This is a genomic window from Mycobacterium sp. DL99, assembly GCF_004762045.1.
Taxonomy (GTDB): Bacteria; Actinomycetota; Actinomycetes; order Mycobacteriales; family Mycobacteriaceae; genus Mycobacterium.
This window is the reverse complement of the sequence record NZ_SJOM01000007.1, coordinates 4317609-4432951: the sequence shown is the minus strand read 5'-3', so window position 1 is coordinate 4432951 and position 115343 is coordinate 4317609. Positions and strand designations below refer to the sequence as shown.

100 protein-coding genes, 3 tRNA genes, 1 pseudogene and 1 riboswitch (1 of these 105 only partly in view) are annotated in these 115343 nt (G+C 66.3%); of the genes and pseudogenes, 63 read left to right on the top strand and 41 right to left on the bottom strand.

Annotated features, from left to right (window positions below; genetic code table 11):
* On the top strand, positions 1-1119 hold the 3' portion of the coding sequence (locus EYZ64_RS21615) for an alpha/beta hydrolase family protein (RefSeq protein ID WP_286175083.1). The gene continues 780 nt to the left of window position 1, outside the view; 1119 of the gene's 1899 nt are visible here — the last part of the coding sequence; the start codon falls outside the window, past its left edge; its stop codon occupies positions 1117-1119.
* On the opposite strand, the gene EYZ64_RS21610 is transcribed toward EYZ64_RS21615, so the two are convergent.
* A complete protein-coding gene (locus EYZ64_RS21610) occupies positions 1116-1712 on the bottom strand; it encodes an SACE_7040 family transcriptional regulator (RefSeq protein ID WP_135456564.1) in 597 nt (198 codons plus the stop codon). The genes EYZ64_RS21615 and EYZ64_RS21610 overlap by 4 nt on opposite strands.
* Before the next feature lie 72 nt (positions 1713-1784).
* Here EYZ64_RS21610 and EYZ64_RS21605 point away from each other — a divergent pair, with 72 nt between their 5' ends.
* The 8 genes from EYZ64_RS21605 (at position 1785) to EYZ64_RS21570 (ending at position 11423) form a co-directional block, all read left to right on the top strand.
* Positions 1785-3338, top strand: a complete 1554-nt coding sequence (locus EYZ64_RS21605) for a carboxyl transferase domain-containing protein (protein WP_135456562.1) — start codon at positions 1785-1787, stop codon at positions 3336-3338.
* A gap of 17 nt (positions 3339-3355) precedes the next feature.
* Entirely contained in the window at positions 3356-5353 is a 1998-nt protein-coding gene (locus tag EYZ64_RS21600) for an acetyl/propionyl/methylcrotonyl-CoA carboxylase subunit alpha (RefSeq protein ID WP_463741941.1), read from the top strand.
* Entirely contained in the window at positions 5350-6513 is a 1164-nt protein-coding gene (locus EYZ64_RS21595) for an acyl-CoA dehydrogenase family protein (protein WP_135456558.1), read from the top strand. Before EYZ64_RS21600 ends, EYZ64_RS21595 begins: the two co-directional genes overlap by 4 nt.
* Positions 6510-7001, top strand: coding sequence for a MaoC family dehydratase (locus EYZ64_RS21590; RefSeq protein WP_135456556.1), 492 nt, complete (start codon positions 6510-6512; stop codon positions 6999-7001). Before EYZ64_RS21595 ends, EYZ64_RS21590 begins: the two co-directional genes overlap by 4 nt.
* Positions 7001-7813 carry an HpcH/HpaI aldolase/citrate lyase family protein gene (locus EYZ64_RS21585; RefSeq protein WP_135456554.1) on the top strand — a complete coding sequence of 271 codons (813 nt, stop codon included), beginning with the start codon at positions 7001-7003 and terminating at the stop codon, positions 7811-7813. Before EYZ64_RS21590 ends, EYZ64_RS21585 begins: the two co-directional genes overlap by 1 nt.
* Before the next feature lie 246 nt (positions 7814-8059).
* Positions 8060-9148: a pyruvate dehydrogenase (acetyl-transferring) E1 component subunit alpha gene (gene pdhA, locus EYZ64_RS21580; protein WP_135456552.1), complete on the top strand. Its 1089-nt coding sequence runs from the start codon at positions 8060-8062 to the stop codon at positions 9146-9148.
* Positions 9149-9213: 65 nt separating this feature from the next.
* Entirely contained in the window at positions 9214-10239 is a 1026-nt protein-coding gene (locus tag EYZ64_RS21575) for an alpha-ketoacid dehydrogenase subunit beta (protein WP_210115683.1), read from the top strand.
* A complete protein-coding gene (locus tag EYZ64_RS21570) occupies positions 10236-11423 on the top strand; it encodes a dihydrolipoamide acetyltransferase family protein (protein ID WP_135456548.1) in 1188 nt (395 codons plus the stop codon). Before EYZ64_RS21575 ends, EYZ64_RS21570 begins: the two co-directional genes overlap by 4 nt.
* Before the next feature lie 16 nt (positions 11424-11439).
* On the opposite strand, the gene EYZ64_RS21565 is transcribed toward EYZ64_RS21570, so the two are convergent.
* Positions 11440-12192: an enoyl-CoA hydratase gene (locus EYZ64_RS21565; RefSeq protein ID WP_135456546.1), complete on the bottom strand. Its 753-nt coding sequence runs from the start codon at positions 12190-12192 to the stop codon at positions 11440-11442.
* Between the two features lie 118 nt (positions 12193-12310).
* On the opposite strand from EYZ64_RS21565, the gene EYZ64_RS21560 reads away from it, so the two are divergent.
* Both EYZ64_RS21560 and EYZ64_RS21555 read left to right on the top strand, forming a co-directional pair.
* Positions 12311-12865 carry a signal peptidase II gene (locus EYZ64_RS21560; RefSeq protein WP_135456544.1) on the top strand — a complete coding sequence of 185 codons (555 nt, stop codon included), beginning with the start codon at positions 12311-12313 and terminating at the stop codon, positions 12863-12865.
* On the top strand, positions 12852-13244 hold the full coding sequence (locus tag EYZ64_RS21555) for a hypothetical protein (RefSeq protein ID WP_135456542.1): 393 nt from the start codon (positions 12852-12854) through the stop codon (positions 13242-13244). Before EYZ64_RS21560 ends, EYZ64_RS21555 begins: the two co-directional genes overlap by 14 nt.
* A 31-nt stretch (positions 13245-13275) precedes the next feature.
* Here the strand turns inward: EYZ64_RS21555 and EYZ64_RS21550 are convergent, their stop codons facing one another.
* The 3 genes from EYZ64_RS21550 to EYZ64_RS32795 form a co-directional block, all read right to left on the bottom strand.
* A complete protein-coding gene (locus EYZ64_RS21550; RefSeq protein WP_135456540.1) occupies positions 13276-13614 on the bottom strand; it encodes a hypothetical protein in 339 nt (112 codons plus the stop codon).
* Positions 13615-13678: 64 nt separating this feature from the next.
* Positions 13679-14023, bottom strand: coding sequence for a hypothetical protein (locus EYZ64_RS21545; protein ID WP_286175082.1), 345 nt, complete (start codon positions 14021-14023; stop codon positions 13679-13681).
* A gap of 216 nt (positions 14024-14239) precedes the next feature.
* Complete coding sequence (locus tag EYZ64_RS32795) at positions 14240-15049, bottom strand: hypothetical protein (protein ID WP_502702984.1); 810 nt, start codon at positions 15047-15049, stop codon at positions 14240-14242.
* 319 nt (positions 15050-15368) lie between these two features.
* Between EYZ64_RS32795 and EYZ64_RS21535 the strand changes: the two genes are divergently transcribed.
* The 3 genes from EYZ64_RS21535 (at position 15369) to metE (ending at position 19432) form a co-directional block, all read left to right on the top strand.
* Complete coding sequence (locus EYZ64_RS21535; protein WP_353653688.1) at positions 15369-15962, top strand: Rv2240c family protein; 594 nt, start codon at positions 15369-15371, stop codon at positions 15960-15962.
* Between the two features lie 116 nt (positions 15963-16078).
* Positions 16079-16753, top strand: a complete 675-nt coding sequence (locus EYZ64_RS21530; protein WP_135456536.1) for a sensor domain-containing protein — start codon at positions 16079-16081, stop codon at positions 16751-16753.
* 42 nt (positions 16754-16795) lie between these two features.
* Positions 16796-17032: riboswitch (cobalamin riboswitch) on the top strand.
* 126 nt (positions 17033-17158) lie between these two features.
* Positions 17159-19432, top strand: coding sequence for a 5-methyltetrahydropteroyltriglutamate--homocysteine S-methyltransferase (gene metE / locus EYZ64_RS21525; RefSeq protein ID WP_167857914.1), 2274 nt, complete (start codon positions 17159-17161; stop codon positions 19430-19432).
* 78 nt (positions 19433-19510) lie between these two features.
* On the opposite strand, the gene EYZ64_RS21520 is transcribed toward metE, so the two are convergent.
* A complete protein-coding gene (locus EYZ64_RS21520; RefSeq protein WP_135456532.1) occupies positions 19511-20320 on the bottom strand; it encodes a class I SAM-dependent methyltransferase in 810 nt (269 codons plus the stop codon).
* 190 nt (positions 20321-20510) lie between these two features.
* On the opposite strand from EYZ64_RS21520, the gene EYZ64_RS21515 reads away from it, so the two are divergent.
* The 7 genes from EYZ64_RS21515 (at position 20511) to EYZ64_RS21485 (ending at position 29907) form a co-directional block, all read left to right on the top strand.
* Positions 20511-21980 (top strand): PPE family protein, encoded by a 1470-nt coding sequence (locus tag EYZ64_RS21515; RefSeq protein WP_135456530.1) that lies wholly within the window; start codon positions 20511-20513, stop codon positions 21978-21980.
* An 82-nt stretch (positions 21981-22062) separates the two neighbouring features.
* Positions 22063-22932: a (3R)-3-[(carboxymethyl)amino]fatty acid oxygenase/decarboxylase gene (gene scoE / locus EYZ64_RS21510; RefSeq protein ID WP_135456528.1), complete on the top strand. Its 870-nt coding sequence runs from the start codon at positions 22063-22065 to the stop codon at positions 22930-22932.
* Between the two features lie 2 nt (positions 22933-22934).
* A complete protein-coding gene (locus EYZ64_RS21505; RefSeq protein ID WP_502702983.1) occupies positions 22935-23489 on the top strand; it encodes an FcoT family thioesterase in 555 nt (184 codons plus the stop codon).
* 29 nt (positions 23490-23518) lie between these two features.
* Positions 23519-25078 (top strand): fatty acid--CoA ligase FadD10, encoded by a 1560-nt coding sequence (gene fadD10 / locus EYZ64_RS21500; protein ID WP_135456523.1) that lies wholly within the window; start codon positions 23519-23521, stop codon positions 25076-25078.
* Between the two features lie 4 nt (positions 25079-25082).
* Entirely contained in the window at positions 25083-25316 is a 234-nt protein-coding gene (locus EYZ64_RS21495) for an acyl carrier protein (protein WP_135460166.1), read from the top strand.
* Complete coding sequence (locus tag EYZ64_RS21490) at positions 25303-29547, top strand: AMP-binding protein (protein ID WP_135456521.1); 4245 nt, start codon at positions 25303-25305, stop codon at positions 29545-29547. The genes EYZ64_RS21495 and EYZ64_RS21490 overlap by 14 nt, the downstream gene beginning before the upstream one ends.
* Positions 29548-29556: 9 nt before the next feature.
* A complete protein-coding gene (locus EYZ64_RS21485) occupies positions 29557-29907 on the top strand; it encodes a cation transporter (protein ID WP_286175080.1) in 351 nt (116 codons plus the stop codon).
* A 66-nt stretch (positions 29908-29973) separates the two neighbouring features.
* Here the strand turns inward: EYZ64_RS21485 and sigC are convergent, their stop codons facing one another.
* Complete coding sequence (gene sigC, locus EYZ64_RS21480) at positions 29974-30540, bottom strand: RNA polymerase sigma factor SigC (RefSeq protein WP_135456519.1); 567 nt, start codon at positions 30538-30540, stop codon at positions 29974-29976.
* A gap of 97 nt (positions 30541-30637) precedes the next feature.
* Between sigC and EYZ64_RS21475 the strand changes: the two genes are divergently transcribed.
* A complete protein-coding gene (locus EYZ64_RS21475) occupies positions 30638-32929 on the top strand; it encodes a heavy metal translocating P-type ATPase (RefSeq protein ID WP_135456517.1) in 2292 nt (763 codons plus the stop codon).
* Here EYZ64_RS21475 and EYZ64_RS21470 read toward each other — a convergent pair.
* Together EYZ64_RS21470 and EYZ64_RS21465 are read right to left on the bottom strand one after the other, a co-directional pair.
* Positions 32896-33399 carry a hypothetical protein gene (locus tag EYZ64_RS21470; protein WP_135456515.1) on the bottom strand — a complete coding sequence of 168 codons (504 nt, stop codon included), beginning with the start codon at positions 33397-33399 and terminating at the stop codon, positions 32896-32898. The two genes, EYZ64_RS21475 and EYZ64_RS21470, sit on opposite strands and share 34 nt — an antisense overlap.
* A 326-nt stretch (positions 33400-33725) precedes the next feature.
* Positions 33726-35729 carry a cytochrome c oxidase assembly protein gene (locus EYZ64_RS21465; RefSeq protein ID WP_286175079.1) on the bottom strand — a complete coding sequence of 668 codons (2004 nt, stop codon included), beginning with the start codon at positions 35727-35729 and terminating at the stop codon, positions 33726-33728.
* Positions 35730-35831: 102 nt separating this feature from the next.
* On the opposite strand from EYZ64_RS21465, the gene EYZ64_RS21460 reads away from it, so the two are divergent.
* The gene (locus EYZ64_RS21460) at positions 35832-36470 is read left to right on the top strand and encodes a DUF5134 domain-containing protein (protein ID WP_135456513.1); all 639 of its coding nucleotides are present in this window, start codon (positions 35832-35834) and stop codon (positions 36468-36470) included.
* A gap of 4 nt (positions 36471-36474) precedes the next feature.
* On the opposite strand, the gene EYZ64_RS21455 is transcribed toward EYZ64_RS21460, so the two are convergent.
* Positions 36475-37182: a DUF2275 domain-containing protein gene (locus EYZ64_RS21455; protein WP_135456511.1), complete on the bottom strand. Its 708-nt coding sequence runs from the start codon at positions 37180-37182 to the stop codon at positions 36475-36477.
* A gap of 76 nt (positions 37183-37258) precedes the next feature.
* A complete protein-coding gene (locus tag EYZ64_RS21450) occupies positions 37259-38701 on the bottom strand; it encodes a helix-turn-helix transcriptional regulator (protein ID WP_135456509.1) in 1443 nt (480 codons plus the stop codon).
* Between the two features lie 84 nt (positions 38702-38785).
* Here EYZ64_RS21450 and prpD point away from each other — a divergent pair, with 84 nt between their 5' ends.
* From prpD to EYZ64_RS21400, 10 genes and pseudogenes are all read left to right on the top strand, one after another.
* Positions 38786-40291 (top strand): 2-methylcitrate dehydratase PrpD, encoded by a 1506-nt coding sequence (prpD, locus tag EYZ64_RS21445; protein ID WP_167857912.1) that lies wholly within the window; start codon positions 38786-38788, stop codon positions 40289-40291.
* The gene (prpB, locus tag EYZ64_RS21440) at positions 40288-41205 is read left to right on the top strand and encodes a methylisocitrate lyase (protein WP_135456505.1); all 918 of its coding nucleotides are present in this window, start codon (positions 40288-40290) and stop codon (positions 41203-41205) included. The genes prpD and prpB overlap by 4 nt, the downstream gene beginning before the upstream one ends.
* The gene (locus tag EYZ64_RS21435; protein WP_135456503.1) at positions 41202-42335 is read left to right on the top strand and encodes a bifunctional 2-methylcitrate synthase/citrate synthase; all 1134 of its coding nucleotides are present in this window, start codon (positions 41202-41204) and stop codon (positions 42333-42335) included. Before prpB ends, EYZ64_RS21435 begins: the two co-directional genes overlap by 4 nt.
* 25 nt (positions 42336-42360) lie before the next feature.
* Positions 42361-45753 carry a pyruvate carboxylase gene (locus EYZ64_RS21430; RefSeq protein ID WP_135456501.1) on the top strand — a complete coding sequence of 1131 codons (3393 nt, stop codon included), beginning with the start codon at positions 42361-42363 and terminating at the stop codon, positions 45751-45753.
* Positions 45754-45819: 66 nt separating this feature from the next.
* A complete protein-coding gene (locus tag EYZ64_RS21425; protein ID WP_502703025.1) occupies positions 45820-46710 on the top strand; it encodes a mycobacterial-type methylenetetrahydrofolate reductase in 891 nt (296 codons plus the stop codon).
* Between the two features lie 46 nt (positions 46711-46756).
* Positions 46757-47506 carry a dihydropteroate synthase gene (folP, locus tag EYZ64_RS21420; protein WP_286175078.1) on the top strand — a complete coding sequence of 250 codons (750 nt, stop codon included), beginning with the start codon at positions 46757-46759 and terminating at the stop codon, positions 47504-47506.
* Between the two features lie 480 nt (positions 47507-47986).
* The gene (locus EYZ64_RS21415) at positions 47987-48616 is read left to right on the top strand and encodes a GNAT family N-acetyltransferase (protein ID WP_135456495.1); all 630 of its coding nucleotides are present in this window, start codon (positions 47987-47989) and stop codon (positions 48614-48616) included.
* A 101-nt stretch (positions 48617-48717) separates the two neighbouring features.
* Positions 48718-48987: pseudogene (locus EYZ64_RS21410) on the top strand (acyl carrier protein); the annotation flags it as partial.
* Positions 48984-50549 carry a long-chain-fatty acid--ACP ligase MbtM gene (gene mbtM, locus EYZ64_RS21405; protein ID WP_135456491.1) on the top strand — a complete coding sequence of 522 codons (1566 nt, stop codon included), beginning with the start codon at positions 48984-48986 and terminating at the stop codon, positions 50547-50549. The pseudogene EYZ64_RS21410 and the gene mbtM, both read left to right, overlap by 4 nt.
* 79 nt (positions 50550-50628) lie before the next feature.
* A complete protein-coding gene (locus EYZ64_RS21400; protein WP_135456489.1) occupies positions 50629-51276 on the top strand; it encodes a dihydrofolate reductase family protein in 648 nt (215 codons plus the stop codon).
* A gap of 28 nt (positions 51277-51304) precedes the next feature.
* Here EYZ64_RS21400 and EYZ64_RS21395 read toward each other — a convergent pair whose 3' ends face one another.
* The 8 genes from EYZ64_RS21395 to EYZ64_RS21360 all read right to left on the bottom strand — a co-directional run bounded on the left by EYZ64_RS21395 (position 51305) and on the right by EYZ64_RS21360 (position 60838).
* Complete coding sequence (locus EYZ64_RS21395) at positions 51305-51871, bottom strand: TetR/AcrR family transcriptional regulator (protein ID WP_135456487.1); 567 nt, start codon at positions 51869-51871, stop codon at positions 51305-51307.
* A 22-nt stretch (positions 51872-51893) separates the two neighbouring features.
* Entirely contained in the window at positions 51894-54788 is a 2895-nt protein-coding gene (locus EYZ64_RS21390; protein WP_167857911.1) for an MMPL/RND family transporter, read from the bottom strand.
* Positions 54788-55228, bottom strand: coding sequence for an MmpS family transport accessory protein (locus EYZ64_RS21385; protein ID WP_286175077.1), 441 nt, complete (start codon positions 55226-55228; stop codon positions 54788-54790). The genes EYZ64_RS21390 and EYZ64_RS21385 overlap by 1 nt, the downstream gene beginning before the upstream one ends.
* 160 nt (positions 55229-55388) lie before the next feature.
* A complete protein-coding gene (locus EYZ64_RS21380) occupies positions 55389-56348 on the bottom strand; it encodes a D-2-hydroxyacid dehydrogenase family protein (RefSeq protein WP_210115547.1) in 960 nt (319 codons plus the stop codon).
* 3 nt (positions 56349-56351) lie between these two features.
* Positions 56352-57620: an amidohydrolase family protein gene (locus tag EYZ64_RS21375; protein WP_135456483.1), complete on the bottom strand. Its 1269-nt coding sequence runs from the start codon at positions 57618-57620 to the stop codon at positions 56352-56354.
* A gap of 14 nt (positions 57621-57634) precedes the next feature.
* The gene (locus EYZ64_RS21370; protein WP_135456481.1) at positions 57635-58408 is read right to left on the bottom strand and encodes a class II aldolase/adducin family protein; all 774 of its coding nucleotides are present in this window, start codon (positions 58406-58408) and stop codon (positions 57635-57637) included.
* Positions 58395-59996 carry a class I adenylate-forming enzyme family protein gene (locus EYZ64_RS21365; RefSeq protein ID WP_135456478.1) on the bottom strand — a complete coding sequence of 534 codons (1602 nt, stop codon included), beginning with the start codon at positions 59994-59996 and terminating at the stop codon, positions 58395-58397. Before EYZ64_RS21365 ends, EYZ64_RS21370 begins: the two co-directional genes overlap by 14 nt.
* 59 nt (positions 59997-60055) lie before the next feature.
* Entirely contained in the window at positions 60056-60838 is a 783-nt protein-coding gene (locus EYZ64_RS21360; RefSeq protein ID WP_135456476.1) for a FadR/GntR family transcriptional regulator, read from the bottom strand.
* 82 nt (positions 60839-60920) lie between these two features.
* Between EYZ64_RS21360 and EYZ64_RS21355 the strand changes: the two genes are divergently transcribed.
* Positions 60921-61754 carry an MBL fold metallo-hydrolase gene (locus EYZ64_RS21355; RefSeq protein WP_135456474.1) on the top strand — a complete coding sequence of 278 codons (834 nt, stop codon included), beginning with the start codon at positions 60921-60923 and terminating at the stop codon, positions 61752-61754.
* 12 nt (positions 61755-61766) lie between these two features.
* On the opposite strand, the gene EYZ64_RS21350 is transcribed toward EYZ64_RS21355, so the two are convergent.
* Complete coding sequence (locus tag EYZ64_RS21350; RefSeq protein WP_135456472.1) at positions 61767-62255, bottom strand: universal stress protein; 489 nt, start codon at positions 62253-62255, stop codon at positions 61767-61769.
* A gap of 121 nt (positions 62256-62376) precedes the next feature.
* A tRNA-Arg gene (locus EYZ64_RS21345) sits at positions 62377-62449 on the bottom strand.
* Positions 62450-62586: 137 nt separating this feature from the next.
* Here EYZ64_RS21345 and EYZ64_RS21340 point away from each other — a divergent pair.
* The 10 genes from EYZ64_RS21340 (at position 62587) to EYZ64_RS21295 (ending at position 79107) form a co-directional block, all read left to right on the top strand.
* Positions 62587-64056 carry a wax ester/triacylglycerol synthase family O-acyltransferase gene (locus tag EYZ64_RS21340; protein ID WP_135456470.1) on the top strand — a complete coding sequence of 490 codons (1470 nt, stop codon included), beginning with the start codon at positions 62587-62589 and terminating at the stop codon, positions 64054-64056.
* A 35-nt stretch (positions 64057-64091) separates the two neighbouring features.
* Positions 64092-65684 carry an HAD-IB family hydrolase/lysophospholipid acyltransferase family protein gene (locus tag EYZ64_RS21335; protein WP_135460161.1) on the top strand — a complete coding sequence of 531 codons (1593 nt, stop codon included), beginning with the start codon at positions 64092-64094 and terminating at the stop codon, positions 65682-65684.
* Positions 65681-68026, top strand: coding sequence for a glycerol-3-phosphate 1-O-acyltransferase (locus EYZ64_RS21330; RefSeq protein WP_135456468.1), 2346 nt, complete (start codon positions 65681-65683; stop codon positions 68024-68026). The genes EYZ64_RS21335 and EYZ64_RS21330 overlap by 4 nt, the downstream gene beginning before the upstream one ends.
* A gap of 75 nt (positions 68027-68101) precedes the next feature.
* Positions 68102-70138, top strand: coding sequence for a bifunctional copper resistance protein CopD/cytochrome c oxidase assembly protein (locus EYZ64_RS21325; protein WP_135456466.1), 2037 nt, complete (start codon positions 68102-68104; stop codon positions 70136-70138).
* A gap of 162 nt (positions 70139-70300) precedes the next feature.
* The gene (locus EYZ64_RS21320; RefSeq protein WP_135456464.1) at positions 70301-70762 is read left to right on the top strand and encodes a single-stranded DNA-binding protein; all 462 of its coding nucleotides are present in this window, start codon (positions 70301-70303) and stop codon (positions 70760-70762) included.
* 110 nt (positions 70763-70872) lie between these two features.
* On the top strand, positions 70873-72546 hold the full coding sequence (ettA, locus tag EYZ64_RS21315; protein ID WP_135456462.1) for an energy-dependent translational throttle protein EttA: 1674 nt from the start codon (positions 70873-70875) through the stop codon (positions 72544-72546).
* A 99-nt stretch (positions 72547-72645) separates the two neighbouring features.
* Positions 72646-77487 (top strand): NAD-glutamate dehydrogenase, encoded by a 4842-nt coding sequence (locus tag EYZ64_RS21310; protein ID WP_502702982.1) that lies wholly within the window; start codon positions 72646-72648, stop codon positions 77485-77487.
* Positions 77484-77891 (top strand): acyl-CoA thioesterase, encoded by a 408-nt coding sequence (locus EYZ64_RS21305; RefSeq protein ID WP_135456460.1) that lies wholly within the window; start codon positions 77484-77486, stop codon positions 77889-77891. The genes EYZ64_RS21310 and EYZ64_RS21305 overlap by 4 nt, the downstream gene beginning before the upstream one ends.
* On the top strand, positions 77888-78559 hold the full coding sequence (locus EYZ64_RS21300) for a DUF8185 domain-containing protein (RefSeq protein WP_135456458.1): 672 nt from the start codon (positions 77888-77890) through the stop codon (positions 78557-78559). Before EYZ64_RS21305 ends, EYZ64_RS21300 begins: the two co-directional genes overlap by 4 nt.
* A 14-nt stretch (positions 78560-78573) precedes the next feature.
* Complete coding sequence (locus tag EYZ64_RS21295; RefSeq protein ID WP_135456456.1) at positions 78574-79107, top strand: putative immunity protein; 534 nt, start codon at positions 78574-78576, stop codon at positions 79105-79107.
* 10 nt (positions 79108-79117) lie between these two features.
* On the opposite strand, the gene EYZ64_RS21290 is transcribed toward EYZ64_RS21295, so the two are convergent.
* Together EYZ64_RS21290 and EYZ64_RS21285 are read right to left on the bottom strand one after the other, a co-directional pair.
* Positions 79118-80665: a glycoside hydrolase family 13 protein gene (locus EYZ64_RS21290; RefSeq protein WP_135456454.1), complete on the bottom strand. Its 1548-nt coding sequence runs from the start codon at positions 80663-80665 to the stop codon at positions 79118-79120.
* Between the two features lies 1 nt (position 80666).
* Complete coding sequence (locus tag EYZ64_RS21285; RefSeq protein ID WP_167858160.1) at positions 80667-81053, bottom strand: globin; 387 nt, start codon at positions 81051-81053, stop codon at positions 80667-80669.
* A gap of 162 nt (positions 81054-81215) precedes the next feature.
* Between EYZ64_RS21285 and EYZ64_RS21280 the strand changes: the two genes are divergently transcribed.
* Genes EYZ64_RS21280 through EYZ64_RS21270 form a run of 3 tightly spaced genes read left to right on the top strand, consistent with a single transcriptional unit; the run spans position 81216 to position 82610 of the window.
* Entirely contained in the window at positions 81216-81860 is a 645-nt protein-coding gene (locus EYZ64_RS21280) for an HNH endonuclease (protein ID WP_167857910.1), read from the top strand.
* A gap of 59 nt (positions 81861-81919) precedes the next feature.
* Entirely contained in the window at positions 81920-82153 is a 234-nt protein-coding gene (gene ctaJ, locus EYZ64_RS21275) for an aa3-type cytochrome oxidase subunit CtaJ (RefSeq protein ID WP_135456450.1), read from the top strand.
* Positions 82140-82610, top strand: coding sequence for a DUF5130 domain-containing protein (locus EYZ64_RS21270; RefSeq protein WP_135456448.1), 471 nt, complete (start codon positions 82140-82142; stop codon positions 82608-82610). The genes ctaJ and EYZ64_RS21270 overlap by 14 nt, the downstream gene beginning before the upstream one ends.
* A gap of 77 nt (positions 82611-82687) precedes the next feature.
* Here EYZ64_RS21270 and EYZ64_RS21265 read toward each other — a convergent pair whose 3' ends face one another.
* From EYZ64_RS21265 to EYZ64_RS21255, 3 genes are all read right to left on the bottom strand, one after another.
* Positions 82688-83029 carry an HNH endonuclease gene (locus tag EYZ64_RS21265; protein WP_135456446.1) on the bottom strand — a complete coding sequence of 114 codons (342 nt, stop codon included), beginning with the start codon at positions 83027-83029 and terminating at the stop codon, positions 82688-82690.
* 70 nt (positions 83030-83099) lie between these two features.
* Positions 83100-85685, bottom strand: a complete 2586-nt coding sequence (gene pepN / locus EYZ64_RS21260) for an aminopeptidase N (RefSeq protein ID WP_135456444.1) — start codon at positions 85683-85685, stop codon at positions 83100-83102.
* Positions 85686-85723: 38 nt separating this feature from the next.
* Positions 85724-86128, bottom strand: coding sequence for a DUF732 domain-containing protein (locus EYZ64_RS21255; protein WP_135456442.1), 405 nt, complete (start codon positions 86126-86128; stop codon positions 85724-85726).
* A 281-nt stretch (positions 86129-86409) separates the two neighbouring features.
* On the opposite strand from EYZ64_RS21255, the gene EYZ64_RS21250 reads away from it, so the two are divergent.
* Complete coding sequence (locus EYZ64_RS21250; RefSeq protein WP_135456441.1) at positions 86410-87042, top strand: mycothiol-dependent nitroreductase Rv2466c family protein; 633 nt, start codon at positions 86410-86412, stop codon at positions 87040-87042.
* Here EYZ64_RS21250 and EYZ64_RS21245 read toward each other — a convergent pair.
* From EYZ64_RS21245 to EYZ64_RS21210, 8 genes are read right to left on the bottom strand one after another with little or no spacing between them, the layout of a single operon-like run.
* Positions 87039-87998, bottom strand: coding sequence for a sugar kinase (locus EYZ64_RS21245; protein ID WP_135456438.1), 960 nt, complete (start codon positions 87996-87998; stop codon positions 87039-87041). The genes EYZ64_RS21250 and EYZ64_RS21245 overlap by 4 nt on opposite strands.
* On the bottom strand, positions 87995-88609 hold the full coding sequence (locus tag EYZ64_RS21240; protein ID WP_135456436.1) for a bifunctional 4-hydroxy-2-oxoglutarate aldolase/2-dehydro-3-deoxy-phosphogluconate aldolase: 615 nt from the start codon (positions 88607-88609) through the stop codon (positions 87995-87997). Before EYZ64_RS21240 ends, EYZ64_RS21245 begins: the two co-directional genes overlap by 4 nt.
* Positions 88606-89742 carry a mandelate racemase/muconate lactonizing enzyme family protein gene (locus EYZ64_RS21235; RefSeq protein WP_135456434.1) on the bottom strand — a complete coding sequence of 379 codons (1137 nt, stop codon included), beginning with the start codon at positions 89740-89742 and terminating at the stop codon, positions 88606-88608. Before EYZ64_RS21235 ends, EYZ64_RS21240 begins: the two co-directional genes overlap by 4 nt.
* A gap of 37 nt (positions 89743-89779) precedes the next feature.
* Positions 89780-91369, bottom strand: coding sequence for an N-acyl-D-amino-acid deacylase family protein (locus tag EYZ64_RS21230; protein WP_135456430.1), 1590 nt, complete (start codon positions 91367-91369; stop codon positions 89780-89782).
* A 1-nt stretch (position 91370) separates the two neighbouring features.
* Positions 91371-92099, bottom strand: coding sequence for an amino acid ABC transporter ATP-binding protein (locus tag EYZ64_RS21225; protein ID WP_135456428.1), 729 nt, complete (start codon positions 92097-92099; stop codon positions 91371-91373).
* Positions 92096-92803, bottom strand: coding sequence for an amino acid ABC transporter permease (locus EYZ64_RS21220; RefSeq protein WP_135456426.1), 708 nt, complete (start codon positions 92801-92803; stop codon positions 92096-92098). The genes EYZ64_RS21225 and EYZ64_RS21220 overlap by 4 nt, the downstream gene beginning before the upstream one ends.
* The gene (locus EYZ64_RS21215) at positions 92803-93465 is read right to left on the bottom strand and encodes an amino acid ABC transporter permease (protein WP_135456424.1); all 663 of its coding nucleotides are present in this window, start codon (positions 93463-93465) and stop codon (positions 92803-92805) included. Before EYZ64_RS21215 ends, EYZ64_RS21220 begins: the two co-directional genes overlap by 1 nt.
* Positions 93466-93498: 33 nt before the next feature.
* Positions 93499-94314, bottom strand: a complete 816-nt coding sequence (locus tag EYZ64_RS21210; RefSeq protein ID WP_135456423.1) for a transporter substrate-binding domain-containing protein — start codon at positions 94312-94314, stop codon at positions 93499-93501.
* A 200-nt stretch (positions 94315-94514) separates the two neighbouring features.
* Between EYZ64_RS21210 and EYZ64_RS21205 the strand changes: the two genes are divergently transcribed.
* The 4 genes from EYZ64_RS21205 to EYZ64_RS21190 are packed head-to-tail and all read left to right on the top strand — an operon-like array spanning position 94515 to position 98043.
* Entirely contained in the window at positions 94515-95192 is a 678-nt protein-coding gene (locus tag EYZ64_RS21205; protein ID WP_135456421.1) for a GntR family transcriptional regulator, read from the top strand.
* Positions 95193-95252: 60 nt separating this feature from the next.
* A complete protein-coding gene (locus EYZ64_RS21200) occupies positions 95253-96650 on the top strand; it encodes a purine-cytosine permease family protein (RefSeq protein WP_135456419.1) in 1398 nt (465 codons plus the stop codon).
* Positions 96647-97087, top strand: a complete 441-nt coding sequence (locus EYZ64_RS21195) for a nucleoside deaminase (RefSeq protein WP_135456417.1) — start codon at positions 96647-96649, stop codon at positions 97085-97087. The genes EYZ64_RS21200 and EYZ64_RS21195 overlap by 4 nt, the downstream gene beginning before the upstream one ends.
* Positions 97084-98043, top strand: coding sequence for an isopenicillin N synthase family dioxygenase (locus tag EYZ64_RS21190; protein ID WP_135456415.1), 960 nt, complete (start codon positions 97084-97086; stop codon positions 98041-98043). The genes EYZ64_RS21195 and EYZ64_RS21190 overlap by 4 nt, the downstream gene beginning before the upstream one ends.
* Positions 98044-98047: 4 nt before the next feature.
* On the opposite strand, the gene EYZ64_RS21185 is transcribed toward EYZ64_RS21190, so the two are convergent.
* Positions 98048-98635, bottom strand: coding sequence for a hypothetical protein (locus EYZ64_RS21185; RefSeq protein WP_135456413.1), 588 nt, complete (start codon positions 98633-98635; stop codon positions 98048-98050).
* A 61-nt stretch (positions 98636-98696) separates the two neighbouring features.
* Here EYZ64_RS21185 and EYZ64_RS21180 point away from each other — a divergent pair, with 61 nt between their 5' ends.
* From EYZ64_RS21180 to EYZ64_RS21165, 4 genes are all read left to right on the top strand, one after another.
* On the top strand, positions 98697-99176 hold the full coding sequence (locus tag EYZ64_RS21180; RefSeq protein WP_135456410.1) for a ribose-5-phosphate isomerase: 480 nt from the start codon (positions 98697-98699) through the stop codon (positions 99174-99176).
* A 3-nt stretch (positions 99177-99179) separates the two neighbouring features.
* Positions 99180-99974 carry an Fpg/Nei family DNA glycosylase gene (locus EYZ64_RS21175; RefSeq protein ID WP_135456408.1) on the top strand — a complete coding sequence of 265 codons (795 nt, stop codon included), beginning with the start codon at positions 99180-99182 and terminating at the stop codon, positions 99972-99974.
* A gap of 37 nt (positions 99975-100011) precedes the next feature.
* The gene (locus EYZ64_RS21170) at positions 100012-101697 is read left to right on the top strand and encodes a cation:proton antiporter (RefSeq protein WP_135456405.1); all 1686 of its coding nucleotides are present in this window, start codon (positions 100012-100014) and stop codon (positions 101695-101697) included.
* Between the two features lie 68 nt (positions 101698-101765).
* Positions 101766-102713: a MerR family transcriptional regulator gene (locus EYZ64_RS21165; RefSeq protein ID WP_135456403.1), complete on the top strand. Its 948-nt coding sequence runs from the start codon at positions 101766-101768 to the stop codon at positions 102711-102713.
* Between the two features lie 32 nt (positions 102714-102745).
* On the opposite strand, the gene EYZ64_RS21160 is transcribed toward EYZ64_RS21165, so the two are convergent.
* The 3 genes from EYZ64_RS21160 to EYZ64_RS21150 all read right to left on the bottom strand — a co-directional run bounded on the left by EYZ64_RS21160 (position 102746) and on the right by EYZ64_RS21150 (position 105626).
* Complete coding sequence (locus EYZ64_RS21160) at positions 102746-103573, bottom strand: DUF1542 domain-containing protein (RefSeq protein WP_135456402.1); 828 nt, start codon at positions 103571-103573, stop codon at positions 102746-102748.
* A gap of 51 nt (positions 103574-103624) precedes the next feature.
* Positions 103625-104812: a serine hydrolase domain-containing protein gene (locus EYZ64_RS21155; RefSeq protein WP_135456399.1), complete on the bottom strand. Its 1188-nt coding sequence runs from the start codon at positions 104810-104812 to the stop codon at positions 103625-103627.
* Between the two features lie 172 nt (positions 104813-104984).
* Entirely contained in the window at positions 104985-105626 is a 642-nt protein-coding gene (locus EYZ64_RS21150) for a maleylpyruvate isomerase family mycothiol-dependent enzyme (protein WP_167857909.1), read from the bottom strand.
* 56 nt (positions 105627-105682) lie between these two features.
* Between EYZ64_RS21150 and EYZ64_RS21145 the strand changes: the two genes are divergently transcribed.
* Positions 105683-106210 carry an MBOE_33420 family protein gene (locus EYZ64_RS21145; protein WP_502702981.1) on the top strand — a complete coding sequence of 176 codons (528 nt, stop codon included), beginning with the start codon at positions 105683-105685 and terminating at the stop codon, positions 106208-106210.
* A 45-nt stretch (positions 106211-106255) separates the two neighbouring features.
* On the opposite strand, the gene EYZ64_RS21140 is transcribed toward EYZ64_RS21145, so the two are convergent.
* Positions 106256-106329: transfer RNA gene (locus tag EYZ64_RS21140), tRNA-Gly, on the bottom strand.
* 126 nt (positions 106330-106455) lie between these two features.
* On the opposite strand from EYZ64_RS21140, the gene EYZ64_RS21135 reads away from it, so the two are divergent.
* The 5 genes from EYZ64_RS21135 to clpX all read left to right on the top strand — a co-directional run bounded on the left by EYZ64_RS21135 (position 106456) and on the right by clpX (position 110998).
* Positions 106456-106529, top strand: a tRNA-Pro gene (locus tag EYZ64_RS21135).
* 42 nt (positions 106530-106571) lie between these two features.
* The gene (gene tig, locus EYZ64_RS21130) at positions 106572-107960 is read left to right on the top strand and encodes a trigger factor (protein ID WP_135456397.1); all 1389 of its coding nucleotides are present in this window, start codon (positions 106572-106574) and stop codon (positions 107958-107960) included.
* 106 nt (positions 107961-108066) lie between these two features.
* The gene (locus EYZ64_RS21125) at positions 108067-108669 is read left to right on the top strand and encodes an ATP-dependent Clp protease proteolytic subunit (protein WP_167858159.1); all 603 of its coding nucleotides are present in this window, start codon (positions 108067-108069) and stop codon (positions 108667-108669) included.
* Entirely contained in the window at positions 108666-109310 is a 645-nt protein-coding gene (gene clpP2, locus EYZ64_RS21120; protein WP_135456393.1) for an ATP-dependent CLP protease proteolytic subunit ClpP2, read from the top strand. Before EYZ64_RS21125 ends, clpP2 begins: the two co-directional genes overlap by 4 nt.
* A gap of 407 nt (positions 109311-109717) precedes the next feature.
* Complete coding sequence (clpX, locus tag EYZ64_RS21115; protein ID WP_135456391.1) at positions 109718-110998, top strand: ATP-dependent Clp protease ATP-binding subunit ClpX; 1281 nt, start codon at positions 109718-109720, stop codon at positions 110996-110998.
* 145 nt (positions 110999-111143) lie between these two features.
* On the opposite strand, the gene fdhD is transcribed toward clpX, so the two are convergent.
* Together fdhD and EYZ64_RS21105 are read right to left on the bottom strand one after the other, a co-directional pair.
* A complete protein-coding gene (gene fdhD, locus EYZ64_RS21110; RefSeq protein ID WP_135456389.1) occupies positions 111144-111968 on the bottom strand; it encodes a formate dehydrogenase accessory sulfurtransferase FdhD in 825 nt (274 codons plus the stop codon).
* On the bottom strand, positions 111968-114259 hold the full coding sequence (locus EYZ64_RS21105) for an FdhF/YdeP family oxidoreductase (protein ID WP_135456387.1): 2292 nt from the start codon (positions 114257-114259) through the stop codon (positions 111968-111970). The genes fdhD and EYZ64_RS21105 overlap by 1 nt, the downstream gene beginning before the upstream one ends.
* Before the next feature lie 116 nt (positions 114260-114375).
* On the opposite strand from EYZ64_RS21105, the gene EYZ64_RS21100 reads away from it, so the two are divergent.
* Entirely contained in the window at positions 114376-115326 is a 951-nt protein-coding gene (locus EYZ64_RS21100) for a LysR family transcriptional regulator (RefSeq protein ID WP_135456385.1), read from the top strand.
* Positions 115327-115343 lie beyond the last annotated feature (17 nt).

The following is a 115343-nucleotide window of genomic DNA, read 5'->3' as shown; positions in this document are numbered from 1 at the left end:
CGTCTGCTGGAGGTCACCGTCACTGCCGAGGGGGTGACGTATCACGTCGTCGCGGAGCGGGCCGGCTATGAGCTCGACGAGTTCGTGGTCAGTGACGATCTGTCCACGGTCGCGTTGTTGTGGAACATCGACGGCCGCAGCGAGCTGCAGATCCTGGAGTATGCCGACGAGACGCTGTCGGCACCGATTCCGCTGCCCGGTCCGGTTGCCGGTGAGCTGAGTATCAGCGCGGGCGGCTCGATGGTGGCGGTGACGGTGCAGGGGCCGTCGCTGCCGCGCACGGTCGAACTCGTCGATCCACGTTCACTGGAATGGGAGCGGATCGACCGGGAGCCGAGCAGCGGACCGTTGACCTCGGCGCCGACGCTGGAACGGATCACCGCGCGCGACGGGTTGGAGCTCACCGGGTGGTTGTACCGGCCGCACGGCGAGGTGGTGGGCGCGGCGATGTTTCTGCACGGCGGCCCGGAGGGGCAGGCGCGGCCCGAATACAACGAGATCTTCCCGGCGCTGCTCGATGCCGGCATCGCGGTGCTGACGCCGAATGTGCGAGGCTCGGGCGGATTCGGCCGGGCATTCGTGCACGCCGACGACAAGGAGTTGCGGTTCGCCGCGATCGACGACGTCGCCGATTGCGCCCGGTATCTGCTCGACCTGGGGATCGCGCCGGCCGACCGGCTGGCCTGTACCGGATGGTCGTACGGCGGCTATCTGACCCAGGCGGCATTGGCTTTTCATCCAGAGTTGTTCGCCGCGGGCATCAGCATCTGCGGGATGAGCGACCTGAACACCTTCTATCGCACCACCGAGCCGTGGATCGCGGCGGCGTCCTATCCTGAATACGGCCATCCGGTTGCGGATCATGATCTGCTGGAACGGCTTTCGCCGCTGCCGAAGGCAGATCAGGTGATCGCGCCACTGTTGCTGGTGCACGGCGGCAACGACACCAACGTGCCGCCTGACGAGTCGCGTCAGATGTATGACGCGCTCACCGTGCTGGGGCGTACCGCCGAACTCCTCATCTTCGAGGACGACGGGCACGAGATCGCCAAGCGGGAGAACCGTGCCGTGCTGGTCGATGCCGCGACCCGTTGGTTGGCCAAGGCGTTCGGCGTCTAGCCGCTTGCGGTGAGCGCCGCCAGTGTCATCCGGCGCAGTACCGCGCGTGAATGTGTCTTGGGTGCAGCGGGTCTCACGCTGTACGGGGTGGAGTTCAGCAGGCCGAACGCGGCATGGGCCATCACCCGGGCATCGTCCTCGGTCAGGTCCGGGTCGAGCCGCGTCAGGACCGTCACCCAGATCTCCACATACTGACGCTGGGCGCGGCGCACCTGTCGTCTGGCCGTATCGGGAAGGTGGGCCAGGTCGCGGTCCTGGATGCGGATCAGGTCGGATTCACCGAAGACGAAGTCGAGGTGGAAGTCCACCAGGGCGTCCAGCGACTCTGCGGGGTCGTCGGTCCGCGCGGTGACTTCCTGTGCCCCGGCAAGCAGGCGGGTACTGATCCCGACGAGCAGTTCGACCAGCAGGGCTTCCTTGTTGGGGAAATGCCGGTAGATGGCAGGTCCGCTGATTCCGACCGCCGAGCCGATGTCCTCCAGGCGCACCGCGAGATAGCCGCGTTCGGCCACCAGCCGCTCGGCGGCAGCGATCAGCTGGCTACGGCGATCGGATTTGGCCTTACTGCGACGAGTGACGGCGCTGTCGGGCATGGCGCCTCCGGGAGGGTAGACAACTCAGTTAATGAAAACTAACCTATCACGAGTTAGTTGTCATTAACCGAAATGGGAGCTGCCTTGTCATCGCACCGCGACGAGCATCTGGCGCTGGTCGACCAGCTGCGCGCCAAGCTCGCCACCGCCGCCCTCGGCGGCCCCGAGCGGGCCCGTCAACGTCACGTCGACCGGGGCAAATTGCTGCCCCGCGACCGCGTCGACGGCCTGCTGGACCCGGGCAGCCCGTTCCTGGAGATCGCCGCGCTGGCGGCCGACGGGATGTACGACGACGAATGTCCGGGCGCCGGAATGATCGCCGGCATCGGCCGGGTCTCCGGCCGGGAATGCCTGATCGTCGCCAACGACGCCACCGTCAAGGGCGGCACGTACTACCCGGTCACGGTCAAGAAGCACCTGCGCGCGCAGGAGATCGCCCTACAGAACAAGCTGCCGTGCATCTACCTGGTCGACTCGGGCGGTGCGTTCCTGCCACGCCAGGACGAGGTGTTCCCAGACCGCGAGCACTTCGGTCGCATCTTCTACAACCAGGCCACCATGAGCGCACAGGGCATCGCGCAGATCGCCGCCGTGCTCGGCTCGTGCACCGCGGGCGGGGCGTATGTGCCCGCGATGAGCGACGAGGCCGTCATCGTGCGCAATCAGGGCACGATCTTCCTCGGCGGTCCGCCGCTGGTGAAGGCGGCCACCGGTGAGATCGTCACCGCCGAGGACCTCGGCGGCGGGGACCTGCACTCCAAGACCTCGGGCGTCACCGACCACCTGGCCCACGACGACCGTGACGCTCTGCGGATCGTGCGCAACATCGTCGCCACCCTGGGGCCGGCCGAAGCGCCGCCGTGGGCCGTGGCGCCCACCGTGGACGCCGTCGCCGACCAGACCGAGCTCTACGACGTGGTTCCGGTCGACGCCCGCGTGCCCTACGACGTGCACGAGGTGATCACGCGCATCGTCGACGGCGGCGAGTTCAACGAATTCAAGGCCGAGTACGGCACCACCCTGGTCACCGGGTTCGCCCGCATCCACGGCCACCCGGTCGGCATCGTCGCCAACAACGGTGTGCTGTTCGGCGAATCCGCGCTCAAGGGAGCGCATTTCATCGAGCTGTGCGACAAGCGCAAGACGCCGTTGTTGTTCCTGCAGAACATCTCCGGGTTCATGGTCGGCCGCGACTACGAGGCGTCGGGCATCGCCAAGCACGGTGCCAAGATGGTCACCGCGGTGGCCTGTGCCCGGGTGCCGAAGCTGACCGTGGTGATCGGCGGCTCCTACGGCGCGGGCAACTACTCGATGTGCGGGCGCGCCTATTCGCCCCGGTTCCTGTGGATGTGGCCCAACGCGCGCATCTCGGTGATGGGCGGCGAGCAGGCCGCTTCGGTTCTGGCCACCGTGCGCGGCGAGATGAGCGCCGAGGAGGAAGAACAGTTCAAGGCGCCGATCCGGGCCCAGTACGAGCACCAGGGCAATCCGTACTACTCGACCGCCCGGCTCTGGGATGACGGGGTGATCGACCCGGCGGACACCAGAACCGTGCTCGGACTTGCCCTTTCGGTTGTCGGCCAGGCTCCGCTGGAGCCGGTCTCCTACGGCGTATTCCGGATGTGATGATGACCTCAAGTTCATTGTTTGACACAGTCCTCGTCGCCAATCGCGGCGAAATCGCGGTGCGGGTCATCCGCACCCTGCGGACCATGGGCATCCGATCGGTGGCGGTCTTCAGCGACGCCGACGCGGCGGCGCGCCACGTCCTCGAGGCTGACGTGGCTGTCCATATCGGCCCTGCCGCGGCGCGGCAGAGTTACCTGAACATCGACGCCGTGGTCGCGGCTGCGCAGCGCACCGGTGCGCAGGCGGTACACCCCGGCTACGGATTCCTCTCCGAGAACGCCGAGTTCGCCGCCGCACTGCAGGCCGCGGGCATCGCTTTCATCGGACCGCCGGCTTCGGCGATCGCCACGATGGGGGACAAGATCGCGGCCAAGGCCGCGGTGTCGGCGTTCGGTGTCCCGGTCGTGCCGGGTATATCGCGTCCCGGCCTGACCGATGAGGATCTGATCGCGGGGGCGCCCGAGGTCGGCTTCCCTGTCCTGGTCAAGCCGTCGGCAGGTGGTGGCGGCAAGGGCATGCGGGTGGTCGAACAGGCTGCCGATCTTCCTGCCGCGTTGACCAGCGCCCGCCGCGAGGCCGCCGCCGCCTTCGGCGACGACACCCTGTTCCTCGAACGATTTGTGTTGCGGCCCCGGCACATCGAGGTGCAGGTGCTGGCCGACGGCCATGGCAACGTGATTCACCTCGGCGAGCGCGAATGCAGCTTGCAGCGCCGGCACCAGAAGGTCATCGAGGAGGCGCCGTCACCGCTGCTGGACCCGGCCACCCGGGCGCGCATCGGGCAGGCCGCCTGCGATACCGCGCGTAGTGTCGATTACACGGGTGCAGGCACCGTGGAATTCATCGTGTCCGCCGATGCACCCGACGAGTTCTTCTTCATGGAGATGAACACCCGGTTGCAGGTCGAACATCCGGTCACCGAGATGGTCACCGGAGTTGACCTGGTGGAGCAGCAGGTCCGGATCGCCGCAGGCGACAAGCTCGCGATCGGCCAGGACGACATCGTGATGACCGGCCATGCCGTAGAAGCGCGGGTCTACGCCGAGGACCCGGCCAACAGCTTCCTGCCCACCGGCGGCCCGGTGCTCGGGCTGCGGGAGCCCAGTGGGCCGGGCGTGCGGGTGGATTCCGGCCTGGCCGCGGGCACCGTGGTCGGCAGTGACTACGACCCGATGCTCTCGAAGGTCATCGCCCACGGCGCGGACCGGACCGCGGCGTTGCACAAGCTGGACCGGGCGCTGGCCGATACCGCGGTGCTGGGCCTGACCACCAACACAGAGTTCCTGCGCTTCCTGCTGGCGGATCCCGATGTGGCGGCGGGCCGGTTGGACACCGGCCTGCTGGACCGTCGCGCACCGGATTTCGCGCCGCAGGCCCTCGGCGATGCAGAGCTGATCGCGGCGGCGGCCTACCAGTGGATCAGCAACTGGGTGCAGGCCGGCGACGAGCTGTGGGCCCGGCCGACCGGCTGGCGGGTGGGGGAGCGTGCTCCGGCCGCATTCCGGCTGCGGGCCGCCGAGCGCACGGACCACGTGTACCTCACCGGTGTCCCGAGCCGGGCCACCGCGTCGGTCGAGAACGGCGAAACACACACTCTGAGTGCTGCTTTCGCCGGCGACCAGTTCACCGTCACCCTCGATGGCATGCGTACCGAGTATCTGGTCGCCACGCAGCTGAGCGGAGGCGTCGGTCAGCTCTGGCTTTCGGGCGGCGGACGCAGCTACGTCGTCGAGGAAGTACGTGAGGCGCCGGTGCGGCCCGATGACGAGCACAGCGGCGACGCCGAACTCGTCAGCCCCATGCCGGGGTCGGTTGTGGCCGTGGGTGTTACGAACGGCGCTGAGGTGACGGCCGGCACCACGGTGGTCACCGTGGAGGCGATGAAGATGGAACACGCCCTGACCGCACCGATCGACGGTGTGGCCGAACTACTCGTCGCCGTCGGCGACCAGGTCAAGGTGGGTCAGCCACTGGCCCGAATCACCGCTCACACACAGGAGAACGAGCAATGAGCGACTTTCTGTCGACCGGCACGCTGCCGGATCACTACGCGGAACTGGCCAAGACCGTCCGCGACTTCGCCCAGAGCGTGGTCGCCCCCGTGGCCGCCAAGCACGATGAGGAACATTCGTTCCCCTACGAGGTCGTGGACGGCATGGCCGACATGGGCCTGTTCGGTCTGCCGTTCCCCGAGGAGTACGGCGGCATGGGCGGCGATTACTTCGCACTGTGCCTGGCCCTGGAGGAACTCGGCAAGGTCGACCAGAGCGTGGCCATCACGCTGGAGGCCGGAGTCTCGCTGGGCGCCATGCCGGTCTACCGCTTCGGCAACGACGCGCAGAAGCAGGAGTGGCTGCCGCTACTGTCCAGTGGCAAGGCACTGGGTGCGTTCGGCCTGACCGAGGCGGGCGGTGGCAGCGACGCCGGCGCCACCAAGACCACCGCCAAGATGGACGACGGCCACTGGATTATCAACGGCTCCAAGCAGTTCATCACCAACTCCGGCACCGACATCACCAAGCTGGTCACCGTGACCGCGGTGACCGGGGAGCGTGAGGGCGGCAAGAAGGAGATCTCCTCGATCCTGGTGCCGGTGCCCATCGAGGGATTCACCGCCGAACCCGCCTACAACAAGGTGGGCTGGAATGCCTCGGACACTCACCCGCTGAGCTTCGACGACGTGCGGGTGCCGGCCGAGAACCTGCTCGGCGACCGTGGCCGCGGCTACGCCAACTTCCTGCGCATCCTGGATGAGGGCCGCATCGCCATCGCGGCGCTGTCGGTCGGTGTCGCGCAGGGCTGCGTGGATGAATGTGTGAAGTACGCCAAGGAACGTCAGGCTTTCGGCGCAGCCATCGGCACGTACCAGGCCATCGCCTTCAAGATCGCCCGGATGGAGGCCCGAGCCCACGCGGCCCGCGCGGCGTACTACGACGCGGCCGCGCTGATGCTGTCCGGCAAGCCGTTCAAGAAGGCCGCCTCGGTGGCCAAGCTGGTGTCCAGCGAGGCCGCGATGGACAACTCCCGCGACGCCACCCAGATCTTCGGCGGCTACGGATTCATGAACGAATACCCGGTGGCGCGGCATTACCGGGACAGCAAGATCCTCGAAATCGGCGAGGGGACAACCGAAGTGCAGCTGATGCTGATCGCGCGGGAGGCGGGCCTGTGAGCGAAGCCAAGAAAGTAATCGAGCAGCGCGGGCTGTGGTTCGAGGAGTTCGAGATCGGTGTGCGTTACCTGCACCGTCCCGGTCGCACGATCACCGAGGCCGACAACGTCCTGTTCACCACGCTCACCATGAACACCCAGGCACTGCACCTGGATGCCGCGTTCTCCGACGCCCTGCCGCCGTTCAACGCCCGGTTGGTCAACTCGATGTTCACGTTGTCGACGCTCGTCGGGCTGTCGGTGGCCCAGCTGACCCAGGGCACCATCGTCGGCAACCTCGGGTTCTCCGAGATCGCTTTCCCCAAGCCACTTTTCCACGGTGACACGCTCTACGCCGAAACCGAGATCACCGAGAAGCGGGCGTCCAAGAGCCGGCCGGGGGAGGGCATCGTGACGTTCGCGCACACGGGCCGCAACCAGCACGGTGACATCGTGGCGACGGCGTCGCGCAAGACCATGGTGCGCATGCGCCCGGAGGGAGATTCCTGATGACGGTCCAGGCACCGGGCCCGGGTTGGCTGTTCTGCCCGGCCGACCGTCCCGAGCGGTTCGAAAAGGCCGCGGCCGCAGCCGATGTGGTGATCCTCGACCTCGAGGACGGGTGCGCGGCCAAGGACCGACCGGCCGCGCGTCAGGCGTTGATCGACACCCCGCTGGATCCGGCGCGCACCGTGGTGCGGGTCAACCCGACCGGCACCGCCGACCACGAACTCGACCTGAAGGCGGTCGCGGCCACCGACTACACCACCGTGATGCTGGCCAAGACCGAGCATGCCGATCAGGTGCGTGCCCTGGCGCCGTTGGACGTCGTGGTGCTGATCGAGACACCGTTGGCCGCGCTGAACGTGGTGGAGCTGGTTCAGCCCGACAACGCCTTCGCGGTGATGTGGGGGGCGGAGGATCTGTTCGCGGTCACCGGTGGCACCGCCAACCGCTGGCCTGACGGCACGTACCGCGACGTCGCCCAGCACGTGCGGTCGCAGACTCTGCTGGCCGCCAAGGCCTACGGGAAGCTGGCACTGGATTCGGTGTACCTCGACATCAAGGATCTCGACGGCCTGCGGGCGGAGTCCGACGACGCCGTCGCCGTCGGATTCGACGCCAAGGTGGCGATCCACCCCACGCAGGTCGCCGTCATCCGGTCCGCCTATGCCCCGACCGATGAGCAGATCGCCTGGGCGCGAGCAGTGCTCGATCGGGTGGCAGGCGAACGTGGTGTCTTCCAGCACGACGGCCTGATGGTCGACGCTCCGGTTCTGCGGCGCGCCGAGCGGATCGTCGCGCTGGCGCCGCGGAGCTGATCACCGGCCGGTCCTTGTCCGACACGCCTCCAATCCGTTACCCGTGATGCGCGTGGCCGGATTCGATTCGGGCGCATAATGGCGATATGCCCCAGTGCTGCGACGGGCCGAGCGGATCGTCCAGCTAGCGCCACACCCAGGCATCTAGCCGGAGGCCTCTCACCAGGGGTTTTGCCCGTACCGCCGCTGCCCTGAGCACCTCATGGACTGGCGGCGCGACATGCCGCCACCCGAGAAGGAGGCGGTATGGCTGAGCGCTATCCGGCACTGAGTGTCGATCTGGATCCGGTGCGTCTGGTCGACGCAGAAGGGTCGCCCACCAGCGAAACGCGCTACAGCCGCGATCTGCCCCACGAGACACTGGCCTGGCTCTACGAATCGATGGTCGTGACTCGTGACCTGGACGTCGAATTCGTCAACCTGCAGCGCCAGGGTGAGCTGGCGCTGTATGCGTCCTGCCGCGGCCAAGAGGCAGCCCAGATCGGGGCGACCGCCTGCCTCCGCAAGACCGACTGGCTGTTTCCGCAGTACCGGGAGATCGGGGCGTTCCTGCTGCGCGGGATCACCCCGGGCCAGATGGGTGCGACCTGGCGGGGGCAATGGCACGGCGGTCGCGAGTTCACCAGCCGCTGCGTCGCCCCGATCGCGATTCCGATCGGCACCCACGGACTGCATGCGGTCGGCGCTGCGATGGCCGCGCAGCGTCTCGGCGAGGACTCGGTGACGGTCGCGTTCCTCGGCGACGGCGCCACCAGTGAGGGCGATGTGCACGAGGCGCTCAACCTGGCGTCGGTGTTCCGCGCGCCGTGCGTGTTCTTCGTGCAGAACAACCAGTGGGCGATCTCGGTGCCGGTGAGCAAGCAGCAGGCCGGGCCGTCGATCGCACACCGGGCCATCGGCTACGGCATGCCGGGTATCCGCGTCGACGGCAACGATGTGCTGGCCTGCTATGCGGTGATGGCCGAGGCCGCCGAACGCGCCCGTGCGGGCGCAGGCCCCACGCTCATCGAGGCCGTCACCTACCGGATGGGTCCGCACACCACCTCCGACGATCCGACCCGCTATCGGTCGGCCGACGAGGTCGACGAGTGGCTTGCCCGCGACCCGATCGCGCGGTACCGCACCTATCTGCAGAACGCCGGCGTGCTCGACGAACGACTCGAGCAGCGCGTGGCCACACGCTCACGGCGGCTGTGCGCAGAATTGCGCGACTCTCTCGTCGGGGCGGCGGACCCCGATCCTGCCGAACTGTTCGACACCGTATACGCCGAGATCACCCCGGATCTGGCACGCCAACGCGATGCGCTGTTGGCCGAACTGGCGAAGGAGGCGTAAGACTCATGACCCAGATCATCGATCGTCCTGCCGCTCAGGGTGATTCGCCGGAGCCATGGGAGCCGATGCTGGCTCCGGTCAGAATGCCCGCACCGCCGGCGTCGACGGCGCGGCCCGCCGAACTGACCATGGTGGCGGCCATCAACCAAGCGCTGCGCGACGCGATGGACGCCGACGACCGTGTGCTGGTGTTCGGCGAGGATGTCGCTACCCTCGGTGGGGTCTTCCGAGTCACCGAGGGACTGTCCGAGACCTTCGGCGCCGAAAGGTGTTTCGACACTCCGCTGGCCGAATCGGCGATCATCGGTGTGGCAGTCGGCCTGGCGATCCGCGGGTTCACCCCGGTACCGGAGATCCAGTTCGACGGGTTCAGCTATCCGGCCTTCGATCAGATCGCCAGTCATCTGGCCAAATACCGGATGCGCACCCACGGCGACATCAACCTGGGGGTGACGGTGCGGATTCCGTCGTTCGGCGGCATCGGTGCGGTTGAACACCATTCGGAGTCCACCGAGTCGTACTGGTTGCACACGGCGGGTCTCAAGGTGGTCGTACCGTCCACGCCGTCGGACGCGTACTGGCTGCTGCGGTATTCGATCAGCAGCGCCGACCCGGTGATCTTCCTGGAGCCCAAGCGACGTTACTGGGCACGCGAACTCGTCGATACCAGCGCGCCCGCTCCGCCCATCGGCCGGGCGATGGTGCGGCGCAACGGAACCGACGTCACCGTCATCACCTATGGCGGATTGGTGGCCACTGCGCTCAACGCCGCGGAGCTGGCCGCAGAGCAGGGCTGGAGCCTCGAGATTGTCGATCTGCGCTCACTGAACCCCCTCGACTTCGACACGGTTGCGGCGTCGGTGCAGCGAACCGGCCGAGCCGTCGTCATGCATGAGGGGCCCCGTACCCTCGGCTTCGGGGCCGAACTGGCTGCCCGGATCTCCGAGGAGTGCTTCTACGATCTTGAGGCACCGGTCTTGCGTGCCACCGGTTTTGACACGCCCTATCCGCCGGCCCGGCTGGAGAAGGTGTGGCTGCCCGGCGTCGACCGCCTGCTCGACTGCGTCGAGCGCACGATGGTGCAGCCGTGAACCGGGAGTTCCTGGTCCCCGATCTCGGTGAGGGGTTGCAGGACGCCACGATCACCAGCTGGTGCGTTGCGGTGGGCGACACCGTCGAGCTCAATCAGACGTTGTGCACGGTCGAGACCAACAAGGCCGAGGTGGAGATACCCAGCCCGTTCGCCGGGCAGGTGCTCGAGCTCGGCGGCAAGGCGGGGGATACCTTGACCGTTGGGTCACTGTTGGCCCGGATAGACACCGATGAGCTGGCCGAAGCACCAATCGGGTCCGTGAAAAATGGTGCGACACCCCGTAAGTCGGTGCTGGTCGGGTATGGCACCGACGACACCATGGATGTCAGTAGGCGGGCGCCGAGTTCGGAGAGCCCGCGGGCGCGGGCCAAACCTCCGGTGCGCAAACTGGCGGCGGACCTGCACGTCGACCTCCAGAAGGTGGCGCCGGGATCCGGGCCCGAGGGGATCGTCACGCGCGACGACGTCCTGGCCGCAGCGGGCAGTGCGGACATCATCGACGTCGGTGGCGTGCAGGCCGCGATGGCGCGGCGGATGTCGTTGTCACGTAAAGAGATACCCGATGCGCACGCCCGGGTGGACGTGGACTGTGCTGCGTTGTCACAGCTGCGGGACCGCATCAAGGTCACGGATGCCGAAGTCCCCGCCACACCGTTCGTGCTGACGCTACGGCTACTGGTTCTGGCGCTGAGGCGGCATCCGATGCTGAACTCCACCTGGCTCGAAACCGCCGAAGGGCCACAGATTCACCGGCATCCGGCCGTACACCTGGGTTTCGGGGTAGCCACGCCCCGCGGACTGCTGGTCCCGGTGATCCGGGACGCGCAATCGATGACGACGCGAGAGTTGGCCGCAGCGGTGGCCCGGCTGGTCGAGCAGGCGAGAGCCGGAACGCTCAGCCCGGCCGAGCTGAGCGGGTCGACGTTCACGGTGTCGAACTTCGGAGCACTCGGCCTGGACGACGGCGTGCCGGTGATCAACTATCCGGAGGCCGCGATTCTCGGGATGGGATCGATGAAACCGCGGCCGGTCGTGGTTGACGGGGCCGTGGTGGCTCACCCCACGATGTCGTTGACCTGTGCCTTCGACCATCGCGTCGTCGACGGTGCCCAGGCCGCCGCGTTCCTGCGTGACCTGCGTTCACTGATCGAGGCGCCCGAATTGGCGCTGATCGAACTGTAGCGGAGAGTCGAAGCGGCTATTTGCGCTTGGCCGCGGCCAAACGCTCTGCGAATTCCGGGGATTCGATGGAGCGCGCCTGCGGACCGAGTTCGATGTCGACGGCGGTCCCGTGCTGGTCGATGTCGACTGTCCCCGGGTTGGCGGTGGCCCGCATCGAGGCCTTGGTGGCGATCACGACGTCACGTGGGGCGCTTGCGGGTCCGGCGGCCAGCATACGTGCAGCGCCCACCGGATCCTCGGCGATCGACAGCGCCAACCCGTGGCGTACCGCGGACTCGGCGTCGAAGCGCATGCCGAACAACAGCGCCGCCCGGGCCACCTGCGGGCCGACGCCTCGCTGCAGCATCCAGGTGGCGCCGCCGCCGGGATGGATACCCAGCTTCTGGAACCGCGGATCGAACAGCGCGCTCGGGCCGGCGATCCGGACGTCGGCGGCCAGCGCCAGGTTGAGGCCTGCGCCGACGGCGGCGCCGTTGACCGCGGCGATGGTCGGGAGCGTGCAATTGGCGACCGCCAGGAAGCCGTCGTAGATCTTGCGCAGTCCGTCTTCGGTGGCCTCGCCCAGCGCGGTGAGGTCGGCACCGGCGCAGAACGCCTTGCCTGCACCGGTGACGATCACGGCGTGTACGTCGGGGTTGGCCTCGGCGGCCTCGACCGCGGCGCGCAGGGCCGCCGACATCTCGAAGGTCACCGCATTGCGGCGATCGGGGTCGTTGACGGTGATGACTGCGATGTGATCGTCGACGCTGACCAACACGGAATCCGGCACGAGGTCACCCTAGCCCTCCGTGCCGTCCGCGCGCTCAGGCGTGGGTGACCACAAAAGTTCATCGAAACGTCAGTCGCGGTGCCCAGCGGTCCGGCCTCCGCGAGCGGACAATGATCCGGTGACGGCCGACATCGCCGGTTTTTCTGGCGCCCCGGGAGCCGGGTCGGTGCAGCCGACGCGGCGTCGTCTGCTGTTGTTGGCTGCCGGGTCGGTGTTTCTGATCGACGTGGGTACCAAGACGCTTGCCGTGGGCATGCTCCAGCCCGGTCGCACCGTCCCATTGCTCGGCAACTGGCTGGTATGTGAACTCACCCGTAACTCTGGTGCGGCCTTGTCGATGGCCGCGGACCGTACCGTGATGCTGACCCTCGTCGTTCTGTCCGTGGCCGGGGCGATCGCCTGGATCGGTGCCCATGTGCGCTCGCCGTGGTGGGCTCTCGGCCTCGGGACGATCCTCGGCGGCGCCACGGGCAACCTCGTCGACCGGCTGTTCCGCGCTCCCGGCCCGCTGCGCGGGCATGTGGTCGATTTCCTGGCGGTCGGCCCGATGCCGGTGTTCAACGTGGCGGACATCGCCGTGTTGGCGGGCGTGGTCTGGTTGATTGCGTTGTCGCTGTCGGGTTTTCCGTTCAACGGCGCGGCTCGGACCTCAGGGCCGCATGCCGGAAGTTGATCAGGAGCGCTGGGTCGGTTCAGCCGAAAGCCCCCCGACCACTCCTTGGTACGAGACCACCGCGGCGATCGTCGTTGCCGGTGTGGGCGGCCTGGTGGCCATCGGTGTGCTGGTGTTCGCGATCCTGACGACGTCGCACCACTCAGTGCTGCCTACCCAACCCGAGCGGCTCACACCGGTGACGCCGACGAAGTCGATGCCGTCGCGGTCGGCGACAACCACCACCACCAGCACGCGGTCACCGGTGAGCACCAGCGAAGGCATCGGAACGCCAAGTGCGCCACCGCCGGAAGTCCCGGTGGAGACCACCGCGCCGCCGACCACGACGATGTCGAATCCCTACGCCACCACGTCGGCGCCCAATGGGGCAGCGTTCTGATGCAAGCCGACCCGATCGCTCGAACCGAAGGTCAACCGAAACCGATCCCGATTCCGCCCCAGACGCCGTCGTCGGGTTCGTTGGGGCACGACACATCCACGTAGACAGTGGTATTCGCCGGGTCGGTGCCGGGCGACCGATCGGGATTGTGAACGGCCGTCGCCCTGCAGCGTGTGAGCGGTTCGCTACTGACCCCGCTGACCCAATTGATCTGGACGTTGTAGCCCTTGGCGGTGAGATCGTTGATCGTGTCGGCCGCCGATCTGGTGCCCGCGGTCGGGTCTGCTCCGGCAGGCGGGGCCAGGAAGATCACCGCACACAGCACACCGAAGGATACGAGTGTCTTCGCGCGACTCGACTCCCGCGGCATGATGATCCTCCCAGCGGTCGGACCGGCTTTGCCAGTCTATTCCGCCGGATGGGTCCGTGGGAGATCAGGAATTCGAGCCCTCGTCGGGGCACTGCACGTCGACGTAGACCGTCACTTCTGACTTGGGCAGGGCCGGCGACCCACGGTTGGGGTTGTGGATCGAATTGACCCGGCACAGCGACAGCGACAGTGTGCTGGTGCCGCCGACCCAGTTGATAGCCACGTTGTAGCCCTCGGCGTTCAGGGCTGAGATGGTCTCGTCAGCCCGCTGGCCGCTGCCTGCAGTCGGTTCCGCCGCCGCCAACGGCGCGCCCCCGATCGCAAGGGCCGGGATCATCACGGCCAGCCCGGTGATTGTCGAATTCCGTGTTCGCATCAGCATCTCGACCTCCCGGCGGTCGGATCTCATGCTGTCGCTCTTACCGGTAGCCCCGACCGCTGCCTGTAAGTGTATTCCTGATGTACAGAAAGTTAACAGGAACTTACCAAACAGTGTCTGGCTGACGCTCTCGGCGCGTTCTGTCCGGCTAGCGGGCCGGCAGGGCGCAGAAGGTTCGGCGGGTACAAATAGTTCGGGCAGCGTCCGGGGAAGTACCGGACGCTGCCCGAATGTCGATCTGTAGAGCTAGGGAGCAGGCGGAGCGGGAGCGGGACCCGCGGGCGGTACCGGGACTCCCGGTGCCGGCGGCGGTGCTGCCGGATCCGGGAGATTCTCACCGAGACCCTGCGGAATATTCGTTCCCGGCGGGGGAGCGGTCCCCGGAAGTGGTTCACCGAGTTGCTCTTTGGGCAGCTGGCCCAGCATCGCGCCACGCAGGTTCCCGTTGCGGTACATGTCGCGCATGTTCCGCATCCAGTCGAGCCCGGAGATATCCGCGTTCTCCTGACCTGGTGCGACTCCGACCACGGTGCCCTGACCGGGTGCCGAAGGTTTCTCGTTCTGCGGGAAGAAGTTTCCGTTGTTGAACGCCCTGAGGTTGGGTGCCTCGGTCGGTGGTGGGGCGCCCGGTGCGGACGGCACCGAGTACTGCCCGAGGAGCGCACCGGGACTCATGTCGACCCCGTTCGGGACGCCCAACCTGCCAGGTGCCGTATCGGTTCCGGTCTGCCCCAGAACCGACAACCCGTTCGGCCCGAGTGGTGCGCCCATCAGGGGTACCTCGGGTCCTGGTGGGGGAGGCGGCTCCACAGCGGGAGCTGGGGCGGCGACCGCGGGAGCGCCTGGGACCTCCGGTGGTGCCGGGTCGGCTGCGGCGGTTGCCGAGCAGGCAACCGCCACGCCGACTGCGAACAGCCCGGCTGTGGCGAGGTTGGCCACCACGTTCCTGGTCGGCAATGTGCTGTCCGCCTCTCGTGGTTTTGGGCCCTGCCGTTCAGCGACACGCCATGGTCGTCTGAACCCAACGGGCCCAAGGAATCTGTCGCGACGAATCATTAACCGGTTGCGTTTCGATTCGGTGAACAACGCCCCAACAATTGCCGCCGCATTCCCGTCCAGCTGGATTCCCGGAACCTGTGAAGTTGCTGGGAAAGGGCATGCGCCGCAGCGCATTACATATATGAGGAAACAGCAGCGACTGCCGGCACGCAATGGACGACCCTTGGAGGTGGTCGGTTGGCCGGCTGTTCACTTTTTGGACATGTGCAACCCCGACCGTGAGGGGCATCCGGGGGGTACAGCTGATGCGTCGAGGGGGCGCGGACGTGAACTGTGGCGCGCAGCGCCGAATTGCTACCGATTGACGGAGGAATCGTTGAGGTCGTCTCAGGTGTACGAGCGAGGGTTTGCATCGCTGCTCATTGCGGTCGGCATCGGCTTCGCTGCCATGCCCATGGCAGTTGCCGAGCCGGGCGACGAGTCAGGTGCTCCGGGGCCGGCAGCGCCTGCCGTGCCCGAGTTGCCCCCGGTGACAGCCGGAGTGCCGGCTGCGGGTCCGGTGCCCGTGCCGGTTGCCAGCACGGATGATCCCGGCGTGCCGGCGGTTACGGCCTGCTCCACGTTCGCGAGTGCGCTTGACTCCGCCTCGACGTTCTACGGTGATTTCGCGGATTCCATTGAAGGCGTGGAGCGCCCCGACTACGGCGACCCGACGATCAGCACCACCAACACCAGTGGCCGGACCGCGCTGCGTGAGGCCGCCGCGTCGGCGATGAACGCCGCCGGCACCCCCGGACTTTCGCCCGAGATCGCCAACCCGATGCGGTCATGGTCCTTCGGCGCCACCAAGCTGCTCCTGAAGATGGGGCTGCGTACCGGCGGTCAGTCACTCAATGACACGGCCACCCAGCTCAACACCGACGCCAACAACGCCCAGATGGCCTGCGCCGCCGCCGGCACCCACGCATGACGGCAAACTCAAACTCGTTGTCCTGATTGGGTAATCGCGCAGCGCCCCGGTTCGCGTCACCTCTGAGAATCCGTCCCCCACCGCGCGGTGAACCGTGCCGTCAGTAAAGGATTGCCGTGATCCGGCTTGCGATCTCGCTGCTCATGTTCGTGCTGTTGGCGACCAGTTGTGCCGGCAATGGTGACAAAGCCCAGGGGCCGCCGAAAGACGTACCCAAGTCGGCGCTCGAGGGACTGCTGCTCAGTACCGACGAGGTCAACACCCTGATGGGGACCGAGGGGATGACGGCACACCCGCCTGTCACCGAGATGGGCGATCATCGCAATCTGCTGCCCAATCTGAACTGCCTCGGTGCTTGGCAGGTCGATGAGGCGGCCATCTACGGGGATCGCTGGACCGCCATGCGCCAGGTGCTGCTGCGCGCGCCGGACAACGATGACTGGGAAAACCTGCTGGTGCAGTCGGTCGTCATCTTCCCGTCCGCGCAGGATGCCACCGACTTCTTGAACCAATCGGCGGACCGTTGGTCCAAGTGCACCAACCACCACGTGAACATCACCCTCAATGGTGAGCGCCTGCCCAAGTGGACGAGTGGCGATCTGACAAAGACCGATTCCGAGCTCACGCTGCCCTTCACCCGCGTCAACGGGGATCAAACCCGGGATTGCCAGCGTGCGCTCGCCGTGGCCGCCAATCTCGTCATGGATATCCAGGCGTGTAAGCCGGCGGGTTCGTCGGTAACTCAGGCCGCCGATGTGGTGGACAAGATCAAAGCCGCGATGCCGCGCTGATCGGTACCCGCCACCGTGCGGGGGTAGTCTGAGCCGCGCAGCTGGTTTGTTGGCACCGGAGGTTTGCGGTGCCGACATCGAGCGTCGCATGCTGATTGAGATGCGACGTGAGAGGGAACCCGGTGAGAATCCGGGACTGTCCCGCAGCGGTATGCAGGAACGACCGCCGTCATCAGCACTGGCCCGCAGGAATCTGCGGCTGGGAAGCGACGGCCAGTAGGTGCACGGATTCCGTGCGTGCCTGTGAGTCCGAAGACCTGCCAGCCGTACCGGACGCGCCGCGTCCGGTGGTTCATCGCCTCGCGGAATGGGCAGTGGCCGAAAGCGGTTCACTCGTGGTGGGTGGCTGCGTTCGGTTCGATGTCTCCTGGCGGTGGCCATCCCCGCATGTTGAAGGACGTCGTCATGAGCACAACCGCAGTACCTTTCACCGCCACCATCCTCGGGTCACCCCGAATCGGGCCCAACCGCGAGCTCAAGCGCGCCGTCGAGAAGTACTGGTCGGGTCGTATCGACCGAACAGAACTCGAATCAGTGGCCGCCACCTTGCGACGCGACACCTGGGCGTCGCTCGTCGCAGCCGGACTCGATTCGGTTCCGATCAACACCTTCTCCTACTACGACCAGATGCTCGATACCGCAGTTCTGGTCGGTGCGCTGCCGACGCGGGTCAGTGGGATCGCCGATGATCTCGACCGCTACTTCGCCGCCGCCCGCGGGAACGACGAAATCGCGCCCCTGGAGATGACCAAGTGGTTCGACACCAACTACCACTACCTGGTTCCGGAACTGCGCCCGGACACGACCTTCTCCCTCAACCTGGCCAAGGTGCTGAGTGAGCTGGAAGAGGCGCGCGCACAGGGGGTTCCGGCCCGGCCGGTGATCATCGGGCCTGTTACGTTCCTGGCCCTGTCGAAGGCGGTCGACGGCGCGGGCGCGCCGGCCTCGCGGCTCGACGAGCTCGTCGAGGTGTACGCCGAACTGCTGGGCGTGTTGGCAGATCAGGGTGTCGAGTGGGTCCAGATCGACGAGCCGGTGCTGGTGACCGACATGGTCGACAACGCCGCCGAACTGGCCACCCGTGCCTACGGCCGGCTGGGCGGGCTGACCAAGCGGCCCGCGATTCTCGTCGCGACCTACTTCGGCGAGCTGACGGATGCGCTCCTGGCCCTGGCCCGGACCACGGTCGAGGCCATCGGCATCGATCTGGTGGCAGGCTCTGCTGCCGCCCTTGCGGCCGTCCCTGAACTGAAGGACAAGCTCCTGGTGGCCGGTGTGGTCGACGGCCGCAACATCTGGCGCACCGACCTGGAACGGGCCCTGGACTCACTGGCCGCGCTCCTGGGGAACGCGGGAGCGGTGGCAGTGTCGACGTCGTGCTCGACGCTGCATGTCCCGTACGCGCTCGACGCTGAAGCGGATATCGATGCGGTACTGCGTAGTTGGCTGGCCTTCGGGGCTGAGAAGGTCGATGAGGTCGCGGTCTTGGCGCGAGGTCTCAGACAGGGGCGCGACGCGATCTCGGCCGAGATCACGGAATCCAACGCCACCATTGCCTCCCGCACATCCGATCCACGGCTGAACAACGGCCAGGTCCGGGCGCGGATCTCGGCGATCGTGGCCTCCGGCGCCGAGCGTGGGCAGGCCGATCGGCGTCGCACCGCCCAACAGGACCGGCTGAAGCTGCCCGCCCTGCCCACCACCACGATCGGGTCCTACCCGCAGACCACGGCCATTCGTATCGCTCGCGCCGACCTCCGGTCCGGCAAGATCGACGCCGCGGAATACCAGCGACGGATGAAGGCCGAGATCGCCGACGTCATCGCCTTGCAGGAACAGCTGGGGCTGGACGTGCTCGTGCACGGAGAGCCCGAACGCAATGACATGGTGCAGTACTTCGCCGAACAACTCGACGGGTTCTTCGCCACGCAGAACGGCTGGGTTCAGTCCTACGGCAGCCGGTGCGTGCGGCCGCCGATCCTCTACGGGGACGTGGTCCGGCCGGAGCCGATGACGGTCGAGTGGATCAGCTATGCCCAGTCACTCACGGACAAGCCGGTCAAGGGCATGCTCACCGGGCCGGTCACCATCCTGGCCTGGTCGTTCGTCCGCGATGATCAGCCGTTGGCGGACACGGCATTCCAAGTGGCCCTGGCGATCCGGGATGAGACGGTCGACCTGCAGTCGGCGGGTATCGCGATCATCCAGGTCGATGAGCCGGCACTCCGTGAGCTGTTGCCGCTGCGTTCGAAGGACAAGAACGCCTACCTGCGGTGGGCGGTCGATGCGTTCCGGCTGTCCACCTCAGGCGTCGCCGACTCCACGCAGATCCACACCCACCTCTGCTATTCGGAGTTCGGTGAGGTGATCGGGGCGATCGCGGACCTGGATGCGGATGTCACGTCGATCGAGGCGGCCCGTTCGCACATGGAGGTGCTCGGAGATCTCAATGCCGCCGGATTCTCCAACAGCGTCGGCCCGGGTGTCTATGACATCCATTCGCCGAGGGTGCCTGGCGTGGAGGAGATCACGACGGCACTGCGCGAGGCACTCGAATCGGTTCCCGCCGAACGGCTCTGGGTCAACCCCGACTGCGGCCTGAAGACGCGAACCACCGATGAGGTGACCGAGTCGCTCAGGCATATGGTCCGCGCTGCAGCGAAAGTGCGTGCGGGATAGCGTCGCTTGTCTAGCCGACCGTGGGTCTTGTGCACGCAATCGCGTCGATTCCCGTGCACGAGACCCACGCTCGTTCGGCTAACCGAACTCGACGACATTGGTCGGTGCCCGGAAGCGCTCGAGCCGCCTGGACCGGTAGATGAGGCCCGCGGCACGGGACAGGACCTTGCCCCGGCCCGCCGGCATATCGACCTCGTACACAGCGAGAACGCCTGGGATGGAGCGTAACTCGTCGTACCGGTCTGCGGTGAATGAGAACGGCATCGGTGGCGCGGTGTACTGCTTGCTGAGCCTGATGCCACGTCGTTGCGAGTACCAGCTCAGAAACCGCGGGACGCTGTCGAAGATCAGCTGTCCTCCGGGAAATCGGGCGGCACAGGCTGCGATGAGATCGAATACCGCGTCATGCTCCAGGTATTGGAACAATCCCTCGGCGGTGATGAGTACGCCGTTGGTTGCGTCCACCTGATCCATCCAGGAATGGTCGAGTGCCGACTGCGCCAGGTACCGGAGCCGGTCCGAAGCCGGGAGTAGTTGCTGACGCAGCCGCACGATCGGCTCCAAGTCCACCGAAAGCCAGTTCATTTCACCGTTGTCGAGACGCCAGAAGCTGGTCTGCAGCCCCTCGGCCAGGGCGACCACACTGGCGCGGCGGTGCGTCTGCAGGTATCGCCGCGAAGCGACGTCGAACGCCAGGGCGCGCAGGGCGGTGGCCTGGTGGGTCCGGCCGAAATGGTGATAGTCGTAGCCGAGGCCGTCACGCAGTGTGATCGCCATCGGGTCCTCGATGACGCCGTCAGGCCGGGCGGCCTCCGTCGCCCTCTGGTGCAGAGTCAGTAGCGCGGTTTCCGATACCGCGGTCAGATGACGCGCGTCGATCACTGGCATGGCACGACCGTACCCGTCAGCCCCTGAGCGCGTGCACGTGCGCAGCGCTGTCGAGAGTCGTTGCCCCGGTTCACAGGTCACTGCCGGACACCGCGGGAACTTTCTGGTTCCCGTCACCGACTAGTGAAGGACAAGGCGAACTCGTGCAGGTTCGCGCTGCCGGTCGACGCTTGTGCAAGGAGGTGATGACGTGACTGGCCCATATTGGCTGGCGGTGCCCCCAGAGGTGCATTCCGCGTTGTTGAGCACGGGCCCCGGTCCCGGATCACTTCTCGCCGCAGCCGGGCAGTGGCATGCGCTGAGCACTCAATACAGCGCGGTAGCAGCCGAACTGACGCAGATCCTGGCCGAGGTGCAAGCCGGTAGCTGGGAAGGTCCCAGCGCGGCGCAGTATGTGGCTGCTCATGGCCCCTACCTGGCGTGGCTGGAACAGGCCTCAGCGGACAGTGCCATCACCGGCACACAGCACGAGACGGTTGCTGCTGCCTTCAGCAGCGCCCTGGCGATCATGCCAACGCCGGCGGAACTCGCTGCCAACCACGTCGCCCACGGCGTGCTGTCGGCCACCAACTTCTTCGGCGTCAACACCATTCCGATTGCCCTCAACGAAACCGATTACGTGCGGATGTGGCTGCAGGCGGCCGAGGTGATGATGACCTATGAGGCGGTTGCGGCGAGCGCCTATTCTGCTGTTCCACCACCGCGGCCGGCCCCTTCGATCCTCGCGCCGGGCGGTGAGGCACGGAGCGAGCAGCAGCGTACGTCCGGTTCAGCGTCGGACAACCAGCCGCTGAACGACATCTGGCGACTGATCTCCGACCTCATCGCGGGTGCGGGCAATCCCGAAAAACTGCTTGAGACGTTTCAGCAGCTCTTCGGACAACTCGGATTCAACCCGGCCGAGGCCGCCATACTCGCGGCGATCGCGCTGGTGCTGTACGACATGCTCTGGTATCCGTACTACGCCTCGTATTCGCTTCTGCTGCTGCCGTTCTTCGCGCCCGCACTCAGCGCATTGAGCGCGCTGGGTGCGCTGGCGCTCCTGCAGAACAACGCGCCGCCGGCGAGCGTGGCACCGGCTCCCGTCGAGGTCGACATCGGCCACCGGGCTCCGCCGAGCGCCCACGCGGGCCTGGCATTGACCCCATCCGGAGTCTCCAGCGCGGTTCCGCAGACCAGTAGTTCCGGTCCCAGCGGGCCCACCACAACCAGTGCGAGCGGCTCGGCTGCATCACCGATCGCGATCTATGCGGTCCCCGGTCTGGATCCGCCCGCCGTGGCATCGGGGCCGAAATCCGGCACCGAATCCCCTGACAGCATGGCAGATATCCTGACCGCCGTTGCCGCGGCGCGAGCCGCCGCCGTCGACCGCAGCCGTCGAAAACAGGCCAGCCGGAAACGAAACCGGGCCCGGAGCTATCGCCACGAGTTTCTGGCCGCCACCGACACTGCGGACGCCGCGGCCGAAGACCCGGTCCTCGGCCGGCCCGTACCACCGACGTCCAGCGGGACGGGTGCAGGCACCCTCGGCTTCTCAGGTGTCGCGCCGGTGGCCACGAGTGCCCCCGCCGCCGGGATGGTCCAGCGGTCATTCGACCGTGCCGGAGAGTCGGTCCCGATGCTTCCCGCGACGTGGGTTGGCAGTCCGGAGCGCGAATAGCGGGAACTTTCAATCGGTTTGACGCGACCTATCCGATAGCGCCGCACCACCGGCGCAGCGCAGAGCTGAACGAGGAGAAGAGTTGACGCTGAACGTGGAAGGGGCGGGGCTCGGGGCGCAAGTCACGGGAATCGACCCCAAGAATCTCGACGGCATCACGACAGAAGAGATCCGTGAGATCGTCTATCAGAACAAGCTGGTCATTCTGAAAGACCTTCATCCGACTCCTGAAGAGTTCCTCGAACTGGGGCGCATCGTCGGCGACATCGTCACGTACTACGAGCCGATCTATCACCACAAGGACCACCCGGAGATCTTCGTCTCCTCGACCGAGCAGGGCCACGGCGTACCCAGGACCGGTGCGTTCTGGCACATCGACTACATGTTCATGCCCGAGCCCTTCGCATTCTCCATGGTGCTTCCGCTGGCCGTCCCCGGTGAGGATCGGGGGACCTACTTCATCGATCTCAACAAGGTGTGGGAATCCCTACCGGACACCGTGCGGGACCCGGTTCGCGGAACATTCGCGACCCATGATCCCCGGCGCCACATCAAGATTCGCCCGCATGACGTCTACAAGCCGATCGGCGAAGTCTGGGACGAGATATCCAAGACCACGCCGCCGATCAAATGGCCGACGGTGATCAGGCACCCGAAGACCGGGCAGGAGATCCTCTACATCTGCGCATCGGGCACCACGAAGATCGAGGATGAGCACGGACACGTCCTGGAGCCCGCCGTTCTGCAGGAACTCATGACGGCCACCGGGCAACTCGACGCGGATTTCACATCGCCATTCATCCACACCCAACACTATGAGGTCGGCGATGTTGTGTTGTGGGACAACCGGGTTCTGATGCACCGGGCGAAACACGGCACCACACCAGGCACTTTGACGACTCATCGGCTGACCATGTTGGACGGCCTCAAGACACCGGGATATGGGGTATGAGCATGAGCACCGCCGAGACACTATCGATGACGACGGATGGGTACGACACCTCCGACATGGCGCCGATCCCGGAAGATCTTCTGGTCAAGGTGCTGGAACCGTATTCCTACAAAGGGTGTCGCTATCTACTCGACGCGGAGTACGAAGCCACCGAGACCTCCGTGCTCGCGGTTGGGAACTTCAGCATCAAAGAGCCCGCGTACATTCGCGACACCGGGCACTTCAACGCTGCGGAATGGGTGCTGTGCTTCAACCAGCTCGCTTACAGCGCCTTCGCGCCGGCCATCCTCAACGAGCAGATACCCGAATTCCGGGGCTGGTCGATGGAGGACTACTTCAACTACCAGCTCCCCAGCATGCTGATCAAGACCACGGCGTCACGTTTCAGGCGCCCGATCAAATCTCACAGGTTCTCGGCGCGCCTGCTGTGCAAGGACTTCGAGGTCGTCGATCGAACGATTCGTTATCTCAAGATTCCGTGCACGGTCGAGTTCTGGGATGAGGACGGCGGGTCCGCGTCCGGCGAAGTCGAGCTGGCGGCGCTCAACATCCCCTGACATCGGTACGAAAGCGGCTTGACACAGCTATGACATACCCACCATCCACGGTTCTGGCACGCATCAGTGAGAGGGCACGACAGCAGCCCGAGGAGATTGCGTTACGTCGCTGCGACGGAACTAGCATGTTGCGCTACGGCGACCTCATGGCCGAAGTGGACAGGCTTGCAGCCGATCTCGGGTCTCGATCGGTCTCGCGGGGCACTCGTGTGTTCGTCATATCCGACAACGGCCCCGAGACTTACCTGTCGGTATTGGCGTGCGCGAAGGTCGGTGCGATCGCTGTCATGGTGGACGGCGGCCTGCCCCCGGCGACCATCGACCGGTTCGGTGAGATCGCCACCCCCGGTGCGGTTCTCATCACACCGGGATGCCGGCTGCGGACCGCCGAGCTCGGATCGCTCCGGTCGGTGCCTGCCTTCGCCGTCGACATCTCCGCCGGCGCAACCGAGTGCGTCGGAGATCCGGGTTCAGATGAAGCACCCGTCGGGGGAGCCGACCATCCGCTGGCGATGATCTTCACCAGTGGTACGACGGGCACGCCGAAGGCCGTACTGCTGCCGAATCGAACCTTCTATTCCGTCGCCGACATCCTGCAGCGGGAGGCATTGACGTGGGTTGACTGGATCGTCGGCGAAACCACCTACTCACCGTTGCCCGCGACGCACATCGGCGGACTGTGGTGGATCCTCAACTGCCTGATGCACGGCGGGCTGTGTATCACCGGCGGTGAGAACGGGATGTCCATCGGGGAGCTTCTGGCCACGAACGATGTCGAGACGACCTGCTTGGTTCCCACCCTGTTGACCCGACTGGTGTCCGAGCTGCGGTCCACCGGCGCACCGGTCCCGCCGTCACTACGGATGGTCGGATATGGCGGTTCCCGCGCCATCGCTTCCGATGTCAGTTTTGTTGAGGCGGCCGGTGTTCGTACCGCACAGGTCTACGGTCTCAGCGAAACCGGTTGTACCGCACTGTGTCTTCCCACCGATGACGGGTCGATCGCCAGAATCGAAGCCGGTGCCGTAGGCCGGCCCTATCCCGGCGTGGAAGTGCACCTGGATGGCGACGGCAGCGGACCGCCCACACGTTCGGGTGCTGATTCTGCTACCTCGGGCACCCTGTGGATCAAGTCTCCGGCGAACATGCTGGGGTACTGGGAAAATCCCGAGCGGACCGCCGAAACTCTTGTCGACGGGTGGGTGAACACCGGCGATGTCCTGGACCGGCACGATGACGGCTTCTTCTACATCAGGGGAAGGTCATCGGAGATGATCATCTCCGGAGGCGTCAACATCGCGCCCGATGAGGTCGACCGCATCGCCGAAGGCGTTACCGGCGTCAGCCAGGCAGCCTGTTACGAAATCCCCGACGAGGAGTTCGGTGCGCTGGTGGGTCTGGCGGTGGTCGCATCGGCAAATCTGGATGAATCAGGCACCAGGAAGCTCAAACACGCCATTGCGGCGCGCTTCCGGAAGGAGTCCGAGCCGATGGCCAGACCGTCGACAATCAGGTTCGTGCAAGAGATTCCACGAACCCAGTCCGGCAAGATCGTGCGTGCGGCACTGGGTGTGGTGGCCGGTGGCTGAGACGCTGCGACGCGATATTCTCGCCGCGCTCTCGGAGGTGCTCTACGTCGACGAAACAGATCTCGTCGACGGTGATGCCACAGACCTGAGGGATCTCGGGCTGGACTCGGTTCGGTTCGTGCTGTTGATGAAGCACCTCGGCATCGATCGGGAATCAGACGTACCGCGGCGACTGGCGGACAACCTGTCGATCGCGGGCTGGGTCCGGGAGTTGGAGAAGCTGGGTGAATCTGTCTGAAAGCGCTTATGCGCAACGTATTCCGTTGAGCCGCTCACAGCAGAACATCTACAACGGAGTGGTTCAGGACGCTGATCCCCATCTGTATCTGATCGGCAGGCGCTACCGGTTCCAGCCGATGCCGTCGGCGGAATTCCTGGCCGCGTTGGCGAGGACGATCCTCGCCAACCCCGTTCACTTGTGCGTATTGGAGGCGCAGTCCGAGTCCGGCGGATACCCGGAGCTCGTGCCCCGACTCGACATCGATGACGTTGTGCGCGTGTGCGGCAGCGCTGACGAAGGGGCCGTGACCGGCAAGGACGGACTGGCACACGAGTGGGGATCGGGCATTCTCGCAAAGCCATTGGCGCGCTACACCGTGTACGTCGACGGCAACGGCCTGGTGCGTGGCCTCGCTGCCCGTGCGCACCACATCTTGCTCGACGGCGGCGCGATCGGAATCATCGAAGCTGACCTGGGACATGCCCTCGCGACCGGTGGCGCGGCCCATACCGCCTGTGTCCGTGACGGTCTGGCCGACGTCGCTGCCGCACACGGCCGGGAGGCGAGCCGTATCGACGAATCGCTGCAGCGGCTCACCACTGTCGTGCAGCGTGAGCTCAGTGCGGCCGCCGGGCGGGGCGCGTATGGGCACACCGCCGACGATGTTCCCGCATCCGCGGCCAAGGGAATTCTCACGGAGTCCGTCGTGATCGGGGGAGCGGACTACGACGAAGTCCTCGCCTTGGCCGACCGCGAGAATGTCCCGCTCAACGTGCTTGTCGCGGCGGCGGCGACGGCTGTGGACGCGAGTGTTCGTCAAGCCACCGATGGTCTTCTGGTACACGCGGTGGACAACCGCTTCGGTGATCCTGCTCTCGGTGTCGCGACGTGCCTGGTCAACTCGATCGCGCAGCCGGTTCGGTTCCCGCCCCATGCATCGGTGGCAGACGTGGTGCGCACCGTGGATCGGGGCTATGTGAGGGCCGGCCGGCACCGCTGGTTGCGTGAAGAGCACTACCGCCGAATGTATCTGGCGATCAATCGGACAACCTCCGTGGAGGCGCTGACGCTCAATTTTCTGCGGGAGCACTGTGCGCCCGCACTGGCGCCGTTCCTGGCCGACGCACCGGAGACGTCGGACATCGGCCCGATCGAGGGCATCACTGTCGCAGGCGTGCTCGACGAGCAGCGACGCAGGCTCACCGTCAACGTCTGGAACAGAGCTGATCTGCCGCGGCAGAAGACCGGTGACGTGGCGGCCCGGGTGGCGTCCGCACTGAAGTCCATGACAACGATGTGGGATCTCCCCATCGCGGCCGCCGTCGGTGAGTGGCGCGGGGTCGACGGCGACGGGCGGCTGCGTTCGGGTTCGCACGAGCATGAACCTGAGGGGCCGGCGATCCCCGCGTGGTTCCTCGCTCGCCGCGAGTCGGTCGGTGAATGTCGGCGACAGCGTGACCATGTCGATCCGTGGATCGCCTGGCTGCTCCAGATCGGTGCCGGGCCAGGCGATGTGATGGTGTTCACCGACGACGACACCGACACGGTGATCGACCTCGTGATCGCATGTCACCTGGCCGGCTGCGGTTACAGCGTGTGCGAGAGCAGCGATGAGGTGGTACCGCGGGCCTCAGCCATCAGCGAACACGGCAACGGCATATCTGTGCATATCGTCGACGTCGAGTCGGTGAATGTCTCCCGATTCCGCGGTGACGAGCGTCGTCGCCTGGTGGACGCTCGCGTCGAACAGACAGTGAACGACCCGCGGCTCGCCACCAGGACCGCCTATGTCATGCCCACCTCCGGATCGACCGGTGAGCCCAAACTCGTGCATGTCAGCCATGGTTCGCTCGCGACGTTCTGCGCCGGGGTGACACGGGCCTACGGTTGGGGACCGGACGACACCATCCTCCAATGTGCACCGCTGACATCCGATATCAGCGTTGAAGAGGTCTTCGGTGCGGCGTTGAGCGGGGCGGCACTCATCCGTTCGGTCGCGATGAAAGCCGGTGATCTGCAGGCGCTCACCAGAGATCTGCTGGCGCGCGGGGCGACAATCGTGGATCTGCCCACCGCCCTGTGGCATCTGTGGTGTGAGGACGTCGACACGATTTCCGGCATCGGCCGTTCTCATCTGCGGCAGGTTGTCATCGGCGGTGAGCCTGTCCGGCCGGGCGCTGTCGACAAGTGGATCAATACCGCCGGCGCCGAGAACATCTCGCTGGTGTCGAGTTATGGCCCGACAGAGACCACGGTTGTGGTGACCTACCTGCCGATCGTTGACGGCGGCCGAGTGGTCGAGCACGGTGCGCGTTCGCGCCTGGGGCCACCTGTCGTCGCGAACTCGGTAGTGGTCGCATTCGGCGAAGTCGTGGTGGTGGGGGAGATGGTGACCGATGGCTATCTGGGTTTGGACAGTACCGATTTCGGGTCGGTGGCCACCACCCGCGGTGCACGGCAACGCGCTTATGCGACCGGCGACCGGGTAACCGTCGATGGCGCCGGCTTCCCGATGTTCGCGGGGCGCAAGGACGCGGTCGTCAAGATCTCGGGCAAGCGGGTCGACACCGCCGGGATCACCAGGCGCGTCGCGGCGGACCCGGCGGTCGTCGATGTCGCCGTGGAACTTCGCAACGGCGGTCTTTCGGTGTGGTTCGAGACCCGGCGGACCCGCCACGGCGGCGAGGACCCTGCTGCGGCCGCGCGGATCAGGAGCGTCCTCGTGGATTCGCGGGTGTCTTCGTTCGTCGTTTCGGGTGTCGCGCGCATTCCCCGAAAACCCAACGGGAAGACCGACACCGCAAGGCTGCACACTTCAGTCGCTGCCGGACAACGCCGGCAAGACGACACGGACTCCGCTGGCCGGGCAGCCGGACTCGCCGGAATGTGGAGCGCACACCTCGACAGGTTGATCACCCCCGACACGTCGCTGCTGAGTGAGGGCATCGGGTCGTTGGATCTCGTCCGAATCCTGCCCGATACGCGCAGGTATCTCGGCAGGCAGGTTTCGATTCTCGATCTGATCAGTGCCGATACCGCGGCGAACCTGGTCGACGACATGTCGACGAGCGACAGCTGGATGGACGGCGACACCGCTGCCGAGATCGAACGTGACTTCGCCGCCCTGGCGACGCGCCACCCCCGTGTGGTGTCCAACCCACGGCGATCATCACCCCACCACGGCGCCGAGCCGATCCTGGTGGTGGGCGCGTCAGGAATTCTGGGGACCGGATTCGCCGAGGCGATTGTGGACCTGACGCGGTCGGGCGAACACCGCCCTGACGTGGTACTGGCCATGAGGTCGGTCCCACCCGGCAACCGGATCTGGGCAGAGCTTCGCAGCGCGCCGGGCGTACGCATCGAACACTTCAGTCCCGGCTCCGGTTCGGCGGAGCTGGAGACGCTGATCCGCGAGACCGGAACGCGAACCCTGGTCAACTGCATCGGCAACACGAACGTGGTGGTCCCGTACCGCGAACTCCGTTCGGCCAACGTGGAATCGGTGACGAACATGACCGAGGCATGCACGGCTACCGGCGCCAGGTTTGTGCACCTGTCGACGTATGTCGTCAATTCGGATGTCACCGCGCCACAAGTTGTCGACCCGCGTCAGGCTCCGTACCCGTACGCCGCAGCCAAAGCGCTCGCGGAACTGTCAGTGGCCGGGGCCGGCGGGGAGCTCGACTTCACGATCGTGCGCCTGCCCCGGGTCCTCGGCACACCCGAACAGGTACGGGGGTCCGCCGACATCCTGGTTTCGATCGTCGATGCCTGCCACGCGCTACAGGCCTGTCCTGCAGTGGAATTGACCGAGGAAGTGACGACCGGACACGCAGCGGCGAAGTCCATTCTGCGCAGGTTGCCGGGGTTCGGCGCATCCGACGAGCTGGGCCGCGGGGTCGACGTGATGCGCGGGCAGGCAGTGGCGTACCGGGAGGTGCTCGGCGCTGTGGCCGCCGAAGAGGTCGACGTTCATGAATGGAAGCGCAGGCTCGATGAAAGTGCTTGGGCGAAGGCCAATCCACGGCGTTGGTCGGTGATCGACGCATGGATCAGCCTGGGAATGAGGCTCGCTGGACGTTCCTATGCGGAGTACCTGGCCGAGTGCCCGGCTCTCCCGCTGGGAACCCACACCGTCGGTGAGCTCGTGGCGACACCGCCGTCGTTACAGGCACTGCTCGCCCAGGGATGTTCGGGAACTCAACGCGGTGGTCCGACGACCAATCAACCAGACGCCACGAGACAGTGAGGAATGGCAGTGACTGACGTAGCCGCACAACATACCGAGACATCAGATACCAGACGGATCCGACTCGACGTGACCGGAATGTCCTGCGGAGCGTGCTCGCGCCGGGTCGAGAACAAGCTGAACAAGATCGACGGAGTGCAGGCCTCGGTCGCCATCTCCACAAAGATCGCGACGATCGACGCCCGGCGCGACATCAGTGTCGCCGACCTCTGTGACGCCGTTGAGCAGGCCGGTTACCACGCCGAAGAGCGCACAGCCCACGACGACGCGGTGCCCGCGCCTGACGGGCCGCCGGAGAAACGCCCCTCGGTGGTGGCGAGGGCCATCCGCTGGGTGACCGTCGGACACATGGGCGGCTGAATATCTGCCGGGAACTGGCGACGTGGCGGTGCGATGGCGACAACACCGTCACGTGTGTCGCCTGACCTAGCCGGTCAGATCGTCCCGTTCGGCCGCTGCAATGAGATCTTCGCGTGCGCGTGCCACCCGTGAACGGATCGTGCCGACCGGGCAACCGCACACCTCGGCGGCTTCCGCATAGGACAAGCCGAGGACCTGGGTCAGCAGCAGAGCGTGCCGCCGGTCGGGGTCCAGGCCGTCCAGCAAGAGGCGGATCTCCACCATCTTCTCGAACCCACCGACCGGGCGGTAGCTGTCGAGGACCTGCTCGACGTCCACTCCGTGCTGGGTGCGTGGCCGGCTCTGCTTATGGCGAATCTGGTCGACCACCACGCGCCGAGCGATCGACAACAGCCAGGTACGGGCAGACGACCGGCCGCTGAATCGGGGGAGCGCGGTGATGGCGCGGATGAAGGTCTCTTGCGTCAGGTCGTCGGCCGATCCGGCATCGCCGAGGTAGGCGACGGTTCGCCAGACGTCGGTCTGGGTGGCCCTGATGAATTGCTCGAGCGCCGCGGAATCACCGCGGCCGGCGGCGAAGGCCAGCCGCGTAACGTGGTCCTCGCCGCGTTCGGTAGTCACAGTCCTCGACATTATTCGATGTCGCCCGGGAACTCCGCATCGGGCCGGAGCGACTACATATTCGGTGACGTATGCCACCGAGGTGGTGAGTGAGCAATTGGGAGTAGTGGTGACAACAGCAACCGTCCCCGACAGTGAGGCGACCCAGCGCATTGCGCTCGACGTCACAGGAATGTCGTGTGGGGCCTGCGCTGCCCGCGTGGAGAACAAACTCAACAAGGTCGACGGGGTACGCGCGTCAGTGAACTTCGCCACACGCGTCGCCACCGTGGAAGCCACCCCGGACGTCGGCGTCGAGCAGTTGTGCGCGGTGATCGAGCGGGCCGGCTACCAGGCCGCCCCCCGCACCGAACGCTCTACGACCGACGTCGACCCCGATGCCGACCATGCCCGCAGCCTGCTCCGGCGCCTGGCGATCGCTGCCGTTTTGTTCATCCCGCTCGCCGATCTGTCGGTGATGTTTGCCGTGGTGCCCGACACCCGGTTCGCCGGGTGGCAGTGGGTGCTCACCGCGTTGGCGGCACCGATCGTCACGTGGGCCGCATGGCCGTTCCATCGCAGTGCGCTTCGCAATGCCCGTCACGGAACCTCAACCATGGAGACCTTGATCTCCATCGGCGTCACCGCCGCCACCGTGTGGTCCATGTACACGATCTTCTTCGACCACCAGACCTACCATGCTGCGGGCGTCTGGCAGGCGCTGCTGGGAAGCGATGCCATTTACCTCGAGGTTGCCGCGGGCGTAACGGTTTTCGTGCTCGCGGGCCGTTACTTCGAGGCGCGGGCCCGCTCGCGCGCCGGGGGAGCCCTGCGGGCACTTGCCGCGCTCGGTGCCAAGTCGGTGACCGTGCTGCTCGCCGACGGCAGCGAGCTCGTGCTGCCCGCGGACGAGCTCAAGGAAGGCCAGCGTTTCGTCGTTCGTCCCGGTGAGGCCATCGCGGCCGATGGTCTTGTGGTGAGCGGGACGGCCGCAGTGGACGTCAGCGCGATGACCGGAGAGTCGAAACCGGTACAGACACAAGAAGGTTCGGGTGTCGTGGGCGGCACCGTCGTCCTCGACGGCCGCTTGATCGTCGAGGCCGCCGCGGTGGGACCGGACACCCGGTTCGCCGGGATGGTCCGCCTGGTCGAGCAGGCACAGGCCCAGAAGGCCGACGCGCAGAGGCTGGCCGACCGCATCGCCGCGGTGTTCGTGCCGTGTGTGCTCGTGATCGCCGCGGCCACCGCCATCGGTTGGCTGTTGGTCGACGGCGATGTCAACCGAGCGGTATCAGCTGCCCTGGCGGTCCTGGTGATCGCCTGCCCGTGCGCGCTGGGACTGGCGACCCCGACCGCGATGATGGTGGCCTCGGGGCGCGGCGCCCAGCTGGGCATCTTCCTCAAAGGCCATCGCGCCCTGGAGGCGATCCGCGCGGTCGACACCGTCGTGTTCGACAAAACCGGCACCCTGACCACCGGACAACCTCAGGTCATCACCGTCGCGGTGGCCGAGGGGTGGACCGAGGACGAGGTCCTCGGACATGCGGCAGCAGTCGAGTCGGCATCCGAACATCCCGTGGCGCACGCGATCGTCACTGCCCGCGCGGGTCGCGACGTCGCCCCGGTCGAGGACTTCCAGGCGTTCGCGGGCCACGGTGTGGCCGGCTGGGTGGACGGCATGGCCGTGGTCGTCGGACGTCCCGCCTGGGTAACCCGCGATCGGGTGGTACCTGCCAACCTTGCGGCTGCGCGCAAGACGGGCGAGTCGGAGGGCCAGACAGTCGTATTCGTCGCGCACGGCGATACCGTCTGCGGCGCCATCTGCATCGCCGACGCCGTCAAGGAGTCGGCGGCCGGTGCCATCGCACGCCTCCACGCGGAGGGCATGAAAACCATGCTCTTGACCGGTGACAATGCCGCGACGGCCGCCGCGATCGGGGCGGCCGTGGGCATCGATGATGTGGTCGCCGAGGTACTGCCCGAGGACAAGGTCGGCGCGATCGAGAAACTGCGCGATCAGGGCCGGGTGGTGGCCATGGTCGGCGACGGGATCAACGATGGTCCGGCTTTGGCCTGTGCCGACCTGGGCCTTGCCATCGGCCGGGGGACCGACGTCGCCATCGGCGCGGCCGACATCATCCTGGTCCGTGACAACCTCGATTCGGTCCCGCAGGCCCTGGGCCTGGCTCGCGCGACCATGCGGACCATCCGGGTCAACATGATCTGGGCCTTCGGCTATAACGTCGCGGCGATTCCGATCGCCGCGGCAGGCCTGCTCAACCCGTTGATCGCAGGTGGGGCGATGGCGGTGTCGTCATTCCTGGTCGTGTCGAACAGCCTGCGGTTGCGCAACTACGGCACGGTCCAACCGAATACCTTCAGCGATTCTCAATCGCCGGCGCCGGCGCGCATATCCGGCTGAGACGAATTCAGCGGGGCCAAGCAGACACCCAGCCACGTTGCGGTCAGCGCTGCGGCGGTCACGGTGCCGAGTGCCGCCGGAAGCCAGGAGGCGGTGTGTGCGGTGTGATGCCACCAGAACGCCCCGGCGCCGTCAACGGTGGCCAGCGCTGACACGCAGGTCGCCATACAGCACCATCGAAATCGACGACGCGCCAACGCGAATGCCGACATCGATGCCGCCAGGGCGAACAGGGCCAGTGCCACCAGTGATATCCACTGCCCACCACGAGTACCCGCAGAAGCCGCTTCGCCGCTCGCTCTCAATGCCACGGCCATCGCCGCCAGCGTCGTTGCCGTGGCCGCCAGGACGCGGGCGCGCGCCGGGCTGATCCACACATCCTCGAACACCCGCCGTTCGATCGCCCTCAATTCGGTCTCGACCGCCGCAGCCATGTCTCCGGGCACGGGCACGTGTTGTGACTCATGCATGCGCGACACATCCTCTACATCTCGTAGTTCTGCCGATCGGTGACATCTGGGATCCAGGGACGGTCAGCCAATGTGTATCTCGATGGCCCCACCCATTGGTCGGTGGCACGACGAGATTAGTTCCGTTGCGGCCTGATCAGCAGGCACTGGGCGTAATCTCACATGCATGACCAGCAATGAAACAGCCGGATCGACGAAGTGCGACAACCCGAACTGTACGTGCGAAAACTGCACCTGCGGGAGCAACTGCACCTGCGGTTCCGACACCGCCGAATGACTTAGGAACCGGCTGCTGTCCGGGCCGGATCGGTACGACCGGGTGCAACTCAGCGCCGGGTGCGAGAAAGCTCGTGAAGCATCGCGTTGTAGGCGTCGAGTTCGTCGTCGTACCCGCGGTCGCTGTGGCGGTCCTCACGGGCTCCGGCTCGGCGGTCCTGGCGTGCCCACTGGGCGACCAGGGCGACCACCACGATGATCACGGGTACCTCGCTCGATCCCCACGCGATAGCGCCGCCCAGGTGTTGGTCATCCGAGATGCTCTGCAGCCAGGGCAGATTGACGGATCGGTAGAAACTCTCCCCCAGGGATGAGGTCATCGTCATGGTGGCGATGCCGAAGAAGGCATGGAACGGCATCACGGCGAACAGCAGCCCGAGCCGACCCAAGAAGGGGAGTCGCCGCGGCCCGGGGTCGATGCCGATGATTCCCCAGTAATACAGGTAGCCGGTCAGCAGGAAGTGCACCGTCATGAACTCGTGGCCCCAGTGATACCGGATCAAGGTGTCGAACAGGGGCGTGAAGTAGACGAGGTAAAGCGACCCGACGAACAAGACGAACGCCGTCACCGGGTGCGACAGGAATCGCGTCACAGGTGCATGCACGAACCACACCAGCCACTCGCGAGGCCCAGGTGCCGCACCTTTCGACGCGCTGGGCAGCACACGTAGGGCGAGCGTGACGGGCGCACCGAGGACCAGAAGCACCGGGATGAACATGTTCAGCGCCATGTGTTCACCCATGTGCACGCTGAACATCGCCGATCCGTAGGCACGTACTCCGGAACTGGTGGTGATCAGCAAAGCCGCGCAACCCAGGGTCCAGGCGATCGTGCGTCCCACCGGCCAGTGGTCGCCGCGTCGCCGCAGACGCGCCGCGGCGATGAGATAGCCCAGTGCGAGCACGATGGCTGCCGTACCGATCAGCGGATCGAACCGCCATACGGTGATCAAGCTGACCGGACTCGGGGGTGCATCGAGTTGGTAGCCCAAAAAGACGTCCCACGTTGAGAACTCGTGCACCGTGAACCGGGGCGGCACACTGTTCGCGGCGAGCGCCACCGCGGCGGTGACGACGATCATCGCGGCCGCGGACACGGTGTTCGCCAGTCGCGACGGGGTGCGGCGCGTCAGCAGAAGTGCGCCGTCGCCCACCCACACCAGCATCAGCAGCACCCCGGCAAAGAGCACGGCCAGCCCGTAGGTCGACCCCAGGATCGGCAACCCGCCCAACATCAGTGTGGCCAGGAGGGCGCCGTAGACGATGGTGACCGCCCCGCACGCCAGCTGCAGCGCCTGGACCCGGCGTCGAAGCACGACGTCGCGTAATCCGGCGGCGGCGATCTTGGTTCCGGCCCACACCGCGATCGCCACGGCGAAGACGATCACCGCGCTCGTGGCGATGTCATGGTCCGGACCCTGCCCGGCATTGCCGGTGACAGGTACTGCGATCACCCCGATCAGGGCCGGCAGCAGCGCAACACAGTGTCCGATCCAGCGAAGGGTGAAACGTATGCCGACGGCCAACACCAGCGCGCAGATCGCCGCCGCACACCACCCACGCGCGACCTCTGACGCCGCGATGGCGCTACCCAGGCCGGGACCGGCGACAAGCCGGTCGACGGGGAATCCCGCGTCGGCGGACGCAGAGACGACCACCATCGCGGTGGCGCAGCCGGCCCAGACGATCGCGGCGCGTTCGACCAGCAGATGCGCTGGAAAGGATCCCGCGTCGATTCGCCCGTCGTCACGCGGTGTTGCGGTCGTCACAATCCAGACAAGCGCTCCTGCGCAGGCGGCACCGGCCAAGGTGGCGGCCCAGTGTCCGAGCAGTCGGGCGGCGCTGGTGAACGTTCCCGGGTCAGCGATCCCCGCGGCGGCCAGCCGTTGTGCGCCCAGCTGCAACGAACACATGACCAGCACCACGGCGCAACCCACGACGGTGCCGAACAGCGTCGAGCGTCCCCACCGCACGCTGGCCCCATCGGGCATCTGCACACGCGACATAGTCGAACCGGCCTTCCGCCGCGGAAACCAACGAAACGTCGCGGCCATGTGAGTCTACGACAACGTGTCGTAGTACTGATGGTGTGGGAACTTTGGTGCCGCCGCCTGCGACCAACGGAGGATGGCCGACGCTCGAAGACAGGACTTGGAATGATCGCCGATCTTGCGCTCCGGTGGGTTGTGACGATGTTGTTTGCCCTGAGTGCTGCCGAGTGCACCTACGCCTTGGTGCGCTCTCGTGGCCGTCTGACCGATGCGGTGAGCCAGGTGTTCCACCTGACTATGGCCGTCGCGATGTTGGTGATGGCCTGGCCGCGCGGTGCAGAGCTGCCGACAATGGCCCCGATGTTCTTCTTCTTGGCCGCCGCCGTCTGGTTCGTGGCAGGCATCCTGCGCGCCGGCACGACCCAAAGCCGCCTGGACGACGGCTATCACGCCGCGATGATGCTGGCGATGGCCTGGATGTATGCCGCCATGAACGGCAATGTGCTTGCGCGCCCTACCGAAACGATGGCCGAGGGTGGCCACGACATGCATGCGATGCACACGACCGGACACCATGCCGGCGGCACGGCGATGGCCATGGAACCGATGTCGGTGCAGCCGCTCTGGATCCCGGCGATCAACTGGCTGTTGACGATCGGTTTCGTGATCGCCGCCGCTGTCTGGCTGTACCGCTACTTTGCGGCGCGTCAGCAGTCCGAAACGTCGCCGTTCTCGCATTTCGGCACGTTGTGCCGGGCGATGATGGCTGCCGGCATGGCGATCATGTTCGGCGTCATGTTGTAGCAGTTCAGGCGGCGGGGTCGTCGGCTGCGCGGAGATGACGACGGGTGGGCGCGGCCGGGCCCGATTCGTCATCCTCGCCGTGTGCCCGGGGAGACGGGTCCTGCGGGCGACTTGCGCGCGAGGCCAAGACCGAAAGGACCGCAGCCACAGCCACCGGCAGATGGCTCAGGATCCGGACCGGTGTCACCTGACCGGCAACCGCATCCGACACCACGTAATAGGCCAGGAATCCGCAGTAGATCACCAGCACGCAGGCCAGACCCGGGGCGATGCGATGGCGGAAAGCCATTGCCACGGTCGCGATTCCGAGCGCGGCCGACCACGCCGTGGACTCGTTCAGCAGATGAGCCCCGCTGGCCGATCCATGATGTGCGGCAACCATTCCGAAATTCATTCCGACGGCCTGGGCGACCGCCAAAACCACCTGGGCAACCCCGATGACGACGATTGCGACGGTCAGCAGGTGCCGGCTCATCCACTGTCCGAGGCCACCCAGCGCGCCTTTCCTGCGGTCGGGGCGTCCATTCACCGTGCCCATCAACCCGGCGTTGGCCAGATCGCGCAGCTGCAGGGCCAGGGTTCCCGCCTTGTCGTACCAGGCGGCGCAGTCCCGGCAATCACGCAGATGTTCGTCGACGCGCGCAGAGGGGACCGGCTCACGCTCCCCGTCGAGGCGCGCCGAAAGCGCCTCTCGTGCCACCACGCAGTCCACCGGGCCATTGTCCCGCATTGACCTCGGCGATTGCACACCTGCTCGGCTCTGCGACCGCAACCATCGGAAATGCCGCTCAAACTGTCGGCGAGTAGGGAAGGTTGCTGCTGGTCTCCGGGTCGACGTGGACCGGCCTGCCGACATATGGGAAAGCGCGTTGCGGGCAGGTCGGCCGGTCGCAGATCCGGCAACCCGCGCCTATGGGCACCGTGGCTTCAGGATCGCCCAGATCGATGCCGACCGAATAAACCAGCTTGTCGGCGTGGCTGACATCGCAGCCGAGCCCGATGGCGAAACTCTTGGGCGTCCCCAGGTACCGGCTGGGGGTCGAGGTGGATGTCTTCGCGATCCAGAAGTAGCTGCGGCCGTCGGGCATCTGCGCCACCTGGGTCAGGAACTCGCCAGGGCGGGAGAACGAATGGTGCACCACCCACAGCGGGCAGTTCCCGCCTACCCGGGAGAAGTGAAACGCCGTGGCGGACTGACGTTTCGAGATGTTCCCCGCACTGTCGGTGCGGACGAAGATGAAGGGTACTCCGCGCGCATCCGGGCGCTGCAGGGTAGACAGCCGATGGCAGATGGTCTCGAATCCGACCTCGAAGCGACGGGCCAGCTGATCGATGTCGTACCGCAGGTCCTCGGCGGCGGACAGGAACATCCGGTAGGGGAGCAGGAGGGCGCCGGCGAAGTAGTTCGCGAGCCCGATGCGCGCCACATCCCTTGCCTCTGAGCTCAATTGGTCGTCGGTGGCGACAATGGTGCTGATCAGTTCGGAGTGCATCAACAAGGCGATCTGGGTGGCGAGCTGAAATGCGCGCTGGCCCGGTAACAACCAGCGCGCGACGTACAGCGTGCCGGCCTCGGGCAGGTACCGGCGTTTCATGCTGGGGCCCAGCACATCTCCGTCGTCCACGATCACCGAAATGCCGTACTCCGAGGACAGCAGCTCGGCCAGTTGCCGGTCGAGCCCGCCGATCTGCAGACGGTGGCGGGCGAAGAGGTCCTCGGCGGCGCGGTCGAGCGCGTCGACGTAATTGCGGCGGTCGTAGAAGAAGTCGCGGACCTCCTCGAACGGCATGGGTTGCTGCGCACCCGCCTGCGCATCCAGGTTGGCCCGACCGTGCACGGCCTCAAGCTCCGCGGTGGCATCGTGCAGACGGCGATGCATGCTCACGAGGGTCTGGCCGATCTCCGGCATGCGGGCGACAAGCTCTTCGATCTGAGCGGTGGTGGCGCCGTCGGCCAGGACTTCGCGCAGGTCCGATACCAGCCGCGCGTCGGCATCGGGGGCGAAGTACTGGGTCGGCAGGTCGAAGCGATCGGACAGGGCCAACAACACCGGGACAGTGATCGGCCGCTGGTCGTTCTCGAGTTGGTTGACGTAGCTCGTCGACAGTCCCAGCGCACGCGCCAGCGCGACCTGCGTGAGGCCTCTCTCGTCCCGTAGCCGCCTCAGGCGGGCACCCGCGAATGTTCTCGCCACCGCTGCCGAGGTTACGCCCATCGACTTTCGCAACATTCGCAAATTTGCTCACCAAAGGACACAAAAATACGCATTTACAGGTGGTTTCCCTGGTGATCGCATCTGCGTACCGTGCGGAACATGCTTGAACATGACGTCAGAACCCGGCGCAGCGCCGAGGACTTCCCGCGCAGCGAACACTTGGCTTGGAAGATCGCCACGATCGCCGCCGACCCGGTAGCCGTACCGCCCGAGACCGAGGCGATGGTGATCAACCGGATCATCGACAACGCCGCGGTGTCGGCTGCGTCGGTGATCCGCCGGCCGGTGACGGTGGCCCGTGCCCAGGCGCTCGCGCACAAGACACCGCGGGGTGCCACCGTGTTCGGCGTCGACGGCACGGTTTCGCCCGAATGGGCGGCCTGGGCCAACGGCGTCGCGGTCCGCGAACTGGACTTCCATGACACGTTCCTGGCCGCTGAATACTCCCACCCGGGTGACAACATCCCCGCGCTCGTCGCCGTGGCGCAGCAGCTCGGCGTGAACGGCGCTGACCTCATCCGCGGCATCGCCACCGCCTACGAGGTGCAGGTCGACCTGGTCAAGGGAATCTGCCTGCACCGACACAAGATCGATCATGTCGCCCACCTCGGGCCGTCGGTCGCCGCCGGGCTGGGCACCATGCTGCGTCTGGATCCCGAAACCATCTATGCCGCAATCGGTCAGGCGTTGCACCTGACCACCGCCACCCGCCAGTCGCGTAAGGGGCTGATCTCCAGCTGGAAGGCCTACGCGCCGGCGTGGGCGGGAAAGGTGGCCATCGAGGCCGTCGACCGGGCGATGCGCGGCGAGGGCTCTCCCGCCCCGATCTGGGAGGGCGAGGACGGTGTGATCGCCTGGCTGCTCGGCGGTCCCGAGCACACCTACCAGGTGCCGCTGCCCGGACCGGGCGAACCCAAACGAGCCATCCTGGACACCTACACAAAGCAACATTCGGCGGAGTACCAGAGCCAGGCGCCGATCGACCTGGCCCGGCGGATGCGCGAGCGCATCGGCGACCTCGACCAGATCGCCACGATCGTGCTGCACACCAGCAACCACACCCACGTCGTGATCGGTACCGGGTCCAACGATCCGCAGAAATTCGATCCCGATGCGTCCCGCGAAACGCTGGACCACTCGGTGATGTACATCTTCGCGGTCGCGTTGCAGGACGGCACCTGGCATCACGAGCGGTCCTATGCGCCGGAGCGGGCACACCGGCCCGACACCATCGAGTTGTGGCGCAAGATCTCCACAGTCGAGGATCCGGAATGGACCCGGCGCTACCACTCGAACGACCCGGCGGAGAAGGCGTTCGGCGCCAAGGCCGTCGTCACCCTCAAGAGCGGTGAGACGATCGTCGACGAACTCGCGGTGGCCGATGCTCACCCGCTGGGGGCGCGCCCGTTCGGGCGTGAGCAGTATGTCGCCAAGTTCGCCGAGCTGGCTGACGGTGTCGTCGAAGCCGAAGAGCAGCAACGGTTCCTGAGTGCGGTCGAGAACGTTTCGGCAACCAAGTCCGGTGGGCTCGGGGCACTCAATGTCCGGGTCGATCCGCGGGTGTTGGACAAGGCGCCGACGGTCCCCTCGGGGATCTTCAAGTGAGCGGGTTACTCGGCTCCGAGATCCCGGCATCAGAGAAGCGGCGAAAGTTCCGCCGCGGGTTGGAGTCCGGCCGGCTCCTGCGCTTTCCGGGAGCATTCTCCCCGCTTGTGGCCAAGCTCGTTGCCGAGATCGGCTTCGACGGCGTCTACGTCTCAGGCGCGGTCCTGTCCGCGGACCTGGGTCTGCCGGACATCGGGTTGACCACGTTGACCGAGGTCGCGGGTCGCGGTGCCCAGATCGCCTCGGCCACAGATCTTCCGACGTTCATTGATGCCGATACAGGATTCGGTGAACCGATGAGTGCCGCCCGTACTGTGACGGTGCTCGAAGATGCCGGCCTGGCCGGACTTCACCTGGAGGACCAGGTGAATCCCAAGCGGTGCGGACATCTCGACGGCAAGGCGGTGGTCGAGACGGCCGAGATGGTCAAGCGGCTGCGGGCCGCCGTCTCGGCGCGCCGGGATCCCGATTTCGTCATCTGTGCCCGTACCGATGCCGCGGGGATCGAGGGGATCTCCGCGGCCATCGACCGGGCCAAGGCCTACGTCGACGCCGGCGCGGATCTCATCTTCACCGAGGCACTACACACCCCTGCGGATTTCGAACAGTTCCGGGAGGCGGTGGACGTCCCGTTGCTGGCCAACATGACCGAATTCGGAAAGTCCGAACTGCTGACGACCCGACAGTTGTCTGAGATCGGCTACAACGTGGTGATCTACCCGGTCACCACCCTGCGCTTGGCCATGCATGCCGTTGAGGTCGGTCTGCACGAAATATCCTCGGCAGGTACGCAATCCGGCCTTCTCGATCAGATGCAACACCGAAGCCGGCTCTACGAACTCCTGCGTTACAACGACTACAACCAGTTCGACTCGGACATCTTCAATTTCTCGCTGCAAGGGGCGACGCCATGACCGTTACCGAGAACGACACAGCCAAACCGAGTATCCACAAAGGCCTGGCCGGGGTGGTGGTCGACACCACCGCCATCTCCAAGGTGGTGCCCGAGACCAACACGCTGACCTATCGCGGTTACCCCGTGCAGGACCTGGCCGCACACTGCAGCTTCGAGCAGGTCGCCTACCTCCTGTGGCACGGTGAGCTGCCGACCGATCAGGAGCTGGCCCTGTTCACCCAGCGCGAGCGGGCCTCGCGTCGGATCGACCGGTCGATGCAGTCGCTGCTGGCCAAGCTGCCGGACAACTGCCATCCGATGGATGTGGTGCGTACCGCGATCAGCTACCTGGGCGCCGAGGACCCTGAGGAAGACGACAGCAGCCCCTCAGCCAACTTCGCCAAGTCGCTGCGAATGTTCGCGGTTCTGCCGACCATCGTCGCTGCCGATATGCGTCGGCGGCGCGGGCTGGAACCGATCGCGCCCCACAGCCACATGGGCTATTCGGAGAACTTCCTCAGCATGTGCTTCGGCGAAGTACCGGACCCGGTGATCGTCAGAGCTTTCGAGCAGTCGATGGTGCTCTACGCCGAGCACAGTTTCAACGCGTCGACGTTCGCGGCGCGGGTGGTCACCTCGACCCAGTCCGATATCTACAGCGCCGTCACCGCCGCCATCGGGGCCCTCAAGGGCTCCTTGCACGGCGGCGCCAACGAAGTCGTCATGCACGACATGCTCGAGATAGGTTCGGCCGGCCGCGCCCCGGAATGGTTGCACGGCAAGCTGTCGCGCAAGGACAAGGTGATGGGCTTCGGTCACCGGGTCTACAAAAACGGTGACTCCCGCGTGCCCACCATGAAGGCCGCGCTGGCCAGTGTGTCCGAGGTTCGTGACGGACAGCGCTGGCTGGACATCTACAACGTGCTGGAGAGCGCGATGTTCGCGGCCACAAAGATCAAGCCGAACCTGGACTTTCCGACCGGCCCGGCCTATTACCTGATGGGATTCGACATCCCTTGCTTCACACCGATCTTCGTGATGAGCCGGATCACCGGCTGGACCGCACACATCATGGAGCAGGCCGCGTCGAACTCTCTGATCCGGCCGCTCAGTGACTACAGCGGACATCCGCAACGGGCCTTGGCGTAGCACGCGGAAGCGTTGAAAGGAAACAGTGGTCGACAAGGTTCTGGTCGCCAACCGGGGAGAGATCGCCATCCGTGCATTCCGCGCGGCGTATGAGCTCGGGCTCTCGACGGTTGCCGTCTATCCGCACGAGGACCGTAACTCTCAGCATCGGCTGAAGGCCGATGAGTCGTATCAGATAGGTGCCAACGGCCATCCGGTCCGTGCCTATCTGTCGGTGGACGAGATCATCCGGGTGGCCCGGCACGCAGGCGCCGATGCGGTCTATCCGGGCTACGGGTTCCTTTCGGAGAATCCGGAACTGGCCAGGGCATGCGCGAAGGCGGGGATCACCTTTGTGGGGCCGTCGGCTGATGTGCTGGAGCTGACCGGGAACAAGGCCAGAGCCATTGCCGAGGCGCGCAAGGCGGGCCTGCCTGTGCTGGCATCGTCGGCTCCGTCGAGTTCGGTCTCAGAACTGCTGGCCGCAGCGGAATCGATGAGCTTCCCGGTGTTCGTGAAAGCTGTTGCCGGCGGCGGAGGCCGCGGGATGCGTCGCGTCAAAGACTCGGCCGACCTGCGGGAAGCGATCGAGGCCGCCAGTCGAGAAGCACAGTCCGCGTTCGGCGATCCCACGGTGTTCCTTGAGCAGGCGGTGATCAACCCGCGCCACATCGAGGTGCAGATTCTGGCGGACACCCAGGGCAACGTCATTCATCTTTTCGAACGCGACTGCAGCTTGCAGCGGCGCCATCAGAAGGTGATCGAGCTGGCGCCGGCACCGAATCTCGATCCGATTCTGCGGGAACGTATTTGCGCGGATGCGGTGGCCTTTGCCCGCCAGATCGGCTATACCTGCGCGGGCACGGTGGAGTTCCTGCTCGACGAACGCGGCGATCACGTGTTCATCGAAATGAACCCCAGGATCCAGGTGGAGCACACGGTGACCGAAGAGGTCACCGATGTCGACCTGGTATCGAGCCAGTTGCGGATCGCCGCCGGGGAATCCCTGTCCGATCTCGGACTCGCCCAGGACGCCCTACGTATCCGGGGTGCTGCCCTGCAGTGCAGGATCACGACCGAGGACCCGGCCAACGGGTTTCGCCCCGACACCGGTCGCATCACCGGGTATCGGTCACCGGGTGGTGCCGGCGTCCGCCTCGATGGCGGCACCAATCTCGGCGCCGAAGTGGGCGCGCATTTCGATTCGATGCTGGTGAAGCTGACCTGCCGCGGCCGCGATTCCCCGACGGCTGTGGCCCGGGCGCGACGCGCCGTGGCGGAGTTCCGGATTCGCGGAGTGGCCACCAACATTCCTTTCCTGGCAGCGGTTCTGGACGATCCCGACTTCGTCGCCGGCCGGGTGACGACGTCGTACATCGAACAACGACCGCAGCTGCTCACCGCGCGCGGTAGTGCCGATCGTGGCACCCGCATCCTGAACTACCTGGCCGATGTGACGGTCAATCAGCCGCACGGCCCGCGGCCGTCTGCGGTCTATCCACGCGACAAGCTGCCCGCCTGTGATCTGAGCGTGCCTGCACCCCCTGGGTCCAAGCAGCGCCTGACGGAGTTGGGGCCGGAAGGCTTCGCCGCCTGGCTACGTGACACCGACGCCGTCGGCGTCACCGACACCACCTTTCGCGATGCACATCAATCGCTGTTGGCTACCCGGGTGCGCACGAGCGGACTGCTACGTGTCGCCCCCTACATCGCGCGGATGATGCCGCAGTTGCTGTCCGTCGAATGCTGGGGCGGCGCGACCTACGACGTCTCACTACGATTCCTCAAGCAGGATCCGTGGGAGCGGTTGGCGGCGTTGCGCGAAGCACTGCCCAACATCTGTCTGCAGATGTTGTTGCGGGGCCGGAACACGGTGGGCTACACGCCCTATCCGGAGGTGGTGACGCGTGCGTTCGTGGAGGAAGCCACGGCGACTGGTGTTGATATCTTCCGGATCTTCGACGCGCTCAACAATGTGGATTCGATGCGTCCGGCCATCGACGCGGTCCGGCGTACCGGCACGACTGTCGCGGAAGTCGCGATGTCGTACACCGGTGACCTCTCCGACCCGGGCGAGAACCTTTACACCCTGGACTATTACCTGCGCTTGGCCGAGCAGATCGTCGACGCCGGAGCCCACGTGCTGGCGATCAAGGACATGGCCGGGCTGCTGCGGGCGCCGGCCGCCGCGACGTTGGTGTCTGCCCTGAAGTCACGGTTCGACCTTCCGGTCCACGTGCACACCCACGACACTCCCGGCGGCCAACTGGCCACCTATGTCGCGGCGTGGAATGCCGGAGCCGATGCCGTCGACGGTGCCGCAGCGCCGTTGGCCGGCACCACAAGTCAGCCGTCGCTGTCATCAATTGTGGCCGCTGCCGCACACAGCCGATTCGACACCGGTGTGTCGCTGGATGCGGTCTGCGACCTTGAGCCGTACTGGGAGGCATTGCGCCGCGTCTACGCGCCCTTTGATGTTGCGGCGTCGGGTCCTTCGTTCCCGACGGGGCGCGTCTACACCCATCAGATCCCCGGCGGCCAGCTGAGCAATCTGCGCCAGCAGGCCATCGCATTGGGTCTGGGTGACCGGTTCGAAGACATCGAGGCGAATTACGCTGCCGCTGACCGGATGTTGGGTCGGTTGGTGAAGGTCACGCCGTCGAGCAAAGTGGTGGGCGATCTCGCACTGGCCTTCGTCGGAGCGGGTGTGGGTGCCGAGGAATTCGCCGCGGACCCGGCTCGCTACGACATTCCGGACAGCGCGATCGGCTTTCTGCGTGGTGAACTCGGAGACCCTCCGGGCGGATGGCCGGAGCCTCTGCGCACCAAGGCGCTCGATGGTCGGGGCCCGGCCAAACCTGTACAAGATTTGTCCGCTGAGGATGGAACCTTGTTGGCCGCACCGGGGCCCAAGCGGCAGGCGGCGCTCAACCGGTTGTTGTTCCCCGGGCCCACCGCGGAGTTCCAAGCTCATCGCGACGAGTACGGTGACACCTCACGATTGAGCGCCAATCAGTTCTTCTACGGTCTGCGCCACGGCGAAGAACACCGGGTCAAACTGGATCCCGGGGTCGAATTGTTGATCGGGCTCGAGGCGATCTCCGAAGCCGACGAGCGCGGCATGCGCACCGTGATGTGCATCCTCAACGGGCAACTGAGGCCGATCGTGGTGCGCGACCGCAGTATCGCCGGCGAGGTCCCGGTTGCCGAGAAGGCCGACCGGACCAATGTCGCCCATGTCGGTGCTCCCTTCGCTGGTGTGGTTTCAGTCAACGTTGTTGAGGGCCAGGTCGTCGAAGCCGGCCAGTCGATCGCGACGATCGAGGCGATGAAGATGGAGGCGGCCATCACCGCGCCCGCATCTGGCACCGTCACCAGGATCGCGGTCGCGCGGACTGCTCAGGTGGAGGGCAATGACCTCCTCGTCGTCGTCAGTTAGTGCGCTGACCAATTCGGCCCTGTGCGGCCGGAGAATCTGCAGCCGCAATTGGAGGTATTCGTGTCCCTGAACACCGTCGCGCTTGAGTTGGTCCCGCCCAATGTCGATCGCGGAGCAGGTTACGCGGTGGAGGAAGCGCAGAAGGTGGCGCGGCTGGCCACGGAATGCGGTGTAGCAGGACGGCTCGGCCACGTCATGATCCCGGCGATGATCGCCGAGGATGGTGACCGCCCGATAGAGATGAAGCCCAAGATGGACGTCCTCGACTACTGGCGGGCTATCCGAACCGAGCTTCCGGGCGTGCGTGGCTTGTGCACGCAGGTCACGTCGTTCTCCGAAGAAGCGGTGCTGCGCGATCGGCTGACCGATTTGAGCGCGGCGGGTTTCGACGGCGTGATCTTCGTCGGTGTGCCGCGCACGATGAGCGACGGCGAAGGTGACGGCGTCGCACCGGCTGACGCGTTGTCCAAATTCGACGGTCTCGTCGAGAACCGCGGGGTGATCCTGATCCCGACCCGCGATGCCGAGCACAGTCGCTTCACCTTCAAATGCGACAAGGGCGCCACGTTCGCCATGACGCAGCTGCTGTACTCGGATGCGGTGGTCGGGTTTCTGCAGCAGTTCGCCCTGGAGAGCGACCACAGGCCAGAGGTTCTGCTGTCGTTCGGTTTCGTGCCGAAGATGGAGAACAGGGTCGGCCTCATCGATTGGCTGATCCAGGACCCCGGCAATGACGTTGTTGCACAGGAGCAGGCATTCGTCAGATCCCTGGCCGCTGGTGAGCCCGCCGTGAAACGGCGGCAATTGGTTGATCTCTACAAGAGGGTGATCGACGGGGTGGCCGACCTGGGGTTTCCGCTGAGCCTGCATTTCGAAGCGCCCTATGGCGCCTCCCGGCCGGCGTTCGAGGCATTCGTCGAGATGCTGGCGTACTGGTCACCGAAACAGGCGTCCTGATCGGACCGCGATGAACGCACGGTCCAAACCCGGCCAGATGAAAGTGATGGGGGTCCTGAACGCCACTCCCGACTCCTTCTGGGTCGACAGCAGATTCGATGTCACCGCATTGGCGATCGCCGCGGGGCGAAGGATGTTCGAAGCCGGGGCGTGGGCGGTGGACGTGGGTGGGGAATCCACTCGCCCGGGGGCCACACCAGTGTCGATCAACGAAGAGCGCAACCGCGTGCTTCCGGTCGTCGCTGCACTTGCCCAGCTGGGCACGGTGTCCGTGGACACGCGCAATCGAGAGCTGGCCGAAGAGGCGGTACTGGCCGGTGCCGGCATCATCAATGACGTCTCGGGCAAGCTCTACGATGTTGCGGGTCGGCTCGGTGTCGGGTACGTGAGCATGCACGCCCACACAGTTCCCGTCCTCGCGAGCGGATTCCCGGAGTACGAGGATGTGGTCGGCGAGGTGACATGTTCCGTCACCGGCGTCGCGCAGACGGCCGCCGCCGGCGGCGCCGCTCCGGTGTGGATCGATCCAGGCATCGGATTCGGCAAATCGCCTCGGCACAACCTCGAGTTGCTGCGCCGGCTTCCGGAGCTCTGCAGTCACGGGTTTCCGGTGCTGCTCGGGGCGAGCCGAAAATCATTCGTCGGCAACGTCACTGGACGCGCAGTGGCCGGACGCCTGGCGGGATCGCTGGCCGTTGTCGCGCCCGCGTGGTCGGCGGGTGTCGATGTCATCCGAGTTCATGATGTCGTCGAGACGTTGGACACCATCGCAATGTTGCAGGCGATCTGGGGCTGACCGCACAGCCTGGAATTGGCTGAGATGCTGTGCTGGTGGAGAAAGTCGACCACAACCTGCCGATGTTCTCCGCCGTGGCGTTCGCCGGCAGCGCCCACCAGCAGCATGGCGGCTCTCGGTGCCAAGGTCGAGGGCCGGCGCCTGGCCGGCCAGTGCGTCACCGTTGCTGATTATCTGGAAAAGCCTGTTGTTCAGCATGTTTAAAGTTCGCTTCGAAAAATTGACGGTGACTGCAAGCCCGATCGAGGGCCGGCGCACGCGCTCAAAGGGACGCCCCACCGCCGGAGAAGTTTTGGTTAGTCTCACCTCGCTGGTCTAAGGAGGCTGCGGGTCTGGGCGTGGCGCGCACACGTATGTGGCGCCCCCGATCAGCGCCGGAGGCAGGGGGATGGGCATTTGACGTGTGATGAAGTGCTGCAGCACAGCGCAACTGGTGATGTGCATTCTCGAATGCGGCGCGGCTCCACGGCCGAATCTCCGATGCGGCCCGCTGGATATCCGCCGGATGGGCCCGTGCTTCCTCGAGAACTCAAGAACGTTTCCGACGCTGTACGGCGCACCCCGGCTCCTCCAGTTCCGCAATTGTTGCGGCCGAGCGCGATTCGGGTCGCCACCGATGATGACGCGACCCTGATCGCCGAGTGGATGAATCGGCCGCACCTGGCCGAGACCTGGGAATATGACTGGCCGATCGAGCGCTGGCGGAATCATCTGAAAGCGCAGGTCGAGGGCGATTATTCACTACCGCTCATCCTGAACATCGGCGGGGTGGACCGTGGCTACCTCGAAATCTACCGTGCCGCCAAAGATTCCATCGCCGATCGCTACGACAGTGAGCCGCACGATCTGGGGCTGCACGGCGCGATTGCCGACGAGGAATTGGTCAACCGGGGGCTCGGCCCGATGCTGCTGCCCAAAATCGTCGCAAGCGTCCTGGCCGCCGATCCCGACTGTGAGCGGATCATGTTCGACCCGGATCACCGCAACGCAACGGTTCGGGGGTTGTGTGAGTTCGCCGGGTGCCGGTTCCTCGGCGAGCACGAGATGTCCAACCGCAGGATGGCGCTCTACCAACTCGACCGGGACACCGCCCGGAAATGGATGGCTTGACACCAGACTGTTCAATCCGGCTGCCCGACAGTCGGTTCCAAATCAATTGATCCGTAACGGAAACGAAAGGTGAGGCTTGGTCTCATCGGCCAGCCGGATACTCACATATGACCGATACCAATTCATCGACATCGCCCGTTGTGACCGACGGGCTGGTCTCCGTCCTGCGTGACGATCTCGAACTCCCATGTAAATCACTCAGTGCCAGTACACGTCTCGTCGATGACCTCGGGATGGACTCGGTGTCGTTCGCGGTGGGCCTGGTGACCATCGAGGAGAAGTTCGGTGTGCAGCTCAGCGAGGAAGACCTCATCACCTGCCGGACCGTCGGCGATCTGCAGTCGGTGATCGACCGCGGGAGCGCAGCGTGAACCCGCTCGCAGGAGCCTTGCGGGAGGCAATGGTCGGCTCACCGCACGACCTGGTGGTCCTGGATCGCGAGACCGATACCTGGCAGCGGCGTCCGTGGCCCGAGGTGCACGGAATCGCCGAGAGCATTGCGGCCTACCTGCTGGGCCGGGACCAACCCGGTGCGGTGGGACTGGTGGGCGAACCGACGGTGGAATTGATTGCCGCCATTCAGGGTTCATGGCTGGCGGGTGCCGGGGTGTCTATCCTTCCGCGTCCCCAGCGCGGCGCCGAACCGTCGGAGTGGGCGCACGCGACGCTGTCCCGATTCAGTAACATCGGCGTGACCACCGTATTCAGCTACGGCGCCACCCTGCAGTTGCTCCGGGATGCGGGCTCCCCGCTGGCGGTGTGCGACATCGCCGATGCGGTACGCACATCCACGTCCAGGAACCTGCAGTACCCTGACCATGCTGACGTGGCCATCCTGCAGGGAACGGCCGGATCCACCGGTACTCCGCGCACCGCGGTGCTGGCACCGGAGGCCGTGCTGAACAACATTCTGGCGGTCACCCGGCGATTGTCCCTGGGCCACAACGATGTCGGGTGTTCGTGGTTGCCGATCTACCACGACATGGGCCTGGCGATGGTGTTGACATCGACGATGTCGGGCGGGTCATTGTGGCTGGCGCCGACGGGCGCGTTCTCGGCCGCGCCACTGCGGTGGGCCGATTGGCTCTCCGAATCCGGCGCCACCCTCACCGCCGGGCCGAATTTCGGCTACTCGGTGCTCGGACGATTCGCCAATCGCGTATCCGACGTCGATCTGGGCGCGCTGCGGATCGCGATCAACGGGGGAGAGCCCGTCGACTGTGCCGGTGTCGATCGGTTCGCCGTCGGAATGAGCAGGTTCGGTTTCGATGCTGCAGCGATGGCGCCCGCCTACGGGATGGCCGAGTCGACGTGCGCGGTGACGATCCCCGCACCCGGGGAAGGCCTGCGCATCGACATCCCGGACGCTGCGGACACCGCCCGCCGCTACGCGCTGCTGGGTCGTCCGGTGCCGGGCATGGAGATTCGCATCGTCCCTTCTGCGCATGACGAATCCGGTACGGCCGGCGAAGTCGAGATCCGCGGCTCGTCGATGATGACGTCGTACCTGGGGGACGCACCCGCCGACGCGGGCAGCAACGGCACGTGGTTCCCGACGGGCGACATCGGCTACTTGGTCGACGACGCGCTGGTGATCTGCGGGCGCTCGAAAGAGATGATCACGATCGCCGGACGCAACATTTTCCCCACCGAGATCGAGCAGGTTGTCGGCGAGGTGGACGGCGTCCGAGAGGGGGCCGTCGTCGCGGTCGGTACGGCATCCGGCGCCGCGCAATCGCGACTGCTGGTGGCAGCGGAGTTCATCGGGACCGAGCAGGACACCACTCGCAGCGCCGTGATCCGGCGGGTCGTGTCGGTGTGCGGTGTCACGCCTGCCGACGTCGTGCTCATGTCGCCGGGATCGCTGCCACGCACGTCGTCAGGGAAACTCCGGCGCCTCGAGGTCCGTCGCCAACTGGAGTCGGCGCGGTAGCCGTCAGGTCGGCGCGATGAGTTTTACCCTCGTCCCGAGTCCAAACAGCATCCATTGCTGACCGATCGGGAGAGAACACGTGGCCCAGCTGCTCAAAGTCCAGAACTTCAATGTCTCCGGCGACGGATTCGGCGCCGGCGAGAACCAGAGCTTCGAGCGCCCGTTCGGCCACGCCGACCCCGGGACGATGTTCGCCTGGGCCGGTGCGACGGCAAGCTGGCCCAACCGGACGGAGCCCGGCGGGAGTCGCGGCCTCGATGACTACCTCACCCGAGATTTCCACAACAACATCGGTGCCGAGATCATGGGCCGTAACAAGTTCAGTCCCTACCGTGGCGCCTGGGAAAACCACGAATGGCAAGGCTGGTGGGGTGACGAGCCGCCGTTCCACACCCCGGTTTTCGTCCTGACCCACCATGAGCGCCCGTCGTTCACACTGTCCGACACCACGTTCCACTTCATCAACGCCGATCCGGCGAGCGCGCTGGAGCAGGCCCGGGCCGCGGCGCAGGGCAAGGATGTGCGGTTGGGCGGGGGAGCGAGCACCATCCGGGAGTTCCTGGACGCCGACCTGGTCGACACCCTGCATGTGGCGGTGTCGCCGGTCGAGTTGGGCAGCGGGACTCGGCTCTGGGGATCACCAGATGAGTTGAACGACCGTTTTCACCACGACGTCGTACCCAGCCCCGGCGGCGCGGTCACCCATCATCTGTTCTGGCGTCGCTGAGCCTGCTTGAGCACGGTGAATGCGTACCTCAATCGCGGGTACGCACCCCGCGCTCGAAGGTGCGGATGACGGCGGGGGCGGCCGCGTGCTGTGGCATGAGGCCGTTCTTGGAGTCCTGGCAGGCCCACATGACCAGACCGTAGAGCGCGTGTTCGAGCCATTGTGTGCTCGATTCCGGATCGAACACACCTTCGGCCTGGCCGCGTTCGATCAGATTGGTGAGATAGCTGTTGTCGGGCACCGCCTCGGGTGGCAGGCCGCGAATAACGGTGGGGTCGTCGAAGAGAAACAGGAGCCGGTTACCGACCGAGATCATGGCGTTGATGACGCGCCGCATCGCCTCGATCGCGCAGCCGTCCTCAGGCGCGGCAGCGGCCACGGCGTTGGTCAGGACCTGCACCGAGTCGATAATTGTGGCGTTGATCAGGCATTCCCGGTCGGGAAAGTAACGGTGCACCGTGGTGCGGCCGACCCCGGCCGCCTTCGCGATATCGGGCAACGTCGCGGTCCGGTCGTCAGCTAGGACTGCGGCGGCGGCCTCGATGATCGCACCACGGGTGCGCGACTGGGTGGCCGAGAGCTCGCCTGTGCTCATGAGTCGATGGTATCGACGCGGGTCACGACATTCTCGCCACCGGTATCGGTGTTGTCCGATCAGAGAGGAAACGCGCTGGACGCTGGCGCACGGGCAGCGGCCACCAGAACCAGCGGCCGAGGATCGCGGCAATCGTCGGTGTCATCAGCGAGCGAACGACGAGGGTGTCGAACAACAGGCCCAGGCCGATGGTCGTGCCGCCCTGCCCGATCGCAATCAGATCGCTCGTGGCCATCGACGCCATCGTGAATGCGAACACCAGGCCGGCCGCGGTGACCACGCCGCCGGTGGCGCCCATGGCCCGGATTATGCCGGTATTGATGCCCGCGCCGATCTCTTCCTTCATCCGCGAGACCACCAGCAGGTTGTAGTCCGATCCGACCGCCAGCAGGATGATGACCGAGAACGCCAATGTCATCCAGTGCAGATCGATCCCGAGCAGGTACTGCCACACCAGGACCGACAAGCCGAACGATGCGGCCAGGGACAGGATCACGGTGCCGACGATGACGAACGACGCGATCAGGGCGCGGGTGATCAACAGCATCACGATGAAGATCAACGTGATCGCGCCGCAGGCTGAGATCAGCAGGTCCCACTGGGCGCCCACCTGGATGTCCTTGTAGGTGGCCGCGGTGCCGCCGAGATAGATCTTGGCGTCGGCCAGCGGCGTCGTCTTGATCGCCTCCCGGGCCGTCTTCAAGATCGGGTCGACATGCGAAATACCCTCGGAGGTAGCCGGATCCACGTCGTGGGTGATGATGAACTGCGCGGCCTGACCGTCCGGCGACACCATCAGCGCCAACCCGCGCTTGAAGTCCGGGTTGTCGAACGCCTCGGGTGGCAGATAGAACGAGTCGTCGTTGCGGGCGTCGTCGAACGCCTGCCCCATCACCGACGCCGTGTCGGTCATCTTGGCGATCTGGTCGACGAGCCCGTTGAACGTGCTGAACATCGTTTTCATCGTGCCCTGCATGGACTTCGAGATGGCGATCATCGGTGGCAGCTGCGCCACCAACTGCGGCATCAGCTGATCCATCTCGTTCATGTTCTTCACCGAATCCGAGAGAGTTTCGGTCATGGTGTCGATGCCGTCGAGCCCGTCGAACAACGAGCGCATGGATTGGCACATCGGGATGTCGTAGCAGTGCGGTTCCCAGTACAGATAGTTCCGCATCGGCCGCATGAAATCGTCGAAATCAGCCATGTGATCCCGCATTTCGTTGGTACTCGCCTGCATGTCGTTCATGCTGGCGGTCAGTTCGTGGGTGATGCCGGTCATCCGGTTCATCAGGCCCAGCATGTTCTCCATGATCGTGATCATCCGGCCGAGATCGTCGGTGAGCGTATTCATGTCGCCCATGCGTTCCCGCAGGAACTGCAGGTTCTCGGTCATCGACACCGATTGCATGCTCACCTGGAACGGCACGGAGCTGTGCGCGATGGGGCGGCCCAGTGGACGGGTGATGCTCTGCACGCGCGCGACACCGGGTACGCGGATCAGCTCGCGGGCGATCTTGTCCAGCACGATCATGTCGGCAGGGTTGCGGAGGTCGCGGCCCGCATCGACCAGCAGGAGGTCGGGGTTCATCCGCGCGGCAGTGAAATGTCGCTCGGCAGCGGCGTATCCGACGTTGGACGGCAGATCCTTGGGGATGTAGAGCCGCTCGTTGTACGAGGTCTTGTAGCCGGGCAGAGCCAGCAGTCCGACGAGTGCCACCGCGATGGCCGCCGCCAGGATCGGAACGGGCCAGCGCACCACCGAGGTGCCGAGTCTGCGCCAACCGCGAGAGCGGATCTCGCGCTTGGCGTCGAGCAAGCCGAACCGACTGCCCACAGCCAACATTGCCGGCGCAAGTGTGAGCGAGGCCAGCACCACCACGGACATGCCGATGGCGCTCGGGATACCCATGGAGCTGAAGTAGTTCAACCGGGTGAAGTGAAGGCACAGCATGGCGCCGGCGACCGTGAGGCCGGAGCCGAGGATGACATGCCCGACACCGTGGAATGCGGTGTAATAGGCGTCCTCTCGTTCCTGACCTTTCTGTCGCGCTTCCTGATATCGGCCGACGAGGAAGATCGCGTAATCGGTTCCCGCCGCGATGGCCAACGAGGTCAGCAGGCTCACCGAGAACGTCGACAGGCCGAGCAGGCCGGCGTGGCCGATGGCCGCCACGACTCCGCGAGCCGCCGACATCTCCAGCAGCACCACGATGAGCATCAACAACATCGTGGCGATCGACCGGTAGACGACGATCAGCATCACCGCGATCACCGCGATCGTGACGAAGGTGATCTTGATCATGCTCTTGTCGCCGGCTTCGTTCATGTCCGTGGTGAGCGGACCTTGGCCGGTGACATAGGCTTTCACGCCTGCGGGCGGATTCGATTCCTCGATGATCTTGCGGACCGCGCCTACCGATTCGTTGGCCAGCGTCTCGCCCTGGTTGCCTGCGAGGTTGACCTGAACGTAGGCGGCCTTGCCGTCGGTGCTCTGGGATCCCGCCGCGGTGATCAGGTCGCCCCAGTAATTCTGAACGTGCTGAACGTGTTTGGTATCGGCCTGCAGCGTGCGGACCAGTTCGTCGTAGTAGCGATGAGCCTCGGTACCCAGCGGCTGGTCGCCCTCGAGCACGACCATGGCGATCGTGTCGGAGTCGAATTGATCGAAGCGCTCGCCGATCTTCTTCATCGCCACCAGTGCCGGTGCGTCCTGGGGTGACAGTGAGACGGCGTGCTCGTGCCCGACGACCTCGAGTTGGGGGACGAGCGCGTTCAGGACGACGACGAGCACGACCCACGCCAGGATGATCGGGATCGCGGCGACGCGGATGACGCGGGCGATGCCCTTGTGTTCAGGGGTAGCGGCGACCGTGCTGATGCGCGATCCGCCTTCGGCTCCTCGGTGGTTACCCATCAGGCGGCCTTGTCCAAGCAGAAGGCCTGGGCGTCGTGCTGGTTCACGGTCTGCTCGTCTCGGACTTCGCCGTTGACGACGATCCGGCAGCTGATCACTTCGCTATCTCCTTGGGCAACCACATTGGCGAACACCGTCGGCAGGGTGGTGACAACCTCGTGCCGCCACGGCAGCGAGCTGAACTTCTCGGTGTGGGGTTGGGCGTCGGCATCCAGAAAGCTGACGTGCCCGCTGGTGCCACTCGGCCCGTCGATCTCGTAGACGACGCGCTTCGGGTTGAACTCCACGATGTCGTCGCCGGCGGACTGTCCCGGGTCGGTGTTGATGTGAGTGCCGAAGATCCCGTGCATCCGGTTCATTGCCAACCCGCTGACGGCAAGGGCAGCCACCAGCACCATGGGAATCCAGAAGCGTTTGGCGAGCCGAAATAGCGTAGCCACGGCAAAATCCACCTCTCCGGTTCGGCGCATGCCGACGGAAGTCCCATCCGACCGCGTTTTGATCGGCTGAACGTAACAGGCCTTTAGTGGATGCTCAACGTTCCATTAAGGGATATTGAGATACCTCACAGTTGTTTGCGAACTGGAATTTTTTAGTGACCTACGCGGTGAGCAGACGCAGCGGGGATCCCGTGCAGTAGGCCGCGATGTCCTCGACGATGTCGCGGTAGAAGATCGTCATCACGCCCTCGGTGACGTAGCCGAGGTGCGGGGTCAGCAAGGTGTTGGGCAGGGTGGCCAACCGATGCCCCGGGGGAAGAGGCTCCTGTCGATAGACATCCAGCGCTGCGCCACGAATCTGCTTGCCGCGCAGGGCTTGCACGAGCGCATCCTCGTCGATGAGGCCACCGCGCGAGGTGTTCACCAGGATCGCCGAAGGTTTCATCGCGGCCAGCTCGGCGGCGCCGATCAGGCCATGTGTGCTCTCGGCGAGCACCATGTGCAGCGATACGACATCGGCGGCGGCGAACAATGCCTCCCGATCAACGCGGACGACGCCGGCCTTGGCCGCACGCTCGTCGGTGAGGTTGGGACTCCACGCGATGACGTCCATGCCGAACGCCTTGCCGATCGTGGCGACCCGGCTGCCGATCCGGCCTACGCCGACCAGTCCCAGCGTCGCTCCATGCAGATCGCTGCCGATGGTGCTCTGCCACAGCCCGTTGCGGATGCGCTGATCCTCGAGGACCAGGTGTCGCTGCAGCCCCAGGATCAGTGCCCAGGTGTGTTCGACCGTCGGGGTGATCGCTCCGCCGGTGCCCGACACGGTGATACCGAGGCGGTGCGCGGCGGCTACGTCGATGGCGGCGTTGAACGGTCCCGTTGTCACCAGAAGCTTCAGATTAGGCAGTTGGCTGAGCAGCGCAGCGTCGATCGGGGTGCGTTCCCGCATCGCGACGACGACCTCGCAGCCGGCCAGCGACTCGACCAGGGCCGGACCCGGCGCGATGTGTTCCCGCAGTGACGTGATCTGGGCGGGGCGGGGAATCGGTGACCAGTCGACGGTGTCGGCGATTCCCTGGTAGTCGTCGAGGACGGCGACGCGCAGCGGTGCGGTCATCGATCAGTAGGCGTTCGGATCGTTCTGCACCGCAAGGGGTACGGGATGCTGGTAGAGCTGAGATGCGTTCTCCCAGGTGATCTTCCGGATCACCTCGGCGGGCAGGCCCTGGATCTGTTCGTGAATGGTGCGCTGGGTGTGCGGCCAGGTCGAGTCACAGTGGGGGTAGTCGGCTTCGAGCAGGATGTTGCCGGTGCCGATCCGTTCGTGCTGCACGAACGAGGACTGGTCCTCGACCGCGCAGAACCAGAAGTTCCGGGTGAACACCTCGGCGGGGGAGAGGGTCTCGCCGAGGGCTTTCCAGGTGCCGTACATCTGGTGGTAGCTGAGCATGTGGTCGAGCCGATCGAGTAGGCCTGCCACCCAGCCGATTCCGCCTTCGGACAGACAGATCTTGAGGTCCGGGTACCGGCTGGGCAGACCGGAGTACAGCCAGTCGACCGCCGCGGTGATGGCGTAGGCGAAGAACAGCACACCCTGAACGTCCGGCGGGGCGTCGTCGGTGGTGGACGGCGCCGAGCCCGAGGATCCGATGTGCAGGTTGACCACGGTGCCCGTCTCGGCACACGCCGCCATCATCGGCTCCCAGTAACCGGAGTGGATGGTCGGCAGCCCGAGCATGGCGGGGTTCTCGCTGAATGTCACGGCGTGGAAACCGCGTTCGGCGTTCTCGTAGATCATCTGGGCGCCGACCTCGGGGTCCAGCAGCCACGGCAGCTGGCACGGGATGATCCGGCCGGGGTAGGCGCCGGCCCACGCTTCGAGGTGCCAGTCGTTCCAGGCCCGCACTGAGGCCATCGCGAGCTCCCGATCTCTGGTCACCTGTTGGAGCCGCTGGCCGGCGAACCCGGGGAGGAACGACGGGAAGTTGAGCGACGCGTACACACCGTTGAGATCCATGTCCTTGACGCGTTCGTGAATGTCCCAGGCGCCGCGGCGCATTTCGTCGAATCGCGCCGGCTCGAAACCGTATTCGGAGACCGGGCGGCCGACCACGGCGTTGAAGCCGACGTTGGGCAGCGATTGCCCGTCGTACATCCAGGTCTGCCCGCCGTTCTCGGTGTCGACGACCTTCGGGGCACGGTCAGCGAACTTGCGAGGCACCCGGCCGGTGAACGTGTCCGGTGGCTCGACGATGTGATCGTCGACCGAGATCACGGTGTAGAGACGTTCGGCCCGCTGCGGTTCGGGCAGAAACGTGACCGTGCGTTCGGCGCCCTTGTGCGCGGTGGTGAAGTCGAGATTGCCGGCGAGTTCGTCGATGGACTTCATGGGCCAGTCTCCTTCTAGGTCAGGACGTCGGGGTCGGCCTTGATGGTCATACGGGCGGCCCCAGCCCAGTACACGTCGGCGGCCCGCTCGATGAGCGAGGCCTTCATGCCGTACATGTCGGAGCGGTTCATCGCGGTCGGCTCCCGGCCGGTGAGCATCACCTGGTAGGCCAGTTTGCACACCCGGTCGATCGACGCGGCCCGGTACACGGCCTCGGCCACGGTGCCTCCGGTGGTGATGACGCCGTGGTTGGCCAGGATGGTGAGATTGGCCGTGCCGATCCGTTCGGCGAGCTCGCGGGCGCGTGGCGCCGAATCGACCTCGCCGTCATAGGTTTCGACGAAGCACATGTCGTCGAGGAACAGCGATCCGGTCTGATGCACCAGATCCGGCAACTTTCCCAACGCCGCGATCAGGCTCACGTAATAGGGATGGTTGTGGATGACGACGCGGGCGTCGTCGCGCACGCGGTGCAGTTCGGTGTGGATGTGGATGGCCGGGGTGACATCCCAGCGGCCGCGTACCACCGTGGCGTTCTCGTCGACCACACAGATGTCGGATGCGGTGAGTTCCTGCCACCACAGGCCCCACGGATTGACCAGCATCTCGGTGCGGCCTTCCGGCTGCCAGGTGATGTGGCCGGCCATGTTCTCGGCGAATCCGATGGCCGCCAGGTGCCGGAACGCCACGGCCAGCGACTGTTCCTCGGACAGATCGACACCGATCGGCGGGGTGACCGACGGTGACCACACCTTCAGCCCGCCCTGACGCATCTCACCGACGTTCATAGCCGTCTCCCAACCGCGTCCGGATATCTTCGCGGAGTTGCCCTTTCGCGATCTTCCCGCCCGAAGACCGGGGCAGCTCATCGAGGACGATGAGCCGCTCGGGAAGAAGTTCCTTCGACATGCCCTGGGCGAGCAAGTGCTCGACGAGCCCGGGCAGATTGATCGTTTGGCTGTTGGCGTGGGCCACCGGTTCTACGTAGATGCAGACCTTCTCGCCGAAGACCGGGTCGGGCATCGCCACCGCGGCCGCGACGGCCACCCCGGGATGTGTCGTCACCGCATCCTCGACCTCTCCGGCACTGATGTTCTTGCCCCCGCGCACGATGAAGTCCGAGGTGCGGCCGGTGACGGACAGGTAGCCGTCGGCGTCGACCTCGCACACGTCGCCCATCCGCATCCAGCCGTCAGGTGTGTAGAGCTTGTCGTGGTCTACACCGCCGAGGTAGCCCAGGCTGGTGGCCGGTCCGCGGCAGGCCGGTTGCCCACGGCCCGTTGAGGTCACGTCGTCATCGCCGTCGAACAGGCGCACCGCCATCTCCGGCACCAGCCTTCCGGCGGTGCGCAGCCTGCGTTCCCTGGAATCCTGCAGCGTCGTTCCGCTCAGCAAGCCGGTTTCGTTGGAGCCGTAGAACTGCAGGATGGTGGCGCCGGTGAGCTCTTCGAAGTCGGCGGCCCGCTGATACGGCAACGCCTCGCCGCCGGTGAAGACCACGCGCAGCGAGCTCAGGTCGTTCTCGCGCGATGCCCGGTCGGCCATGATCATCATCAATTGGGTACTGACACAGCACAACACGCTGACCCGGTGGCGGGCGATCGCCTCGCACGCGGCTGCCGCGTCGAACCGCTCGAGCAGGATCGTGGTGACACCGAGGTGGATCGGGGTGGTATGGGCGGTCCAGATGCCGAATCCGAACGGGGCCGGGATGACGGGCAGGAAGACGTCGTCGGAACTCAGTGCCCCGTTGGCGACTGCCTGCTGATGAAAGTAATGCCAACGGTTCTGCGTATGCACAACACATTTGGGTAGGCCCGTGGTTCCCGAGGTCGAGTTGATCAGGAACACGTCGTCGGCTCCGACACCCGCGGCCGGTGGCCGCGATGGGGCGTCAGTGTCGAGGGACAAACCGTCCAACACCAGCGCGCTGATCTCGGGCGTGAGTCCCGTAACTGTGGTTTGTGCCGACGCGTGCCGCGCGGCGTCGCTGATCAGCAGGCGCGGATCGGTGGTCCGCAGGATCTGAGTGGCCTCGCGCGTTCCGGCGCGGGCACCGATCCCCACCACCACGGCGCCGCAGCGCTCGATGGCCACGAACAGCACATGGATGGCCGCGGTGTCGCCGTGCCACACCGCGACGCGATCGCCTGGTCGGACACCCAGCCCCGCCAACTGGGCGGCGAGTAGCGATGCGGCGCAGTCGAATTCGTTCCAGGTGAACGTGGTGCCGGGGTGGTCGATATAGGCTGGCTTGTCGGGATGGGTGAGGGCGTGTTCCCGCACGGTCTGCGAGATCGTGCGGTCCGACCACCATCCGGCCGACCGGTAGTGGGCCGCTTCTGCAGCGTCAACTGCGGCGTCGCCGACCTTCATCACCAAATCATATGAAAATAAGAACCTGTGTCAACGGTCACACTGTTGTCGCTCGTGGATCACGGTCGTCGGGGACCGGACTGCGCCCACGCACGCACCATCGTCGGGTCGACGACCCCGTCGACGCCGGGGTACTGCTGGGCGTTGACCAGATGGGCCGCGGCCAGATCGCGGGCTCGCTGTGCATCACCCATGTCGATCGCGTCGATCACCTGGCGGTGGTCTTCCAGAACGGCCCGGCGCTCCTCGACGGGCACGGTCGAGTGATCAGTCACCTGAGCCGACCAGTTTTGCTCGTGGGCTGACCACAGCGCCTCCAGCGCGCCCGCCAGGATGATCATCGTCTCGTTGCCGCAGTGGCGCACCAGCGCCTCGTGATACCGGCGACTCGCCGAGGTGGCCTGCAGCAGATCGGAAACCGATCTGACCGATTCTTCGTGCAATTCACGGAGAATGGGTACAACAGTGCGCTTCCGGTCCGGCCGCTGGGCGCAGAGCGCGGCACACGCCGGCTCGACCTGCAGGAGTGCGGTGCCCACGTCGGCGAGTCCGACCTGCCCGGCGCCCAGTACCAGCCCCATGGTGTAGGCAAGGTTTGCTGCATCGGGTCGGTGGACCACTGCGCCGCCGAGCTTGCCGCGCCGTACCGTCAACAGCCCCTCGGCCTCGAGGATGCGCATCGCCTCGCGCAGGGACGGTTTGCTGATCGGGTATTCGACGAGAAGTTCGTCTTCCTTGGGCAGGATCGTGCCGTCGGGCAGTTCGCCGGTCAGGATCCGGCGCCGCAACTGGTCGGCGACCTGTTCGGCAAGTCGCTGGAACCGGACGTTTGGCTGCGCCACGCATCGAGTGTGCCAGATGGTCCGCCATTGAGGGGGCCGTGCCGAGCCTTGTATCCAAATGATTTGTCTCATACGGTGAGCCATGCAGAAGTGGACGATCGGCGCGTTGACGATTCACTCCGTCCTCGAGACTGTCGTGCCGACCCGGCCTGACCGGCTGTTTCGCGGGCTTCCGCCCGAGCTCCCGAGGTGGCTTCAGCCGCACTACGTCGATGACGCGGGCAATCTGCTGGTGGCCATCCAGTCGTTCCTCATCGAATCCGGTGATGAGCTCGTGGTCGTGGACTGCTGCTTCGGGGAAGGTCACGACCTGCCGTATCAGATCCCGATGGACCCCGACCAGTACCGACAGTCGTTGGCCGCGGCCGGATTCGCGCCCGACGACGTGACCACAGTGGTCTGCACCCACCTTCACCTCGACCATGCCGGGCGAAACACCTCCCAGCGCGACGGTGCCTGGGTCCCCACCTACCCCAACGCGACGTACCTGCTCACCGCCGATGAGTACACGTCATGGCGGCAGTCCTCGGCGCCGAACCGCGCCGCTCCCGAGACCGTCGAACCTCTTGTCGCACACGATGTTCTGCGGCTGATCGAGATGGACCACGCGATCACCGACGAGATTCGGCTCATGGCCACGCCCGGTCACACGTCGGGACATACCGCGATCCGAATAGAGTCCGACGGGGAAGTGGCGATCATCAGCGGGGACGTGATCCACCATCCGATCCAGATCACCCACCCCGAGGTCCAGGCCCTACCCGATGACGATCCGGCGGCGGCCGCGGTGACCCGCACCCGGCTGCTGCAGGGCATCGTCGACGAGCAGGCACTGTTGTTCGGAACGCATTTCGCGGCCCCGGCCGCCGGCACGGTCGTCTCCGACGACGGCAGGCTGATCTGGGTGTCGGTCTAGACCGCGAGCGTCTCAGTCCGCGGTGTGGACGATGAGGATGTCGATCTTGACGCGGCGGGCGATGGTGGCAGGCACCGAACCCAGCAGGCGGCCGGCGACGGAGTCCAGCCCGATGTCGCCGACGACGATCAGATCCGCATCGACCTCTTTGGCGAGTTTCACCAGGGCGTCGACCGGAGCGCCTTCGACCGCCCGCTCGACGACATCCGAGGCGCCGGCGGCCTTGGCCCGGTCGCGCGCCACCTGGAGGATCTCGTAGACCGGGGCGGCGCCGTGCATCCTGTAGCCCTCGCTCTTGAGGCTGTCCTCCGCACGGGTATCGACCACATGATCGGGCGACGGCGGTCGCGACCAGCCGCCCTTTTCGGCCACGGGTGGATGAGCACTCGCGACGATCAGCTTCGCGTTCTCCTGCGCGGCGACCAAGGCGGCGCGGTCGACCGCACGTAACGACGAGTCGGACCCGTCGGTCCCGACAACAATCGTCCGATACGTGCTCATGTCAGCTCCGAACTGTCGGCTTACCAGGACAAACAGGACATTAACGCACGTCAATCTTCTGCCGATGGAGATTCGGCTTCGTGCCGTGCCGAGGATCAACCGAGGCAATGCAAACAAGGAGCGCCCCCGGCAGGGATCGAACCTGCGACCAGCCGCTTAGAAGGCGGCTGCTCTATCCACTGAGCTACGGAGGCCAACGCCCGCAGAGTCTATCGCGACTGTGCCCAACACCACGCAAACCGTGTCACCGGCAAAGCCGACCCGCGGGGCCGGTCGCGGACTAGCGTGGACGCTGCACTTGGTGGCCAGGGGAGGGGAGAGGGACCACGCTATGAGCGACGTGCCGGAGTTGGATGCGGCCGGACTGCCCGAAGAACTGAGCGCAGTCGATCAGCTGTTGCATCGGGGAGAGGCAAACCCGCGCACCCGGTCCGGGATCCTGGGCGTCGAGATCCTCGACACCACACCGGATTGGGAACGATTCCGGGCCCGCCTGGACCACGCGTCGCGCAAGGTTCTGCGGCTGCGCCAGAAGGTTGTCATGCCCACCCTGCCCACGGCCGCTCCGCGCTGGGTCGTCGACCCTGACTTCAACCTCGACTATCACGTGCGGCGGGTGCGGGTTCCGGCGCCGGGCACGTTGCGCGACGTGTTCGATCTAGCCGAGGTCGCCCTGCAGTCCCCGATGGACATCACCCGTCCGCTATGGAACGCCACCCTGGTCGAAGGGCTGGCCGACGGGCGCGCGGCAACCATCCTGCACCTGAGCCACGCGGTGTCCGACGGCGTCGGCATGGTCGAGATGTTCGCCAACATCTACGACCTCGAACGCGATCCCGAACCGACCGCTGAGGCGCCGCTGCCCATCCCGCAGGACCTCTCGCCCAACGACCTGATGCGTGAGGGCATCAATCGACTCCCCGGATCGATCGCGGGCGGTGTGCTCGGTGTGCTCGGGCAGGCGGCCCGCACGGTGACCAAGGTGGTGCGCGACCCGGTCTCTGCGGTCAGCGGCGCGGTCGACTACGCGATGTCCGGTGCCCGGGTGATGGGGCCGGCCGCGCACCACTCGCCGCTGCTGCGTCGCCGGAGCCTGTCGTCGCGCTCGGAAGCGATCGACATTCCGTTTTCCGACCTGCACCGGGCGGCCAAGGCCGCCGGCGGTTCGATCAACGACGCCTACCTGGCCGGGCTGTGCGGCGCACTGCGCCTCTACCACGACGCCAAGGGCATCTCGATCGAGACGTTGCCGATGGCGGTGCCGGTCAACCTGCGTTCCGAGGATGATCCGGCCGGCGGCAACCGCTTCGCCGGGGTCAACCTCGCCGCGCCCGTGGGAATCGTCGACCCGGAGACCCGGATCAAAGCTGTCCGCTCGCAGATGATGAGCAAGCGTGAGGAGCGTGCCATCGACGTGGTCGGCGCGATCGCGCCCGTGCTGAGCCTGTTGCCCGATGCCGTGCTGGAGACGGTGGCCGGGTCGGTGGTGAACTCCGACGTGCAAGCCAGCAACGTCCCCGTCTATCCGGGGGACACCTTCATCGCCGGGGCAAAGATCCTGCGGCACTATGGAATAGGCCCTCTGCCCGGGGTGGCGATGATGGTGGTGTTGATCTCGAGATCGGGACACATCACCGTCACCGCACGCTACGACCGGGCCGCCATCACCGACGAGAAGCTGTTCGCCCAGTGCCTGCTGGCCGGCTTCGACGAGGTGCTGGCGCTAGGCGGCGACGGCCGAGCGGAGCCGGCCTCCTTCAGCAGCGACACGTCGGCGACGAACGGGAGTGCTGCACAGTGAATTCGAAAGATCCGGGCGCACGCGGAACCAGGCAGATGCGGCTGCCCGGCACCCTGGCGGAGATCGAGGGGAGCCCGGAGGGCCCGGAGATCGGCGCGTTCTTCGACCTGGACGGAACACTCGTGGCCGGGTTCACCGGGGTGATCATGACCCGGGACCGGTTGCGCCGCGGCCAGATGGGCGTCGGCGAGTTCATCGGGATGGTGCAGGCCGGGCTCAACCACCAGCTGGGGCGCTCCGAGTTCGAGGACCTGATCGGCAAGGGCGCCCGGATGCTGCGCGGCAACTCGCTCAGCGATCTCGACGAGCTGGGCGAGCGGCTGTTCGTCCAGCACGTGAAGGGCCGCATGTACCCGGAGATGCGCGCGATGGTGCGCGCCCACATGGCCCGTGGCCACACCGTGGTGCTGAGCTCCTCGGCGCTGACGGTTCAGGTGGAGCCGGTGGCGCGTTTTCTCGGCATCGACAATGTGCTGTGCAACAAGTTCGAGACCGACGAGGACGGCCTGATCACCGGGGAAGTGATGAGACCGGTCATCTGGGGGCCCGGCAAAGCCCGTGCGGTGCAGAACTTCTCGGCGGCCAACGGGGTGGACCTGACCAAGAGTTACTTCTACGCCGACGGTGACGAGGACGTCGCCCTGATGTACCTGGTGGGCAATCCGCGGCCGACGAATCCGGCCGGCAAGCTGGCCGCTATCGCCGCCAAACGCGGCTGGCCCGTCCTGAAGTTCAGCAGCCGCAGTGGCAGCAGCCCGGTCGCGCAACTGCGCACGCTCGCCAGCCTGGCCACCATTCCGACCGTCGCCGCCGGCGCGATCGGGCTCGGACTGCTCACGCGCAACAAGCGCGCCGGGGTCAATTTCTTCACCTCGAACTGGAGCAAGCTGCTGATGCTCACCACAGGCATCGAGCTCAACGTCCTCGGCGAGGAGAACCTGACCGCGCAGCGCCCCGCGGTGTTCATCTTCAATCACCGCAATCAGGCCGACCCGATGATCGCGGGCCGGCTCGTCGGGGTGGACTTCACCGGCGTCGGGAAAAAGGAGCTCGAGAAGAACCCGTTGATGGGTCCACTGGGCAAGGTCATGGACGCGGCGTTCATCGACCGTGACGATCCGGAGAAGGCCGTCGAAAGCCTGCACAGGGTGGAAGAGCTTGCCCGCAAAGGTTTGTCGATCCTGATCGCGCCCGAGGGTACCCGCCTGGACACCACCGAGGTCGGCGAGTTCAAGAAGGGCCCGTTCCGCATCGCCATGGCCGCGGGCGTTCCGATCGTGCCGATCGTGATCCGAAACGCCGAGGTGATCGCGGCCCGCGATTCCAGCACGTTCAACCCCGGCAAGGTGGACGTCGCGGTGTACCCGCCGATATCGGTAGAGGACTGGACGGTCGACAACCTGGCCGACCGTATCGCCGAGGTCCGGCAGATCTACCTCGACACGCTCGAATCCTGGCCGGAGGACGAATTGCCGGTGTTCGACATCTACGCCCGCGCCACGCCGGCCAAGAAAGCCGCACCGCGCCGGGCCACCAAGAAAGCACCGGCGAAGAAGGCGCCGGCGAAAAAGTCTGGGCCCAAACCGGATAACGCGTCATCGCCGTCGACCCCCAAGGGCCGGCCGTGACTGCGGGGCTCGACGAGTTCCCCAGCTTCAGCCCCACCGGCGATGCGCTCGTGCTCGCGTCGGTGTCGTCACCGGCCGAACTCGAGCTGCTCAACGAGTGGCTCAAAACGCAGCGACGCGAACACCCCGATTCCACGGTCGAGGTACTGCAGTTGCCCGTCACCGACGAACCCACGCCCGGGGCCGTGGCCCGGTTGGTCGAGGAGTTGGAATCGGACGAGGACCGGCTGGTGGTTCCGGTCCGGGTGTTCTGGGTGCCCGCCGGCTTACCCACCCGGTTGAAAGTGGTCGGGTTGATCTCGGGCCGCGACACCTACCGACCGCCGGACATCCTGCAGCGGCGCATCCTGCGTAAGAACCCGACGCGCGCACGGGTCGTCGCCGGTGAACCGGCCAAGGTGTCGGAGCTGCGCAAGCAGTGGAGTGAGACCACGGTCGCGGAAAACCCCAGGGAGTTCGCACGATTCGTCCTTCGTCGGGCGGCGCTGGCAATCGAGCGGGTGGAGCTTCGTCTACTGGGCCCCGAGTACAAGTCGCCGCGGCTGGTCAAGCCGGAGATGCTCGACTCGGCACGCTTCCGTCAAGGCCTGGAGCAGATTCCCGGGGCGACGGTGGAGAAGGCCGGTGAGATGCTCGACGAGCTCTCCACCGGATGGAGCCGGTTCTCGGTGGACCTGATCCCGACTTTGGGCCGGGCCATCTTCAGCCGTGGATTCGATCCGCGGATCGACTATGACCGCTCCGAGATCGAGTCGATGCGCCATGCCCTGGAACAACATCCGGCGGTGCTGCTGTTCTCCCACCGTTCGTATCTCGACGGGGTCATCGTCCCGGTAGCCATGCAGGAGAACCGGCTTCCGCCGGTCTACACGTTCGCCGGGATCAACCTGTCGTTCGGCCTGATGGGTCCACTGTTCCGGCATTCCGGCGTCATCTTCCTGCGCCGCAAGCTCGATGACCCGCTGTACAAGTACGTGCTGCGGCAGTACGTCGGCTACATCGTGGAGAAGCGGTTCAACCTGAACTGGTCCATCGAAGGCACCCGGTCGCGGACCGGAAAGATGTTGCCGCCCAAGCTCGGACTGCTCGCCTATGTCGCCAATGCATACCTCGACGGCCGCAGTGACGACATCCTGCTGCAGCCGGTGTCGATCAGTTTCGACCAGCTGCACGAGACGGCCGAGTACGCCGCGTACGCGCGCGGTGGGGAGAAGACGCCCGAGGGCCTGAGCTGGCTGTACAACTTCATCAAGGCGCAGGGCGAACGCAACTACGGCAAGATCTATGTCCGCTTCCCCGAGGCGGTTTCGATGCGTGAGCATCTCGGTGAGCCGGGCGGCGACATGGCCCACGATGAGGCGGCCAAACGCCTGGCGATGCAGAAGATGGCCTTCGAGGTGGCCTGGCGGATTCTGCGGGTCACCCCGGTCAGCGCGACCAACCTGGTCTCGGCGCTGCTGCTGGGCGCCCGGGGGATCGCGCTGACCCTCGATCAGTTGCACCACACGCTGCAGGACTCACTGGATTACCTGGAACGCAAGAACACTCCGGTGACCAACAGCGCACTGCGGCTGCGTACCGCTGAGGGGGTGCGCTCGGCCGTCGACGCCCTCTCCGGCGGTCACCCCGTGACGATGGTGGACAGCGGCCGCGAACCGGTGTGGCGGATCGCACCCGAGGATGAACTGGAGGCGGCGTTCTACCGCAACTCGCTGATCCACGCGTTCCAGGAGACGTCGATCGTCGAGTTGGCCCTGGCCCATGCCGCTCATGCAGGCGACCCGCTGCAGGCGTTCTGGGACCAGGTGATGCGGCTGCGCGATCTGCTCAAGTTCGATTTCTATTTCGCCGATTCGGCGGCCTTCCGCGACAACGTCGCCGAAGAGATGTCGTGGTACGAGAACTGGGAAGCGAAGGTCGCGGCCGGGGGCGACGAGATCTATCAGATGTTGCGCGGCAAGCGACCGCTGTTGGTGGGCGCCATGCTGCGCCCGTTCTTCGAGGCCTACGCGATCGTCGCCGATGTGCTGCGCGATGCACCGGCGGAGATCGGGGAGCGGGACCTGACCAGGCGGGCGCTGGGTGTGGGGCGCCAGTATGTCGCTCAGGGCCGGGTAGGCAGCAACGAGTCGGTTTCGGCGTTGCTGTTCGCCACCGCGCGTCAGGTGGCGGCCGATCAGAACCTGCTGGTCGACGGCTCCGATCTGCAGGCGCGCCGCAACGCCTTCCGCGACGAACTACGCGGGATCGTCGCCGATATGGACAAGGTCGACGAGATCGCGCGTGAGCAGTTCTACGTCCGGGAGCAGCAGCGTCGCGCCCAGCGATTCCTACAGGGCTAGGGGACGGCCGGGCTGCCGACACGGATTTGTCCGGCGCCCGGGAGTGTGGTGGAGCCCACGCCATACCCTTGCACCATGACTTCTGCCGGCCAGGTGGCCGCGTCCAGCGTGCGCAACAGCGTGGTGTGGCCTGTGCTGGTCGGCGCGGGGCTGCTGGCCGGGGCAGTGGCCGCGGGCATCGGCGCGCTGTCGCTGGCCGACGCGCTGACCGCCACGGGTCTGCCCGATCCCGGCCCGGTCACCACGTATGGACTGCCGTTCGTGCGGGCCGCCGGCGAGATCGCCGCGGTCGTCGCGGTGGGGTCGTTCCTGTTCGCGGCGTTCCTGGCGGCACCCCAGACCAACGGCGTGCTCGACGTCGCCGGTTACCGCGCCCTGCGGCTCGGCTCGGCCGCCTCGGGCGTGTGGACCGTATGTGCGGCGCTGCTGGTTCCGTTGACGATTTCCGATGTGTCCGGACAGCCCGTGCTCGATCATCTCGGTCCGTCGGACGTGTGGTCGGTGGCCGGCCTGGTCGATATCGCGGCGGCGTGGCGGTGGACGGCGATCCTGGCCGCCGCCGTCACCATCGCCAGCCTGCCGGTGCTGCGGTGGGGGTGGACGCCGGTGCTGCTGGCCGGGTCACTGCTCACGTTGATGCCCCTGGTTCTGACCGGACACTCCTCGGCCGGCGGCGCCCACGATCTGGCCACCAACAGCCTGTTCATCCACCTGGTGGCTGCCGCGCTGTGGGCCGGCGGGTTGCTCGCCTTGTTGGCGCACGCGATCCGGGCCGGTACCGGGGCCGGGGCTGACGGCCCGAACACCACCCTCGCGGCACGGCGCTTCTCGGCGCTGGCGCTGTGGTGCTTCATCGCCATGGCCATCAGCGGTGTGCTCAATGCGCTGGTGCGGATCCAACTGCCCGATCTGGTGCGCACCAGCTACGGCTGGTTGCTGGTGGCCAAGCTCGTCGCACTCAGCCTGCTCGGCGTGCTGGGCTGGCGGCAGCGCCGGGTCAGCCTGACCGCCCTGGCCGCCGACCCCGGTGCGCGCAGACCGCTGATCCGGCTGGCGCTGACGGAGGCGGCGCTGTTCGGCGTGACGTTCGGTATAGCCGTCGGGCTGGGACGCACCCCTCCGCCGCCCGAGCCGAGGATCCCCAGCGCCACCGAGGTCGCGATCGGATACGACTTCGCCGGGCCTCCGACGGTCGCTCGGGTGTTGTTCGACTGGCGTTTCGATCTGCTGTTCGGGACCGCGGCGATCGTCGGTGCGGCGATGTACCTGGCCGCCGTGTACCGGCTGCGCCGCCGCGGCGATGCCTGGCCGGTCGGCCGCACATTCGCCTGGCTGCTGGGTTGCGCGGTCCTGCTGTTCACGACCTCGTCGGGGATGGGTCGCTACATGCCGGCGATGTTCAGCATGCACATGATCGCTCACATGCTGCTGTCCATGCTGGTTCCGGTGCTCTTGGTGCTGGGTGCCCCGGTGACCCTGGCCCTGCGGGCGCTGCCCACCGCGGGACGCGGTGCGCCACCGGGCCCCAGGGAATGGCTGCTGGCGGCATTGCATTCGAAGGTGTCGCAGTTCCTGACCCATCCGATCGTCGCGACCGTCATGTTCGTCGCCGGCTTCTACGGCCTGTACTTCGGCGGCATCTTCGACGTCGCGGTGAGCAACCACGCCGCACACATCCTGATGAACGTCCACTTCCTGCTCTCGGGCTACCTGTTCTACTGGGTGGTCATCGGGGTGGACCCGACCCCGAGACCCGTCCCGCATCTGGTCAAGATCGGGATGGTGTTCTCCTCGCTGCCACTGCACGCGTTCTTCGGTGTGGTGATGATGGGCATGCAGACCGTGCTCGGCGCGAGCTTCTACCGGTCATTGCAATTGCCGTGGCACACCGACCTGCTCGGCGACCAGCACCTCGGCGGCGCCATCGCCTGGGCGGCCGGAGAAGTCCCGCTGGTCATCGTGATGCTGGCACTGCTCATCCAGTGGCGGCGCAGCGATCAGCGCACCGCCAAGCGGCTGGACCGGGCTGCCGACCGCGATGACGGCGCCGATCTGGCGGCCTACAACGCCATGCTCGCCGAGATGGCCCGGCGCGACCATCCTTCCGGCTGATACCGGAGTTATCCCCAGCCTGCGTTTCATCCCCAGCCGACGGGTGCATCGGGTCCGCCGCGGGTTCCGGCGTCGGACCGCCGACGGTCAATGGCTGCGTAAGGCGGTCGACGCTTCCGCACCGGCCGCCGGAGCCAGAGTGAAGCGAAAGGAACCAGAAAAATGTTCGAGACCCCGTTCAATATCGTCGGCAACATCGTCACCAACCCGGTCCGGCTGCGGTTCGGTGATCAGGAGTTGTACAAGTTCCGGGTGGCCAGCAACTCGCGACGGCGCACCCCCGAGGGCAGGTGGGAGCACGGCAACTCGTTGTATGTGACCGTCAACTGCTGGGGAAATCTGGCCACGGGCGTGAGTGCCTCGCTGGGGCGCGGCGATGCCGTCGTGGTGGTCGGGCACCTCTACACCAGCGAATACGACGACAAGGAGGGCGTGCGCCGGTCGTCGGTGGAGGTGCGGGCCACCGCCGTCGGTCCGGATCTGTCGCGTTGCACGGCCAAGGTGGCACCCTTACCGAAGCCGTCAGCCGGCCCGGAACCCGAGCCCGGCGGCGTGACCGACGAGGCGGCGGACGTCACCGCCGAAACCGAGCCCGACGAGGATGACCTGCCACTGTCGGCCTAGCCGGTTTCGGTCACGCCTAGGATGGGCGCGAGTGAGTTGGGCTTGACGCGACCCTCCGCGCAAGCGCCCATCCGACGTTCCCGAGAAGCTTCAGAAAGGCACATCACGGCATGGCCGAATTCATCTACACGATGCGCAAGGTTCGCAAGGCGCACGGCGACAAGGTCATCCTTGACGACGTCAGCCTGAACTTCCTGCCCGGCGCGAAGATCGGCGTCGTCGGTCCCAACGGGGCTGGTAAGTCGAGTGTCCTGAAGATCATGGCCGGCATCGACCATGCCAACAACGGCGACGCGCTGCTCGCACCCGGCGCCAGCGTCGGCATCCTGATGCAGGAACCGCAGCTCGACGAAACCAAGACGGTCCGCGAGAACGTCGAGGCCGGCGTGGCCATCAAGGCCAAGCTCAACCGGTACAACGAGGTCGCCGAGCTGATGGCCACCGACTACACCGATGAGCTCATGGAAGAGATGGGCCATCTGCAGGAGGAACTGGACGCGGCCGACGCCTGGGACATCGACTCCCAGCTCGAGCAGGCCATGGACGCGCTGCGCTGCCCGCCGCCGGACGAGCCGGTCACCCACCTCTCCGGTGGTGAGCGCCGCCGTGTCGCACTGTGCAAGCTGCTGCTGAGCAAGCCGGACCTGCTGCTGCTCGACGAGCCGACCAACCACCTCGACGCCGAGAGCGTGCTGTGGCTCGAGCAGCACCTGGCCAGCTACAAGGGCGCCATCCTGGCGGTCACCCACGACCGGTACTTCCTCGACAACGTCGCCGAGTGGATCCTCGAACTCGACCGCGGCCGGGCCTACCCGTACGAGGGCAACTACTCGACGTACCTGGAGAAGAAGGCCGAGCGCCTCGAGGTCCAGGGCAAGAAGGACCAGAAGCTGCAGAAGCGGCTCAAGGACGAGCTGGCCTGGGTCCGCTCGGGCGCCAAGGCCCGTCAGGCCAAGAACAAGGCCCGCCTCGGCCGGTACGAGGAGATGGTCGCCGAAGCCGAGAAGACGAGGAAGCTCGACTTCGAAGAGATCCAGATTCCGACCCCGCCGCGACTGGGCAGTGTCGTGGTCGAGGTCGAGCACCTGGACAAGGGCTTCGAGGGCCGCACTCTGATCAAGGACCTGTCCTTCACGCTGCCGCGCAACGGCATCGTCGGCGTCATCGGTCCCAACGGTGTCGGCAAGACCACGCTGTTCAAGACCATCGTCGGGCTCGAGCAGCCCGACAGTGGTGAGGTCAAGGTCGGCGAGACGGTCAAGCTGAGCTATGTCGACCAGAGCCGCGCCGGCATCGACCCGAAGAAGAACGTCTGGCAGGTCGTCTCCGATGGACTGGACTACATCGAGGTCGGCCAGAACGAGATCCCGTCGCGCGCCTACGTGTCGGCGTTCGGTTTCAAGGGACCGGATCAGCAGAAGCCGGCGGGTGTGCTGTCCGGTGGTGAGCGCAACCGGCTGAACCTGGCACTGACCCTCAAAGAGGGCGGCAACCTGATCCTGCTCGACGAGCCGACCAACGACCTCGACGTCGAGACGCTGTCGTCGCTGGAGAACGCGCTCGAGCAGTTCCCCGGCTGCGCCGTGGTGATCAGCCACGACCGGTGGTTCCTGGACCGCACCTGCACGCACATCCTCGCGTGGGAGGGCGACGACGACAACGAGGCCAAGTGGTTCTGGTTCGAGGGCAACTTCGGTGCCTACGAGGAGAACAAGATCCAACGTCTCGGTGCCGAGGCGGCACGCCCGCACCGGGTGACCCACCGGAGACTGACCCGCGACTGAGCCGTGACGGGATAAACGGCGCAGCGGGCTCAGTGACGCCACTAATGTCGCAGCTATGCACCAATGCCGGTGTATGGGCGTGAGTAGGGAGTGATCCGTATGACGGCCGAGCCGGGAGCTCTTCGGGGACAGGGAATTAGCGACCGGGATCGCTCACAGGCACCGCCTGAGGTGATCCACCGGCTCGCGGTGGCTTTCCTGTCCACCTACCGGGCTCCGCAGGCCGATGCGCCGGGGGTCGCGGCCACCGGTCCTCAGGTCGCCGTGGCCGAGCGACTGGTCTCCGATGCCACGCTGGCCGCCCACTACGCGTTGGGCGGCCAACGGGCGCCGGGCGAAACCAAGGTCATGGTGTATCCGGGGGACAGTGACTCCGGCCCTGCCCTGCAGATCGTCACCGAGCAGGCGGCGATGCTCGTGGATTCCGTGACGGTGCTGCTGCACCGCCACGGCATTGCCTACCCGGCCATCATGAACCCGGTCTTCCGGGTGCGCCGCGACGCCAACGGGGTGCTGCTGGACTTCCAGCCCGCCGCCGAGGCCACCGGGGTCGACGGCGTCGACGAATGCTGGATCCTCGTTCCGGTCAACGGGGCGGCCGACGGCCCGGCACTGACCGAGGTGGTCGCACTGGTGCCCGGTGTCCTGGCCGAGGCCCGCCAGATCGGGTTGGACGCCGCGGCCATGGGCGCCGCGTTGCACGCCCTGGCCAACGACGTGGCCACCGATGTCGAGGGCCGGTTTCCCAACACCGACCGCAGGGATGTCGCCGCTCTGCTGCGTTGGTTGTCCGACGGACATTTCGTGCTGCTCGGTTATCAGCAGTGCGCGATCAGCGACGGGCAGGCCTCGGTCGATCCCGCCAGCCGGCTCGGCGTGCTCAAGCTGCGCGACGACGTACTCCCGCCGCTGACCGCTCCTGACGACCTGATGGTGCTGGCGCAGGCCACGATGCCGAGCTATGTGCGCTACGGCGCCTACCCGTACATCGTCGTCGTACGCGAGAGCGGCGAGCGGGTCGTCGAGCATCGCTTCGTCGGCCTGTTCACGGTGGCTGCGATGAACGCCAACGTGCTGGAGATCCCGTTGATCTCGCGGCGGGTCGAGGAGGCGCTGGCCATGGCGCGCCGCGACCCCAGCCATCCCGGGCAGCTGCTGCGCGACATCTTCCAGACCATCCCGCGCCCCGAACTGTTCGCGCTGAGCTCCAAGCAGCTGCTGGACATGGCGCTGACCGTGGTGGACCTGGGGTCACGGCGCCGCACCCTGCTGTTCCTGCGCGCAGACCAACTGGCGCACTTCGTGTCCTGCCTGGTGTACCTGCCACGTGACCGCTACACCACCGCGGTGCGGCTGGAGATGCAGGACATCCTCGTACGCGAGCTCGGCGGGGAGAGCATCGACTACTCCGCCAGGGTCAGCGAATCACCGTGGGCGGTGGTGCATTTCACGGTCCGGCTGCCAGACGGCACGGCCTCGCACACCGTGGACACCTCGGCCGAGAACGAGAGCCGGATCCAGAACCTGCTGACCGAGGCCACCCGCAACTGGGGTGACCGCATGACCAGCGCCGCCGCGCACGCGGCGCTCAGCCCGGCCGCCGTCGAGCACTACGCGACGGCGTTCCCGCAAGACTACAAACAAGCCGTCGCCCCGGCGGATGCCATCGCAGATATCGCGATCATCGAAGGGCTGCAGGACAATTCGGTCAAGCTGGTGTTCGACGAGGGCGGGGACGACGGGCTGGCCCAGCTCACCTGGTACCTCGGGGGACAGTCGGCCTCACTGAGCGAACTGCTGCCGATGCTGCAGTCGATGGGTGTGGTGGTGCTCGAAGAGCGTCCCTACACCGTGCGCCGGGCCGACGGCCTGCCGGTGTGGATCTATCAGTTCAAGGTGGCCAGGCAGCGCAGCATCCCCAAGGCGCCCGATGCGGCATCGCGGGAGGCCACCGCCCAGCGGTTCGCCGACGCCGTGACCGCGATCTGGCACGGCTGGGTCGAGGTGGACCGGTTCAACGAACTGGTGCTGCGCGCCGACCTGACCTGGCAGCAGGTGGTGATCCTGCGCGCGTATGCGAAGTACCTGCGCCAGGCGGGCTTCCCGTACAGCCAGTCGCACATCGAGTCTGTGGTCAACGAGAACCCACACACCACCCGGTCATTGGTGCAACTGTTCGAGGCACTGTTCGACCCGACCGAGGACACCGCGGGTACCCGGGACGCCCAGGGGGCGGCCGCTGCCGTGGCCGCCGACATCGACGCCCTGGTCAGCCTGGACACCGACCGGGTGTTGCGGGCCTTCGCCACCCTGATCCAGGCCACGCTGCGGACCAACTACTTTGTGCAGCAGCCGAATTCGGCGCGGCAACGCGGTGTGGTGGCGATGAAGCTGAACCCCGGCCTGATCAACGAGTTGCCGTTGCCGCGGCCCAAGTTCGAGATCTTCGTGTACTCACCCCGGGTGGAAGGCGTGCACCTACGGTTCGGGTTCGTGGCCCGCGGCGGGCTGCGCTGGTCGGACCGCCGTGAGGACTTCCGCACCGAGATCCTCGGCCTCGTCAAGGCTCAGGCGGTGAAGAACGCGGTCATCGTTCCGGTCGGGGCCAAGGGCGGGTTCGTGGTGAAACGGCCGCCCGAGCCGACCGGCGACGCCGCCGTCGACCGTGAGGCGACGCGCGCCGAAGGCGTTGCGTGCTACCAACTTTTCATCTCCGGACTGCTCGACGTGACCGACAACGTCGACAAGGGAACCGGTGCCGTCGTCACCCCACCGGACGTGGTGCGGCGCGACGGAGAGGACGCCTATCTGGTGGTGGCGGCCGACAAGGGCACGGCCACGTTCTCCGACATCGCCAACGAGGTCGCGAAGTCCTACGGGTTCTGGTTGGGTGACGCGTTCGCCTCGGGCGGTTCCATCGGCTACGACCACAAGGCCATGGGCATCACCGCCAAGGGCGCGTGGGAGTCGGTGAAGCGCCACTTCCGGGAGATGGGGGTGGACACCCAGAGCCAGGACTTCACCGTCGTCGGCGTCGGCGACATGAGCGGTGACGTGTTCGGCAACGGCATGCTGCTGTCGAAGCACATCAGGCTCATCGCCGCCTTCGACCACCGGCACATCTTCGTCGATCCCAATCCCGACGCGGCGGTGTCGTGGGTGGAACGCAAGCGCCTGTTCGAGCTGCCGCGGTCCAGCTGGGAGGACTACGACGCCAAGCTGATCAGCGAGGGCGGCGGTGTTTTCAGCCGTCAGCAGAAGTCCATCCCGATCAGCCCCCAGGCGCGCGCCGCACTCGGGATCGAGGGCGACATAGAGGAACTCACGCCGCCCGCCCTGATGAAGACCATTCTCAAGGCGCCGGTGGACCTGCTGTGGAACGGCGGTATCGGCACCTACGTCAAGGCCGAGACCGAGGCCGATGTCGGTGATCGCGCCAACGACCAGATCCGGGTGTGCGGAAACGAAGTGCGGGCCAAGGTCATCGGCGAGGGCGGCAACCTCGGCGTGACGTCCCTGGGGCGCATCGAATTCGACCTGGCCGGCGGCCGGATCAACACCGATGCACTGGACAACTCCGCGGGCGTGGACTGTTCCGACCACGAGGTCAACATCAAGATCCTGATCGACTCGCTGGTCACCGCGGGCAAGGTCAGTCCCGAGGAACGCACCGAGTTGCTGTTGTCGATGACCGACGAGGTCGGTGCCCTGGTGCTGACCGACAACAAGGACCAGAACGACCTGATGGGGACCAGCCGGGCCAACGCCGCGAGCATGCTCTCGGTCCACGCCCGGATGATCAAGGAGTTCGTGGCCAACCGTGGGCTGAACCGCGAGCTGGAGGCGTTGCCCTCGGAGAAGGAGATCCGGCGCCGCGTTGACGCCGGAATCGGTTTGACCTCACCGGAATTGGCCACCCTGATGGCCCACGTCAAGCTCAATCTCAAAGACGATGTGCTGGCCAGCGACCTGCCCGATCAGGAGGTGTTCGCCGCCCGGCTGCCGCGGTACTTCCCGAAGAAGCTGCGGGAGCCGTTCACCAGCGAGATCCGGTCGCACCAACTGCGCCGCGAGATCGCCACCACCATGCTGGTCAACGATCTCGTCGACACAAGCGGGATCAGCTACGCGTACCGCATCACCGAGGATGTCGGCGTCGGCCCCGTCGACGCGCTGCGCAGCTACGTCGCCACCGACGCCATCTTCGGGATCGGCAAGGTGTGGCGCGAGATCCGGGCTGCCGGTGATGACGGGGTCCCGGTGTCCGTCACCGACCGGATGACGCTGGATCTGCGCCGGCTGGTCGACCGGGCCGGGCGCTGGCTGCTCAACTACCGTCCGCAGCCGCTGGCGGTCGGTGCCGAGATCAACCGGTTCGCCGCGAAGGTGTCCGCCCTGCGCCCGCACATGCCGCAATGGCTACGTGGTGACGACAAGGCCATCGTCGAGAAAGAGGCCGGGGAGTTCTCCGCGCAAGGGGTGTCCGACGAACTGGCGTATGCGGTGGCGACCGGGCTGTACCAGTACAGCCTGCTCGACGTGATCGACATCTCCGACATCGTGGATCGCGAGCCCGCCGAGGTGGCCGACACCTACTTCGCGCTGATGGATCGCCTCGGAGCCGATGGCCTGCTCACCGCGGTGTCCCGGCTGGGCCGCGACGACCGGTGGCATTCCTTGGCGCGGTTGGCGATTCGCGACGACATCTACGGTTCACTTCGGGCCCTGTGCTTCGACGTGCTCGCGGTCGGCGAACCCGACGAGACCGGCGAGGAGAAGATCGCCGAGTGGGAGCTGACCAACAGCTCCCGGGTGACCCGCGCCCGTCGCACGCTGACCGAGATATACCAAGATGGTGAGCAGGATCTGGCAACGCTGTCGGTGGCGGCGCGGCAGATCCGCAGCATGACACGAACGAGTGGAACGGGAACAACTGCGTGAGTTTTACAACGCCGGTGCACGTGCGCTGGTCGGACATCGACATGTACCAGCACATCAATCACGCCACCATGGTGACTCTTCTCGAAGAGGCCCGGATACCTTTTCTGCGTGAGCCGTTCGGCGCCACGATCGAGACCATCGGCCTGCTGATCGCCGAGGTCAAAATCGTCTACAAGGGGCAGCTCCGGCTCGTGGACTCACCGCTTCAGGTGACCATGTGGTCCAAGCGGGTGCGGGCCGTCGACTTCACCATCGGCTACGAGGTGCGCTCGCTGAATGCCGCCCCGGACTCCAAGCCGTCGGTGATCGGCGAGACGCAACTGGCCGCGGTACACATCGCCGAGCAACGACTGGAACGTCTGACGGCCGAGCAGCGCGGCTACCTGGAGAGCCATCTGCGATGACCGCCACCGAGCGCGGGCTGTGGATCGACGATCCGCGGGACCGCGACGACTTCGCGACGTTCCTCGACCGTGCTTTGCGGCTGGACGGTGCCGCGGTGGTGCGGCTGCGGGAGCGGACCGGCGGGCAGGGGAGTGGCGGCACAGCCGTGGCCTGGGTTGCGACCGGGTTGGAGGTGCTGGCCAGCCGGGTCGTGGCCGGGCGGGTGCGTCCGTCGGACCTGTCCGCGGGCGCCGACGCGCTGGTGGCCGGATTGTCCACTGCCGCAGACGGATACGTCGACCCAGGCTTCCCGATGGACTCCGCCTGGCGCGGTGGCTTGCCGCCCGAGGACGGATTCGTCCACCTCGATGACATCCCCGCCCGGGTGATGCTCGACCTGGCCCAGCAGGGCGGTGCGCTGGCCCGCGAGCACGGCAGTGCCCACGGGCCGCCGGCCTCGCTGCTCGACCAGGAGGTCATCGCGGTCAGCGCGGGCGAATACCGCATCGGCATCCCGATGCGCTGCGTCTTCGCGTTGACGGCCATGGGATTTCTGCCGCAGACGGGCAACGAGGTCAGCGAGCAGGAGATCGTGCGGGTCCGCGCACACCCGTCTTGGTTGCGCATCGACGCCCGATTCGGCTCGGTGTACCGCCGCCGCGGCAGCGCCGCACTGATCTTGGGTTGACCAGCGGGCGCAACGTGTCATCTGGTGACTTCGAGCTGACCGTGGACGAGCTGCGGGTCGTCGCTCGATACGTGACGGAGACGGCTGAAGAGGTCCTCGGCGTATTCGAGGGCGTGCATCCCGATGACTGTCGGCCGCGAGCCGCCATCACCGCCGCGTGGCGGTTCGTGAACGGTGCCCCCAGATCCCAGGCGCAGCGGGTCGCCTCGCTGGACGCCCACCGGGCAGCGGAGGGTGCCGACACCGAAGCCGCACGTCTGGCGGCGCAGGCGGCCGGTGATGCCGCCTCCGCGGCCTACCTGCATCCGATCGCGAAATCCCATCAGGTCGGCCACATCCTGCGGGCCGCGGCGAGCGCGGCCCGCATCGCCGAGATCAACGGCGACGGTGATCCCGCGGCGGGCGACATGGTGCTGCAACGAGTTCGGCAACGTACCTCACCGGTGTTGATCGACGTTCTCCGTCGCTATCCGCCCGCGCCGACCGGCAAAAGCCGGGTGGCCCAGCTGATGACGACCTTGGACGATGCCCTGAGGGCGCAACGCTGACGGCCCACCTTCAGATCAGCCAGGCGGCGGTGTCGGCGGGCAGCAGATCATCTGCCGGCTCACCACTGCTCAGCAGCACCTCGCCGGGCGGCAACGGCACCGGCTCGGCACCCGTGTTGAGGACACACACCAGGCCACTTTCGCGCCGCAGCGTCAGAACGTCGCCTCCGCTGTTCAGCTCGATCCGGCCGCCGGTGAATTCGTCACGGCTGGAGCGTAATTGGATGGCCCGCCGGTAGAACTGTAGCGTCGACGACGGATCGGCCTGCTGACGCTGCACCGTCAACGGTGCCCACTCGGCGGGCATCGGCAACCAGGTATCGGAGTTCGACGAGAACCCGAACGGTGGGGCATCGCCCGACCACGGCATCGGGACCCGGCACCCGTCACGTCCGCGTTCGGTGTGACCCGAGCGCTCCCACACCGGATCCTGGAGCACCTCGTCGGGCAGATCGACATTGGGCAGCCCGAGTTCCTCGCCGTTGTAGACGAACACCGCACCAGGCAGTGCCAGCATCACCAGGGCCATCGCCCGTGCCCGCGCCAACCCTCGGGCACCGCCGCCGTAGCGGGTGACCTCACGTTCGACGTCGTGGTTGGACAGCGTCCACGTCGGTGTCGCCCCGGCGAGGTCGGCCGCGGTGATCGCGTTGTCGATCGCGTCGTGGACTTCGCGGGCGTCGAAATCGGCTTGCACCAGACGGAAATTGAAGCCCAGGTGCAGCTCGTCGGGGCGCAGGTACTTGGCGAAGCGCTCGTTGCCGTGCACCCAGACCTCGCCGACCGCCACGGCGTCGGGATAGTCGTCGAGCACCGTGCGGATGAAGCGGTGGATGTCGTGCACGCTGTCGTTGTCGAACCGCGGGTCGTCGTCACTGTTGCGGAGCAGCGCGGTGTCGGTGACCGCCATGTCGGGCAGCTCGGGTGGCTTGGCCATGCCGTGGGCCACGTCGATGCGGAACCCGTCGACCCCGCGGTCGAGCCAGAACCGCAGCGTCTTCTCCAGATCCTCGAACACCGCGGGGTGGTTCCAGTTCAGGTCGGGCTGGGCGGGGTCGAACAGGTGCAGATACCACTGGCCCGGTGTGCCGTCGGGCTCAGTGACGCGGGTCCATGCCGGGCCGCCGAACACCGATACCCAGTTGTTGGGCGGCGCGTCACCGTGTGGGCCGCGGCCGTCACGGAAGATGTAGCGGTCGCGACGGCGCGGGTCGGCCAGAGCCTGGACGAACCACGGGTGCGCCGAACTGGTGTGGTTGGGCACCAGGTCCATGGTGACCCGGATCCCGCGGGCATGAGCGGCGTCGAGCAAACGGTCCAGGGCGTCGATACCGCCGAACAGCGGGTCGACGTCGCGCGGGTCGGCGACGTCATAGCCGTGGTCGGCCATCGGCGACACCATCACCGGGTTGAGCCACAGGGCGTCGACGCCGAGCGCCGCCAGATAGTCCAGCCCGGCGCTCACCCCGTCGAGGTCACCGACCCCATCGCCATTGCTGTCGGCGAATGAGCGGGGATAGACCTGGTAGAAAACCGCGTCTACCCACCACCGGCGCATGTCAGAACGCCGAGTTCACCATCGAATCTGCGGCCATGTTCAGATAGTCCAGCAACGCGCGCCGGTGCGGCTCGTCCAGCGTCGCCGAGTCGATCGAGGCCACCGCGGTGTGCATGCAGCGCAACCAGGCGTCCCGCTCGAGGTACCCGATCCGGAACGGGGCGTGCCGCATCCGCAGCCGGGGGTGGCCGCGCTGATCGGAGTAGGTCCGCGGCCCGCCCCAGTACTGCTCGAGGAACATCCGCAGCCGCTCTTCGGCGCCGTCGATGTCGTCCTCGGGATACAACGGCAGCAGGATCTCGTCCTCGCGCACCAGTTGGTAGAACCGCGACACGATCGTCGCGAAAGTCTCGTGCCCACCGACTTCGTCGTAGAAAGATCGCTGCACCTGCGTCACGTCGTTCATTGTGGTCCATTGTGGCCTGACGGCACGTCGGCGCCGGTCACGGCACCGTGGTCACCTGGTGTTCATTGGACTGACCTGCGAACACACAAAGAATTTTCGTGCGTATCCGCAGGATCCATGGTGGACTGTCTCCTCGGAGGCTCCATGGCGCACAGCAAAAAAAGCCATATGCGACGGACCGGCCACATTCCCGGCCCATCGGGACCCCATGTGCCAAATCGCCCCCTGCACAGCGTCGAGGCACTGCCGACGACCAACCCTGACGCCTCCCTGTGGGGGCGTCGCCGGGTGCTGCTGCTCAACTCCACCTACGAACCGCTGACCGCGCTGCCACTGCGGCGCGCGGTGATCATGGTGATGTGTGGCAAGGCCGACGTCGTGCACGACGACCCGTCGGGGCCGGTCATCCACTCGGCCACCCGGACCATCGTGGTGCCCTCGGTGATCCGGCTGCGCACCTTCGTGCGGGTGCCCTACCGGGCCCGCATCCCGATGACCCGGGCGGCGCTCATGCACCGTGACCGCTTCCGCTGCGCGTACTGCGGCGGCCGGGCCGACACCGTCGACCATGTGATCCCGCGTAGCCGCGGTGGCGAGCACTCGTGGGAGAACTGTGTGGCGGCGTGCGCGCCGTGCAACCACCGCAAGGCCGACCGTCTGCTGGCCGAACTCGGCTGGTCACTGCGGTGCGTGCCGATGCCGCCGAAGGGGCAGCACTGGAGGCTGTTGTCGACGATCAAGGAGCTCGACCCGGCCTGGGTGCGCTATCTGGGCGAGGGCGCGGCCTGATGCCCGACTTGCTGGGCACTCTCGGCGCATCGTCGCATTGCGGCTGATACGGTTTGCGCGTGAGCACAGCACTTACCCATTCCCTCCTCGGAGGGGTTCCGCTGGTGTTGTTCGTGGTCCTTGCGTTGATCTACCTGCCCCAAAAGGGACCGCATCCGGCTACCTACAAGATGTCCGATCCGTGGACCCACGAGCCCATTCTGTGGGCCGCCGAGGAGCCGCAGGATCACGGACACGGCGGGCATGATTCACACGGTGTGACGATCGGAGGCGGCGCAAGTGGCAAGTGGTGAAATTGCGACCGCGACGAAGGACGTCGACCTGCCGTACGGCTACGCCCTGACCTACAGCGGCCGGATCTCCGGGGTCACCGAGCCCGGTGACCTGTCGGTGCACTACCCCTTCCCGACGATGGACCTCGTCGTCCTCGACGACGCGCTGAAGTACGGCTCCCGCGCTGCCAAGGCCCGGTTCGCCGTCTACATCGGTGACCTCGGCGCGGACACCGCCGCCACGGCACGCGAGATCCTGGCCAAGGTGCCCACCCCCAACAACGCGGTGCTGCTCGCGGTCTCACCCGACCAGCACGCCATCGAGGTGGTCTACGGCGCCGACGTCAAGGGCCGTGGCATCGAAGAGGCCGCCCCGCTGGGCGTCTCGGCAGCTGCCGCCTCCTTCAAGGAAGGCAACTTGATCGACGGTCTGATCAGCGCCGTGCGCGTGCTGTCGGCCGGCGTTTCTCCCGCCTGATTTTTCGTACCTGGCACCGTGAGCGTGCGTGGTTGTCTGTCGACAATCACGCACGCTCGCTGCATTTGTGGGGTGGGCTAACCCACCAGCTCAGTGCGGATCTCCACAAATCGCGCCAAGAACGCACGCTCATCGAGCCGTTTGCGCCGCATCCAGGTGCTGACCTCGAAGTTGCACTTGCTGGCATTGCACGACGCGCACGCCGGCACCACGTTGTCCACGGTGTAGCGCCCGCCCCGTGAAATCGCCATCACACAGTCCTTCTGGAACGGACCCGTGGGGCTGTGGCAGTAGGCGCACCCGCCCCACGCTGCCTTGATGGCCTCCCACTGCTCGTCGGTCAAGTCGTGGACCACGAGGTCCATCCGACGCTTACGTTTGCGGGCAGCCCGTGCCGCGCGGGTTCGACTGACCGCCATCGGCACAGCGTATGACCGCGAGCGGGCGTGTCAGGCAGCAGACACGCCCGCTCGCGGTGCAAGTGGGGAACTAGCTCACGTCGAAGGCGCGAGCGCGCAGGGAACGTTCCACTCCGGCCCGGCCCTCGATCACCAGCCGGCGGAGCGCGGGCGGCACCTCGGGATCGGACAGGAACGCGTCCGCAGCGTCCAGGCCGTTCTGGCTGATGTCCCACGACGGGTACAGCCCGATCACCACGGTCTGGGCGACCTCGCTGGACCGCCGCTCCCACACCCCGGAGATCGCCGCGAAGTATCGCGTCGTGAACGGTGCGAGGAACTCGGACTGACCGGGCTGCACGAATCCGCCGACGATCGCGCGGGTGGTGATGTTGGCGAGCGTGTCGTCCTCGATGACCTGCTCCCACGCCGCGGACTTCACCACGTCCTGCGGGCGGGCGGCCGAGGCCGCCGCGGCCTGACGCTTGCCGGCCGCGGTCGGGTCGTTCTCGGCCTCGGCATCGATGAACGGCGCCTCGGGCCCGTCGGCGTCGACGTCGCCGGTGCGGGCCAGCGCGGTGACGATCCGCCAGCGCAGATCGGTGTCGATCACCAGGCCGGTCATGTTCACCGCGGCTGGTTCGTTGTCGAGCAGGGTCGACAGCACGGCGACATGGTTCGGCGACAGCACCGAGGTGCACAGCGCGTTCACGAACGCGAGTTGGTGATCGGAACCCGGCGCGGACTCTCGCGCCAGATCGAGCAGTGCATCCCCGAACGCCGGCCAGCCGATTTCGGTGGCCCAGGCGGGATCGGCGTAAGAGCTCAGGGCGGTCTGCGCCTGCATCAGCAGCCGCTGCGCGACACCGACCTCGGTCTCGGCGTGCACTCCGCTCATCACCAGGGCGACGAAGTCGCGGGCCTTCATCTCGGCCTCGCGGGTCATCTCCCAGGCTGCCGACCAGGCCAGCGTCCGGGGGAGCGGATCGGCGATGTCGGCGATCCGTGACAGCACGGTCGACAGCGAGGCCGGGTCGAGCCGCAGCGAGCAGTAGGTCAGGTCGTCGTCGTTGACCAGGATCAGCTTCCCGCGCGAAACACCGACCAGGGCAGGAACTTCCGTGATCGGGCCTTCGACGTCGAGCTCCTCGCGGTGCACGCGCACGAGCTTGCCCGAGCCGTCGTCGTCGTAAATGCCGACGGCGAGCCGGTGCACCCGGGTCTCGCCGGCTCCCGGGGCCGCACCCGACTGGGCGATCGCGAACCGGGTGAACGCACCTGAGCCGTCCACATCGAAGTCGGCCCGCAACGTGTTCAAACCCGTTGTCTTGAGCCATTGCTGGCCCCAGCCGGACAGGTCGCGTCCCGAGGACTTCTCCAGCGCACCCAGCAGATCGCCGAACGTGGCGTTCGCGAAGGCGTGGTCGCGGAAGTAGTCACGCAGCCCGGAGAGGAACTCTTCGAGCCCGACGTAGGCCACCAGCTGCTTGAGCACCGAGGCGCCCTTGGCGTAGGTGATGCCGTCGAAGTTGACCTCGACGGCGGCCAGGTCCGGGATGTCGGCGGCGACCGGATGGGTCGAGGGCAGCTGATCCTGCCGGTAGGCCCAGGACTTCTCCACATTGGCGAAAGTGGTCCACGCCGTGACGTATTCGGTGGCCTCGGCCTGGCACAGCACCGACGCGAACGTCGCGAAGGACTCGTTGAGCCACAGGTCATCCCACCACTGCATGGTGACCAGATCGCCGAACCACATGTGCGCCATCTCGTGCAGCACGGTCTCGGCGCGACGCTCGTAGGAGGCCCGGGTCACCTTGGACCGGAAGACATAATCCTCGAGGAAGGTCACCGCGCCGGCGTTCTCCATGGCGCCTGCGTTGAACTCGGGCACGAACAGCTGGTCGTACTTGCCGAAGGCGTACGGCGTGCCGAAGTTCTTGTGGTAGAAGCCGAAACCCTGCTTGGTCTCGGTGAAAAGCCGGTCGGCGTCCATGAACTCGGCCAGCGAGGCCCGGCAGAAGATGCCCAGCGGGATCTCGCCGTGGGAGTCGGAGTAGGAGTCGCGCCACACCGCGTACGGTCCGGCGATCAACGCCGCCAGGTAGGTGCTCATCTTCGGAGTGGTGGCGAAGGTGTGCACGGTCACCGACCCGTCGGGCTCGGCGCTGGTGGTGGCGCCGTTGGAGATCACCTGCCAATGCGAGGGCGCGGTGACCTGCACGTCGAACGTGGCCTTCAGGTCGGGCTGATCGAAGCAGGCGAGCATCCGCTTGGCGTCGGCGGTCTCGAACTGCGAGTAGAGGTAGACCTCGTCGTCGACCGGGTCGACGAAGCGGTGCAGGCCCTCGCCGGTGTTGGAGTACAGGCAGTCGGCATCGACCACCAGGGTGTTGTGCTCGGCCAGGCCGGGCAGCGCGATGCCCGTGGATTCGTCGTAACCGGACACGTCCAGTGCGATGCCGTTCAGCGTCGCACTGCGGACGGTATCGGCCGCCAGGTCGATGAAGGTGTCGGCGCCGGCGAGTGCGTCGAACGTCACAGTCGTAGTGGACCGGAAGGTGCGTTCGCCCGGTTTGCCGTTGCCGTCGGTGAGGTCGAGGACGACGCGGTAGTTGTCGACGGTGACCAGAGCGGCGCGCTCGATGGCCTGTTCGCGAGTGAGATTGGGAAGTGCCACCCGTCCAACCTAGTGGCTGGACCTCTGCGGGACCCGGGCTACTGGGGGAAGCCGGCGATCCCGGCGAGTCCGTTCAGCGCGCCCAGGTTGTTCAGGATCGAACCGTCGCCGATCGACGACATCATCTGCGGGCAGTACATCTGGATGGCGATTCCGGTGAAGAACGACGCCATCTGTGGGGACATGCCGCCGTCGCCGCGCATCTGGGAGGCCACCGATGCGAAGTCCTTGCCCGGCTCGACCAGCATCGGGCACACGTCCTGGCCCATCTGGACAGCGGTGTTGGGGTCGCCGTAGCCCACCCCGGCGTTGTTCAGGGCGTTCAGGAACGAATTGTCGGTCGGATCGGACGGGGCCGGGACCGGATCGGCTTGCGCAGGGGCTGCAAACGCGAGGGCGGCGGCGACGGCACCGACTGTCGCCAGGAAGGCACGAGCGGCCATATTGAGCTCCTCAGCTATCACGCAGAACCCTTACTTCGCTCTGCTCACTTGGGCAACAGTGGTTTACCAGGGTCACAGGAACAACACGTTTCCATAAAGGTTCGCCCACTATGCGTTTCCTGTGCTGCTGCCGTGACTTCAGCATGCATGTCGGACATGCCAGTCACCAAGGTTGTCGCAATTGCTCCCCGGATAGTTACTCGGATCGGGAACATCTCAATGCGGGTGCAGAGTTGTGCAGATTGCAGTTGTGCCCTGAACCACATCGAGAGGACGCATAGATGGCCCCCAAGGATCAGAAGGCCGCAGACCAAAAAGACACCGCCGGTTTCTGGTTCGACCCGCTGTGCCCGTGGTGCTGGATCACCTCGCGCTGGATCCTCGAAGTCGAGAAGGTCCGTGACATCGACGTGCAGTTCCACGTCATGAGCCTCGCCGTCCTCAACGAGGGCCGCGACCTGCCCGAGAACTACCAGGAACTGATGAAGAAGGCGTGGGGCCCGGTCCGGGTCGCCATCGCCGCCGAGCAACTCAAGGGGCCGGAGATCCTCGGCCCGCTCTACACCGCGATGGGCTTCCGGATTCACAACCAGAACAACAAAGACCTCGATCAGGTCATCGCGCAGGCACTCGACGAGGTCGGTCTGCCCGCCGAGCTGGCCGAGGCGGCCACCACCGACGAGTACGACGAGGCGCTGCGCAAGAGCCACCACGCCGGCATGGACGCCGTCGGTGAGGACGTCGGAACCCCGACCATCCACGTCAACGGTGTCGCATTCTTCGGCCCGGTGCTCTCGAAGATCCCGCGCGGTGAAGAGGCCGGCAAGCTCTGGGACGCGTCGGTGACGTTCGCGTCGTACCCGCATTTCTGGGAGCTCAAGCGCTCCCGCACGGAGGCGCCCGAGTTCGACTAGCGCGAAACCGGATCGACCGGGCCGCGACGCAGCCACCGCAGGTCGTCGCGGCTTGGAGCCAACTCCCAGTCACCTTCGCCGGTGCACGCGAACGCACCGCACGCCAGCGCGGTGTCGAGGCACTGGCGCAACGTCGCACCGCGGGCGAGGTCGGCCAGCCAGCCGGCGACGAAGGCGTCCCCGGCACCCACGGTGTCGATAACCGGGACCGCGACGGCCGGAGCCGACAACCGGCCCTCGGCCGTGGCGACCATCGCCCCGTCGGCGCCGCGCTTGACCACCGCGCAACCGATGCCAAGGTCCAGGAGAGCGTCGAGTTGCCGCTGCGGGGAATCGGCTCCGGTGAGCAGCTCCGCCTCGTCTTCCCCGGCGAACACGATGTGGGCCCGCCGGGCAAGTTCGAGATAGGCCGTCGCTGCCGTCTGCCGGTCACTCCACAGGGCGCTGCGATGGTTGACATCGAACGAGACCGTCACTCCGGCCGATGTCGCTGCGTCCACCGCCGCATGTGCCGCGGTCCGGGCGGATTCACCCAATCCGGCCGAAATGCCGGTGACATGAAGGATTCTCGTGTCAGTGACCACAGCGATCGGGACATCGGCCGGTCGCAGCCGGCTGCCGGCTTGCCCGCGGCGGTAATAACTGACACGGGCGGTCCCGGGGTGCGGACGTTCTTTGAGCATGAGCGCCGTCGCGGCGTCGTGATCGAGCACCGGGTACGGATGAACACCTTCGGCCCGTAGTTCACGCAGAATCAATTCGCCGAGGCTATCCGCGCCGAGCCGGCCGATCCAGGCCGCCGCGCCGCCGAGCCGGGCGACCCCGATGGCCACATTGCTCTCGGCACCGCCGAATCTCAGCTGCAGCGTCGGGTTGTGGTGCAGGCGCCCGGACTGCGGCGCCGTAAGCAGGCCGAGGCTTTCGCCGACGGTGACGACGTCGAAGGTCGGGCTCATCGCGGCGCCTGTGCCGCAACCGCGACGGCTGCGCGGGCCGCGTCAGCGACGGCATCGGCACCGGCGTCGGCCCGGGCGGTGATCCAGCTGCCGCTGACGGCGAAAACTGTCTGCTGAGTGAGGAATTCAGGCATGGTCACGGTGGTGACACCGGCTGACGGCATGAACATCATTTCCGGGAACACCGCCGCGTAGGCCAACAACAGGGCAGACGTGTCGACGGCGGCGGCCGGAAACAATTTGACCCGGTGCAGGCCGAGGCGGGCCGCGGCGCCCACCTCGGTTGGCGTCAGCACACCCGGGATGACTGCCAGGCCGGCTTGCTCGACGCATCGCACCACCTCCGCGTCCAGCCCGGGGGATACCACGAATCGCGCGCCCGCCTCGATAGCATCGCGGGCTTGCGCGCTCGAGCGGACGGTGCCCGCGCCGACCAGAAGATCGCCGCGGGCGGCGAGCCGGCGAATCGCGGCGAGGCCGTGCTCGCCGCGCAACGCCACCTCGACCACCGGCAGACCGCCGTCGACTAGCCCGTCGCCGATCGCGTCGATGTGACCCGGATCCCGTACGGTCGCCAGCGGGATCACGCGGTGCTCGAACACCGCGTTCATCGGGCGTCCGCGAACGTCGGGCGGGTGCCGTAGCGCTCCAGTGCGGTTCGGTCCAGGGTGACGCCGAGCCCGGGCCCGTCCGGCACCGCGAGCATGCCGTCGCTGTCGAGATCCCATCCGCCGCTGACGAGTTCGTCGATATAGGCCGATCCGGTCTTGTATTCGACGAGGTCGGTCGCCGCCAGGGCCGACGCCAGATGCAGATCGGCGGCCAACCCGATCGCGGTGTTCCAACCGTGCGGGATCAGCCGCACCCCGCGGTCCTGGGCGGCCCACCCGATACGGCGTGACTCGCTCAAACCACCACCCTTGGTGCTGTCGGGCTGGACGATGTCGAATGCCCCGGCATCGAGGAATGGCAGGAACGTCTGGCGACGGGTCAGCACCTCGCCGCCGCTGATGGGCACCTTGGAATGGCGCCTCAACTCGACGAAACCGTTGACATCGTCGGGGGCCAACGCCTCTTCGAACCAAGCAATGCCGTACTCGGCCAGCATGTCGGCCGTGCGCTTGGCCCACGACAGCCCACCAGGGAAGAACGCCTCAGAACCACCGGCGTCGACGGCCAGCACGTGGTCGCCGACGGCTTCGCGGGCCGCGGCCACGGTACGCTCGTCGGTCTTGCTGTCCGCGCGGCCGAATTTCCACCAGCCGATCTTGAACGCCGTGAATCCCTGATCCACCAGTTCAGCAAGGTTTTCGGTCATAACCGGCGCCTCGTCCATGAGCACTGAGGCGTAGGGCCTCACCCGCTCCCGGTAGCGGCCACCGAGCAGCCGCCCTACCGGTTGACCGAGCGCCTGGCCGGCCAGATCCCACAGCGCGATGTCGATGGCGCTGGTGGCGTGGGTGAGGGAGCCGCCGCGGCCCATCCAGAACGCACTCTGGTGCAGCGTCTCCGTCAGCCGTTCGGCCTCGATTGCGCTCTGACCGATCAGTTGCGGCGCAAGCACATCCACGGCGGCGGCGACCAAACCTTCGGTCGTGAAGGCGCTGCCGATGCCGACCTGGCCGCTGTCGGTGTGGACGGCGACCAGGGTGTGCACGACGTCGTCGGGCCGCAGCTCGTTGGACCAGCCCCCCTCCGGGGTGGCGCCGCGCAGCCCGCACGTCTGAATGTCGGTGATTTTCATGTGTTTCGGAGCTCCTCGGGATGATGCGGTCGTGTGGTCACGGCCGGCGGGTGAGCATGAGTCCGGGCCTGCGGCCCGTGTGGGTGGCGTCGGTGACGACGGGCACGCCGTTCACCCAGACATGTCGCGCCGCGTCGGCATATCGGCGCGGCAGCGTCCAGGTGTCGGTGCGGCCGATGATCGCGGGGTCGAACGCGACGACATCGGCGAAAGCTCCCTCGCGCAGTTCACCCCGGTCGCGCATGCCGAAGTGTTCGGCGACCATGCCGGTCATCTTGTGGATGGCCGTCTCCAGCGACAGGGTTCCCATCCGCACGTGGTGAGCCAGGTAATGCGTATGTCCGTGGTAGAACAGCGGATTGCGGGTGCGGCCGTCGAGGGCGCCGTGTCGGCAGGTGGTGAAGGCGTCGACCCCGAGCAGGAAGTGGTCGTGCGCGATTGCCTCGTCGAGGTGGCCCGCGGTGAACAATTCACCGATCAGCTGCACACTGCCCATGTCGGCGCCTGCCGCGGTGAGGATGTCGAACAGGCACTCCCACTCGTCGGCGCCGTGCTGCTCGGCGATCTCGGTGAAGGGCAGTCCTTCCCAGTCGGGGTGGGTCGGGCTGACTCCGAGCCGCACGCGGCGCCACTGGCCGCGGTGGACGAACCGCCAGTAGCGGTCGCTGTCCCGGCGCACTTGCTCGCGAACTTCCCGGTCCTTGAGCAGCTCGGCGGCCTCGACGCCGGGACGTTCTGCCAACCAGGCGGGGAGTAACCCGGTGGCCATGCCGATACCGTGGGGGTAGGGGGTCATGTCGGCCAACACATCGGTTCCACGCTGTCGTTCGGTGACAACGCGCTCGGCCGCGCGCTCCCAGGCGCCGGATTCGGCGCCGGTGTCATGACGCACGTTCAGGTGCGAAAGTTGAGCCCGCACCTGCCCTCCGTCGACGACGGCGAAGAACTCGTCCACGGCGCTGTCGAGATCGGCGTCGCGGTTTCGGATGTGGCTGGCATACATGCCGTCACGCCGGCCTGCCGCCTGGGCGAGCGTCACGAGTTCCTCGGTGGCCGCGAAGCGTCCTGAGCCGTACTCCAGTCCGCTGGAGAAGCCGATCGCGCCGGCCTCCATCGCCTCCTCGAGCAGGCGTATCTGCGCGCGCAGTTGGTCGGTGGATGACCGCGCGGCGCAGCGAATCGCAGTGTGCCCCACGAACCACATGAGGTTCTGCGCTGTCGGACCCGAGTGCACTCGCTGCACGAGCTCACCGAAGCTGCGCCAGTCGACCGGACCGTCGTAGCCCATGGCGCGCAGGGCACTTGCGGTCGTGTCGACATCGTCCTCTCCGATCGGGGCATAGGTGAGGCCACAGTTGCCGACCACCTCGGTGGTGACGCCCTGGTGGATCGTGCTGAACGCGTCGGGATTGCCCAGCACTGACCAGTCGCTGTGGCTGTGCGGATCGATCAGCCCGGGGGTGATGGTCATGCCGGTGCAGTCGAGGGTGGTGACCGCTCGGACGTCGGGCGACAACCCGACGAATGCGATGCGGTTCCCGCGCAGACCGACATCGGCTCGTCGCGCGGGCGTCCCGGTACCGTCGACGACTTCTGCGCCCGTCAGCAAGTAGTCCAGTACCGGCATCTCAGAGCACCTTGCTCAGGAACTCCCGCGTGCGGGTCTCCTGCGGGCAGGTGAACATCGATGTCGGGCCGGCGGTTTCGACGATGGTGCCCTTGTCCATGTAGATCACCCGGTCGGAGACCTCGCGGGCAAAGCCCATCTCGTGGGTCACCACGACCATCGTCATGCCCTCGGCGGCGAGGTCTTTCATCACCGCCAGCACCTCGCCGACGATCTCGGGGTCCAGCGCTGACGTGGGCTCGTCGAACAGCATGATCTTTGGATCCATGGCCAGCGCACGGGCGATGGCCACGCGTTGTTTCTGGCCGCCCGACAGCGAATCGGGATAGACGTCGGCCTTGTCTGCCAGACCAACTCGCCCCAGTAGAGTGCGGGCCCGTTCCTCGGCCTCGATCCTGGTGCGACCCAGTACCCGCCGCGGCGCCAGCACAATGTTCTCGATGACGGTCATGTGCGGAAAGAGGTTGAAATGCTGGAACACCATGCCGACGTCGCGGCGTACCACGGCAAGGTCGGCGGTCTTCTCCTGGGGCCCTAGCGTGTGTTCGTTGATCACGATCGTGCCGTGCGACGGCCGTTCCAAACCGTTCATGCAGCGCAGCAGCGTGCTCTTGCCCGAGCCCGACGCGCCGATGATGCACACCACTTCACGCTCGGCCACCCGGCACGAAACGCCGTGCAGCACTTCGGTGTCACCGAAGCTCAGCCGTAGTCCGTCGACCTCGATCATTTGTTCGCTCCTGTAGTGAGAGTGAGGGTGTCGCCGACATCGGGTGCCTTGACGTGAACGCCGAGCCGTTGTTCGTATCGGCGGCCCAGCGACGAAAGCGCGTAGCAGATGACGAAGTAGCCGGCACCGACGATGAGGTAGGTGGTGATCGGATCGGCCGTCAGCGAGCTGACCACATTGCCCGCGCGGGTCAGTTCGATGAGACCGATGACTGCGACCAGCGAGCTGTCTTTGATCAGCACCACCAGGAAACCGACACCGGGTGGCACGATCACCCGCGCGGCCTGCGGCAGGATGACCCAGCGCATGCGATGGGCGTAGGACAGCCCGAGTGCGTCGGCGGCCTCGAACTGTCCGCGGGGGACGGCCTGGATGCTGCCGCGCACGAGCTCGCCGATGTAGGCCGACGCGAACACCGACAGCGCGATCACCCCGGCCCAGTACTCCGAGAGGCTGCTGCCCGGGGCCAACAGCGGTATACCGAAGTAGACGAAGAAGATGATCAGCAACACCGGGATGCCGCGGATCAACGCGACGTAGAGAGCGGCCACCCACCGCAGGGCGCGGATTGTCCCGGTGGACATCAGGCCGATGACGATTCCGAGTATGCCGCCGAAAAGCACTGACAGCGTGCATATCTGGAGAGTCACGAGGGCCCCGTGCCAGATCAACGAGAGATGTTGGGTGCCGAGTCCTTCGAACATCACGCCACCTTCCACTTGATGAACCAGGTTTCGACGATTCGCGACAGGCTCGCGATGAGGAACGCGACCGCGAAGTAGAGCAGGCCGCCGACGGTGAACGCCTCGATGGTGCGGAACGTGGTCGAGGTGATTCCCATCATCACGTGCATCAGGTCGGGCAGGGATACGACCGACGTGATCGACGAGGCGAGGAACAACAGAATGGTCTGATTGGTCATGGCCGGCAGGACATTTCGCATCGCCGGTGGGAACAGCACCCGCCAGAAGGTGTCGCGCGGACTGAGCCCGAGTGCCGCGCCCGCTTCGCGCAGGCCGGCCGGCACGGACTGAAAGCCAGCGCGGAAGATCTCGGCCATGTACGCGGCGTTGTTGATACTGAGCGCGAGGATGCCCGCGGCGACCGGGTCGAGGTTGACACCGGCCTGCGGCAGTGCGAAGTAGACGAGGTAGAGCTGCAACAGCAATGGAGTGTTGCGGATGACCTCGATGTAGGTCGATGACGCGACGCGCCAGATGCTCACCTTGGACGTGCGCCCGGAGTAGAGCAGGATTCCGAATGCGCCGCCGACTACCGCTGCGACCAGGCTCACCCCGATGCTGACCGCGAGGCCTTTGAGTAGGGGAACGAGATAGGGGATCAGGTCCCCGTAGTAGAGCTGCATGTGTTGTCCTGAGAAATGTTGGGATGCAGCGAGTTACTTGATGAGCGCGGGGACGTCCATGCCGAGCCACTTGTTGTAGGACTCATCGGCGGCCTTGCTGATGTTGTAGTTCATGATGAAGTTGTTCAGGTAGTTGAGCCAGACCTGGTCGCCCATCTTGATGCCGAAGGACACGAACGAAGGCGCCAGTGGGGGCGCATCGAGCACCCGTACCGCATCACCCTGGCTCGCGCGGACGCCGGCGACCACCGCCGTGCTCTCCATCAGTGCGTCCACCTTTCCGCTGCGCAGGGCTTGGATGGAGTCGGCAACGGCTTCGAACAGGCTGGGCTTGGCCTGCGGGAACTCGGCTTCCAAGATGGTGGCGGGCACACTTCCGCGGGTCGAGGCCACGGTGCGGCCGGCAAGGTCGTCATAGCGCCGAATCGGACTGTCCGCGGGCACCACGACCAGCTGTCCCTCTGACGCATACGGCCGGGTGAGCGCGACCACCTGGGCCCGCTCGTCGAGGTTGGTCAGCGCGGCGATGATGACGTCGGCTTTTCCGGTCTCCAGCATGGGAATTCGGCTGGCATTGGTGGCGCTGACGAATTCCACGCCGGCGCCGAGTGAGTCGGCGAGTGCTCTGGCCTTGTCGATGTCGAAGCCTTCGTACTCGCCGGCGCCGTTCATCACGCCATACGGAGGGGCATCCGCGAAGACTCCGATGGTGATCTTCTTGGAGGTCAGCACCTTGGTCAGGACGCTGCTCTGGGCGGTGCCGGTCTGACCCGACGACGTACAGCCGGCTAGCACCAGCGCGGTGGTGGCGGCAAGGGCAACGAACACGGCGCGGAGGGCTCTACGCATGAATGTCCTTTGTTCAGAAGATTTTTCAGGTCGAGGTCCGTAACCGCGGCGCCTCGTTTGGATAAATCAGAGATTATCTATAATCTGTAATCTGCGCAACAGTGGAAGGCGGCAATGTCTGTGCCCGAATGGGCGCAGGCGGCTGCATAGGATTGACGCCACGGGGCAACCTTGGCGACCTTTGTAAAGGAGAACGACCATTGACGGAGGCGCTGGAACCACTGGCCGCAGTCGCCCCGTTGCCCGCGTCGCGACGGCATCAGATCGCGGACTGGCTGCGCGAGCAGATCGTGAAAGGCGGCCTGGCACCCGGTGCGCAGCTCAAGCAAGATGTGCTGGCCGCGCACCTGAGCACCAGCCCCGGTCCCGTGCGCGAAGCCCTGCGACAGCTGGAAAGCGAAGGCTTGGTGCATCACATCCCCAACCGCGGGGCATTCGTGGCGACAGTGAGCGCCGACGAACTGCTGGGGGTGTTGCTTCCGGTGCGGTTGTCGATCGAGCAGTTCGCCGTGGAGAAGGCAAGCGTCGATCCGGCCGTGCTGGCCGAGCTGCAACGGCTCGTGGCGCTCATGGACGATGCCGCGGCGGTCGACGACCTGGATCTGCTCAACGAACTCGATGTGCTGTTTCACGAGACGGTCGTCAAAAGCGCTCACTCTGAACACGCGATGCAACTGTGGGCCAGTGTGCAACCGCGCATCCGGATGCAGATCCACCGGCTCGCCAGGCGCCACGACAGCCCGTTCGCGATCCCCGAAGAGCACCGCGCTCTACTGCACGCGATCAAGACCGGCGGGCCGGAGGTGCGCCGCTCAGCGCTCCATGACCACATCGTCGTCAGCGCCCGCGAGTTGCTTTCCGTCGCCGAGCCCGACTGAACGCCAACCAATCTCCGCGTTCAGCTTGCGTTGGGCCACCGTTCACGCCACGGTGTACGCATGACAGCGGCTGAGCCCAGTACCGACGGTTCCTACCGCGACCGGATCGCAGCTGTCGAGCCGGGCGGTAACGAGCACATCGCCGAGGCCGATCGGCACGGCAAGCCCAGCCAGTTGTTCTGGACATGGACCTCGCCGAACCTCGAATTCGCCACGATCTTCCTGGGCGTGCTGGCGGTCTCCGTCTACGGCATGACGTTCTGGCAGGCGGTGGCCGGCCTGGCGATCGGCACCGGCCTGGGGGCGCTGGCGCATTACTTCCTGTCCAAGCGTGGGCCCTTGCACGGCGTCCCGCAGATGGTGCTGGGCCGGCTGGCGTTCGGCTTCAAGGGCAATGCCGTGCCCTCACTGCTGATGACGGTGACCGCGGGCATCGGGTGGTTCGCCACCAACAGCGTCAGCGGTGCGTTCGCACTCTCCACCCTGATCGGCATCGCGCCGGTGCTGGCGCTGGTGCTCGTCGTCGTGGTGCAGACGGCGCTGGCGATCTTCGGGCACAACCTGGTGCAGGCCTTCGAACGGTGGGCATTCCCGGTGCTCGCGGTCATTTTCGCGATCACCTCGGTGGTGATCCTGAGCAAGGCGGATCTGGGCGCGCCCGCGGTCACCGGTGGTGTCGGTGGCACGGGTGGCTTCCTGCTGACCGTGGGCACCGCATTCGGCTATGTCGCCGGGTGGGCTCCGTATGCCGCCGACTACACGCGGTACCTGCCCCGGTCCGAGGCCGGCCCGCGTACCGGATTCTTCGCTGCCGCAGGACTGTTCGTGTCGTGCATGCTGCTGCAGGCGGTGGGCGCGGCGTCGGTGACCATCGGCCCCGCGGTCTCGGACAATCCGACCACGGCGTTCACCTCGGAGTTGGCCCCGTGGCTGGCGAGCCTGACCCTGCTGGCGATCGCGATCGGGGCCGTGGCCGCCAACGCGATCAACATCTATTCGGGTGCAATGGCTTTCGTGACCATCGGGATCAAGCTCCCGCATCACATCGCCCGGGCCTTGGCGACCGCGTTCTTCGGCATCGTCGGATTTCTCATCGCCTGGTGGGCGCTGGCCGACGCTGCCGCAAGCTACGAGGCGTTCCTGTTGATCATCGCGTACTGGATCGGCCCGTGGCTCGGGGTGGTGTTCGCCGACCAGTACCTGCGCGGGGACCAAACCGTCGCGCATCTCCTCTACGACCGGTCCTACACGAACTGGCCCGGCCTGTTGTCGTTCCTGATCGGTCTGGTCGCGTCGGTGGCGTTGTTCTGCAACCAGGAGCACTTCCACGGATTTGTCGTGCGGGCTGTTCCGCAGTTGGGTGACATCACGTTCTTCGTCGGGTTTCTCATCGCCGGTGCGTGCTATCTAGTGTTGTGCCGGTCCAAACTCACCGCGGAACGGATGGTGCCGGCATGACCCCGGAGCAGATGCTCGACGTCGCTGTCGAGGAAGCACGAAAAGGATTGGCCGAAGGCGGTATTCCGATCGGTGCCGCCTTGTTCAGCTCGGACGGGACGCTGCTGGGCGCCGGCCACAACCGTCGCGTGCAGAACGACGACCCGTCGATCCACGCCGAGACGGACGCCTTCCGGGCCGCCGGGCGCCAGCGCGGCTACCGGTCCACGATCATGGTGACGACGCTCTCGCCGTGCTGGTACTGCAGCGGCCTGGTCCGCCAGTTCAACATCGGCGCGGTGGTGATCGGTGAAAGCCGGACCTTCACCGGTGGCCATGACTGGCTGGCCGAGCACGGGGTGGCGGTTACCCTGCTCGACGATGAACGCTGCGTGGCGATGATGGAGGACTTCATCGCCGAGCGGCCGGACCTGTGGGCGGAGGACATCGGCGAATGAGCGCGATAGCAACGATTGACATGTCTCGGTGGTACGCCGGCGGGGCAGCGGCCGACGCGGTCGCCGCCGAGGTCGACGCCGGGCTGCAGCGCGCCGGCTTCATCGTCGTCACCGGCCACGGTGTGGACACCGCCCTGGCGGCCAAGGTCCGCGCGGCCAGCCGCGAGTTCTTCGCGCTACCCGACGACGTCAAGCAGGGCTACTCGGTACCGGTCGGCGGGCACGGCTGGATCGGGCCGGGCGCCGAGGCCAACGGCTACGCCGAGGGCACCGAGACCCCGCCCGATCTGAAGGAGAGCTTCAGCCTGGGCGCCGAGACCCCGACCGGTGACCCTGAGGTGGACCGGATCTGGTTCGCACCCAACGTGTGGCCGGCCGAGGTGCCTGCGCTGCAGACGCTGGTCGACGAGTACACCGCCGCGATGCGGAAGGTCTCCGACGACCTGCTGGCCTTGTTCGCCCACGCCCTCGGGCTGGCGGCCAACCCCTTTGTCGCCCTGGCGGATCGGCCGACCTGGACCATGAACATCAACCACTATCCGCCGGTCAGCGTGGTGGGGGAGCCAGAGCCGGGCCAGTTCCGGATCGGCCCGCACACCGACTTCGGCACGGTGACCATCCTCGACCGCGAGCCGGGCGCGGGCGGACTGCAGGTCTACTCCGAGCAGGAGGGCTGGGAGGACGCGCCGTGGGAGCCGGGATCGCTCACCGTGAACATCGGTGACCTGCTGGAGTACTGGAGTGGCCGCCGTTGGCCCTCGGGCCGGCACCGCGTCCTGCCGCCGCAGGCGCACGCCCCGGAAGAGGACCTGGTCTCGCTGATCTACTTCTACGAGGCCAACCACGATGCGCTGGTAGCGCCGCTGGAACCCCCCATCGGCAAGATCGGCGGCCTGGAGCCCGTGACGTCGTCGGCCTTCATCAAGGAACGCCTGGACGCCATCACCATCGGCTGACGTGCTACGACCTGGGCGTCGGGCCGGCGGGGTCGAGGGTGAAGAACCCCGTCGTCAACGGTTTCCGGGCGCCGCGATGTTCGGTCGCCACAATCTCGGCCATCGCCCCGGTGGCGTCCGCACCGAACAGAAAGAGCAGCTCGCGGTGTGGCACCGCAGCCACGATGTCCTCGCCGAGAAACCGGGTCATGCGCTCGTAGAGCCCGGGAGCCACCAGCGTGGTTGCTGCCAGCCAACTTCCGCTCGCGACAACGGTCGGTGCTCCGGACGGCCCCCGATCGAAGAACTCCAGCGCGATCTGGCCCGCCGACAAGGCGGCGGACAGCGCCCGATCGGCGTGGCCGTAGGCCGTGGCCAGGTCGATCCCGGCGCCGGCCAGGCCGGCGGCTCCCACCGCGCCGAGGATCTGCGCATCAGCCGGGCCCGTCGGTGTCACCAGAGCCACCGAGAGCCCGTGACCGATCCGGCGCTGAGACTGCGCGCCGGTCGACAGCGCGTCGGGATAGTCCTCGGGAACCAGGTATGGGTAGATCTGATCGACATCGATCGTCGAGGGTGCCGCGTCTCGCCGCCGACGGAGCCAACCGCTCATCTCCATACCGTCATCCTGCGCTATGGCCAAGCGGCGTTACTGACCAGTTAGGGTTACCGACATGCGCGTTTACATCGGTGCCGACCACGCCGGATTCGAGTTCAAGCAGACCATCATCGAGCACCTCAAGAAGACCGGCCACGAGCCGATCGACTGCGGTGCCTACAGCTACGACGCCGATGACGACTACCCGGCGTTCTGCATCGACGCGGCAGTCAGGACAGTCGCCGATCCCGGCAGCCTGGGTATCGTGCTCGGCGGCTCGGGCAACGGCGAGCAGATCGCCGCGAACAAGGTGCCCGGCGCCCGCTGTGCCCTGGCCTGGAGCGTCGAGACTGCCAAGCTGGCCCGCGAGCACAACAACGCGCAGCTGATGGGCCTGGGCGGTCGCATGCACACCGAGGAGGAGGCGCTGGCCATCGTCGACGCGTTCCTGTCGACGCCGTGGTCGGAAGCCGAGCGCCATCAGCGCCGCATCGACATCCTGGCCGAGTACGAGAAGGACCACGTGGCCCCGCCGGTTCCCGGCGCGCCCGCCTGACCCATGCCCGAAGGGCACACCCTGCACCGGCTGGCCCGGCTGCACCAGAAGCGGTTCGGCCGGGCACCGGTGATGGTGTCCAGCCCGCAGGGCCGATTCGCCGATGGTGCCGCCGCGGTCAACGGCCAGGTGTTCAAACAGGCCGACGCCTGGGGCAAGCACCTGTTCCACCACTACGACGGTGGCCGGGTCGTGCACATCCACCTCGGCCTGTACGGCACGTTCACCGAGGCTCTCGTCCCGCTGGGGCTGCCGGTCGGCCAGGTGCGGATGCGGATCGTGGGCGCCGAGTACGGCACCGACCTGCGTGGCCCCACCGTGTGCGAGGTGATCGCGGAGCCCGAGATCGCCGACGTGGTGGCGCGGCTCGGTCCCGACCCGCTGCGCAAGGACGCCGATCCCGCCCTGGCCTGGGCACGAATCAGTAAGTCGCGCAGGTCAATCGGTGCGTTGTTGATGGACCAGTCGGTGATCGCCGGCGTCGGCAACGTGTACCGCGGTGAGCTGCTGTTCCGTCATCACATCGATCCGTACCGGCCGGGCACCCAGATGGGCCAGGCCGAATTCAGCGACATGTGGACCGATCTCGTCGAACTGATGAAGGTCGGCGTGCGTCGGGGCAAGATCGTCGTCGTCCGGCCCGAGCACGATCACGGTGCCCCGTCCTACGGTCCGGGCCGGCCCCGCACCTACGTGTATCGCCGGGCGGGGGAGGCCTGCCGGGTGTGCGGCGCAGGAGTGCGCACCGCAGAACTGGAGGGCCGCAACCTCTTCTGGTGCCCCGACTGCCAGGTGTGAGCGCGCGGCGCCGGCGCGGGCACGGGACAATTCCCGGGTGGAATTGATCCTCGTCGTCGTCGGAGCCATCCTCGTCACGGCAATCGCGCACCGCCGTGGGATGGAACCCGCCCTGATCATCGTGGTGATCGGCAGCGCGGTGTCGTTCCTTCCGGGGTTCGAACCCCCCGAGCTGGATTCGCACATTCTGCTGACGGTGGTGCTGCCGCCGCTGCTGTACTCGGCAGCCCTGGACTTCTCCTTCCCGACGTTCTTCCGCAACATCCGCCCGATCCTCGGCCTTGGTGTCGGGCTGGTCGTGGTGACGGCTTTCACGGTGGCCGCGGTGTCGTCCTGGCTGGTGCTGGTGCCGCTGACCTTCGGGCTGGCCCTCGTGCTCGGCGCGATCGTCGCGCCGCCGGACGCCGTCACGGCCGTCGCGGTGGGCCGCAAGCTCGGCCTGCCAAAACGGGTGATGGCGATCCTCACCGGCGAGAGTTTGATCAACGACGCGGCGGCGCTGACCCTGTTCTCCATCGCGGTGGCCCAGGTGGCGGGCAGCCACACCTTCATCGAGAACCCCTTCCTGCTGTTCGGATACAGCGCCACGGTCGGCCCGGTGGTCGGGGCACTGCTGGGCTACGTGACGCTGTGGATTCGAAAGCACCTGGACAACCCTGGCTTGGAAACGGTGCAGGGCCTGGTGGTTCCGTTCGCGGCCTTCATCACCGCCGAGGAACTGCACGCCTCCGGTGTGCTGGCGGTGGTGGTCGCCGGCTTCGTGGTCGGCAACGGTGCGATGGGTGCGGGGTACCAGACCCGACTGCAGGAGCGCTACGTCTGGAATTCGGTGGACGTTCTGCTCGAGGCGTTCGTATTCGCCTACATCGGGTTGCATCTGCGGTTCGTGCTGCAGGACCTCAACGAAGCCCACGAGTCGCTGACCGTCGTCGCCGTCGCCTCGGTGATCGTGTTGCTGATCGTGCTGGTGATCCGCCCGCTGTCGGTGTTCTTGATGTTCGGCCGGAACAAGCTGTCACGGCACGTGGAGAGCAAGTTCAGCGTGCCGGTGCCCGACGGCGCCCGCGGTGCCCTCGGCCGGCGTGAGCGAAAGCCTGAGGCGCGGTGGCGCCGGATCATCGACCGCCGCTCACTGAGCTGGCGAGAGAACGTCGTCGTGTCCTGGACCGGGATGCGGGGCGTGGTGACATTGGCTGCGGCCGCCGCGATCCCGGTCACCACAGCTGCGGGCGAACCCTTCCCGGAGCGCGCCACCATCCAGGCCATCGCGTTCGCGGTGAGTGTTGGCACGTTGCTGATCCAGGGTTGGACCCTGCCCCTGTTGATCCGCCGGCTGAACCTGTCCCGGTTCTGCGACGATCACGCCGCCGACCGGGAAGAAGAACTCAAGGCCGAGCGCGTGGTGCACGATGCGGCCGACGAGGTGCTCGACGCGTTCGAGGTGGATCCTCCAGAAGGTCTGGATCCCCGTGTGGTGACCGAGATCCGCGCGGTCATCGCCCGGCATTCACAGGACGCGGACGAAATGCCCGATCCCGAGGCGCTCACCAAACGGGCCGCGGTGTTCTCGGGCCTCTACCGCGATGTGCTTGCCGCGCAACGCGGTGCGCTCATCACCGAGCGTGACGAAGGTCGCATCGAGGACGAGGCGGTGCGAGCCATGCTGGAGCGTCTGGACCTACAGGAGGCCGGTGTGTCGGCGCGTCTGGAGAGCCGCCTCTAGATTTGTGTCGGGTTTCGGCTTGACCTTGCCCTAGGTGGCAATGTTTACAGTCTGGGCGAGGACTTGACATGCAGATTTCTGAACTGGCCCGCCGGACGGGCACGTCGACCAAGGCCGTGCGTTACTACGAACACCTCGGCCTGCTGACTCCGGCACGCCTGGGCAACGGATACCGGAACTACTCCGATGAGCATGTGCAGATCGTGGAAGAGATCCGCGCACTCGCCGCGATCGGTATCTCCCCGTCGAAGGCCGGCCCGTTCGTCGACTGCCTTCGCCACGGTCACGAGCACAGTGACGAGTGTCCCGAATCGCTTGCGGCATACCGGGACAGCATCGCGGTACTCGATGAGACCATCGCGTCGTTGACGCGTAAGCGCCAAGTCCTCACGGCGCGGCTGACCGAGGCCGCGTGTCGAGCATTCGATGAGGAGCACCGACCGTTGACCGAGTTCACGTCTCTTCCCGCAGACCTGCCCGCACCCGTTGACGACGGTGCCGCAGACCATTTGGTGGGCCGGCCGATTCCCGACATCACCTTGGCCGGCAGTGGCGGTGAGGACATCGGGCTCGAGAGCCTGCCCGCGGGACGCACGATCATCTACCTGTACCCGCTCACCGGTCGTCCGGGAGTTGACCTCCCCGATGGCTGGGACGCGATTCCCGGCGCGCGCGGATGTACACCAGAGGCGTGCGGATTCCGCGATCACTATGCGGAACTGCGCGCTGCCGGCGCGCAGCAGGTGTGGGGATTGTCCAGCCAGGACGCCGACTATCAGGCGGAAGTTGTTCGGCGGCTGGACTTGCCGTTCGGGATGCTCTCGGATGAGGCGTTCGTCCTGGCGGACTCGCTGAACTTGCCCACGTTCGCGGCCGCCGGGCACCCGCGTCTCTACACGCGTCTCACCCTGGTGGTTCGGGACGGTCGGATCGAGCACGTGTTCTATCCGATATTCCCGACGGACACGCATGCCCAGCAGGTGCTCGACTGGCTCAACAGCCACCCGGTCGACTAGGCACTCGGGAAGCCAGGAGTCTGCTGGGCGGGTCAGAAGCCCCCGAAATCACCGCCGAAGTCGCCGAAGCCGCCACCGTCGAATCCGCCGCCGTCCCAGCCGCTGGCGTCCGTTCCACCCCAGTCGCCACCGCCGGCGTCACCGCCATCCAATGCGCCGGCGTCGCCTCCGGTGTCCTGGCCCGCGGCGAAACCGTCGGAATAGCCGTCACCGTAACCATTTTCGAAACCCTGTGCGCCGTAGTTGACTCCGTGCATACCGGAGAACATCGCGTCGAACAGCAGCACCGAACCCAGACCCCAGGCGCCGGCCACCAGGGCCGGCTTCCACCACGGTTCGGAGTACCAGCCGGCGGGCACCGGGCGTCCGGCCACCCGGCCGCCGGGGTAGTAGTTCGGGGTGCGCTGCGACGGAGTCGGGGAGGCCTCGATCTCGCGGCCCTCGAAGTTGATTCGGCGGTCCTCGGTCACCGCGCCCGCCGCACGTTGTCCGGTCAACGACTCCAACTCGGGACCCGGGTCCATGCCCATCGCGGTACGGGCCGCGCGCACGTAGTAGAGCCCCTCGATCGCGCTCTCCTTGGCCAGCACGGCCTGCTTGGCGGTGGTGGCCTGATCGATCTGTGAGGACGCGGCGGTGTAGCGCTCGGAGGCGTCGGCCAGCGCCTGCTTGGAGGCGTCGTCGGAGCCGGTCAGGTTGAGCACCTGCCCGCCGAGACGCTCGATCAGCCGGCGGGCGTCAGCCTTGGCATCGGCCAGTGACTCCGCGGAGCGACGGCCGTTGGCCTGCGACGAGCTGTAGACAGCGAACGCGATCGCGGCGATGACAAGAACGATGAGTACCAGCAAAACGCTGTTCATGGCGTCCAGCGTACCGACGGAAATCGGCGTTTCCGGGTCCTCGAAGAGAACTCAAATTACGCCGAGAGCGGAGTACACCTCGTTGGACAGCGCGACCGTGCGCGGGTCGGCATTGCACTTGGTGGCGTCGAAGTAGTTCATCACGTACGCGTAGCCGATCCGGTGCTCCAGGTCGACGAAGGCGAACGAACCACCCGATCCACCGTGCCCGAAGATGCCCGTGTTCGGCCCGGCCACGCCGCGCTGGTTGAGCATGTAGCCCAGACCCCAGCCGTGATCGGCGACTCGCGCGCCCAGCACCATGTCGGCGTCGAATCCGCCCTGGGAGACCCGGCAGCGCTCCATGTGGTCGCGGGTCAGCAGTTTCTCCTGGGCCAGTGCGTTGTAGAAGGTCGCCATGCCGAGCGCGGTGACGTGCGCGTTGGTGCTCGGGAACTCGGCCGAGCGCCAGGTGTCCAGGGCTTGCACGCCCAGTTCGTCATCCGGCACGAAGTCCATCGACACCGCCCAACCGGCCATCGGATGGTCGTCGAGGGAGGCCGGCGGTTCGTTGACCAGGTTGTCGGCCAGCAGACTGCGCACCGACGGCTTGTTCACCATCTCCGCGCACCGGTGATGGTGCCAGGCAGGCAGGCCGATGTGGATGTCGGCGCCCAGCGGTTCGGCGATCTCGGTGCGTAGGTACTGGCCCAGGCTGCGGCCCGTGACCCGGCGCACGACTTCGCCGAGGATGAAGCCGAAGGTCACCACGTGGTAGCCCTGCGCGGTGCCCGGGGGCCACCACGGCGTCGCGGCGGCGATCCGGGCGCACACCGCGTCCCAGTCGGTCACCTGCTGCCAGCTCATCGGTTCGCGCGGGCCGATCACGCCGGAGCGGTGGCCCAGCACCATGGCGATGGTGATGTCCTGCTTTCCGGCCTGGCCGAACTCGGGCCAATAGCGGGCCACCGGCGCATCCAGGTCGATCTCGCCGCGGTCGGCCAACAGGTGGATGCAGGTGCTCAGCAGCCCCTTGGATCCGGAATACACGCTGGCCAGGGTGTCCTGCTGCCATGGCCTGGTGCCTGCCGCGTCGGCCGATCCGCCCCACAGGTTGACCACCAGGTCGCCTTCGACCCAGACCGCGACGGCAGCGCCGACCTCTTTGTGGTGGGCGAAGTTGTCCGCGAAGGCATCGCGCACCCGGGAGAATTCGGACGTGCAGAAGCCATCGATCGCATCGATCGGCTGACTTCTCAACGGTCCTCCAGCGGTGGGCAACGGATGTTGGCGATGACCCGGCAGAACGCCGGTACACGTCACTGCCCGATGGTAGGGGCGGCCCGCTAACTGAATCGATGGGCGCGGTCGGATCGTTACGAGGTCGGCGTCAGGTCTGCGCCGATTCGACGCCGGATCGAGACCGGATGTTTCATCGTCCGCACAGGTGAGCCACGCCCGGTCCCTGCAGCTCACCGGCGACCGCCTCAACGCGTCCCGTCATCGCCAGCAACAGCGCCTCACCCGGTCCACGGATCTCCGGCCCCCGGCCGGCCGACCAGCCGAGATCGTCGGCGATCAATCGCAGCCCCCGGGTGCGGCGGCCTCCGCCGATCACCGGGCTGATCCGCGCAAACGCCAGGGAGGCAAGCAGTGCGTCGGCCGGAATGCTGCGTGACTGCCCGAGCGGGCGCCGGATGTCCTGCTGGTGGATCAGGCATTCGATCAGGGCCACCCGGCAGCCGTAGAGCGCGCCCGCACCCGACGGATCGGTGCCGGCCCGCATAAGCGTGCGTAGTTCGTCGGGCCCGGCACCGACGTCGGCCTTCAGCGCACGGTCGTTGATCCGGTCCACCTGCCCCCGCGCGGCCAACGTCGCTGCGGTGAGCTGCAGCCGGGTCTGTCCGAGATAAGAAATGGTGTGGGCGACCACGTCGCGGACATTCCAGCCCGAGCACAACGTCGGTGCCTGCCATTCGTCTGGAGCCAACCCGTCGAGCAGATCGGAGAATTCCTGGCGTTCCCGGCGGGCCAGGGCGCGAACGCTGAGCACACCGACAGTCTCGGCGATCATCGGCCCTCCAGACAAAACCACCCACGGCCTGTGCGTTGATGTGTTAACCAGGCGGGATGATGAAAACCCCGCTTGTCGTCGGCTTAGCTGCCGGCGTCATGTCGATCGTGACTCCGGTCGCTCATGCGGATCGAGTCGAACCACCGCCGCTGTACGGGCACTACGACTTGTTCATCGACTTCTCGAAGCAGACGTTCAACGGAATGCCGACACCGATGAATCCGATTACGGTGCCTGTCGAATTCACCACGCGGTGCGACGTGAACGGTTGTGTTGCGCGCATGGACAATTCGGACGATCACGCCCGCAATCCAGGCGCCCCGGTGGCCTATGAGTACAGATGGAACAACGGCCGTTGGGAGACGGGCGGTGAGTATCCCTACTTCTGTGATCGCAACAACCCCGGCAGCGCCGTGCAGGCCCAGCGCTCGGACTACTGGGTCCCGAACCCCGACGGCAGCTTCTTCGGAGAGCGCACCCTCGTCATCGGGGGAGTCGGATGCCCAGGTGAGGGACCCGGCACCCATTGGCTGCCGATATCGCTGACGCCCGTCGAACCGCCACCCGGCGGATCGGGGCAGTGATCGGGGCCCGACATACAAAAAACCGCCCTATCAGGGCGGTTTTGTTGGAGCGGGCGACGGGAATCGAACCCGCGTAGCTAGTTTGGAAGACTAGGGCTCTACCATTGAGCTACGCCCGCATGTGCAGCATCAGCACTGTACCGGTGTGCCCCCGATCAAAGCCAATTGAATGCTCCGTGCCGTCAGCACGTAGTATCTCGCGTGGTCCGTTCGTGGGTTTTGCCGCAGCGGATCGACCACCACCACGGGGTGTAGCGCAGCTTGGTAGCGCATCCGCTTTGGGAGCGGAAGGCCGCAGGTTCAAATCCTGTCACCCCGACTCACCCGCCAGTACGACCAGGACTATCTAGGAGCAGGAAGAGTGAAGAGCACAGTCGAGCAGTTGAGCCCCACCCGGGTGCGCATCAATGTGGAGGTGCCCTTCACCGAGCTTGAGCCTGATTTCGATCGCGCGTTCAAGGCGCTGGCCCAGCAGGTCCGCCTGCCCGGCTTCCGCCCGGGCAAGGCCCCGCGCAAGTTGCTGGAGGCCCGCGTCGGCCGCGGCGCGGTGCTGGAGCAGGTCGTCAACGACGCGCTGCCGAGCCGCTACAGCGAGGCCGTCACGGCTTCCGACGTCAAGCCGCTGGGTCAGCCCGAGATCGAGGTGACCAAGCTGGAGGACGGCCAGGAACTGGCGTTCACCGCCGAGGTCGACGTGCGTCCCGAGATCACCCTGCCCGAGTTCGACTCGCTCAAGATCACTGTCGATCCGATCGAGGTCGACGATGAGGCGGTCGACGCCGAGCTGCAGTCGCTGCGGGCCCGTTTCGGCACCCTGACCGGCGTCGAGCGCGGCGCCCAGGAAGGCGACTTCGTCTCCATCGACCTGTCGGCCACCGTCGACGGCACCGAGGTGCCCGAGGCCGCGACCGAGGGCCTGTCGCACGAGGTCGGTTCCGGTCAGCTGATCGAGGGCCTCGACGAGGCGATCACCGGCCTGAAGGTCGGCGAGTCCAAGGTCTTCACCACCAAGCTGGCGGCTGGCGAATACGCCGGACAGGACGCCGACGTGACCGTGACGGTGAAGTCGGTCAAGGAGCGCGAGCTGCCTGAGGCCGACGACGACTTCGCCCAGCTGGCAAGCGAATTCGACACCATCGATGAGCTCAAGGAGAGCCTCACCGACCAGGTGCGCCGGGTCAAGAGCGTGCAGCAGGCCGAGCAGATCCGCGACAAGGCCATCGAGGTCCTGCTGGAGCAGACCGAGGTTCCGTTGCCTGAGAAGGTCGTTCAGGCCCAGATCGACGACACCCTGCACAATGCGATCCACGGCCTCGACCACGACGAGGACAAGTTCGCCGAGCAGCTGACCGAACAGGGCAGCAGCCGTGAGGAATTCGACGCCGACAACAAGTCGAACGCCGAAAAGGCCGTCAAGACCCAGCTGCTGATGGATGCCGTCGCCGACAAGCTCGACATTCAGGTCGGTCAGAACGACCTCACCGAGCGTCTCGTGCTGATGTCGCGTCAGTACGGCATCGAGCCCCAGCAGCTGATCCAGATCCTGCAGCAGAACAACCAGCTGCCGGCCATGTTCGCCGACGTGCGCCGTGGACTGACCATCGCCGCTGTGGTGCACGCCGCCACCGTGACCGATACCGACGGCACCGTGATCGACACCACGGAGTTCTTCGGTCCGGCCGAGGCTGCGCAGGCCGAGGGCGAGCAGGCTGACGAGGCCGACGACAAGGACGCTGACGCCGCCGAGTGACGCTGTGAGCGAACGCAGCCCCGTACGGGAGTGCGTGGCGCCCCAGTTTCGTTAGTGTCGTCAGTACCAATGCGTAAGAGAAAGCAGGTATCCAGTCGTGACTGACATGCGTTCGAACGGGAGCGGGTTCAGCCTCGTCGACTCCGTCTATGAGCGCTTGCTTGCCGAGCGGATCATCTTCCTGGGTTCCCAAGTGGACGACGACATCGCCAACAAGCTGTGCGCGCAGATCCTGTTGCTGTCGGCGGAGGATCCGACCAAGGACATCCACCTCTACATCAACTCGCCCGGCGGCTCGATCAGCGCCGGCATGGCCATCTACGACACGATGGTCCTGGCGCCGTGTGACATCGCCACCTACGCGATGGGCATGGCCGCCTCGATGGGTGAGTTCCTGCTCGCTGCGGGCACCAAGGGCAAGCGTCACGCCCTGCCGCACGCCCGGGTGCTGATGCACCAGCCGCTCGGTGGTGTCACCGGCAGTGCCGCGGACATCGCCATCCAGGCTGAGCAGTTCCACGTCATCAAGAAGGAAATGTTCCGGCTCAACGCAGAGTTCACCGGCAAGTCCATCGAGCAGATCGAGGCCGACTCCGACCGCGACCGCTGGTTCACCGCGCCGGAAGCTCTGGAATACGGGTTCGTCGACCACATCATCACCAGCGCCAACATCAACGGCACCGGACCGGGAGCAGGACTGGACAAATGACCGACCACACTGATCCCCGCCTTCAGCCGCAGGCTCGCTACATCCTGCCGTCGTTCATCGAGCACTCGAGCTTCGGCGTCAAGGAATCCAACCCGTACAACAAGCTGTTCGAGGAACGCATCATCTTCCTCGGCGTGCAGGTGGACGACGCGTCGGCCAACGACATCATGGCCCAGCTGCTCGTGCTGGAGTCGTTGGATCCCGACCGCGACATCACCATGTACATCAACTCGCCCGGTGGCTCGTTCACCTCGCTGATGGCGATCTACGACACCATGCAGTACGTGCGTGCCGACATCCAGACGGTGTGCCTCGGGCAGGCCGCCTCGGCCGCCGCGGTGCTGCTGGCCGCCGGTACCCCCGGCAAGCGCCTGGCGCTGCCCAACGCCCGGGTGCTGATCCACCAGCCGTCGCTGTCCGGAGTGATCCAGGGACAGTTCTCGGACCTGGAGATCCAGGCCGCCGAGATCGAGCGGATGCGCACCCTGATGGAGAGCACGCTCGCCCGCCACACCGGTAAGGATCCCGAGGTCATCCGCAAGGACACCGATCGCGACAAGATCCTCACCGCGGCCGATGCCAAGGACTACGGGATCATCGACACGGTCCTGGAGTACCGCAAGCTGTCCGCTCAGGCCTAGTAGTACAGCGGCAACCCCCAGCCTGATGACACACGCCCTGCCCGGTTACCTCCGGTGCGGGGCGTGCGTCGTCGTGGGGGAGTCTGAAAGATCCGCTGACCTGCGCTTCCGTAGGCGTCGGGGTGGTGCCGGTACCCTCGACCACGGCGAATGCCGCACAAGGACCAGGTCGTTCGACTACTCGTCCCCGCTCCACAACGACACGCCAAGGACACAGTCAGCGTGCCGACGGGTGACGGGCCGCAAGGAGAGATATGTTCTCCTGCACGTGAACAAATACCACCGGAGCGATTCGGCCTTATCGGTCGCACCGCGACGGAACGAACGGGTAGCGTCGGGTTTACGCCCGAGGTGACCCAGCAACTGGCGTAACGACCGACTGCAAACAGGAAGTAGGACCCCCCCACATGGCGCGCATTGGAGACGGCGGTGACCTGCTGAAGTGCTCGTTCTGCGGCAAGAGTCAAAAGCAGGTCAAAAAGCTCATTGCCGGTCCGGGCGTGTACATCTGCGACGAGTGCATCGATCTGTGCAACGAGATCATCGAGGAGGAACTCGCCGACGCTGACGACGTCAAGCTCGACGAGCTGCCCAAACCCGCGGAGATCCGTGACTTCCTCGAGGGCTACGTCATCGGTCAGGACACCGCGAAGCGCACGCTGGCCGTGGCTGTCTACAACCACTACAAGCGCATCCAGGCCCAGGAGAAGTCCCGCGATTCGCGCTCCGAGCCGGTCGAGCTGACCAAGTCCAACATCCTCATGCTGGGCCCCACCGGCTGCGGTAAGACCTACCTGGCCCAGACGCTGGCCAAGATGCTCAACGTGCCGTTCGCCATCGCCGATGCGACCGCGCTGACCGAGGCCGGGTACGTGGGCGAGGACGTCGAGAACATTCTGCTCAAGCTGATTCAGGCCGCCGACTACGACGTCAAGCGCGCCGAGACCGGCATCATCTACATCGACGAGGTCGACAAGATCGCCCGCAAGAGCGAGAACCCGTCGATCACCCGCGACGTCTCCGGCGAGGGTGTGCAGCAGGCCCTGCTGAAGATCCTGGAAGGCACGCAGGCCTCGGTTCCACCGCAGGGTGGCCGTAAGCATCCGCACCAGGAATTCATCCAGATCGACACCACCAACGTGCTGTTCATCGTGGCGGGTGCGTTCGCGGGCCTGGAGAAGATCGTCTCCGACCGGGTCGGCAAGCGCGGTCTGGGCTTCGGTGCCGAGGTGCGGTCCAAGGCCGAGATCGACACCCAGGACCACTTCGCCGAGGTGATGCCCGAGGACCTGATCAAGTTCGGTCTGATCCCCGAGTTCATCGGCCGCCTGCCGGTCGTGGCCTCGGTGACCAACCTGGACAAGGAGTCCTTGGTCAAGATCCTCTCCGAGCCGAAGAACGCTCTGGTGAAGCAGTACGTCCGGCTGTTCGAGATGGACGGCGTGGAGTTGGAGTTCACCGAAGAGGCGCTGGAGGCGATCGCCGATCAGGCCATCCACCGCGGCACCGGTGCCCGCGGCCTGCGCGCCATCATGGAGGAAGTCCTGCTGCCGGTGATGTACGACATCCCCAGCCGCGACGACGTCGCCAAGGTGGTCGTCACCAAGGAGACCGTGCAGGACAACGTGCTGCCGACCATCGTGCCGCGCAAACCGTCGCGGTCTGAGCGTCGCGACAAGACCGCATAGTCCAATACGCTCAAATTGCACTCAGGGTCGTGATCCCAGCCGGATCACGACCCTGAGTGCATTTGTGCTGGGGTTCGGGCGGTAAGGCCCTATACCGGCGTCACCGAACGCAACAGCTGCTGCGCGAACCAGAATTTCTTTGCCATCACTGCTGCACGCGGTCAGGGCGGGTGTAGACGTTCATCGAATCGCCCCGCAGGAAGGCCACCAGGGTCAGGCCGGATTGGCCGGCCAGATCGACGGCCAGCGAGGACGGCGCGGACACCGCAGCCAGGATCGGGATGCCCGCCATCACGGCCTTCTGGGTGAGCTCGAACGAGGCCCGGCCGCTGACCAGAAGGACCGTGGCGCTCAACGGAATCCGGTTGTGCTCCAGCGCCCAGCCGATCACCTTGTCGACGGCGTTGTGCCTGCCGATGTCCTCACGGACGACGAGCATGTCGCCGTCGACGGTGAACAGCGCTGCGGCGTGCAGGCCGCCGGTGCTGGCGAAGACCTTCTGCGCAGCCCGAAGTTGCCGGGGCATCGCCGAGAGCAGCGTGGCGGGAACCGTCGACGGGTCATCGCCGGGACAGTGCTTGCTGCTCAACCGCACCGCCTCCAATGAGGCCTTGCCGCACACCCCGCACGACGAAGTGGTGTAGAAGTTGCGGGTCACGTCAACATCGGGCTTGGGCACGTCAGGGGCCAAGGTGGCGTCCAACACGTTGTAGGTGTTGATTCCGTCCTCGTTGGCACCCCGGCAGTAACGCACCGACACCAGGTCCTCACGCTGCGCGATCAAGCCCTCGGTCAGCAGAAACCCTTGGGCCAGCTCGACATCGGCGCCCGGGGTGCGCATCGTGACAGTGATGGGCGTGCCGTCGACGCGGATCTCCAGCGGCTCCTCGACCACCAGCGTTTCCGGGCGGGCCTCGGCCGTGGCGCCGGTCAGGTGGTGGGCGCGTCGGCGGGCGGTGACCCGGCCCACTAGGCCCCCTCCAACCGGATTACGACGGCCTTCGACACCGGCGTGTTCGATTTCTTGGCCGTGTGATCAAGCGGCACCAGCGGATTGGTTTCCGGGTAGTACGCCGCGGCGTTGCCTCTCGGGGTGGAGTAGGCGACGATCAGGAAGTCCTTCGCGCGGCGCTCCTGCCCGTCGAATTCCGACACGAGGTCCACGCGGTCTCCGTCGGCCAAGCCCATGGCTTCGATGTCTGCGGGGTTGACGAACACCACGCGGCGGCCACCCTTCACGCCGCGGTAGCGGTCGTCCAGGCCGTAGATGGTGGTGTTGTACTGGTCGTGGCTGCGCAGCGTCTGCAGCACCAGGCGTCCTTGCGGTACCTCCACCCATTCCAGCGGATACACCGAGAAGTTGGCTTTACCTGTGGTGGTGCGGAATTCGCGGGAATCGCGGGGTGGATGAGGCAGCTGGAACCCGTCGGGCTGACGCACCTTGGTGTTGTAGTTCTCGCAGCCGGGTACCACGTCGGCGATGGCGTCGCGGATGCGGTCATAGTCGGCGTTGAACTGCTCCCACGGCACCGGATGGCCAGGGCCCAGTAGTGCGCGAGCCAGCTGACAGACGATCGCGACCTCACTGCGTAAGTGCTCGCTCGGCGGCGTCAGGCCGCCGCGGGACAGGTGCACCATCGACATCGAATCCTCAACGGACACCATCTGTTTTGCGCCGGCCTGGAAATCTTTGTCGGTGCGTCCGAGGGTAGGCAGGATGAGCGCGGTGCGACCGTGAACCAGGTGACTGCGGTTCAGCTTCGTCGAAATCTGAACGGTCAGAGCGCAACTGCGCAAACCGGCCTCGGTGACCTCGGTGTCTGGGGTGGCGGAGACGAAGTTGCCTCCCATCCCGATGAAGACCTTGGCACGGCCATCGCGCATGGCGCGGATCGCATCGACGGTGTCGTAGCCGTGCTTGCGCGGGCTGGCGATGCCGAACCTGTTGTCGAGCGCATCCAGGAACTTCTCGGGCATCTTCTCCCAGATGCCCATGGTCCGATCGCCCTGGACGTTGGAATGCCCGCGCACCGGGCACACGCCCGCACCCGGCTTGCCGATCATGCCGCGCATGAACAGCAGGTTGGTCGCCTCGCCGATCGTCGCCACCGCGTGGCGGTGTTGGGTCAGGCCCATCGCCCAGCAGATCACCGTGCGCTGCGAGGCGATCAGCATGTCGGCGACGCGGCGCAGCTGGGTCTCGTCGATACCGCTGGCCTCGGTCACAGTGGCCAGGTCGACCGCCCGCGTCTGGCGGGCATAGTCGTCGAAGCCCGCGCAATGGGCCTCGATGAACTCCCGGTCCAACACCGTGCCCGGGGCGGCGTCCTCCGCCTCCAGCAGCAACCGGCCCAGGCCGGCGAACAGTGCCATGTCCCCACCGAGCCGGATCTGGACGAACTCGTCGGCGATCGGCACGCCGTGCCCGACAACACCGTGCACCTTCTGCGGATCCTTGAACCGGATGAGCCCGGCCTCGGGCAGGGGGTTGATCGCAACGATCTTGGCGCCGTTGGCTTTTGCCTTCTCCAGCACCGACAACATGCGCGGGTGGTTGGTGCCCGGATTCTGCCCGGCGATCAGGATCAGGTCGGCCTCGGTGACGTCCTCGACGGTGACGGAGCCCTTGCCGATGCCGATCGATTCGGTCAGCGCGGTGCCCGAGGATTCGTGGCACATGTTCGAGCAGTCCGGCAGGTTGTTGGTGCCGAAGCTGCGGACCATCAGCTGATAGAGGAACGCCGCCTCGTTGCTGGTGCGCCCGGAGGTGTAGAACAGTGCCTCGTCGGGGGAGTCCAGCGCATTGAGGTGTACGGCGATGAGGCGGTACGCGTCATCCCATTCGATAGGCCGGTAGTGCTCCTCGCCGGGTGTGAGCACCATCGGCTGGGTCAGCCGGCCCTGCTGAGACAGCCAGTACTCGGGCTTGGCCTCGAGTTCGGCGACGCTGTGGCGGGCGAAGAAATCCGGTGTCACGACGCGTTTGGTGGCTTCCTCCGCGACAGCCTTGGCGCCGTTTTCGCAGAACTCGGCCAGCTTGCGGCCACCGTGCTCCTCGGGCCACGCGCAACCCGGGCAGTCGAAGCCGTGCCGCTGGTTGAGCCTGGTCAATGCGGCGGCGGTGCGCAGCGGGCCCATCTGCTCGAGTCCGCGTTGCATGCTGACCAGGACCGCCTTGACACCTGCGGCCTCGTCTTTGGCGCCCGTGCTGATGATTTTGTACTCGTCGTAGTCGGCATCGATGTCCTGGGCGCGAGTCATGAAATTCAATCTAATACCCGAAAATCACGAGACACGCCGCTTGGCGGGCGTCGACATTCGATATTTCACATGCAGTGATAGATGATTTCTATCGAACTGCGACGAATGCGGGATCCATGGCGAGCGATGTGCTGCTACAGCAACTCGACTACCTGCTGGCGCTCGCGTCCGAGCGGCACTTCGGCAGGGCGGCCGCGCGGTGCCACGTGAGTCAGCCGACGCTGTCGGTGGGGATCCGCCGCTTGGAGCGCGAATTGGGCATCGTCATCGTGCAGCGGGGACATCGGTTCGAAGGATTCACCGAAGAGGGGCAGCGGGTCGTGACGTGGGCCCAGCGGATCGTCGCGGAGCGCGATGAGATGCTCGCCGATATCGACCGCATGCGCGGGCGGTTGACCGTCACGGCCCGGATCGGGGCGATCCCGACGGCGGTGCCCACCGGCCCGTTCATCACCACCGAGTTCCTGCGCCGCAATCCGGCGGCGTCGGTGCGCTTCGAGGCGCTGTCATCGCGAGAGATCGCGCGCCGGCTGGCCGACTTCGAGATCGACGCCGGGTTGACCTATCTCGATGACGAAGCCCCGCCCGGAACCAGGTCGGTGGAGATGTACCGGGAGCGTTACGTCCTGGTGGCTCCGGCCGATGATGCACTGATGTGTCAACCGGAGATCGCGTGGTCGGATGCGGCCGGACTGGAACTCTGCTTGCTGACCACCACGATGCGCAACCGGCGCATCCTCGATGCCAACATGGCCGCCGAAGGGGTGCGCTACCGCCCAGTGGTGGAGGCGGATTCGGTCGACGCGCTGTATGCGCACCTGACGAATTCGCCGCGCGCGACCATCGCCTCCACTGCATGGCTGCCACTGCTCGGTGTGCCTCCGGGCTTTGCTGCGCGGCCGATGGTGCAGCACGGTCCGCGCCCGGCGATCGGCCTGGTGGTGCTCGACCGTGAGCCCGCGTCGATCGTGGCCGCCGCGCTCGTCGAGGTGGCTGCCGATCTCGATCTCGGCAGCCGCATCGACGGCTGGGACGCGACGGGGCCCGCAAGCCCCGGGTTTGCCTAGAGCGTCAGGGACCGCGG

What these genes read in the sequence shown, in the direction of transcription:
- EYZ64_RS21470 (WP_135456515.1), bottom strand. Translation starts at nt 33,399, where the DNA reads ATGCATGAGTCACAACACGTGCCCGTGCCCGGAGACATGGCTGCGGCG.
- sigC (WP_135456519.1), bottom strand. Translation starts at nt 30,540, where the DNA reads ATGTCGAGGACTGTGACTACCGAACGCGGCGAGGACCACGTTACGCGG.
- EYZ64_RS21320 (WP_135456464.1), top strand. Translation starts at nt 70,301, where the DNA reads ATGTTCGAGACCCCGTTCAATATCGTCGGCAACATCGTCACCAACCCG.
- EYZ64_RS21195 (WP_135456417.1), top strand. Translation starts at nt 96,647, where the DNA reads ATGACCCCGGAGCAGATGCTCGACGTCGCTGTCGAGGAAGCACGAAAA.
- EYZ64_RS21595 (WP_135456558.1), top strand. Translation starts at nt 5,350, where the DNA reads ATGAGCGACTTTCTGTCGACCGGCACGCTGCCGGATCACTACGCGGAA.
- metE (WP_167857914.1), top strand. Translation starts at nt 17,159, where the DNA reads ATGAGCACAACCGCAGTACCTTTCACCGCCACCATCCTCGGGTCACCC.
- EYZ64_RS21290 (WP_135456454.1), bottom strand. Translation starts at nt 80,665, where the DNA reads ATGCGCCGGTGGTGGGTAGACGCGGTTTTCTACCAGGTCTATCCCCGC.
- EYZ64_RS21185 (WP_135456413.1), bottom strand. Translation starts at nt 98,635, where the DNA reads ATGAGCGGTTGGCTCCGTCGGCGGCGAGACGCGGCACCCTCGACGATC.
- EYZ64_RS32795 (WP_502702984.1), bottom strand. Translation starts at nt 15,049, where the DNA reads ATGATTCGTCGCGACAGATTCCTTGGGCCCGTTGGGTTCAGACGACCA.
- fadD10 (WP_135456523.1), top strand. Translation starts at nt 23,519, where the DNA reads ATGACATACCCACCATCCACGGTTCTGGCACGCATCAGTGAGAGGGCA.
- EYZ64_RS21365 (WP_135456478.1), bottom strand. Translation starts at nt 59,996, where the DNA reads ATGAAGGTCGGCGACGCCGCAGTTGACGCTGCAGAAGCGGCCCACTAC.
- folP (WP_286175078.1), top strand. Translation starts at nt 46,757, where the DNA reads ATGGGGGTCCTGAACGCCACTCCCGACTCCTTCTGGGTCGACAGCAGA.
- EYZ64_RS21280 (WP_167857910.1), top strand. Translation starts at nt 81,216, where the DNA reads ATGGCGCACAGCAAAAAAAGCCATATGCGACGGACCGGCCACATTCCC.
- EYZ64_RS21220 (WP_135456426.1), bottom strand. Translation starts at nt 92,803, where the DNA reads ATGTTCGAAGGACTCGGCACCCAACATCTCTCGTTGATCTGGCACGGG.
- EYZ64_RS21605 (WP_135456562.1), top strand. Translation starts at nt 1,785, where the DNA reads ATGGGAGCTGCCTTGTCATCGCACCGCGACGAGCATCTGGCGCTGGTC.
- EYZ64_RS21550 (WP_135456540.1), bottom strand. Translation starts at nt 13,614, where the DNA reads ATGCCGCGGGAGTCGAGTCGCGCGAAGACACTCGTATCCTTCGGTGTG.
- EYZ64_RS21450 (WP_135456509.1), bottom strand. Translation starts at nt 38,701, where the DNA reads ATGTTGCGAAAGTCGATGGGCGTAACCTCGGCAGCGGTGGCGAGAACA.
- EYZ64_RS21350 (WP_135456472.1), bottom strand. Translation starts at nt 62,255, where the DNA reads ATGAGCACGTATCGGACGATTGTTGTCGGGACCGACGGGTCCGACTCG.
- EYZ64_RS21175 (WP_135456408.1), top strand. Translation starts at nt 99,180, where the DNA reads ATGCCCGAAGGGCACACCCTGCACCGGCTGGCCCGGCTGCACCAGAAG.
- pdhA (WP_135456552.1), top strand. Translation starts at nt 8,060, where the DNA reads ATGGCTGAGCGCTATCCGGCACTGAGTGTCGATCTGGATCCGGTGCGT.
- EYZ64_RS21230 (WP_135456430.1), bottom strand. Translation starts at nt 91,369, where the DNA reads ATGCCGGTACTGGACTACTTGCTGACGGGCGCAGAAGTCGTCGACGGT.
- EYZ64_RS21390 (WP_167857911.1), bottom strand. Translation starts at nt 54,788, where the DNA reads ATGGGTAACCACCGAGGAGCCGAAGGCGGATCGCGCATCAGCACGGTC.
- EYZ64_RS21100 (WP_135456385.1), top strand. Translation starts at nt 114,376, where the DNA reads ATGGCGAGCGATGTGCTGCTACAGCAACTCGACTACCTGCTGGCGCTC.
- EYZ64_RS21340 (WP_135456470.1), top strand. Translation starts at nt 62,587, where the DNA reads ATGAGCGACGTGCCGGAGTTGGATGCGGCCGGACTGCCCGAAGAACTG.
- prpD (WP_167857912.1), top strand. Translation starts at nt 38,786, where the DNA reads ATGCTTGAACATGACGTCAGAACCCGGCGCAGCGCCGAGGACTTCCCG.
- EYZ64_RS21250 (WP_135456441.1), top strand. Translation starts at nt 86,410, where the DNA reads ATGGCCCCCAAGGATCAGAAGGCCGCAGACCAAAAAGACACCGCCGGT.
- EYZ64_RS21575 (WP_210115683.1), top strand. Translation starts at nt 9,214, where the DNA reads ATGCTGGCTCCGGTCAGAATGCCCGCACCGCCGGCGTCGACGGCGCGG.
- EYZ64_RS21375 (WP_135456483.1), bottom strand. Translation starts at nt 57,620, where the DNA reads ATGAAGTCCATCGACGAACTCGCCGGCAATCTCGACTTCACCACCGCG.
- EYZ64_RS21545 (WP_286175082.1), bottom strand. Translation starts at nt 14,023, where the DNA reads ATGAGATCCGACCGCCGGGAGGTCGAGATGCTGATGCGAACACGGAAT.
- EYZ64_RS21335 (WP_135460161.1), top strand. Translation starts at nt 64,092, where the DNA reads ATGCGGCTGCCCGGCACCCTGGCGGAGATCGAGGGGAGCCCGGAGGGC.
- EYZ64_RS21255 (WP_135456442.1), bottom strand. Translation starts at nt 86,128, where the DNA reads ATGGCCGCTCGTGCCTTCCTGGCGACAGTCGGTGCCGTCGCCGCCGCC.
- EYZ64_RS21380 (WP_210115547.1), bottom strand. Translation starts at nt 56,348, where the DNA reads ATGACCGCACCGCTGCGCGTCGCCGTCCTCGACGACTACCAGGGAATC.
- EYZ64_RS21505 (WP_502702983.1), top strand. Translation starts at nt 22,935, where the DNA reads ATGAGCACCGCCGAGACACTATCGATGACGACGGATGGGTACGACACC.
- EYZ64_RS21370 (WP_135456481.1), bottom strand. Translation starts at nt 58,408, where the DNA reads ATGAACGTCGGTGAGATGCGTCAGGGCGGGCTGAAGGTGTGGTCACCG.
- EYZ64_RS21160 (WP_135456402.1), bottom strand. Translation starts at nt 103,573, where the DNA reads ATGAACAGCGTTTTGCTGGTACTCATCGTTCTTGTCATCGCCGCGATC.
- clpX (WP_135456391.1), top strand. Translation starts at nt 109,718, where the DNA reads ATGGCGCGCATTGGAGACGGCGGTGACCTGCTGAAGTGCTCGTTCTGC.
- EYZ64_RS21555 (WP_135456542.1), top strand. Translation starts at nt 12,852, where the DNA reads ATGCCGGAAGTTGATCAGGAGCGCTGGGTCGGTTCAGCCGAAAGCCCC.
- EYZ64_RS21435 (WP_135456503.1), top strand. Translation starts at nt 41,202, where the DNA reads ATGACCGTTACCGAGAACGACACAGCCAAACCGAGTATCCACAAAGGC.
- EYZ64_RS21415 (WP_135456495.1), top strand. Translation starts at nt 47,987, where the DNA reads ATGCGGCCCGCTGGATATCCGCCGGATGGGCCCGTGCTTCCTCGAGAA.
- EYZ64_RS21585 (WP_135456554.1), top strand. Translation starts at nt 7,001, where the DNA reads ATGACGGTCCAGGCACCGGGCCCGGGTTGGCTGTTCTGCCCGGCCGAC.
- EYZ64_RS21210 (WP_135456423.1), bottom strand. Translation starts at nt 94,314, where the DNA reads ATGCGTAGAGCCCTCCGCGCCGTGTTCGTTGCCCTTGCCGCCACCACC.
- EYZ64_RS21395 (WP_135456487.1), bottom strand. Translation starts at nt 51,871, where the DNA reads ATGAGCACAGGCGAGCTCTCGGCCACCCAGTCGCGCACCCGTGGTGCG.
- EYZ64_RS21125 (WP_167858159.1), top strand. Translation starts at nt 108,067, where the DNA reads ATGCGTTCGAACGGGAGCGGGTTCAGCCTCGTCGACTCCGTCTATGAG.
- EYZ64_RS21145 (WP_502702981.1), top strand. Translation starts at nt 105,683, where the DNA reads ATGATGAAAACCCCGCTTGTCGTCGGCTTAGCTGCCGGCGTCATGTCG.
- EYZ64_RS21310 (WP_502702982.1), top strand. Translation starts at nt 72,646, where the DNA reads ATGACGGCCGAGCCGGGAGCTCTTCGGGGACAGGGAATTAGCGACCGG.
- EYZ64_RS21245 (WP_135456438.1), bottom strand. Translation starts at nt 87,998, where the DNA reads ATGAGCCCGACCTTCGACGTCGTCACCGTCGGCGAAAGCCTCGGCCTG.
- EYZ64_RS21200 (WP_135456419.1), top strand. Translation starts at nt 95,253, where the DNA reads ATGACAGCGGCTGAGCCCAGTACCGACGGTTCCTACCGCGACCGGATC.
- EYZ64_RS21610 (WP_135456564.1), bottom strand. Translation starts at nt 1,712, where the DNA reads ATGCCCGACAGCGCCGTCACTCGTCGCAGTAAGGCCAAATCCGATCGC.
- EYZ64_RS21225 (WP_135456428.1), bottom strand. Translation starts at nt 92,099, where the DNA reads ATGATCGAGGTCGACGGACTACGGCTGAGCTTCGGTGACACCGAAGTG.
- EYZ64_RS21235 (WP_135456434.1), bottom strand. Translation starts at nt 89,742, where the DNA reads ATGAAAATCACCGACATTCAGACGTGCGGGCTGCGCGGCGCCACCCCG.
- EYZ64_RS21240 (WP_135456436.1), bottom strand. Translation starts at nt 88,609, where the DNA reads ATGAACGCGGTGTTCGAGCACCGCGTGATCCCGCTGGCGACCGTACGG.
- EYZ64_RS21460 (WP_135456513.1), top strand. Translation starts at nt 35,832, where the DNA reads ATGATCGCCGATCTTGCGCTCCGGTGGGTTGTGACGATGTTGTTTGCC.
- EYZ64_RS21300 (WP_135456458.1), top strand. Translation starts at nt 77,888, where the DNA reads ATGACCGCCACCGAGCGCGGGCTGTGGATCGACGATCCGCGGGACCGC.
- ettA (WP_135456462.1), top strand. Translation starts at nt 70,873, where the DNA reads ATGGCCGAATTCATCTACACGATGCGCAAGGTTCGCAAGGCGCACGGC.
- EYZ64_RS21165 (WP_135456403.1), top strand. Translation starts at nt 101,766, where the DNA reads ATGCAGATTTCTGAACTGGCCCGCCGGACGGGCACGTCGACCAAGGCC.
- EYZ64_RS21190 (WP_135456415.1), top strand. Translation starts at nt 97,084, where the DNA reads ATGAGCGCGATAGCAACGATTGACATGTCTCGGTGGTACGCCGGCGGG.
- EYZ64_RS21465 (WP_286175079.1), bottom strand. Translation starts at nt 35,729, where the DNA reads ATGGCCGCGACGTTTCGTTGGTTTCCGCGGCGGAAGGCCGGTTCGACT.
- EYZ64_RS21215 (WP_135456424.1), bottom strand. Translation starts at nt 93,465, where the DNA reads ATGCAGCTCTACTACGGGGACCTGATCCCCTATCTCGTTCCCCTACTC.
- EYZ64_RS21265 (WP_135456446.1), bottom strand. Translation starts at nt 83,029, where the DNA reads ATGGCGGTCAGTCGAACCCGCGCGGCACGGGCTGCCCGCAAACGTAAG.
- EYZ64_RS21325 (WP_135456466.1), top strand. Translation starts at nt 68,102, where the DNA reads ATGACTTCTGCCGGCCAGGTGGCCGCGTCCAGCGTGCGCAACAGCGTG.
- EYZ64_RS21150 (WP_167857909.1), bottom strand. Translation starts at nt 105,626, where the DNA reads ATGATCGCCGAGACTGTCGGTGTGCTCAGCGTTCGCGCCCTGGCCCGC.
- clpP2 (WP_135456393.1), top strand. Translation starts at nt 108,666, where the DNA reads ATGACCGACCACACTGATCCCCGCCTTCAGCCGCAGGCTCGCTACATC.
- EYZ64_RS21520 (WP_135456532.1), bottom strand. Translation starts at nt 20,320, where the DNA reads ATGCCAGTGATCGACGCGCGTCATCTGACCGCGGTATCGGAAACCGCG.
- EYZ64_RS21180 (WP_135456410.1), top strand. Translation starts at nt 98,697, where the DNA reads ATGCGCGTTTACATCGGTGCCGACCACGCCGGATTCGAGTTCAAGCAG.
- EYZ64_RS21355 (WP_135456474.1), top strand. Translation starts at nt 60,921, where the DNA reads ATGCAGAAGTGGACGATCGGCGCGTTGACGATTCACTCCGTCCTCGAG.
- EYZ64_RS21105 (WP_135456387.1), bottom strand. Translation starts at nt 114,259, where the DNA reads ATGACTCGCGCCCAGGACATCGATGCCGACTACGACGAGTACAAAATC.